Raw genomic sequence first — 86,638 nt, 5'->3', positions numbered from 1 at the left:
GGTCGGGGCCGGGTCGGGGGGTGTCCGTCCTCGGAACGGCGCGGAATCGGTCGGCCACGGAAGTGACGGTGTTGACGCGCCAACCGCTGCGGGCGGACACCCCCCGACCCGTCCCCTTCCCGCCGTACGCGGCCAACCCGCCGTAGCTCGCGCGCAGGCCGCCCCGCCGCTGCTGCGGGCAGTCCGTCCGGGCCCGCCCAGCTGCGGGCAGTCGTGCCGCTGGGGCGGCACGGGTGGGCGCAGCGGCACCCCGTAGCGCCGGGCCGCGCAACCCACCCCCGCGCCCACACCCGCGCCGGGTGCCGGCCCCACGCCCCGCCGCGCAGCGCCCCGCACCCGCGCCGGGGCCCAGATCCACGCCCCGCCGCGCAGCGACCCGCGTCGGCTACAGCCGCCCCAGTACCTGCGTCAGCAGTGCGCCCATCCGCGTGGCGGAGTCGCGGCCCGCCTGCAGGACCTCCTCGTGGTTCAGGGGCTCACCCGTCATGCCCGCCGCGAGGTTGGTCACCAGCGAGATGCCCAGCACCTCCGCGCCCGCCTCGCGGGCCGCGATCGCCTCCAGGACCGTCGACATGCCCACCAGGTCGGCCCCGATGACGCGGGCCATGCGGATCTCGGCCGGGGTCTCGTAGTGCGGGCCGGGGAACTGGGCGTAGACGCCCTCCTCCAGCGTGGGGTCGACCTCCTTGCACAGGGCGCGCAGGCGGGGGGAGTAGAGGTCGGTGAGGTCGACGAAGTTGGCGCCGACGATGGGGGAGGTGGCCGTGAGGTTGATGTGGTCGCTGATCAGGACCGGCTGGCCGGGGCGCATGCCCTCGCGCAGGCCGCCGCAGCCGTTGGTGAGGATCACCGTCTTGGCGCCGGCGGCCACGGCCGTGCGGACGCCGTGGGCGACGGAGGCCACCCCGTGGCCCTCGTAGTAGTGGGTGCGGCCCAGGAAGACCAGCGCGCGCTTGTCACCGATGGCGTACGAGCGGACCTTGCCGCCGTGGCCCTCCACCGCCGGCTTCGGGAAGCCGGGGAGCTCGGTGACCTGGAGATCGGCCTCGGGGGCGCCCAGGGCGTCCACGGCCGGTGCCCAGCCGGAGCCCATCACGAGGGCGACGTCGTGGGTCTCGGCGCCGGTGAGTTCGCGCAGGCGGGCCGCGGCGGCGTCGGCGGCGGCGTACGGGTCGCCCTGGATGTCGTCCGGAAGAAGAGATGCGTTCACGCCGAAGAGGGTAGCCGGTTTACGCCTACGCGCGTAGATGACGGAGCCCACGGGACGGCGATCGTTGCCTTGTCGTTTCCGACGAACCGCCGGCCCGGTCAGCAGGGGCGCTTGCGGAGTGCCATGACGTAGTCGTGGGGTGCGCCGGCGGACTCGGCGGCGTCCGCCACCTCGCCCAGGTAGCGGGCGGAGGGCAGGCCGCCCTCGTAGGCGTTCAGGACGTACGTCCAGGCGCCCTCCTCGCCGTCCAGGGTGTGGACCCGTACGCGCGTGCGACGGTAGATGTCCAGACCCACGCCCTCCCAGCGGTCCAGCGAGTCCTCGTCCATCGGCGCGACGTCGTACAGCGACACGAACACCTGCGAGGCGGGATCCTCGACGAGTGTCGCGAGGGCGCCCTCCCAGCCCATGTGCTCGCCCCCGAAGGTCAGCCGCCACCCGTTCAGCCAGCCGGTGGCGCGCAGCGGCGAGTGCGGGGCGCGGCGGGTCATCAACCGCGCGTCGAGGTTGCCGGCGTACGCGGCGTAGAGCGACATGGGGAGAGGGTACGGCAGCGCCCCGGCGTCGCTCCGGTATCGAGGGTGCCCCCGGGCGGCCGGGCACGGGACGGTGCGGGACAATGGAGTACGTGACTCGGATCGTGATCATTGGCGGCGGACCCGGCGGATACGAAGCGGCGCTGGTGGCCGCGCAGCTCGGCGCGGAGGTGACCGTCGTCGACTGCGACGGTCTGGGCGGGGCGTCGGTGCTGACCGACTGCGTGCCGTCCAAGACCCTGATCGCCACGGCCGAGGTGATGACCACCTTCGACTCCTCGTACGAGGAGCTGGGGATCATCGTCGCCGACGACACCCCGCCCATGGAGCAGGCCGCCCGGGTGGTGGGGGTCGACCTGGGGAAGGTCAACCGGCGTGTCAAGCGGCTCGCCCTGGCGCAGTCGCACGACATCACCGCCTCCGTGACCCGCGCCGGGGCGCGGGTCGTGCGCGGGCGCGGGCGGCTGGAGGGCATGCAGGCCCTCGACGGGTCGCGGAAGGTCGTGGTGCGCGCCGCCGACGGGAGCGAGGAGACGCTCACCGCGGACGCGGTGCTCATCGCCACCGGCGGGCACCCCCGTGAGCTGCCCGACGCGCGGCCCGACGGCGAGCGGATCCTGAACTGGACCCAGGTGTACGACCTGGACGAGCTGCCGGAAGAGCTCATCGTCGTCGGCTCCGGTGTGACCGGTGCCGAGTTCGCCGGTGCCTACCAGGCGCTAGGGTCGAGGGTCACCCTCGTGTCGTCGCGGGACCGGGTGCTGCCCGGCGAGGACCCGGACGCCGCGGCCGTACTGGAGGACGTGTTCCGGCGGCGCGGTATGAACGTCATGTCGCGTTCCCGGGCCCAGTCCGCCAAGCGGGTGGGGGACCGGGTCGAGGTCACGCTCGCCGACGGGCGTGTCATCACCGGGTCGCACTGTCTGATGGCCGTCGGCGCCATCCCCAACACCGAGGGGATGGGCCTGGAGGAGGCCGGGGTCAAGCTGAAGGACTCCGGGCACATCCAGACCGACCGCGTGTCGCGGACCTCGGCGCCCGGTGTGTACGCCGCCGGTGACGTCACCGGCGTCTTCGCGCTCGCCTCGGTGGCCGCGATGCAGGGGCGGATCGCCATGTACCACTTCCTCGGCGACGCCGTCACCCCGCTGAACCTCAAGACCGTCTCCGCCAACGTCTTCACCGACCCCGAGATCGCCACCGTCGGGTACTCGCAGGCCGACGTCGACGCCGGCAAGATCGACGCCCGGGTGGTGAAGCTGCCGCTGCTGCGCAACCCGCGCGCCAAGATGCAGGGCATCCGGGACGGCTTCGTCAAGATCTTCTGCCGGCCGGGCACCGAGATCGTCGTGGGCGGTGTCGTCGTGGCGCCGCGCGCCTCGGAACTCATCCACCCCATCTCGATCGCGGTCGACAACAACCTGACGGTCGAGCAGATCGCGAACGCCTTCACCGTGTACCCCTCGCTTTCGGGATCGATCGCGGAGGTGGCGCGGCAGCTGCACACGCGGAAGGCCGGCGGCGAGGGCTAGGCGCCGGGTCCGGGCGGCCGGAATCGACTCCCCGGCGGTTACGGGGAGTCGCGTCGCTTGCGGGTGGCATAGGCGGGCGGGGTAGGCGTGTATACCACTTCCAGGTCTGCTGTGCGAACAACTTCTGCTATTCAGCGCATACTGCTGAAAGCAGACGGTCGTTGGGGTTACTGTCAGTTTCGTGTTCGCTGCAGAACGTCGCCAATTGATCCTCGAAATGGTGCGAGCGAACGGAGCCGTGTCGCTCCGTGAGCTCGCCCGCGTCGTCCAGACCTCCGAAGTGACCGTACGGCGGGACGTGCGCGCACTGGAGGCAGAAGGACTCCTCGACCGCCGGCACGGCGGTGCGGTACTGCCGGGCGGGTTCACGCGGGAGTCCGGTTTCCCGCAGAAGTCCCATCTCGCGACCGCCGAGAAGACGGCCATCGCCGATCTCGCCGCGAGCTTCGTCGAAGAGGGCGAGGCCATCGTGGTGGGGGCCGGGACCACCACGCAGGAGCTGGCACGCCGGCTCGCGCGGGTGCCCGGGCTGACCGTCGTCACCAACTCGCTGCTGGTGGCCCAGGCCCTGGCCCATGCCAACCGGGTCGAGGTCGTGATGACCGGCGGCACCCTCCGCGGGTCCAACTACGCCCTGGTCGGGTCGGGAGCCGAGCAGTCCCTCCAGGGGCTGCGCGTGTCCAAGGCCTTCCTGTCCGGGAGCGGGCTGACGGCGGAGCGGGGGCTGTCCACGTCCAACATGCTGTCGGCGTCCGTCGACCGCGCGCTGGTGCAGGCCGCCGCCGAGGTCGTCGTCCTGGCCGACCACTCCAAGCTGGGCACGGACACCATGTTCCAGACCGTGCCCACGGACGTCATCACCCGCCTGGTCACGGACGAGCCACCCGCCCACGACGACCGTGCCGGCACCGAGCTCCAGGCCCTGGCCGACCAGGGCGTGCAGATCGCCGTGGCCGGGGCCTCGGGAAGCGGGACGGGTGACTCCGGGGCCCCGGGAGGCTCGGGAACCACGGGGGGTGATGCCGTCCCGTCGCGTCAGCAGCGCCGGGACGTGCCGGTTCCGGGGCCACGCCGACAGGTCCCGGGCGCGGCGGCGGGGCTGCGGTCGGCCGCGTCCCTGGGTGAGCAGAACGCCGGGGCGGAGCGGACGCGCGTCGCCGATCTGCGCCGACGCTGAGCCGCCCGTACGGTCCGTCGCGTCCCCGGCACCACGACGGGGCGCCCGGCGGACCGGTTGTTGTGGTCCGCCGGGCGCCCCGGTCGTCCTGCGGTCGTGCGCGTGTCAGTCCTTGATCTCGCAGATCACGGCGCCCGAGGTGATGGACGCGCCGACCTCGGCGCCCAGGCCCTTGACGGTGCCGGACTTGTGGGCGTTCAGGGGCTGCTCCATCTTCATGGCCTCCAGGACGACGATCAGGTCGCCCTCCTGGACCTCCTGGCCCTCCTCCACCGCGATCTTCACGATGGTGCCCTGCATCGGCGAGGCGAGGGTGTCGCCGGAGGCCGCCGGGCCGGACTTCTTCGCCGCGCGGCGCTTCGGCTTGGCGCCGGCCGCGAGGCCCGTGCGGGCCAGGGACATGCCCAGCGAGGACGGGAGGGAGACCTCCAGGCGCTTGCCGCCGACCTCGACGACGACCGTCTCGCGGCCTCCGTCCTCGTCCGTCTCCGCGTCGGCGGGGGCGGTGAAGGGCTTGATCTCGTTGACGAACTCGGTCTCGATCCAGCGGGTGTGGACCGTGAACGGGTCGGTGGAGCCGGTCAGCTCCGGGGCGAAGGCCGGGTCGCGCACGACCACCCGGTGGAACGGGATGGCGGTGGCCATGCCCTCGACGGTGAACTCGTCCAGGGCGCGCGCGGCCCGCTGGAGCGCCTCGGCGCGGGTGCGGCCGGTGACGATCAGCTTCGCCAGCAGGGAGTCCCACGCCGGGCCGATCACGCTGCCGGACTCGACGCCCGCGTCCAGGCGGACGCCCGGGCCGGTGGGCGGGTTGAAGGTGGTGACGGTGCCGGGGGCGGGCAGGAAGCCCCGGCCCGGGTCCTCGCCGTTGATGCGGAACTCGAAGGAGTGGCCGCGCAGCTCCGGGTCGCCGTAGCCCAGTTCCTCGCCGTCGGCGATGCGGAACATCTCGCGCACCAGGTCGATGCCGGCGACCTCCTCGGTCACCGGGTGCTCGACCTGGAGGCGGGTGTTGACCTCCAGGAAGGAGATGGTGCCGTCCAGGCCGACGAGGAACTCGACGGTGCCGGCGCCGACGTAGCCGGCCTCCTTCAGGATCGCCTTGGAGGCCGAGTACAGCTCGTCCCTCTGCGCCTCGGACAGGAACGGGGCGGGGGCCTCCTCGACCAGCTTCTGGTGGCGCCGCTGGAGCGAGCAGTCACGGGTGGAGACGACGACCACGTTGCCGTGGGTGTCGGCCAGGCACTGGGTCTCCACGTGGCGGGGCTTGTCGAGGTAGCGCTCGACGAAGCACTCGCCGCGGCCGAAGGCGGCCACCGCCTCACGGACGGCGGAGTCGTACAGCTCGGGGACCTCCTCCAGCGTGCGGGCGACCTTGAGGCCGCGTCCGCCGCCGCCGAAGGCCGCCTTGATCGCGATCGGCAGGCCGTGCTCCTTGGCGAAGGCCACGACCTCCTCGGCGCCCGAGACCGGGTCCGGGGTGCCCGCGACCAGCGGGGCGCCGGCGCGCTGGGCGATGTGGCGGGCGGCGACCTTGTCACCCAGGTCGCGGATGGCCTGCGGGGGCGGGCCGATCCAGATCAGGCCCGCGTCCAGGACCGCCTGCGCGAACTCGGCGTTCTCGGAGAGGAATCCGTAGCCGGGGTGGATGGCGTCCGCGCCCGACTCACCGGCAGCTTTGAGGACCTTGGAGATGTCCAGGTAGCTGGTGGCGGGGGTGTCACCACCCAGGGCGAACGCCTCATCCGCGGCGCGGACATGCAGAGCGTCCCGGTCCGGGTCCGCGTAGACGGCCACGCTCGCGATCCCGGCGTCCCGGCAGGCCCGGGCCACGCGGACAGCGATTTCGCCACGGTTGGCGATGAGCACCTTGCGCACGATTGAGGCTCCCTCCTTGAAACAAGCCGAGTTTAGGGACTGCCGACACGGCACTTCGACCCGTCCCCAATGGTGAGCTTGCCCACACGGAGCGTGATTCGAGGCTCGCTCGACCCGTGAAATCCCTTGTACGGCCGTGACACGCGGGACTCCTCGGGGAAACCCTAGCCCTCCCGTGTGGTCAAGGTCTCTGTGAGAGCGTGCCGCGCGCCACTCCGTTTCTTTGTGGAGTCCCTACGAATGGCCCAATGATTCTTTGCTCGTGACCGACCCCTTGTCGCGTTGTTTACCCGTTAGTAGCGTTCGCGATGTCTCGAACGTACCTGGGGTAACAGCCGCTCCGTGCGGCAGCGGTCGAAAGTGGGTGGGGACCGGTGGCGGTGCGCAGGCCGGTGGCGTGGATCCTGGCGGTCGTGCTCTTCGCCGAGGCGCTCGGCGTCGCGGCGCTGAACTGGTTCCTGGGGATCGTCGTCGACCGGCAGGACATGTCCCTGGCCGGTCTCGACCCGGACGTGATGTCCACGTCCTCGAAGGCCGGCGGGGTGGTCTTCGGGCTCTACTTCGCGCTGTGCGGGCTGGTCTCCCTGCGCGTGGCGCTGCGCGACCGCCCGCCCGCCGGCTTCGGCCGGATCCTGCTGGTCAGCGTGGCCGTGGTGCACGGGCTGCTCGGCGCCGTCACCTGGGGACTGGTGGGCCCCAAGGCCTTCCTGTTCATGATCGTCGTCCTCGGCCTCGTCGTGCTGCTGCTGATGAGCCACGACGCCCACGAGGAGCGCGCGTCCGGGCGGGCCGGGCACGGCGAGGACGACGACGGCTCCCCGGTCAGCCCTCCGCCGGCGCCCACAACTCCGTGATGCCGACACCGAGGTCCGCGAGGAGACGCCGCAGCAGCGGCAGGCTGATGCCGATCACGTTCCCGTGGTCGCCGTCGATGCCGTCGATGAACGGGGCCGAGCGGCCGTCCAGGGTGAAGGCCCCGGCGACGTACAGGGGCTCGCCGGAGGCGACGTAGGCCGCGATCTCCTCGTCGGTCGGCTCGCCGAAGCGGACGACGGTCGAGGCGGTGGCGGAGACGTGGCGGCCGGAGGCGGTGTCCCAGACGCAGTGGCCGGTCTGCAGCGTGCCCGCCCGGCCGCGCATCGCCTTCCAGCGGGCGGTCGCCTCCTCGGCGTCCGCCGGCTTGCCGAGGGCCCGGCCGTCCAGGTCGAGCACCGAGTCGCAGCCGATCACCAGAGCGCCCCGCACCTCGGGCTTCGCGGCCACGACGGAGGCCTTGGCCTCGGCGAGGGCGAGGGCGAGCTCGGCGGGGGTCGGCGCGGTGACCGCGTCCTCGTCGACGCCGCTCACGAGCACCTCGGGGGCGAGCCCGGCCTGGCGCAGCAGGCCGAGCCGGGCGGGGGACTGGGAGGCGAGGACGAGTCGGCGGCGCGGCTGCTGGTCTGTCATGGGATCAGGGTATCGGCGGCGTCAGGGCCGCCGGTGCCTCACCGCACGCCGATGACGATCATCGCGAGGATCATGGCCGACGCCAGGCAGACGCTCAGCCGCCGCAGCATGGCCTGCATGTCGCGCAGTTCCTCGGGCGGCTCGTTCTCGGGGTCGGACCACAGCATTCCACCAGCGTGGGGCCGGGCGGGGGAAGGGCGCCTGAGTACGCGTACTCAAGAAGGGGCGCGGGTTGTCGTGCTGTGCGCGGTTCCCCGCGCCCCTGAGTCCGTGGCCGTCACCTCGGCCAGTAGGTGCGGCTCCACGAGGCCGGGCCGGGCTGGGGTAGGCGGCGGGCCGCGATGCGGGACGGGTCGGACCAGGCGTCCCTGGTGCTCGGTGCGCCGGACGGCTCCGTCCCCGCCGCCGCGGCGCGTGCTCGGACCACCGCCAGGGCGGCGGCCAGCTCCTCCGGGGTGGGGTTGCCCCGTACGACCTTGATCACGTCAGGCTCCTCAGAGGGGGATGTTGCCGTGCTTCTTCGGGGGGAGGGATTCCCGCTTGGTGCGCAGCTGACGCAGGCCGCGGACGATGTGGCGACGGGTGTCGGCGGGCATGATCACCGCGTCGACGTAGCCGCGTTCGGCCGCCGTGTAGGGGTTGAGCAGGGTGTCCTCGTACTCCTGGATCAGGCGGGCGCGGGTGGCGTCCCCCTCTCCGGTGGACTCGGCCTCGGCGATGGTGCGGCGGTGCAGGATGTTGACCGCGCCCTGGGCGCCCATGACGGCGATCTGCGCGGTGGGCCAGGCCAGGTTGAGGTCGGCGCCCAGGTGCTTGGAGCCCATGACGTCGTAGGCGCCGCCGAAGGCCTTGCGGGTGATGACGGTGATGAGGGGGACGGTGGCCTCGGCGTAGGCGAAGATCAGCTTGGCGCCGCGGCGGATGATGCCGTCGTGCTCCTGGTCGACGCCGGGCAGGAAGCCGGGGACGTCCACGAAGGTGATGACCGGGACGTTGAAGGCGTCGCAGGTGCGGACGAAACGGGCCGCCTTCTCGGAGGCGGTGATGTCCAGGCAGCCGGCGAACTGCATCGGCTGGTTGGCGACGATGCCGACCGGGCGGCCCTCGACCCGGCCGAAGCCGGTGAGGATGTTCGGCGCGAACAGCGGCTGGGTCTCGAAGAACTCGGCGTCGTCGAGGACGTGCTCGATGACGGTGTGCATGTCGTAGGGCTGGTTCGCCGAGTCCGGGACGATCACGTCCAGTTCCCGGTCCTCGTCGGTGACCGTGAGGTCGGCCTCCTCGGGGAAGGCGGGGGGCTCGGAGAGGTTGTTGGACGGCAGGTACGACAGCAGCTGCTTGACGTACTCGATGGCGTCCTTCTCGTCGCCGGCCATGTGGTGGGCCACACCGGAGGCGGTGTTGTGGGTGCGGGCGCCGCCCAGCTCCTCGAAGCCGACGTCCTCGCCGGTGACGGTCTTGATGACGTCGGGGCCGGTGATGAACATGTGCGAGGTCTGGTCGACCATGACCGTGAAGTCGGTGATGGCGGGGGAGTAGACCGCCCCTCCCGCGCACGGGCCGACCACCAGGCTGATCTGGGGGATGACGCCGGAGGCGTGGGTGTTGCGGCGGAAGATCTCGCCGTAGGCACCGAGCGAGGCCACGCCCTCCTGGATGCGGGCGCCGCCGGAGTCGTTGATGCCGATGACCGGGCAGCCGGTCTTCAGCGCGAAGTCCATGACCTTGACGATCTTCTGGCCGTAGACCTCGCCGAGGGCCCCGCCGAAGACGGTGAAGTCCTGGGAGAAGACGGCGACCGGGCGGCCGTCGACGGTGCCGTAGCCGGTGACGACGCCGTCGCCGTAGGGACGGTTGGCGTCCAGGCCGAAGTTGGTGGAGCGGTGCCGGGCGAACTCGTCCAGCTCGACGAAGGAGCCCTCGTCGAGCAGGAGGCCGATGCGCTCACGGGCCGTCAGTTTGCCCTTGGCGTGCTGCTTCTCGACGGCGCGTTCCGAACCGGCGTGCGTCGCTTCCTCGATACGGCGCCTCAGATCCGCGAGCTTGCCCGCGGTCGTGTGGATGTCGGGCTGCTGCTCTTCCGGCTCGGACATCGGGATGCGGCTCCCTGCCTGCTCAAAAGGGGGGACGGTTACTCATCCGTAGAGTAGTAGGGGCCCCTGCGATCGGCAGTGCGGTGTTTCCCACACCTATCGTGGCTTGCATGACGCCCCGAGATGCCTCCGACCCCTCCCGCAGCCGCTGGTCCGACCTGGACCGGCCGCCCCTCAACACCACCGCGCTGCGCCGCGGGCTGGTACGGGAGGGAGGACTGTGGCGGCAGGTGGACGTGGTGCAGCGCACCGGATCGACCAACTCCGACCTCGTGGCCCGCGCCGCCGAGGGGAGGGCGGACGAGGGGGCCGTCCTCGTCGCCGAGGAGCAGACCGCCGCGCGCGGCCGCCTGGACCGCCGGTGGACGGCACCGGCACGCTCCGGCCTCTTCTTCTCCGTACTGCTGCGGCCCGCCGAGGTGCCCGTGGCCCGCTGGGGCTGGCTGCCGCTGCTCACCGGCGTCGCGGTGGCGACCGGGCTGTCCCGGACCGCGGGTGTCGACACGGCCCTGAAATGGCCCAACGACCTCCTCGTGACCGTCGGTGACGAGGAGCGCAAGGCCGGCGGCATCCTCGCCGAGCGGGCCGGCGACGACGGGGTGGTCATCGGCGTCGGTGTCAACGTCAGTCTGCGGGCGGACGAACTGCCCGTGCCGCGGGCCGGGTCGCTGGCGCTGGCCGGCGCCGTGAGCACGGACCGCGACCCGCTGCTGCGGGGGGTGCTGCGGTCCCTGGAGGACTGGTACGGGAAGTGGCGGGAGGCAGGGGGCGACCCGGCGGCCGGCGGGCTGCAGGAGACGTACGCGGCAGGGTGCTCGACGCTCGGGCGGATGGTGCGGGCGGAGCTCCCGGGGGAGCGGTCGCTCGTGGGCGAGGCGGTGGCCGTGGACGGGGACGGCCGGCTGGTGCTGGCCACGGAGGCGGGGGTGCAGGAGCCCGTGGGGGCGGGGGACATCGTGCACCTGAGGCCGGCGTGAGCGCGTTCCCCCTGCCGGCCGGGGCCTGAGGAGGAGGCGCTTGAGGAGGAGGCCGCGCAGGCCGGGAACGGAGGTCCGGGGCGGGCCCCCGTCCAGGGCCCGGACCGGCGCCGGGACGCCACCGGTCGGCTCCGCCTGGCGGAGTGAGCTGGGGCACACCTGACGTAAAGTTGGGGCCGGTCGATAGACCGCGGCAGATCGGAAGGGCAGCAGGCGTGACCGTCGACGACACGGGCTCCGGCGCGGACGGGGACGGCCGGGTGGACCCCGAGCCCGCCCCGGACTCCGCCGACTCCGGCGAGGACCCGCTCGCGCTGCGCCTCGAAGGGCTCATCCTGGGCGCCGAGCGCCGCTACACCCCCTTCCAGGCCGCCCGCAGCGCGGGCGTCTCCATGGAGCTGGCCTCCCGTTTCTGGCGGGCGATGGGCTTCGCCGACATAGGCCAGGCCAAGGCGCTCACCGAAGCCGACGTCCTCGCCCTGCGGCGCCTGGCCGGCCTGGTGGAGGCGGGGCTGCTCAGCGAGGCCATGGCCATCCAGGTGGCCCGGTCCACCGGGCAGACCACCGCCCGGTTGGCCGAGTGGCAGATCGATTCCTTCCTGGAGGGCCTGACCGAGCCTCCGGAGCCGGGAATGACCCGCACCGAGGTGACGTACCCCCTGGTCGAGCTGCTGCTGCCGGAGCTGGAGGAGTTCCTCGTCTACGTCTGGCGGCGCCAGCTCGCCGCCGCCACCGGACGCGTGGTGCAGGCCGGCGACGACGAGGAGATGGTGGACCGGCGCCTCGCGGTCGGCTTCGCGGACCTGGTCGGCTTCACCCGGCTGACCCGCCGCATGGAGGAGGAGGAACTCGGCGAGCTGGTCGAGGCCTTCGAGACCACCGCCGCCGACCTGGTGGCCGCGCGCGGCGGACGGCTGATCAAGACCCTCGGCGACGAAGTGCTGTACGCCGCCGACGACGCGGGCACGGCCGCCGAGATCGCGCTGCGCCTCATCGAGACGATGGCGAACGACGAGACCATGCCCGAGCTGCGCGTCGGCCTCGCCTTCGGCACGGTGACCACCCGGATGGGCGACGTCTTCGGTACGACCGTCAACCTGGCCTCCCGGCTCACCTCCATAGCCCCCCGGGACGCCGTCCTCATCGACACCGCCTTCGCGGAGGAGCTGGTCCGCACGGGCGACGCCCCGGCCTCGGAGGCGGCGGCGGCCGAGGAGGCCGCCGCCGCGGACAAGGAGGGCGTCCAGCCGCCCACGTACCGCTTCGCGCTCCAGCCGATGTGGCAGCGGCCGGTGCGTGGTCTCGGCGTCGTCGAGCCGTGGCTGCTGACGCGACGGGGCGACGGCGCGGAGTCGTAGCGGGTCAGTCCTCGCCGTCAGTCCTCGCCGGCGAACAGGTCCAGGCACAGGCCGATCACCGGCACGCACAGTCCCGGACGGTCCGGATCCGGGGCCGGCGGCGTACTGCGCACCGGTGGCGGGGTGGTGGCCGGAGGCGGCGCGGGCGCGTCGGACCGCGGTGGCCGGGGCGAGCCGGGCGACTGCGGATTCTGCGGCTTCTGCGGAGATCGCGACGACTGCGGTGGCCGCGCGGGGCGGGGGGCCGGTGGCCGGTCGCCCGATTCCGGGGCGGCCGGGCGGGGCGTCGCGGAGGGGGAGGCGGCCGGGGAACCGCTCGCGGAGGAGCCCGGTATGAGGCCCCGCCCCGGAGTGCCGCCCAGACCGCCCAGGGCGGAGGTCGCCGACGGGCTCACCCCGGGTGAGCCCGCGGTGCTCGCGGGTGCCGCCCGGTCCCTCGCGGTCGCCCGGTCCCCGCCCGTCTCCACGCGGGGTGCGGCCCCGGCGCCGAAACCGCCGGCGTCGCCGCCTCCGGGCCCGGGCACCAGGCGCACGAGGCTCAGCGCGCCGGCCGCCAGGGCGAGGCCGCCCGCGGCGAGCAGCGCCTTGCGGGGGCGGGGCCGACGGTGCCGGCCGCGGCGGCCCCACACGTCCCGCGGCCTGGTCGGGCGCTGCGGCTTCGCCGGTGTGCCGGTCGTCATGATCCCTCCCCGGTGCGCACGCGCCCCCGCTGCGCCGTGGCGGAGCGACGGTATGCGCTGCCGTCGGCCGCTGTGCGGGGGTCGGCGTGATGTCACTCGAACGGGTGGGCGGGGTGCGTGGGGAGCGGGTGCGCCCGGCCTTTCCCCGCTCCGGTCCGCCTGCGATGATCGGACGGTCGAGTTGTTAACCCGCGTTAACCGGAGGGTGTCATGAGCGAGGAGCGGTTCGGAGAGTTCGTCCTGGTGCGCCGGCACGGGGACGGGCATGTCGCGGAGCTCGCCCTCGACCGGCCGAAGGCCATGAACGCCGTCTCCACCGCGATGGCCCGGTCCATCACCGCGGCGTGCGCGGCGCTGGGCGAGGACCGCGGCGTACGGGTGGTGGTCCTGACCTCGACCCACGAGCGGGCGTTCTGCGTCGGGGCCGATCTGAAGGAGCGCAACTCCTTCTCCGACGCCGACCTGCTGCGGCAGCGGCCGGTGACCCGGGGGGCGTACACGGCGGTGCTCGAACTGCCCGTGCCGACGGTCGCGGCCGTGCACGGGTTCGCGCTGGGCGGCGGTTTCGAGCTGGCCCTGTCGTGCGACGTGATCGTGGCCGACCGTACGGCGGTGGTGGGGCTGCCCGAGGTGTCCGTCGGGGTGATCCCGGGCGGCGGCGGGACGCAACTGCTGCCGCGGCGGGTGGGTGCGGCGCGCGCCGCCGAGCTGGTGTTCACGGCGCGGCGGGTGGAGGCCGGGGAGGCACGCGAGATCGGGCTCGTGGACCAGCTGGTGGAGGAGGGCCGCGACCGGGAGGAGGCGCTGGACCTCGCCGCCCGGATGGCCGCGAACTCGCCCGTGGGGCTGCGGGCGGCCAAGCGGGCCCTGCGGCTCGGGCACGGACTGGACCTGCGGGCCGGCCTCGAGGTCGAGGACGCGGCGTGGCGGTCGGTGGCGTTCTCGGGGGACCGGGCGGAGGGCGTGGCGGCGTTCAACGAGAAGCGGCCACCGCGGTGGCCCGGGGAGTGACTCGGCCGTGGGTCACGGACAGGCGGCGCACCCGCCCGCCCGGGCCGCCCGGTGATCGCGGAGGAGAGCGTTCGGCCGGCGGGGGCCGGGCGTGGCCGGGCAGTGTGCGAGCCGTAGCCCTGGCGGCGTCGCGAGTGGTGTGCCTCGGCGGCGACCTGGGCCGTGCCGTCGGTGGTGTCCTGGGCCGTGCCGTCGGTGGTGCCCTCGGTGGTGTCCCGAGCCGTGCCGTCGGTGGTGTCCTGGGCCGTGCCCCCGGTGGTGCCCTCGGTGGTGTCCCGAGCCGTGCCCCCGGTGGCGACCTGGGCCGTGCCCCCGGTGGTGCCCTCGGTGGTGTCCCGAGCCGTGCCCTCGGTGGCGTCCTGGGCCGTGCCCCCGGTGGCGTCCCGAGCCGTGCCCCCGGTGGCGACCTGAGTGGCGGCCCTGGCGGGTGCCCCGTGCCGTAGGCCCCGGTGGCGGTCCGGGGCGCGGTGCCCGGTCCGTGTGCCGGGGCGTCGCCCCCGCCGCGCAAACGGCTCAACCGCCGGAGGCCTCGTGTCTGCCTTCTCCGTAAATCTCCCTAGCCTGGAGTGATGGGTGAGGACAGGCGGCTCGCGGCCGTCGTGGCGTTGGCGCAGGGCATGGCCGCCGCGCACAGCTCGCGTGAGGCGTGGCGGGCGGCGGCCGCCGGCGCGTGCCTCGCGCTGGGCGGCAGCTTCGCCGCGCTGTCGGTGTGGGAGCGCGAGCTGGGCCGGCTGCGGGTCCTGGTGAACGTCGGCCGGCGGGCCGAGGACGAGGAGGAGTTCCCGGAGGACGAGTCCTACCCCGTGCACCAGTTCGCGGAGATCACCGAGTTCCTGCACGAGCGCTGGGCCGGTGGCGGCGAGCCCGACGCCTGGGTCGAGACGGCCGAGGGACCCGCCGCCGGGCGCCCCGGTTACGTGCACCAGCGCGTCGCCGCCCTGCGCCGCCGGGGCCGCGGCTGCTGTGTGGTCGCGCCGATCGTGCTGCACGGCCGCGCCTGGGGCGAGCTGTATGTGGCGCGTCCGGTGGGGGAGCCGGTCTTCGAGCGGGCCGACGCCGACTTCGCCACCGTGCTGGCCTCGGTCGTCGCCGCCGGGATCGCGCAGACCGAGCGGCTGGAGGAGGTCCGGCGCCTCGCGTACACCGACGCGCTCACCGGGCTGGCCAACCGCCGCGCGGTCGACTCGGGGCTGGACGAGGCCATCGAGCGGCACCGCGACGAGGGCGTCGTCGTCAGCCTCGTCGTGTGCGACCTGAACGGCCTCAAGCGGGTGAACGACACCCACGGGCACGCGGTCGGCGACCGGCTCCTGGAGCGTTTCGGGTCGGTGCTGTCGCTGTGCGGGGCGATGCTGCCGGGGGCGCTCGCGGCGCGGCTCGGCGGGGACGAGTTCTGTCTGCTCGCGGTCGGACCCTCCGCCGACGCGGTGGTGAAGGCGGCCGAGGAACTCTGCCGTCGGGCGGCCGAGCTGGAGCTCGGCGACGGCGTGGCCTGCGGGGTCGCCTCCACGGAGGACCCGGTCGGGCCGGTGCGCTCCGCCCGCCGGCTGTTCCGGCTCGCCGACGCCGCCCAGTACCGCGCCAAGGCCGAACGGGCGGCCCGTCCGGTCGTCGCCGGCCGTGAGGGGCCGGACGACCCCGTCGTACGGCTCGCGGACGAGCCGTCCCGGGAGGAGGACGGGGAGCGCAGGCGGTTCCGCGGTCGGCACTCCCCGGAACCCTGACGGACGCGGTGCGGTGGTAAGGGGCGCAAGCGGCACCCAGCAGTGACGCATCCCCTCGTGACATCATCGAATTCACTGCGTACGCTCCTGAATATGGATATGCACACTGTGGTGGTGGGGACGTCCGGGGTCACCGCGTCCGACGTTCTCGCCGTGGCGCGCGCCGGCGCCCGGGTCGAACTCTCCGACGACGCGGTGGCCGCCCTGGCAGCGGCGCGCGGGATCGTGGACGCGCTGGCCGCCAAGCCGGACCCCGTGTACGGCGTGAGCACCGGGTTCGGCGCCCTGGCGACCCGTCACATCAGCCCGGACCTGCGGGCCCGGTTGCAGCGCAACATCGTCCGCTCGCACGCCGCCGGAATGGGCCCGCGCGTGGAGCGCGAGGTCGTACGCGCGCTGATGTTCCTGCGGCTGAAGACCGTCTGCTCCGGGCGCACCGGCGTGCGCCCCGAGGTCGCGCGGACCATGGCCGACGTGCTCAACGCCGGGATCACCCCGGTCGTGCACGAGTACGGCTCCCTCGGCTGCTCCGGCGACCTTGCCCCGCTGTCGCACTGCGCCCTCACCCTCATGGGCGAGGGGGAGGCCGAGGGCCCCGACGGGACCGTACGGCCGGCCGGTGAGCTGCTCGCCGAGCACGGGATCGCCCCCGTGGAGCTGCGCGAGAAGGAGGGCCTGGCCCTCCTCAACGGCACCGACGGCATGCTCGGCATGCTGGTCATGGCCCTCGCCGACCTCGACACCCTCTACAAGTCCGCCGACGTCACCGCCGCGCTGACCATGGAGGCCCTGCTCGGCACCGACAAGGTGCTCGCCCCCGACCTGCACGCCATCCGCCCGCACCCGGGGCAGGCCGCCAGCGCCGCCAACATGCTCGCCGTGCTCAAGGGCTCGGGCCTGACCGGGCACCACCAGGACGACGCCCCCCGCGTCCAGGACGCCTACTCGGTGCGGTGCGCGCCGCAGGTCGCCGGCGCCGGACGCGACACCATGGCCCACGCCGCCCTGGTCGCCGAACGGGAGCTGGCGTCGGCGGTGGACAACCCCGTGGTCCTGCCCGACGGACGCGTGGAGTCCAACGGCAACTTCCACGGCGCCCCGGTCGCCTACGTGCTGGACTTCCTCGCCGTGGCCGTCGCCGACCTCGGCTCCATCGCCGAGCGGCGCACCGACCGGCTGCTGGACAAGAACCGCAGCCACGGTCTGCCGCCGTTCCTCGCCGACGACGCCGGCGTGGACTCCGGCCTGATGATCGCCCAGTACACGCAGGCCGCCCTGGTCAGTGAGCTGAAGCGGCTCGCCGTACCGGCCTCCGCGGACTCGATCCCGTCCTCCGCGATGCAGGAGGACCACGTGTCGATGGGCTGGTCGGCGGCGCGCAAGCTGCGCACGGCCGTCGGCAACCTCACCCGCGTCATCGCCGTCGAGCTGTACGCCGCCACCCGTGCGATCGAGCTCCGCGAGGGCCTCACCCCGGCGCCGGCCACGCAGGCCGTCATCGACGCCGTACGGGCGGCCGGTGTCGAGGGTCCCGGGCCGGACCGCTACCTGGCGCCCGACCTCGCCGCGGCGGACGCGTTCGTGCGCGCCGGGCGCCTGGTCGCGGCGGCGGAGACGGTCACCGGGCCGCTGCGGTGACGTGGCCCGCGGGGCCCGACCGGAAGGACGGGCCCCGCGGCATGGCCGGAAAGGCCGAAAGAACGTCAGGTTCCCTCAGAGACCGAGGCGTTCCCGGCGTACCGAATACCCGACGAAACCGGCGCCGAGTCCGAGGCAGAGGGTGCCGCCGACGACGTACGGCGTGCTGTCGAAGCTTCCGGTGTCGGCCAGGCGGGTCGTGCCCCCACCGGTGGCCGCGCTGCTCGTGGAAGCGGCCCTGGCCTGCTCGGTGACCTGCGGCGACGCGCTCGCGGCGGCGGCCTCGAGCGCCGGTGTCTCGGGTGCCGCGTTCGCGGACGGGATGAACCACAGGGCACACAGCAGGCCGCCCGCGGCGGCGGCGGTCAGCAACGGACGGCGAGCGGATGACACGGAATATCGATCCCCTTGTGGCGCTGGCGAATTGGCCGTGTGGGCAGATGTTAGTGAAAGGCGCGGGTCACAGGAAAGTCACGGGAGCGGCCGGCCTTACGCTCCGGGCATGAGTACTCCAGAGACATCACGTTATGTACGGATTCGCGTCGAGCTCGTCCTCGAGATCGGCGACGAGGAGGCCGTCACCGGGGCCGCGCTCCAGTCCCTCGCGGACGACACCGGCCTGCCCGACGCGGAACGGGCGCACGCCGAGCGGGCTGTGACGGAGGACACGGCGGAGGCGCTGGCCCACCTCGTGGATCCGTTCGACCTGGTCGGTGGGGTGCCCGGGGTCGAGCTCCGGCAGGCGTCCTGGAGCAGTGAGCAGGTCGACTACGACCCCGACTCGCCGGAATGGGATCTCGACGAGGATGATGACGACGAGAACGACCCGGAAGATGATGAAATGACGGTCGGCTGACGCCGTGTGGGGGAGAAACGTGGCCCCGGGCGGCAACCGCCGTCCGGGGTTTCGTCGTCTCACGGGGCGCACCGACCGGCCGCCGCACCGATCGCGTCGCCTTCCGCCTCCGCGTGAACGTGGCGTGCCCCACATCCGAGGGCGATGCGGAACGGGACGAACCGGTCGTAGCGTTGAGAGTTCTTGACGGGGTATCTCGGTGTTTCGGGAATCGGCAACGATGGAGAAGCGTGTGATGACGGACGGTAAGCGGCGCAAGGGCCTGATGGCCGCGTCCGCACTGCTCGGCGGTGTGCTGGTGCTCTCGGCATGTTCCAGCGGCGACGCCGACGCCTCCGGGAACGGCAAGGCGTCACAGGCCGAGGTCGACGAGGCGGCGGCCAAGAAGACGTCCGAGGCCCAGATCAAGATCACGCCCAAGGACGGCTCGGACAACGCCTCCATCAACAACTCCGCCGCCGTCACCGTGAGCAAGGGAACGCTCACCGAGGTGAAGATGACCGGCTCCGACGGCACCCAGGTCAGCGGTCAGATATCCGCCGACAAGAAGAGCTGGAAGCCCAGCGGGCAGCTGGAGCGGGCCACCACCTACAAGCTGACGGCGACCGCGCAGGACTCCGAGGGCCGCGCCGCCCACGAGAACGCGTCGTTCACCACGGTCTCCCCGAAGAACAGCTTCATCGGCACCTTCACCCCGGACGACGGCACCACCGTCGGCGTGGGCATGCCGGTGTCGATCAACTTCGACAAGCAGATCACCAACAAGGCCGCCGTCCAGAAGGGCATCACGGTCAACACCACCAGTGGCCAGGAGGTCGCCTGCCACTGGTTCAGCACCCAGCGCATGGACTGCCGCCCCAAGGACTACTGGCAGGAGAACTCGACCGTCACGCTCAAGCTGGCGCTCGACGGGGTCGAGGGCGCCCAGGGCGTCTACGGCGTCCAGCAGAAGACGGTCACCTTCAAGATCGGCCGCAACCAGGTCTCCTACGTCGACGCGAAGACCAAGCAGATGAAGGTCACGCAGGACGGCAAGACCATCAAGACGATCCCGATCTCCGCCGGCTCCCCCGAGAACAAGACCTACGAAGGCCAGATGGTGATCTCCGAGAAGTTCAAGGAGACCCGGATGGACGGCTCGACGGTCGGCTTCACCGACGACGACGGCAAGGGCGAGTACGACATCAAGGACGTGCCGCACGCCATGCGTCTGAGCACCTCCGGCACCTTCATCCACGGCAACTACTGGGGCAAGGGCATCTTCGGCAACGCCAACACCAGCCACGGCTGCGTGGGCCTGGAAGACGCCAAGGGCGCGAACGACCCGAACACGCCGGGCTCCTGGTTCTACGACAACTCGATCATCGGTGACCTGGTCGTCGTCCAGAACACCGGCGACAAGACCATCGCCCCGGACAACGGCCTCAACGGCTGGAACATGGACTGGGCCCAGTGGAAGGCGGGTTCGGCGGTCTGACGCCGGACTCCCCGCGGTATCACGGCACGTGAGCCGGACGCCCGTCGCCCCCTCTCCGGGGCGGCGGGCGTCCGGCGTTCCACCGGCTGCCCGCACCCCGCTGGTGCCACGTCCAACACCGCGAGCGCGTAAGGGAGTTCGTTGCGGGCGTGTAACGCCCGACCGCGGTCTCGTAACAGTTGGCAGGCGGTTTCACGAAGGTCCGCCGCCACCGTCGTTCCCGCTCTTGAGCGGCTGATCTCCCCTCGGCATACTCCGAGTTCCGGGGGAGCACGTGCGTGCGAGACCACCCCCGGCCGGGTGAACGGGGATTCTCCCGGTACTTCCGCAAGGGGGAACGTTGCGCAGACAAGTGAAAAGAGCCGCCGCGGCCACGGTCGCCACGGCGGCGGCCGTGGCCCTCGCGGCGGGCATGACCAGCCCGGCCGCGGCGGACGCGGAGCGGACGGGGGATCCGGCGCGGACCGGCGGCGCGCAGGCGTACGCCGCGCAGGCCGGTGCCGCACAGACCGCCTCCGGTGCCGCCCGGCACCGCGTCACGCTGATCACCGGAGACCGGGTCGCCGTCGACGCCAAGGGCCGCGTCGTCGGCCTGGAGCGGGCCAAGGGACGCGAGCACATACCCGTCCAGATCCGCAGGGCCGACGGGCACACCTTCGTCGTCCCGGACGACGCCGCCCGCCTGGTCGCCGGCGGCAAGCTGGACCGGCGCCTCTTCGACATCACCGAACTGAACAAGACCGCCACCCGCAAGGCCCAGAAGAACGGCCTGAAGGTCATCGTCGGCTACCAGGGCAGCGCGAAGGCCACCAAGGCCGACGTCCGCGACGCGGGCACCCTCCGTCGCACGCTGAAGGCCCTGAACGCCGACGCCGTACAGACCCCGCACGAGGACGCGCCCGAGCTGTGGGACGCGGTGACCAACGGCGAGCAGGCCGCCTCCGGCATCGCGCACGTCTGGCTCGACGGCGTGCGCAGGGCCAGCCTGGACAAGTCCGTGCCGCAGATCGGCACCCCCAAGGCGTGGGCCGCCGGCTACGACGGCAAGGGCGTGAAGATCGCCGTCCTGGACACCGGCGTGGACACCACCCACCCCGACCTGACGAACCAGGTCGTCGCGTCCGAGAACTTCACCGCCTCACCCGACGCCACCGACAGGTACGGCCACGGCACCCACGTCGCCTCCATCGCGGCCGGCACCGGTGCCAAGGCGGGCGCGACGTACAAGGGCGTGGCCCCCGGCGCCAAGCTGCTCAACGGCAAGGTGCTCGGCGACGACGGCTCCGGCGACGACTCCGGCATCATCGCCGGCATGGAGTGGGCGGCCGCCCAGGGCGCCGACATCATCAACCTCAGCCTCGGCGGCGGCGACACCCCGGACGTCGACCCGCTGGAAGCCGAGGTCAACAAGCTCTCCGAGGAGAAGGGCATCCTCTTCGCCATCGCCGCCGGCAACGAGGGCGAACTCGGCGACCGCACCGTCGGCTCCCCGGGCAGCGCCGCCGCGGCCCTCACCGTCGGCGCGGTCGACGACAACGACAGGCTCGCCCCCTTCTCCAGCACCGGCCCCGGCCTCGACGGCGCCGTCAAGCCCGACGTGACCGCACCCGGCGTCGACATCACCGCCGCCTCCGCCAAGGGCAGCGTCATCGCCCGGGAGGAGGGCGAGAAGCCCGCGGGATACGTCACCATCTCCGGTACGTCGATGGCGACCCCGCACGTCGCGGGCGCCGCGGCCATCCTCAAGCAGCGGCACCCCGACTGGACGTACGCCGAGCTGAAGAGCGCGCTGACCGGCTCGACGAAGGGCGGCGCGTACACGCCCTTCCAGCAGGGCTCGGGCCGCATCCAGGTCGACAAGGCGGTCGGGCAGACCGTGTTCGCCGAGCCGGTGTCCGTCTCCTTCGGCGCCCAGCAGTGGCCGCACACCGACGACAAGCCGGTCACCAAGCAGCTGACCTACCGCAACGTCGGCACCAAGGACGTCACGCTGAAGCTGACGTCGACCGCGACCGACCCCAAGGGCAAGGCGGCCCCCGCCGGCTTCTTCACGCTGGGCGCCACCTCGGTCACCGTCCCGGCGGGCGGCAAGGCCTCCGTCGCCCTCACCACCGACACCAGGCTCGGCGGCACGGTCGACGGCGCCTACTCGGCGTACGTCACGGCGACCGACGGCACCCAGTCCGTCCGCACGGCCGCCACCGTGGAGCGCGAGATCGAGTCGTACGAGGTCACGGTGAAGACCATCGGCCGCGACGGCAGGCCGAGCGCGAACCACCGGACCGACCTGACCGGCGTCTCGGGCCTCGCCAAGGGCCAGTGGCTCAGCCCGTACGACGCCGACGGCACCGCCACCGTCCGCGTGCCCAAGGGCGGTTACATCCTCAACTCCGCGATCCAGGTGAGCGACGACCCGGAGGCGTGGAAGGGCGGTGACTGGATCGTCCAGCCGAAGCTGGAGGTCACCGGGAACACCACCGTCACCCTGGACGCCCGCACCACCAAGCCCGTGGACATCACGGTGCCGGACAAGGCCGCCGAGCCCGGCTTCGCCGCGGCCGACTTCACGGTGGAGAAGGGCGAGGAGCAGTACGGCTACGGCTGGTGGCTGAACTCCTTCGAGGGCCTGCGCACCAAGCAGCTCGGCCCGCGGCCCACCGACGGTGCGATGAGCCAGCAGTGGTACACCAACTGGACCAAGGGCGCCACGGAGCGCTACGAGACCGTCGCCGGCGGCCCCGTCGAGCAGTTCGCCACCGGCTACACCCGCCACTACAAGGCGAGCGAGCTGGCCACGCTCAAGGCCGGCCTCGGCGCCTCCGCGAGCGGCCGGACGGGCGCCGTCTCCGCGTCGGCCTCGCTGCCCGACAGCGGCGGCAGCTACACGGTCGGCGTTCCGCAGCCCCTGCCCGGCACCAGCACCCTGCACCTGTCCACCTCGGGCGGAGTGACCTGGGAGATCGGGTTCGAGCAGTACGGCGGCGTGGACGCCGACGGCTTCCCGGTCGTCGAGGCCGCCTACACGCTCGGCAGCCCGCAGAGCTACCAGGCGGGCAAGAGCTACTCGGCGACCTTCAACACCGCCGTCTTCGGTCCGCGCCTCACCCCCGAATCCGGCCTCTACCGCGACGGCGACACCATCAGCGGCCGTGTCCCGCTGTTCGCCGACGGCCAGGGCCACGAGGGCGCCTCGGCCTTCACCTCGGCCGCCACCACGCTCTACCGCAACGGCACCAAGGTCGGTTCCCACGAGGACCCGCTGAACGGCGAGGGCGAGTTCACCGTGCCCGAGGGTGACGCCCAGTACCGGCTGACGACGTCGGTCGAGCGCTCCGCCGAGGTCGCGGCGGCCTCCAGCCGCATCGACGCGAGCTGGACGTTCCGCTCCACGAGGCCGGCCGACCTCACCAGGCTGCCCGCGTCCACCGCCCGCTTCGCCGCCGTCACCGGCCTGGACAGCAAGGTCGCGGCCGACAGGACGGTCATCGTCCCCGTCACCGTCGAGGGCGCGGCCGCGGGCCGCAACCTCAAGTCGCTCACGGTGCAGGTCTCCTACGACCAGGGCAAGACCTGGAAGAAGGTCACCGTGACGAAGGGCAGGATCATCATCAAGAACCCGGCGAAGGGGAAGTCCATCTCCTTCCGCGCCACGATCGTCGACAAGAACAAGAACGAGTCGGTGATCTCGATCTACGACGCGTACCACGGCAAGTAGGCCGTGACCCGCGGCACGTAGGCCGCGACCCCGCCCGACGGCCCGCCCGGCACCCCGCCGGGCGGGCCGTTCACGACCGGGCGGCCGGGCGTCACGTCCGCAGGGAGGCCGCCGCGTCCGTACCCCAGCTCGCCAGCAGCCGCAGCGCGTCCGCCGACGGCGAACCCGGCTCGGCGTGGTACGTGACGAGGGACTGCTCCTCGTCGTCGACCATCCGGAACGTCTCGAAGGACAGGGTCAGATCACCGACCAGCGGGTGCCGCATCCGCTTGACGCCGTGACTCTTCTCCTTGACGTCGTGCGTGGCCCACAGCCGCCGGAACTCCTCGCTCTTCACGGACAGCTCGCCGACCAGCGCGGACAGCCGCGGGTCGTCCGGGTGCCGGCCCGCGTCCATGCGCAGGAAACTGACCATGTCGTACGCCTTCTGGTCCCAGTCCACGAACAGGTCGCGGTACTCCGGGTTCAGGAAGACCAGCCGCGCCCAGTTCCGCTCCGGCGCCGGCAGCTTGCCCCAGTCGCCGAAGAGGGCCGCCGCCATCCGGTTCCAGGCGAGGATGTCCGACCGCCGGCCGGCCACGTACGCCGGCACCGTGTCGATCGACTCCAGCAACTGGAGCAGCGCCACCCGCACCGGCTGCTGCGCACGCGCCGCCGCCCGCCTGCGCTGCTGCTTCGGCTTCGCCAGATGCGTCAGGTGCGCCTGCTCGGCGTCGGACAGCCTGAGCGCGCGGGCGATCGCGTCGAGGACCTCCGCCGACACGTTCCGCCCGTTGCCCTGTTCGAGGCGCGTGTAGTACGCCACCGAGACCCCGGCGAGCTGCGCCAGCTCCTCCCGCCGCAACCCCGGCACCCGGCGATGCCTGCCGAACGACGGCAACCCCACGTCCTCCGGCTTCAGCCGGGCCCGCCGGGTGCGCAGGAACTCGCTCAGTTCGGCTCGCCGGTCCAGCTGTCCGTCCATGCCCTCCAGTATTCCCGGTCGTACGCCCCGGAGCCTGACCCCGCCAGTGGTACGCACACGGGACGTAGGCACAACCGTGACCTGGGCGAATGCCTCCGGGCCAGGCACGGTGGACGTACACCCGAGAAACGAGCCGCAAGGCTCACGAGAATCCGGAGACCCCCCGGCATGACCACTGTCGCCGCATACGCAGCACCCGCCGCCAAGGCTCCGCTGGAGCGCACCACCATCGAGCGGCGCGCGGTGCGCGAGCACGACGTCCTGATCGACATCAAGTTCGCCGGCATCTGCCACTCCGACATCCACCAGGTCCGCGAGGGCTGGGGCGAGGCCATCTTCCCCATGGTCCCCGGTCACGAGATCGCCGGCATCGTCTCCGAGGTCGGCCCCGGCGTCACCAAGTACGCCGTCGGCGACCGGGTGGGCGTCGGCTGCATGGTCGACTCCTGCCGCGAGTGCGACAACTGCAAGGCCGGCCTGGAGCAGTACTGCACCGGCGGCAACGTGATGACCTACAACGGCATCGGCAAGGACGGGGAGCCGACGCACGGCGGCTACTCGGAGAAGATCGTCGTCGACGAGAACTTCGTCGTCGGCATCCCCGAGGGCCTCGCCCTGGACGAGGCCGCGCCCCTGCTGTGCGCCGGCGTCACCACGTACTCCCCGCTCAGGCACTGGAACGCCGGCCCCGGCAAGAAGGTCGCCGTCCTCGGCATGGGCGGCCTCGGCCACCTGGCCGTCAAGCTCGCGCACGCCATGGGCGCCGAGGTGACCGTGCTGTCGCAGTCCCTGCGCAAGAAGGACGACGGCCTGAAGCTGGGCGCCGACCACTACTACGCCACCAGCGACCCGGCCACGTTCCAGGAGCTGGCGGGCACCTTCGACCTGATCGTCTCGACGGTCTCCGCCCCGCTCGACTTCGGCGCCTACCTGGGCCTGCTGCGCACGGACGGCGCCCTGGTGAACGTCGGCGCCCCCGAGGAGCCGATCTCCCTCAACCTGTTCTCGGTGATCGACGGCCGCAAGACGCTGGCCGGCTCCAGCATCGGCGGCATCCGCGAGACCCAGGAAATGCTGGACTTCTGCGCCGAGCACGGCATCGGCGCCGAGATCGAGCTGATCGCCGCGTCCGAGATCAACGAGGCCTACGAGCGGGTCCTGGCGAGCGACGTGCGCTACCGCTTCGTGATCGACACGGCGACGATCTGACGGGACCGCCCGCGGCGAGCCGTGCGTGCGGGCGGTCCACGTGGCGGGACCGATGACCACGCCGGGCACGGGCGTGTGACCTCTGGGCCCGAGCCCCTTCCCGTCCGGGAGGGGGCTCGGCGGCGTGTGACCGCGCCCGGGGCGTCCGGGGCCGGACCACTGCTTCCAGCCGGTCACCGGGAACGGCACCCGGCCGTCCCCGCCGGCCCGACCGGCCCGGCAGAACACGCCCACCGGACCGGGGCACGGGGTCTAGCAGAAGCCGTTGAGGCCCCACCACTCGCCGTCGGCCGGCCGGCCGGCGGACAGGGAGCCGGTCTCGCGCCCCTCGTAGGTGACCAACCAGCCCAGGTGGCCCGGGACGCCGTCGATCACGTAACTGTCGTTGGTCACCGCGGCGAGGTCCGGGTGCCCGTCACCGGAGAAGTCGCCGACCGGGATGAAGTCGGCCATGGCGTTCCAGCCGCCGGATCCGATGAGCGTGCGGGAGCCGAGCGTGCCGGTGGAGGTGCCCGGGTAGAGCCAGAGCCTGCCCGTGGACGCCTCGCGCGCGTAGAGGTCGGGACGGCCGTCGCCGTTCACGTCGCCCATGCCGATGAGCGCGTTCATGCTGTTCCAGCCGCCGGACCCGATGAGCGTGCGGGAGCCGAGCGTGCCGGTGGAGGTGCCCGGGTAGAGCCACAGCCTGCCCGTGGCCTTCTCGACCGCGATCAGGTCGGAGCGGCCGTCCCCGGTCAGGTCGCCGAAGGCGGTGATCAGGCTCATGGCGTTCCAGCCGCCCGAGCCGATCAGTTCGCGGGCGCCCAGGGAGCCGGTACCGGTGCCGGGGTAGAGCCACAGCTTGCCGGTGGAGGCCTCGCGGGCGATGAGGTCCTCGTGGCCGTCGCGGCTGAAGTCACCGTGGCGGGTGAGGGCGCTCATGCCGTTCCAGCCGCCCGCCCCGATGAGCCGGCCGGTGCTGTCGCCCGGAGTGAACCAGAGCCGTCCGGCCTCGTCGCGGGTGATCACGTCGGCCCTGCGGTCGCCGTTCATGTCCCCGAAGCCCAGGGCCTCGGGGGAGGTCTCGGACACCCAGCCCGGGTAGGCGGACCGGCTGCACTCGCGCTCGGTACGGACGAACTTGACCGAGCTGGTGGTCGCGACCGGGTCCCCGTTGAGCTCGCCGGGCGAGTTGGGCTCCTGGGCCCAGTAACCGCCCCACGGCACGTAGTCCTTGTCCTCGTAGACGCAGGCGATCGACGTCGTACGGTTGACGTACGAGCGGATCTTGTTGTCCCAGCTGCCCAGGTCCGCGACGCTCTTGTTCGTCTTCCACATCGAGCCGTCGGCGCTCTCGCCCGTCCACCCGCAGAAGTAGCCCGCGGGGCAGTCGTACGAGCTCGCGACCGCCGGAGCGGCGTTCACGGTGGCCAGGCCGGTGCCGGCGAGCGCGAGGCCGACGAGTGTCGCCACGCCCCGGTGGAATCGGTTCTTCATGCCCCTGTTCCCCTCCCCTTTGTACTCCTCTTCGCGCCGGGCCCCGGTCCCGTCCGCACGCCGGTTCCCGGGGGTGCCGCCGGGCTCCGGCGGTCGGCCGACGCGAGCAAGGTGATCATAGAGCGGCGCTGAGTGACCCCAGCATCGCAGTCACCGCGGTGGACCGGAAGCGCCCGGACAGCGCGGCCGCGGGGCGGGTCGGGCGGGCACGGAATCGCTTCGGACCCTCGCGCGTTGACGAGTGTGGGCGTCAGGTGCCGGTGGTGTGCCAGCCGAGTGGCCCGAGTGACCGAGGCACAGATAGTGGAGGGCGTAATGGCTGCGCGAACGCAGAGGGCCGTGCTTGCGGGCGGATGCTTCTGGGGGATGGAGGAGCTGATCCGCCGGCTCCCGGGCGTCACGTCGACCCGGGTCGGATACACCGGGGGCGACGTGCCGAACGCCACGTACCGGAACCACGGCACGCACGCGGAGGCCATCGAGATCCTCTTCGACCCCGAGAAGACCGACTACCGCACGATCCTGGAGTTCTTCTTCCAGATCCACGACCCGAGCACCAAGAACCGCCAGGGCAACGACATCGGCCTCAGCTACCGCTCGGCGATCTACTACGTGGACGACGAGCAGAAGCGGATCGCCGAAGACACGATCGCGGACGTGGACGCCTCCGGACTGTGGCCCGGCAAGGTCGTCACCGAGGTGGAGCCGGTCGGCCCCTTCTGGGAGGCCGAGCCCGAACACCAGGACTACCTGCAGCGTTACCCGGACGGCTACACCTGCCACTTCCCGCGCCCCGGGTGGCGGCTGCCCGCCCGCACCGAGGGCTGACCGCGAGCGGTGCGGCCCGGTCGGCATCCCGCCGGGCCGCACCGCACACCGGTGCGGTCTCTCAGTGCGGCAGGGTCGCCGGGCTGCCGCCGTTCGCCTCGTAGCCGGCCACCGCCAGGGCGCGGTAGACCGCGAACTCCGCCGCCGGGTCCGTGGACAGCGACCACGGCAGGGCACCGACGTGGCCGTCGATGAGTACGAGCTGGTTCATCGCCTCGGCCCAGCGCTCGCCGCGGACCAGGAAGAGGACCAGCAGATGGCGCACGTGCGCCTGCATCGGGTCGTCGGGGCGGGCCGAGTGGACGGCGTGCAGCGCGCCGTGGACCGCCTTGGTGACGACCTCGCTCTGGTAGAAGCCGCTGACCAGGTTGACCTCCGGCAGGTGCTCGAAGACCGCGAAGAGCGGCATCGCCGCGAGCAGCGAGCCCTGCGGGGCCCGGGCCGCGGCGGCCTCCGCGAAGGAGTACGCCAGGTCGCGCGAGCCGTGCCACTTCTCGCACCAGTAGTGCAGGGCGGCCAGGTGCGCGCCCATGTGGTTCGGCGCGCGGTCGAGGATCTTCAGCCAGAGCTGCTCGAAGTCCTCGCGCGGGTAGCCGAGACCACGGGCCACCGACAGCTCGACGATGTACGGCACCGGGTCGCCGGGCGCGAGCAGCGCCGCCTCGCCGCAGGCCGCCTTCGCCTCCTCCATGATGATCCGGAACTCGTCCGTGCCCGGCGTCGCCGTCCGCCACGCCTGCTGCACGAGGAACTCGGCGTGCACCGCGGCGCCGCCCGCGTCCTTGGGGACCTCGGCACGCCACACCCGCAGCCACTGCCCGCCCGGCGTCTCGCCGACGCCGCCGGGCCGCCGCGCCAGCTCCAGCGACGCGGCGCCCGCGAAGGCCTGCACGCGCTGCCAGCGCCGCTCGCCCTCCGCCTCCGTGCCGGCCAGGAGCTGCTGGGCCCCTCGGTAGTCCTGCGTGCGCTGCACCAGGTCCAGGACGTCCAGCAGGTCCTGGTCGGGGCCGGGCATGCGGATGTCCAGCTCCTCCTCGCGGACGAAGCCGTAGTTCGCGGGGTCCGCCGCGTCCGGGTGGCCGGGGTGGACCAGGCCGACCGCGCTCCGCCGGCGCCGCAGAACGGGAAGCAGCACGAAGGCCAGCATGACCACTGCCATCAGGACCCACAGAATCTCCATGCCTCAAGCGAACCAGACACCGCCGGCAATTGGCCAACCTGCGCCGCGCCCTGTGGACAACGCGCGCGGGCTCCCGCGCGGCTACCCTCGGTGCCCATGAGCGACAGGCACATCAGTCAGCACTTCGAGACGCTCGCGATTCACGCGGGCAACACCGCCGATCCCCTGACGGGCGCGGTCGTCCCGCCGATCTATCAGGTGTCGACCTACAAGCAGGACGGCGTCGGCGGCCTGCGCGGCGGCTACGAGTACAGCCGCAGCGCCAACCCGACCCGTACGGCCCTGGAGGAGAACCTCGCCGCCCTGGAGGGCGGCCGTCGCGGCCTCGCCTTCGCGTCCGGACTGGCGGCCGAGGACTGCCTGTTGCGCACGCTGCTGCGCCCCGGCGACCACGTGGTCATTCCCAACGACGCGTACGGCGGCACCTTCCGGCTCTTCGCCAAGGTCGCCACCCGGTGGGGCGTGGAGTGGTCCGTGGCGGACACGAGCGACCCCGCAGCCGTGCGGGCGGCGCTCACCCCGAAGACCAGGGCCGTGTGGGTGGAGACGCCGTCCAACCCGCTGCTCGGCATCACCGACATCGCCGCCGTCGCCCAGGTCGCCCGCGACGCCGGTGCCCGGCTCGTCGTCGACAACACCTTCGCCACGCCGTACCTGCAGCAGCCCCTGGCACTCGGCGCGGACGTCGTCGTGCACTCGCTGACCAAGTACATGGGCGGCCACTCGGACGTCGTGGGCGGCGCGCTGGTCGTGGACGACCAGGAACTGGGGGAGGAGCTGGCGTTCCACCAGAACGCGATGGGCGCGGTCGCCGGGCCCTTCGACTCCTGGCTGGTGCTGCGCGGCACCAAGACGCTCGCGGTGCGCATGGACCGGCACAGCGAGAACGCCACCAAGGTCGCCGAGATGCTCTCCCGGCACGCGCGCGTGACGAGCGTGCTGTACCCGGGGCTGCCGGAGCACCCCGGGCACGAGGTCGCGGCCAAGCAGATGAAGGCGTTCGGCGGCATGGTGTCGTTCCGCGTCGAGGGCGGCGAGCAGGCGGCCGTCGAGGTCTGCAACCGCGCGCGGGTCTTCACGCTCGGCGAGTCCCTGGGCGGCGTCGAGTCGCTGATCGAGCACCCGGGCCGCATGACGCACGCCTCCGCGGCCGGTTCGGCCCTGGAGGTGCCCGCCGACCTGGTGCGCCTGTCGGTCGGCATCGAGAACGTCGACGACCTGCTCGCGGACCTGCAGCAGGCCCTGGGCTAGCCAGGGGGGCTCACCAGCCCTCCCAGCCCGTCACGGGTGGGGTCGTGTCCGACGGCGGCTCCACCCAGGGACGGACGGTGAGCGCCCAGACCGTGAACGCCACGGCGGCGGCGCCGAGCAGCAGCCACATCAGGCGGCGGGCGGCGGTCCTGCGCCGCAGCATGCGGCCGCCGCGGCGCAGGGCGTCCGCGCAGAGGTCGGGCGGCACCCGCGGTGGCGACTGCTCCATGATCCGCCGCGCGGCGGCCTCTCGTTGGAGGCGGTTCACCGGGGCCGCCTCCCCGTCGCGTACAGGGCCCGCCGCGCGCGCGTGCCGGTCGCCGCCTGCGCCGCGACCAACGCCTCCGCGGTCCTGTGGGCCCGCCGCGCGCGCGTGCCGGTCGCCGTGCCCGTCATGGCGTCGCCGCCTTCGCCTGCGTCACCGGCCGGACCGGCCCGGCGGACGGGTGCAGCACGGCGGCCGTCGCCCGGTCGCAGAGCGTCCGGACGCGGGCGACGGGCAGGCCCAGCAGGGCCGCCGTCTGTTCCTCGGCGACCCCCTCGTAGAGCCTCAGCACCAGGACCAGGCGTTCCTGCGGATCGAGACCGCCCAGGGGTCCGGCGGGGCGCCGTCGGGACCGGCCGAGACCGCCGCCGTACCGGTGCCGGGACTCGCGGGCGAAACGGGTGACCAGGTACCGGCGGGCGAGGTCGTACGGGTCCTCCCCGCGCAGGCGGTCCCAGCACGCGTAGGTGTGGGCGAGGGAGAGGGCCAGCAGGCGCCGCGCGCGCGGATGGTCGTCCGGCGGCTCGGCCGTGAGCAGGGTGGCGGCGTGCAGCAGCCGCCCCGCCGCACCCGCGACGAACGCCTCGAACTCGCGTGCCCGGCGGGCACCGCGGGACGCATGCCGTTCTCGCACCGCGCCTCCCGCCCGGAGGGCGACGGCCCCCGGGTCCCGTCGGACGACCCTGGAGCTCTCATATCAGGCCAGGGGCCGCCCGCCGGTCAAGAGTCCGGCGCGATCTGCCGCCGGAAACCTGGGGAGGTCGTTCAGGAGGCCGACGCCGACTGCGGGCCCGCCACGCCCTGGGGCGCCATACGGGCGGACAGGGCGCCGTTGAAGCGCGCGAGGAGCGCGCAGAACGCCTCGCGCTCCTCCGGCGCCCAGTCGTGGGTCAGTTCGGCCATGAGCTGACGCCGGGAGGAGCGGACCTCCTCCAGCCGCGACACGCCGCGCGGGGACAGCTGGAGCACCACCGCGCGCCCGTCCTCGGGGTGCGAGGTCCGCTTGACGAGCCCCGTGTCGACGAGCGGCGCCACCTGCCGGGTCACCGTCGAGGAGTCGATGCCCATGCTCGCGGCGAGCGCCTTGACGCCCATCGGGCCCTCTTTGTCGAGGCGGTTGAGCAGCAGATAGGCGGCGCGGTCCATGGAGTTGCGCACCTGCCCGACCCCGCCGAGCCGGGTCTGTTCGGCACGACGGGCGAAGAGTGCCACCTCGTGCTGGAGCGTCTCGAGAAGACCGGTGTCACCGGCGGTCGTCATGTCCATCGACATTCCAGGCGTTGTGGGCATGGCCGGGGGCTCACTTCGTGGAGGGGCTGCTGATTGGGGGACAGGGTACGCGGCCGGGCGGCGAGGCGTACGGGCGCCGGACAAAGCCGGTCTCGGAGGTTGGTCACAACGGCCCCCGGCCTTCGTGAACTGCGATGCTGGACGTATGAGCTACAGCACGGCCGCCCTTGTCCGACCCGTCACCCTCGACGACGTGCGCGGAGCCCAGAAGATGCTCGCGGGCGTCGCGCGGGTGACGGCGATGGAGGGCAGCAGGCACCTGTCCCAGCTGGTCGGCGCGCCGGTGCACCTCAAGTGCGAGAACCTCCAGCGGACGGGCTCGTTCAAGCTGCGCGGCGCCTACGTCCGGATCGCCGGGCTGCTGCCCGAGGAGCGGGCCGCCGGTGTGGTCGCGGCGAGCGCGGGCAACCACGCGCAGGGCGTGGCGCTGGCGTCGTCGCTGCTCGGAGTGCGTGCGACGGTGTTCATGCCGAAGGGCGCCCCGCTGCCGAAGATCAGCGCGACCCGGGAGTACGGCGCCGAGGTGCGGCTGCACGGGCAGGTGGTCGACGAGACGCTGGCCGCCGCCCAGGAGTACGCGGAGCGGACGGGCGCGGTGTTCATCCACCCCTTCGACCACCCCGACGTCATCGCGGGCCAGGGCACGGTCGGGCTGGAGATCCTGGAGCAGTGCCCCGACGTGCGGACCGTCGTGGTCGGCATCGGCGGGGGAGGGCTGGCGGCCGGGATCGCGGTCGCGGTGAAGGCGCTGCGGCCGCAGGTACGGATCGTGGGCGTCCAGGCGGAGGGCGCGGCGGCGTATCCGCCGTCGTTGGCCGCGGGGCGCCCGGTGGCCGTCGAGAAGCCGGCGACGATGGCCGACGGCATCAAGGTGGGGCGCCCCGGCGACGTGCCGTTCGGGATCGTCGGCGCGTTGGTGGACGAGGTCCGTACGGTCTCCGAGGACGAGCTGTCCACCGCGCTGCTGCTGTGCCTGGAGCGGGCCAAGCTGGTCGTGGAACCGGCCGGGGCGAGCCCGGTGGCGGCGCTGCTGAGCGAGCCGCACGCCTTCGGGGGGCCGGTGGTGGCGGTGCTGTCCGGGGGCAACGTGGACCCGGTGCTGATGCAGGGCGTGCTGCGGCACGGCATGGCCGCGCAGGGCCGCTACCTGGCGGTCCGGCTGCGGCTGACGGACCGGCCCGGGGCCCTGGCCACGCTTCTCGGGGTGTTGTCGGCGGTCGACGCCAACGTCCTCGACGTGAGCCACGTGCGGACGGATCCGCGGCTCGGGCTCACGGAGGCGGAGGTCGAGCTGCACCTGGAGACGAAGGGCCCGGAGCACTGCGCCGAGGTCGGCGGCGCGCTGCGGGAGGCGGGGTACCCCGTCATCGGCTGAGCGGCCTCCCCCGGACTTCCCGGCGCCCGGGGCCGGCACGCGAAACCCCCGGCGTCACCAGGACGCCGGGGGTTCGTCGACGCGGACGGCCGGGCGCGTGGGCCGGGCCGGGCCGGGCCGGTCAGCCGTTGTACGGCTCGGCCTTGAGGATCTTCACGGAGGCGGGCTTGCCGTTGGGCAGCTCGTACTGGGCGATCTCCCCGACCTTGTGGCCCATCACGCCCGAGCCCAGCGGGGACTGCGGCGAGTAGGTCTCGATGTCCGAGCTCGCGTACTCGCGCGAGGCCAGCAGGAAGGTCAGCGTGTCGTCCTCGTCACCGTCGAAGGCGATCGTGACGACCATGCCGGGTGCCACCGCGCCGTCCGCGGCCGGGGCCTCACCCACCTTGGCGCTCTCGAGCAGCTGGGTCAGCTGGCGCACGCGGAGCTCCTGCTTGCCCTGCTCCTCCTTCGCCGCGTGGTACCCGCCGTTCTCGCGCAGGTCCCCCTCCTCACGCGCCGCGGCGATCTTGGCAGAGATCTCGGTGCGCGCGGGACCAGTAAGGTATGCAAGCTCCTCCTTGAGCTTGTTGTACGCCTCCTGGGTCAGCCAGGTGACGTTCTCGCTGGTCTGGGTCACGGGTGCTCCTCGTCGGTACTGGGAATACAAATCAACGCCCTACCCAGAAGGATGTTCCTCCACGGAAGGGCGAAACCACGAGCCTAACAATTGAGTGGCCAAAGAGGGAGGACATAAGCCACCAGATTCATGTCACCGCAGGTCACACGCGGCGGATTCGCACCGACGGACCTCCGTGACGAACCTTCGTGCGCACCTCGGTGCCGTCACTCCGGGTGGCAGCCGAGCAGCTCCGCGGTCGTGCCGGGGGCCTTGGTCCGCAGGGTGACGACCTTGTCGACGCGCGTGGCGTCCCCGGCGAAGCGGAAGTCGGCCCGGCCCACCTCGCCGCCGTCCTCCGCCTGGGAGCGCACCGTGCAGTAGCCGGCGACCCCGGCGTCCTTGCGGACCTCCAGGTGCACCTGCACCGAGTCCTCGGCGAGCTCGAAACCGATCAGCTCGCCGCTGATCTTGTTCTGGCCGACGTAGTGGTAGCCGTACCAGCCGATCACCGCGAGCAGGACGGCGCCGAGCACCGCTCCGACGACCTTGAGCGTGTGGTCCGCCCGTTCGTCCGAGGAGCGGCCGTACCTGCTCTCGGGCGTGCGCGTGGTCGCCGTGCTCATGATCGTCCTCTCGGCAGGAGCGGGACGGGCGCGTCCCGGAAGGGGCCCCGGGGCCCGGTCTTCCCCGGCTCCGGAATTATTCGCCCCCCGATTCGGTCACTATAGAAGCCTCCGAACCGCCACCGGACCGCCGCCCCTCACGGACGCCCCTGCGGGGCGGCACCTATTGGATCGCGCCGATGCACACAGGGCGCCGACTGACCGAGGATTGAGTCTTGACTGACCAGCTGCGACTGATGGCCGTCCACGCCCACCCCGACGACGAGTCGAGCAAGGGCGCGGCCACCATGGCGAAGTACGTGTCCGAGGGGGTGGACGTGCTGGTCGTGACCTGCACGGGCGGGGAGCGCGGCTCCATCCTCAACCCCAAGCTCCAGGGCGACGCGTACATCGAGGAGCACATCCACGAGGTACGCAAGAAGGAGATGGACGAGGCCCGGGAGATCCTCGGCGTCAAGCAGGAATGGCTCGGCTTCGTCGACTCCGGCCTGCCCGAGGGCGACCCGCTGCCGCCGCTGCCGGAGGGCTGCTTCGCCCTGGAGGACGTCGACAAGGCGGCCGGCGAGCTGGTGCGCAAGATCCGCTCCTTCCGGCCGCAGGTGATCACCACCTACGACGAGAACGGCGGCTACCCGCACCCCGACCACATCATGACCCACAAGATCACGATGGTGGCCTTCGAGGGCGCGGCCGACACCGAGAAGTACCCGGAGGCCGAGTACGGGGCGGCGTACCAGCCGCTGAAGGTGTACTACAACCAGGGCTTCAACCGCCCCCGCACCGAGGCGCTGCACAACGCGCTGCTGGAGCGCGGTCTGGAGTCGCCCTACGGGGACTGGCTCAAGCGCTGGTCGGAGTTCGAACGCAAGGAGCGCACGCTCACCACGCACGTCCCCTGCGCCGAGTTCTTCGAGATCCGCGACAAGGCGCTGATCGCGCACGCCACGCAGATCGACCCCGACGGGGGCTGGTTCCGGGTGCCGATGGAGATCCAGAAGGAGGTCTGGCCCACCGAGGAGTACGAGCTCGCCAAGTCCCTCGTGGACACTTCCCTCCCCGAGGACGACCTCTTCGCGGGCATCCGGGACAATGCCTGACATGAGTGCAAGCGCAAGCCTGGCAATGACGCACCTCGTCACTCTCGCCGAACTCGACGAGGACAAGGTCACCCCCGGTGTCCTCGGTTTCGTCGTGTTCGCGGTGATGGCCCTGGCGGTGTGGGGTCTGATGCGGTCCATGAGCCGGCACATGGGCAAGGTCGACTTCAAGGAGGCTCCGGACACGGAGGCGGACGCCCCCGGCGGCGGCCGGGTGGAGCCGCAGCGGGGATAGGGCCTGTCGGGAGCGGGCCGGCCAGGGGCGGGGGTACCTCCCGGGGCCGTTCAGGCACCGGCGGAGGCCCGGCCGCCCGCGGCGACGTGCGCCGGCCCGCGGCCGTGGCCGCCCGCGGCGGCGGGCTCAGTGCCGGGCCGTGACCGCCACGCCCATCACCTCGCGTGCCTGGCGGTTCGGGACCATGCCGAGGCGCCAGGCCTGCCAGCCCGCCTCCAGCTGGACGCCCCGCTCCAGGAGGAGCTGGTACGCCTCCACGTAGTCGTCCAGCTTCGCGTCCCGTGCCGGATGGCGGGCCCGGGCCAGCTGGGCCAGCTCCTCCTGCGCCACCGCCGTACCGACCTCCACGCCACCGGGGGCGGCGTACGGCAGCAGTGTGCAGCGCAGGAAACGGGCCCAGTCCTCGCCCCGCAGGTCGCCGTACGCGGAGAACAGCGCCGCCGCCTCGTCGCACAGGGCCAGCGCCTGCGGCGTACGGGCGTTGCCCGCGTCCACCACCGCCAGCTCCAGGCAGGTCCACGCCTCGCCGTGACCGACGCCGATGCGCTGGAAGTCGGCGCGGGCGTCCACCAGGAGCTGCCGGGCGAAACCGGAGTTCCGCAGCGAGCCGGTCTGGACGGCGCGCTGGTCGCGGGTCACGCGCGCCGAATGGTGCCGGGCGCAGGCCAGGCCGTACGCGTCCCGCATCCGCGAGAACATCGTGCGGGAGCGTTCCAGCGCGCGCACCGACTGGTCCAGGGCGCCCGTCTCCTCCAGCGCCTGGCCCAGGTAGTAGATGCTCCACGCCTTGCCGCGCGCGTCCTCGTTCTCCCGGTGCCGGGCCGCCGCCCGCCGCAGCCCCTCCACCGCCGCGGACACGTCCCCGTCCACCAGCCGGGCCCGCGCCAGCTGGGTCAGCGCCCAGGCCTCGCCGCGGGCGTCCTGGGTGCGGCCGTACAACTCCAGGGCCTCCCGCAGATCCGCCTCGGCCCGCGGTACGTCCCCCATGCGCAGCCGCAGCTGGCCGAGCTGGAAGTGGGCCCACGCCTGGCCGTGCACCGACTCGCCCGCGCGGTGCAGCACCAGTGACTCGGTGAGCAGGTCCATGGCCTCCGCGAGCCGCGCCCGGTCCCGCTGCACCGCCGCCAGCGCGTGCAGCGTCCACGCCCGGTCCGTGGCCAGCTCGGGCACGGCCTGGAGCTCCCGCGCCTCCCGCAGCTTCGCCGCCGCCTCGGTCAGGTTGCCCTGGTGGTGCAGCGTGATGCCCAGCGAGCACAGCGCACGGGCCGCCCCCGCGTCGTGGTGGGCCTCCCGGTACAGGTCGACCACGGAGGTGAGCGTCGTCCGCGCCTTGTCCAGCTCGCCGAGCTGCCGGGCCGCGATACCGGTGCGCCACTGCACCGAACGCACCAGCAGCCCCTGGTCCACGGACTGCGCCAGCTCGCTGATCTCGCCCAGCCGGTACAGGTCACCGCGCAGCAGGCAGTAGTCGCACAGCGCCCCCAGCAGGTTCAGCACCGTGCCCTGGTCGACACCCTCCGCGTGCCTCAGCGCCGCCGTGATGAAGCTCGACTCGTCGTCCAGCCAGCGCAGCGCCTCGTCCAGGGAGGTGAAGCCGTACTGCCCGAACCGGTCCGAGCGGGTCGACATGTTGCCGTCGACCAGGCGCAGCACCGAGTCGGCCAGCTCGGCGTAGTTGGCGATCAGCCGCTCCTGCGCCGCCGACCGCTCGCCCGGCTCCTCCTCGTCGGCGAGCCGGGCCCGGGCGAAGGCCCGCACCACGTCGTGCAACCGGTAGCGGCTGCCCCGGACGGTGTCGATCAGGCCCGCCCGCGACAGCGCCGTCAGCTGCCGGACCGCCTCCGTCTCGTCCGTGGCCAGCAGCGCGGCGGCGGCGGGGGCACCCAGCGAGGTGCGCCCGGCCAGCGCCAGCCGGCGCAGCAGCCGCCGGGCCGGCTCCGGCTGGTCGGTGTAGCGCAGCCACAGCGCCCGCTCGACCGGCTCCACCGGCCCGTAGGCGCCCAGATCGCTCGCCAGGGCGCGGGGCGAACGCGGACCCAGCGACGAGCCCGCGATGCGCAGCGCCAGCGGCAGCCCCCCGCACAAATGCCGGATCCGGTCGGCGGACTCGGCGTCGTAGGGCCCCGACGCGTCCTGCGCGGCGGCCCCCAGCAACTCCTCCGCGCCCGCCGCGTCCAGCGCCTCGACCGGCAGGTGGTGCACCCGCGCGGGCAGGTCGGCCGGCAGCCGCAGAGCCTCCCGCGCGGTGACCAGCACCAGGCTGTCCGACCGCTCCGGCACCAGCGTGCGCACCTGCTCGGCGTCCGAGGCGTCGTCCAGGACCACCGTGACCGGCACGCCCGTCAGATGCTGGCGGTAGAGCTCGCTGAGCCGCTTGACCTGCTGGTCCGCCGAGGAGCGCTCACGGAACAGCAGCTGCTCGCGGGGCGCCCCGAGCCGGTTCAGCAGATGCAGCAGGGCGTCCCGGGTGCTCAGCGGCGACTCGCCCGTCGACGAGGGGCTGTCGCCGCGCAGATCGACGATGCACGCCCCGCGGAAGTAGTCCCGCAGTTCGTGGGCGGCCCGTACGGCGAGGGCCGTACGGCCGCTGCCGGGCGCCCCGTGCAGCACCACCACCGTCGGCTTGGTCTCCGTGCTCGCGCGGGCCGCCTGCACCCACTGCCGCAGCCGCGCCATCTCCCGCCGCCGGCCCGCGAACACGCCCACCGGCTCCGGCAGCTGCCCGAACGACTGCTCCAGAGCGCTGCGCCCCCGGGCCGCCGCGCTCTTGTCGGCCCCCCGCAGCTTCGGCCCGGTCTTGGCCGGCCCGGTGGACGCGGCGAGCATCCGCTGCTGGTCCAGGAACGGCCGGATGCCCCGCACCTCCAGCGCCGTCAGCCACTGCAACCGCAGCTGCTCGGGCCCACCGGGCTGGCTGACGGCCCCGGCTCGGTGGTGGGCCGCCGGTACGTGGGACCCGACCACCTTCACCACGGTCGCGGCGGCGCCGACGACCCCGACGGTCACCCCCGCTCCCACCGCGGTGCCCGTGCCGGTGCCGAGCGCCATGTCGGCCACCGCCGCGGCGACCGCCGCGACGGCGGCCACCAGCAGGGGGGTACCGGCGCCCTCGCGGGCGTACCGCTGGCGGAAGGTGAGCTGACCGGCCGCCGCCTCGTCCAGGGCACGGGTGTAGGCGTCGTACTCCTCGGCGGCCGTCCCCGCCATCGCGTCCAGCGCGCCGCGCGCCCTGGACAGCAGTACGTTCCCGTCGGTACGTCCGCCGGAGCGCCGTACCTCCTCCTCCACGGCCCGCGTCAGCAGCCGTTCGGCCTCCGCCCGATGACTGTCCCGCATGTCGCGCCCCCTCCGGCGGCATCGGTATCCCCCGGGTGTCCCCAGACCTCGCTGGGGCTCTCCCGGCCCGTCCCCGGGTCCTTCCCCGGTTGAGCGTCGGTCAAGTGTCGCCCGAGGGGGGAGACCCTGGGGAGGGGTCTGCGGGAAGCGCGACGCCGGCGGAGTGACGTGCCGACCGCCTCGGCTCCCGCTGTTCCCGACGCCGCCGTCCGGGACCGCGGCGGTGCAGGCGCTGCCGACCGGGCCTCGGCTCCGGTAGGCCGTGGGGCGGGCCGTGTCACCGCGCGCGGTGCTCCGCCGGGTACGGACCGCCGCTCCCGCCCTCCTCCGGGCCGGTGTGCGGCGCTTCCACGCGTCTCACACCGGCCTGCTCGCGGACGGCGGGTGAGCCGCACGGGCCGACACCCGGGGACGCGGTACGACGGAGCGCCCGACCGGCGCCCGGGAGCCGTCCGCCCGCCGACGGTGCGGACACCGGCCCCGTGCCCGGCCGTGGCGCACGCGCGGAGGGCTCCGTGGGTGCGCGAGGATGGGGGTATGTCCAACCGACTCGCGCACGCCACGTCTCCGTACCTCCTCCAGCACGCGGACAACCCCGTGGACTGGTGGCCGTGGGAGCCCGCCGCGTTCGAGGAGGCCCGCCGACGGGACGTCCCCGTTCTGCTGAGCGTGGGGTACAGCGCCTGCCACTGGTGTCACGTCATGGCACACGAGTCGTTCGAGGACGGCCCGACGGCCGAGTTCCTCAACTCCCACTTCGTCAGCGTCAAGGTCGACCGCGAGGAGCGCCCCGACGTCGACGCCGTCTACATGGAGGCGGTGCAGGCGGCGACCGGGCAGGGTGGCTGGCCCATGACCGTGTTCCTCACGCCGGACGCGGAGCCCTTCTACTTCGGCACGTACTACCCGCCCGAGCCCCGGCACGGCATGCCCTCCTTCCGGCAGGTGCTCCAGGGCGTCCAGCAGGCGTGGGCGGACCGGCGGGGCGAGGTCACCGAGGTCGCGGGGAAGATCGTGCGGGACCTCGCCGGGCGGGAGATCTCCTACGGCGACGCACGGCTGCCCGGGGAGGCCGAGCTCGGGCAGGCGCTGCTCGGGCTGACCCGGGAGTACGACCCGCAGCGGGGCGGGTTCGGCGGGGCACCGAAGTTCCCGCCGTCGATGGTGATCGAGTTCCTGCTGCGCCACCACGCGCGCACCGGCGCCGAGGGCGCGCTGGAGATGGCCCGCGACACCTGTGAGCGGATGGCGCGCGGCGGCATCTACGACCAGCTCGGCGGCGGCTTCGCGCGGTACTCCGTCGACCGGGAGTGGGTCGTGCCCCACTTCGAGAAGATGCTGTACGACAATGCCCTTCTGTGCCGGGTCTACGCCCACCTGTGGCGTGCCACCGGGTCCGAGTCGGCCCGCCGTGTCGCGCTGGAGACCGCCGACTTCATGGTGCGTGAACTGCGCACCGCCGAGGGCGGCTTCGCCTCCGCGCTGGACGCCGACAGCGACGACGGGACGGGCCGGCACGTCGAGGGCGCGTACTACGTGTGGACGCCGGCGCAGCTCACCGAGGTCCTCGGCGCCGACGACGCGGAACTCGCCGCGCGGTACTTCGGGGTGACCCGGGAGGGCACCTTCGAGCACGGTTCCTCCGTACTGCAACTGCCGCAGCAGGAAGGCGTCTTCGACGCCGGGCGGATCGCCTCGGTCAGGGAGCGGCTGCTGGCCGCGCGGGACGGGCGTCCCGCCCCCGGCCGGGACGACAAGGTGGTCGCCGCCTGGAACGGCCTGGTGATCGCCGCCCTCGCCGAGACGGGCGCCTACTTCGAGCGCCCCGACCTGGTGGAGGCCGCCGTCGCCGCCGCCGACCTGCTGGTGCGGCTGCACCTCGACGAGCAGGCCCGGCTCTCCCGCACCAGCAGGGACGGACGGGCCGGCGCCAACGCCGGGGTGCTGGAGGACTACGCCGACGTGGCGGAGGGCTTCCTCGCGCTCGCGTCGGTCACCGGGGAGGGCGTCTGGCTGGACTTCGCGGGGCTGCTGCTCGACCACGTCCTGACCCGCTTCACCGACGACTCCGGCTCCCTCTACGACACCGCCGACGACGCCGAGAAGCTCATCCGCCGCCCGCAGGACCCCACCGACAACGCCACCCCGTCCGGCTGGACCGCCGCCGCGAACGCCCTGCTGTCCTACGCCGCCCACACCGGCTCCGAGCCGCACCGCACCGCCGCCGAGCACGCCCTCGGCGTGGTGAAGGCGCTCGGCCCGAGGGTGCCGCGCTTCATCGGCTGGGGGCTCGCCGCCGCCGAGGCGCTGCTCGACGGCCCGCGGGAAGTCGCCGTCGTCGGGCCCACGCCGGATGACGGCGCCGCCAAGGGCCTGCACCGCACGGCGCTTCTGGGGACGGCGCCCGGCGCGGTCGTCGCCTTCGGGGTCGAGGGGAGCGACGAGTTCCCGCTGCTCGCCGACCGTCCGCTGGTGGGCGGGGCGCCGGCCGCGTACGTCTGCCGCAACTTCACCTGCGACGCGCCGACGACCGGACCTGAGCGCCTGCGGGCCGCTCTGAACAGCTGAAACGGCGGGGCCGGAAGCATCCCGAACGTGAGACCGCCGGCGGTACGGCCTGCCGTACCGCCGGCACCGGCGGCCGGCCGTACGCCGGGAGGTGTCCCGCCGACGCGCACACCGGTCCTCAGGCGCCGCTGAGGATCAGCGCGCCCAGCGTGAGCTGGGCGCCCCACTGCAGGGCGACGGCCCCGTACCGGGCGGGGGTCCACCGGGTACGGGGCCACGCCGTCGCCAGGACGCCCAGGACGGCCGCGGCCCAGAAACAGCCCCACAGGGCGTCCCCCGGTACGGTCGAGCACTGCTCGCCGTAGGTCAGGCAGCGGCCGCCGCGTTCGGTGGCGAGCACGGTCAGCCACGCGACGACGACGGTCGGCAGGAGGAGGACGAGTCCGGCCACGGACCATCCGGTCAGGGCGCGGGCGGCAGGATGCGGCGGGGTGGCCCGCGGTGCGGTGGGCCGGGACAGGGTGTTCACGGCGCCCATCACACCGCGCGGGCCGGCCCGCGGGGACCGCCCGGGTACTCAACCGTCCTGAGTACCCCGGCTCACCGCCCGCGCCACGATGGCCTCCAACTGCTCGTGGTGCGCGCCCTTCCAGTACGCGCGCCCGCAGGCGCGGCACTGCGCGAACACGTCGTACGACCGCTCGGTCCCGCCCTTGAGCTGGTCCGCGACCTCCTCCTTGGTGGCCGCCCGCAGCAGTCCGTTGCAGGCGGTGCACCGGGTCCACGGGCGCAGCTCGGGCCGGAACCGGTCCAGGACGTCGTGCAGTTGCTCGTCCGGGCGCGTGCTGTAGACGTAGGCGCCGGCCCACAGTTCGCGGCGGCGCAGCAGGCCGCGGTCGCGGCTGAGCATGACCCGTTTCTCGGCCGCCGACAGCGCGGCGAGCGCCGGGTCGCCGAGGTCCGTCGACTCGTACGCCGTGTCCACTCCGAGCAGCCGCAACCGGCGGGCGAGCGTGCCGAGATGCACGTCGAGCAGGAAGCGCAGCGGGGCGCCCGGGACCTGCTGCGGGTGTTCGACGGCCCGTACGCTCACCGACTCGCCGCCGGCCGGGACGTGTCCGGGCGGTACCTCGCGGCCGTCCACGAGGAGCGTGCCGACCTCGGTCAGCGGGACGCCGAGGGACTCGACGACGTGGCCGAGCGTGGAGACGCCGTCGGTGGCCGCGCGGGCGGCGCCGGTGCGGCGGGCCTGCGGGACGAACAGGTGGAGTTCGGGGGCGAATTCGACGTGGATCTCGGGACCGTTCACCTGGTCAGAATGCCATGGGGCACGGGCGTGGCCTCCGCCTTTTGCGGGGTGGGCAGACCGTGCTCCATGGCGTCCTCGGTCAGTAGGCGACCAGCGAGATCCCGACGTAGTGCGCGATGAAGGCCGCCAGGGTGAAGGAGTGGAAGACCTCGTGGAAGCCGAACCAGCGCGGTGAGGGGTTGGGCCGCTTGATGCCGTAGATCACGCCGCCCGCGCTGTAGAGCACGCCGCCCACGATCACCAGGACGAGGACGGCGATGCCGCCGGCCCGCATGAACTCGGGGAGGTAGAAGACGGCCGCCCAGCCCATGGCGAGGTAGCAGGGGGTGTAGAGCCAGCGCGGCGCGCCGACCCAGAAGACGCGGAAGACGATGCCCGCGGCGGCGGCGGCCCAGATGCCCCACAGCAGCCACTGGCCCTTGGCCCCCGGCAGGAGGAGCATCGTGAGCGGGGTGTAGGTGCCCGCGATGATCAGGAAGATGTTGGCGTGGTCGAGGCGGCGCAGGACGCCGTCCATGCGCGGGCTCCAGTTGCCCCGGTGGTAGAGCGCGCTGACGCCGAAGAGCAGGCAGGCCGTCAGGACGTAGACGCCGCAGGCGATGCGCCCTTCCGGTGTCTCGGCCAGGGCGGTGAGCACCAGGCCCGCGACGAGCACGGCCGGGAACATACCGAGGTGGAGCCAGCCGCGCAGCTTGGGCTTGACCGGATGCGGCAAGGAGAGCGCTACGGGACCGCGGCCGGCGGCCGGCGTGTCCCTGGGCGCGTCGGAGGCAGACGCAGTCATGCGCGCATCGTACCTACGGGACCGTAAGTTACGCATCAGTACGGGCGTTGGTGGCCGGTGAGTGGTCATCGTCTCACGGGGTACCCGGCCGTGCACCCCTCATGCGGGCACGTGGCGATGGTCACGCCGCTCAGGTGTGACGCCCTCTGGACAGATGGGCGCTCGCGTCGGATGATCAAATGAGTGCGGTCGACACCGGATGAGCGCCCAAGAGGTCATCGTCACGCGTCCGGGTCGCAGCCCCCACGGGGCCGTCCAACAAAAAACCCTCACCTAGGAGCAATCGTGGCGCGCGACATCGCGGCTCCCCCCGTCCCCACCGACCATCAGGAACTGATCTCGTGGGTGAACGAGATCGCCGAACTGACCCAGCCGGACGCCGTGGTCTGGTGTGACGGATCCGAGGCCGAGTACGAGCGCCTGTGCGAGGAGCTCGTGGCGAAGGGCACCTTCCGCAAGCTCGACCCGGTCAAGCGCCCCCACTCCTACTACGCGGCCTCCGACCCCTCCGACGTCGCGCGCGTCGAGGACCGGACCTTCATCTGCTCCGCCAAGGAGGAGGACGCCGGCCCGACCAACCACTGGAAGGACCCCGCCGAGATGCGGGAGATCTTCGCCGGTGAGAAGGGCGTCTTCCGCGGCTCCATGCGCGGCCGGACCATGTACGTCGTGCCCTTCTGCATGGGCCCGCTCGGCTCGCCGCTGTCCGCGCTCGGCGTCGAGATCACCGACTCGGCGTACGTCGCCGTCTCGATGCGCACCATGACCCGCATGGGCCAGCCGGTCCTGGACGAGCTCGGTGACGACGGCTTCTTCGTCAAGGCCGTGCACACCCTCGGCGCCCCGCTGGCCGAGGGCCAGGAGGACGTCCCCTGGCCCTGCAACAGCACCAAGTACATCTCGCACTTCCCCGAGGACCGCGAGATCTGGTCCTACGGCTCCGGCTACGGCGGCAACGCCCTGCTCGGCAAGAAGTGCTACGCCCTGCGCATCGCCTCCGTCATGGCCCGCGACGAGGGCTGGCTCGCCGAGCACATGCTCGTGCTGAAGCTGACCCCGCCCACCGGCGAGCCCAGGTACGTCGCCGCCGCCTTCCCGTCGGCCTGCGGCAAGACCAACCTCGCCATGCTGGAGCCCACCATCTCCGGCTGGTCCGTGGAGACGATCGGCGACGACATCGCCTGGATGCGCTTCGGCGAGGACGGCCGCCTGTACGCCATCAACCCCGAGGCCGGCTTCTTCGGCGTCGCGCCCGGCACCGGTGAGCACACCAACGCCAACGCGATGAAGACCCTGTGGGGCAATTCCGTCTTCACCAACGTCGCCCTCACCGACGACAACGACGTGTGGTGGGAGGGCATGACGGAGGAGACCCCCGCCCACCTCACCGACTGGAAGGGCAACGACTGGACCCCCGAGTCCGGCACGCCCGCCGCGCACCCCAACGCCCGCTTCACCACGCCCGCCGCGCAGTGCCCGATCATCGCGCCGGAGTGGGAGGACCCCAAGGGTGTGCCGATCTCGGCGATCCTCTTCGGCGGGCGCCGCGCCACCGCCGTACCGCTGGTCACCGAGTCCTTCGACTGGAACCACGGCGTCTTCCTCGGCGCCAACGTGGCCAGCGAGAAGACCGCCGCCGCCGAGGGCAAGGTCGGCGAGCTGCGCCGCGACCCGTTCGCCATGCTGCCGTTCTGCGGCTACAACATGGGCGACTACATGGGCCACTGGATCGACGTCGCCAAGGACAAGGACCCGGCCAAGCTGCCGAGGATCTACTACGTCAACTGGTTCCGCAAGGACGACGAGGGCAGGTTCGTCTGGCCCGGCTTCGGCGAGAACAGCCGCGTCCTGAAGTGGATCGTGGAGCGCCTGGAGGGCAGGGCGGACGGCGTCGAGACCCCCATCGGGGTGCTGCCGACCAAGGAGGCCCTGGACACCGACGGCCTCGACCTGTCCGACGCCGACCTGGACTTCCTGCTCAGCGTCGACAAGGAGGTCTGGCGCGAGGAGGCGGCGCTCGTCCCCGAGCACCTGAACACCTTCGGCGACCACACGCCCGCCGAACTGTGGGAGCAGTACCGGGCCCTGGTGCGGCGCCTGGGCTGACCGTCACCCCGCCCCCACCCAGCTCCGCGGCCGGTCCGGCTAGCCCTGACCCGCGAAGTCGTCACGAAGGCCGGCCGCGAGGGGGCCTCCCCGCGCTCCAGTAGCTCGCAGTACCCCCGGAGCGCGGGGGAGCCCCGACCGGGCCGGGTCCCCGCACAAAGGCGTGCGCCGGACCCGGCCCTTCGGCGTTCCCGGCCTGCGGTGTTCCGGGCCTGCGGTGTTCCGGGCCTGCGGCGTTCCCGGCCTGCTGTGCTCCGGTCCTGCGGTGTTCTTCCGTCCGGTGATGTGGCGCCCGGTCCGCGCGTCGCTGCGGGTGCGCGCGGACCGGGGCCGTAAGGGGGAGCCCGAGGGGAACGGGCTCAGCGGGACGCGAGTTCGCGCGGCTCCAGGGCCGCGGCGTGTGCGTCCATGCGCTCGGCGGTCAGGATCGCGACCGCCGTGTCGGCGCGGGAGGCGGCCACCACCAGGGCGCGGCCCGCCAGGGTGTGCGCCCGGCGGTGCAGGGCCGCCAGGTGCGGCTCGGGCCGGGCGGCGGTCACCGGCACGCGGGCCGGTGACCGGCCTCCCCGCAGCCGGGCCACCTGCGCGGCGAGCCGGTCGGCCGCGGTGTCCAGGTCGGTGGCGGGAGCCAGCGCGCGCAGCTCGTCCGTGACGGCGAGCAGTGCCGCGAGGTGGCCCGCGAGCTGGATGTCCAGCTCCTCCTCCCGGGACCGGTGGGGGAAGTCCGAGGCGGTGCCGGCCATCGTGCTGTGGACCGACTTGCGGCGGATCGGTTCGTACATGGGACGGCCTCCTGACTGCTTCAGGAAGCCATCCTACATTAGATTCAATCTAAAATTGAGAGGGGTCGGGGATACGTCTCGCAGGAGGCCGGGGTGCGTCAGGGCTGCCCGTAACCGTCCAGGAAGTTCCCGATCCGGCCCACCGCCTCGCGCAGGTCACTGGCCGTCGGCAGGGTCACCACCCGGAAGTGGTCGGGCTCGGGCCAGTTGAAGCCGGTGCCGTGGACGACCATGATCTTCTCCCGGCGCAGCAGGTCCAGGACCATCCGCCGGTCGTCCTTGATCTTGAAGACCTTGGGGTCGAGCCGCGGGAAGAGGTACAGCGCGCCTTTCGGTTTCACGCAGGTCACGCCCGGGATGCTGGTCAGCGCCTCGTGCGCGGCGTCCCGCTGCTCGCGCAGCCGCCCGCCCGGCAGCACCAGCTCGTTGATGGTCTGCCGCCCGCTCAGCGCCGCGACCACGCCGTGCTGTCCCGGCATGTTGGCGCACAGGCGCATGTTGGCCAGGATCGTCAGGCCCTCGATGTAGGACTCGGCGTGGGCGCGCGGCCCGGAGATCGACATCCAGCCGACCCGGTAGCCGGCCACCCGGTACGCCTTCGACATGCCGTTGAAGGTGAGGGTGAGCAGGTCCGGGGCGATCGCCGCGGTCGGGGTGTGGGTGGCCTCGTCGTACAGGATCTTGTCGTAGATCTCGTCGGAGCAGACCAGCAGGTTGTGCCGGCGCGCGATGTCGGTCAGCCCGCGCAGCACCGCCTCGTCGTACACCGCGCCCGTCGGGTTGTTCGGGTTGATGATGACGAGCGCCTTGGTGCGGTCGGTGATCTTCCGCTCCACGTCCGCGAGGTCCGGCATCCAGTCGGACTGCTCGTCGCAGCGGTAGTGCACCGCCGTACCGCCGGAGAGGGAGACGGCGGCCGTCCACAGGGGGTAGTCGGGCGCCGGTACGAGGACCTCGTCCCCGTCGTCCAGCAGCCCCTGCATCGCCATCACGATCAGCTCGGACACGCCGTTGCCGATGAAGACGTGCTCGACGTCCGTCTCGATGCCGAGGGTCTGGTTGTGCATGACGACCGCCCGGCGCGCCGCCAGCAGGCCCTTCGCGTCGCCGTAGCCGTGGGCCGTGGAGACGTTGCGGAGGATGTCCTCCAGGATCTCGGGCGGACACTCGAAGCCGAAGGCGGCCGGGTTGCCCGTGTTCAGCTTCAGGATGCGGTGACCGGCCGCTTCCAGCCGCATCGCCTCCTCGAGCACCGGGCCCCGGATCTCGTAACAGACGTTGGCGAGCTTGGTCGACTGGATCACCTGCATGTCCGTGAGCTTACGACCCGGTTGCGCCCCACGGGCCGTGTCGTCCGCCACGCGGGACCCGGCGGCGGGTGCCGGCAGGGCCGCTCACCGCCCTTCGTGCCCCTGTCCCGTGCGTCCCGCCGTTCACCCGGACGTGTGGCCGGGCGCGGTCGCGGGACCGTCGTCGCGCCCGTCAAGGCCGCGCATTCGGCCGTCTTTCGTCCCTCTCCTTGTCGTGCACCCCCGGCACTAAAACAATGCACATGACAAGACGCGGGCCGGAAGATCTCCGGCCGTTCGCGTCCGAAGAGGGGACCCCACATGAACAAGCCTCTCCTTGCCGCGCTCACCACCCTGGCCTTCACCGGGGTGGGCGTGGCACCGGCGGTCGCGGCGGCCCCGGCGCCCGCCGCCCGGGCCGTCACCTTCGCGGGCACCGTCTCGCTCAGCAACTGTTCCGGCTCGCTCGTGCGCCTTCCCGCCTCCCAGGACACCGACCCCGCCCTGGTGATGTCCAACGGGCACTGCCTGGAGACGGGCTTCCCCGCGGCCGGCGAGGTCGTCGTGAACCAGGCGTCCAGCCGGTCCTTCGGGCTGCTGAACGCGTCGGGCACCCGCGTCGGGACCCTGCGCGCGAGCAGGATCGCCTACGCGACGATGACCGACACGGACGTCTCGCTGTACCAGCTCACCAGCACCTACGCCCAGATCCGCGCCTCCTGGGGGATCAGTCCGCTCACCCTCAACGACACGCGCCCGGTCGCCGGCACCGCGATCACCGTCGTGTCCGGCTACTGGAAGCGGACCTACGCCTGCAACGTCGACGGCTTCGCGTACCGCCTCAAGGAAGGGCAGTGGACCTGGAAGGACTCGGTCCGCTACACCTCCGCCTGCCAGACCATCGGCGGCACCTCCGGGTCCCCCGTCGTCGACAACGCCACCGGCAAGGTCGTCGCGGTCAACAACACCGGCAACGAGGACGGCGCCCGCTGCACCGACAACAACCCCTGCGAGGTCGACGCCGACGGCACGGTCACCGTCCGCGAGGGCATCAACTACGCCCAGCAGACCTACCAGATCCCCGCCTGCTTCGGCACCGGCAACACACTGGACCTGGGCCGCAGCGGGTGCACCCTGCCCAAGCCGTGACCCGCCTCCCGCTCAGCGCGGCGTGCGGCGCACCGACCTGCCCGCCAGGACGTCGGTGCGCCGCCCGTCCTCGATGACGAACCGCCCGCTCACCAGGACGTGCGGGACGCCGGTCGGCAGCCGGCGCGGCTCCTCGTAGGTGCTGCCCGCCGCCACCGTCGCCGGGTCGAAGAGCACCAGGTCGGCCCGGTACCCCTCCCGGACCAGCCCCCGGTCGGGCAGCCGCAGCCGGGCCGCCGGACGGGAGGTGAGGTGGGCGACGCACTCCTCCAGCGACAGCACGCCCAGCTCGCGCACGTAGTGGCCCAGGTAGTGCGGGAAGGTGCCGTAGGCGCGCGGGTGCGGCTTGCTGCCCCGGAGGATGCCGTCCGAGCCGCCGGTGTGGACACGGTGCCGCATGATCGCGCGCACGTTCTCCTCGTGGCCGACGTGCTGGAGTATGGTCGGCGCCAGCCGGTCGGTCAGCAGCAGCCGGCGGGCGACCGCCCACGGACTCTCGCCGCGCAGCCGCGCCGACTCCAGGACCGTACGGCCGACGTACTCACCGAGGGCCGGGTCGCCCGTGCCGGAGATCTCGATCGTCTCCCACTCCACGGGCACGCCGTGGCAGCCGTCGGAGCCGGTCTCCTCCAGGTCGCGCCGGACGCGCTCGGCGGTGTCGTCGTCCGCCAGCCGCTTGAGGACCTGCTCCGGGCCGCCCTCGTTCGCCCAGCTCGGCAGCAGCGCCACGAGGGTGGTGCAGCCGGGGGTGTACGGGTAGGTGTCGAGGGTGATGTCCGCCCCGGCGGCCAGCGCGTCGTCGAGCAGCGCCAGCAGTTCGGGCGCGCGGCCCTTGTTCACGCCGAAGTTCATGGTGGCGTGCGCCAGGTGCAGCGGACAGCCGGCCCGGCGGGTCAGCTCCACCATCTCCTCGTACGCGGCGAGGGCTCCGGCCCCGTACGAGCGGTGGTGGGGGCAGTAGTAGCCGCCGTACTCGGCCACCACCCGGCACAGCTCGGTCAGCTCCGTGTCCTCGGCGTACATGCCGGGCGTGTACGTCAGCCCGGACGACATGCCGACGGCGCCCTGCTCCAGGCCCTCGGCGACCAGCCGGCGCATCCGCTCCAGCTCGGCCGGTGTCGCCGCCCGGTCCTCCCAGCCGACCGCGAGGGCGCGCACCGTGCCCTGGGGGATGAGATAGGCGGCGTTGACCGCGATGCCGCGGTCGAGCCGGTCCAGGTACTCGCCGACCGACCGCCAGTCGAGGTCGACGTCGTCGCCGGGGCCGTTCCACCCGGCGATCGCGCGGCGGACCTCGCCGAGGGTGCGGTCGTCGACCGGCGCGTAGGACAGCCCGTCCTGGCCGATGACCTCCAGGGTGACGCCCTGCGCGGCCTTGGCGCTGTGGTCGGGGTCGCTGAGCAGCGCCAGGTCGCTGTGGGCGTGCATGTCGATGAAACCCGGGGCCAGGACCAGGCCCTCGGCGTCCAGTTCGCGGCGGGCCCGGGGGCGCTGGCAGCCCGCTGCCGCCGCCTCCTTGACGATCGACACGATCCGCCCGCCGCCGACGACCACGTCGGCGCGGTAGGAGTCCGCGCCCGAGCCGTCCACGACGTCGGCGTCCCGGATGACCAGCTCTTCCACCGGATCCTCCTCCAGGCTCTAGAAGAACGTACGGATGTAGTCGACGACCGTCCCGTCCGCCTCGACGACGGGGATCAGCTGCCACTTGTCGAACGACGTGCACGGGTGGGACAGGCCCAGGCCCACCCAGTCGCCGACCTCCAGGTCCGCCTCCGGGGTGGTGTGCAGCCAGGCGTGCTGGTCGGACAGGCCGGTCACGGTGACGCCGGCCGCCGGCCGCTCGCGGCCGTCCCGGTGGACCACCTGGCCGAACGGCAGGTCGAGGTCGTACGCCGCGTCCCGCTTGCCCGCGTTCGCGAAGGCCTGCTCGGGCGAGGGGCGGGAGACCACCTGGGCCCACAGCCGGAAGGCAGGCTCCAGGGCGCCCTCGTCGGGGACGCGGTTGAAAGGGGTCACCTCGCGGTAGTGCCCGTCGTCGTGCGAGACGTACGCGCCCGAGCGCAGCAGCTTCAGTACGGGCAGGGAGAGGCCGGGGACCTCGGCGAACACGTCGGCCACCGCGTCGAACCAGGCACTGCCGCCCGCGCTCAGCACGATCTCGTCGAGCCCGGACCCGGCGAACCGGCCCGCCCTGTCGAAGTCCACGGCCAGGGCGACCAGCCGCCGCAGCCACGCGCGCACCCGCGTGGGGTCGGCCTTCGGCACCTCTCCCTCGTACCCGGCGACACCGGCCAGCCGCAGTGTCCGCGCGCCGGCCACCGCGTCGGCGACCGCCGCGCACTCCGCCTCGGTGCGCGCCCCGGTCCGGGCGCCCTCGCCGGCGGCCAGCTCGACCACGACGTCCACCGGGCGGGCGGCGCCCGCGTCCGTCAGCGCCGCGTCCATCAGCTCGACGCCGCGCACGGAGTCGACGTAGCAGACGAAGCGGAAGTCCGGGTCGGCGTCCAGCTGCGCGGCGGTCCACCGCAGGGCCGCGGCGTCGACCAGCTCGTTGGCGAGGAAGATCCGCCGGATGCCGAAGGCCCGTGCCACCCGCACCTGGTGCGGCACGGCCAGGGTGATGCCCCAGGCGCCGTGCGCGATCTGGCGGTGGAAGAGCTGCGGGGCCATGGAGGTCTTGCCGTGCGGCGCGAAGGCGAGGCCGTGCCGGGCCGCGTAGGTCTCCATGAGCGCCAGGTTGTGCTCCAGGCGCTCGGCGGAGAGGGCCAGCACGGGGGAGGTGAAACCGCCGGTGAAGAGGTTGCGGCGCTCGGCGGCCAGCTCGGCGACGGTCAGGCCGTCGGCGTCCGGCGGGAGGCCCTTGAAACGGTGGTCGACGTGCTCCCCGGCCAGACGGGCGAGGGCTTCGGTGCCGGGGGCGGCGGCGGGGTCGACGGCCATGGAGCCTCCATGAGATGCGGTGTCGCGCGGATGGTGCCCGACGCTGTTGCGCGGTCGTTGCAGTATGTGCAACAACCATTGCGTATGTCGCTTACTGCTGTCTAACATCTCGGCCAACGCGGGGTCAACGGATCCGCCGAGGCCCGCGAGAGGACGAGGAGCCCCACCATCGTGACCGCCGACGGCCCCCGTGACACCGGCCCCGACGTCGTGGACGTCGTAGCGCTCGGCGAGTCCATGGTCACCTTCCTGCCCTCCCGCCCCGGCCGCCTCGCCGACGTCCCCTCCTTCGACCGCGCCATCGGCGGCGCCGAGTCCAACGTCGCCTGCGTGCTCGCCGCCGCCGGACACTCCGCGCGCTGGGCCGGCCGGGTCGGCGCCGACGGCTTCGGCGACCACCTCGTCGAGGCGATCGGCGCGTACGGCGTCGACGTCTCCACCGTGCGCCGCGACCCCGACCGCCCCACCGGCGTGTACTTCCGCACCGCGGGGGACCGCGCCACCGACGCCCACGAGGTGGCGTACTACCGGGCGGGCTCGGCGGCCTCCGCGATGTCCACCACGACCATGGACCTGGACGCCGTCCGCGCCGGCCGGATCCTCCACCTGTCCGGCATCACCGCCGCGCTCTCCGCCGACTGCCTGGACCTGATGCGCGAACTGACCGCCCGCCGCCCCGGCCGGCCCCTGGTCTCCTTCGACGTCAACCACCGCCCCGGACTGTGGCGGGACGGCGACGGCTCCCGGGTGCTGCTGGAGCTGGCACGCGGCGCCGACATCGTGTTCGTCGGCGAGGACGAGGCCTGGGGCCTGGACGGCGCCGAGGCCGTGCGCGCCGCGCTGCCCGAACCCGACCTGCTCGTCGTCAAGCAGGGCGCCGCCGGCGCCACCGCCTTCCACGGAACGGACGTCACCTTCGTCCCCGCCCTCACCGTCGACGTCGTCGCCGCCGTCGGCGCGGGCGACGCCTTCGCCGCCGGGTTCCTCTCCGCCACCCTGCGCGGGCTGCCCGTCCGGGACCGCCTGCGGCACGGCCACCTGATGGCCGCCGCCGCCCTCACCGTCCCCGGCGACCTCGCCCCGCCCCCCGCCCGCGACCACGCCGACCGCCTCGCCGCCCTCGACGACGCCGCGTGGGGGAGACTGCGACTCGGCCCCGCCTGGACACAGGCCGACGAAGGGGCCGAGGAGGAGGTACGCACGCCATGAGCCAGACCGTCGACCGCGCGCTCAGCATCCTGCCGCTGCTCGCCGAGGGCCCCGCCGACCTGGGCCGGGTCGCCGACCGGCTCGGCGTGCACAAGTCCACGGCCCTGCGCCTGCTGCGCACCCTGCACGAGCACGGCTTCGTCTACCGCCAGTCCGACCAGCGCTACCGCCTCGGCGCCCGGCTCATCTCCCTCGCCCAGGAGGCGATGGAGAACCTCGACGTCCGCGAGATCGCCCACCCCCACCTCGTACGCCTCAACGAGCAGGTCGGACACACCGTCCACCTCGCCGTCCACGAGGAGGACGAGGTCATCTACATCGACAAGGTCGACAGCCGCTACCCGGTCCGCATGTACTCCCGGATCGGCAAGCCCGTCGCCCTCACCGTCGCGGCCGTGGCCAAGCTGCTGCTCGCCGACCTCCCCGAGAACGAGCGCCGAGCCGTGGTCGAGAAGCTCGACTACCCCCTCTACACGGCCCGTTCCACACCGAACGCCGACGCCTTCCTCAAGGAGCTGGCCACGGTGCGCGAACAGGGCTGGGCCACCGACCTCGGCGGCCACGAGGAGTCCATCAACTGCGTCGCCGCGCCCATCCGGGGCGCCGACGGCCGCGTGGTCGCCGCGATGTCGGTCTCCGCGCCGAACGTCGTCGTCACCGCCGACGAACTCCTCACCCTGCTCCCGCTGGTGCGCCGCACGGCGGACGCCATCAGCGGCGAGTACTCCGGCAGGACCCCAGTCAAGGAAGTCACCACATGACCGACAAGATCGCTCTCACCCCCGCGACCCACACCGTCCCCCCGGCGAAGTTCTCCCACGGCGTCAGGAAGGGCAACATCCTCCAGGTCGCCGGCCAGGTCGGCTTCCTCCCCCACGAGGAGGGCAAGGCCCCCACCCCGGCCGGTCCGACCCTGCGCGAGCAGACCCTCCAGACCCTCGCCAACGTCAAGGCGATCCTGGAGGAGGGCGGCGCGGGCTGGGACGACGTGATGATGATCCGCGTCTACCTCACGGACGTCGACCACTTCGCCGAGATGAACGAGATCTACAACGCCTACTTCGAGGAGCAGGGCCTCACCCAGCCGCCCGCCGCGCGCACGACCGTCTACGTCGGTCTGCCCGCCGGACTCCTCATCGAGATCGACGCGCTCGCCGTCCTCGGCTAACGCCTCTTCTCCACCCGCCTGTCTCCGAACGGCACGGCGCCCGCCACCCCGGGGCGCCGTGCCGCGCTCCTCCCTGCCCGAAAGCCGCGTGTGTTCACCCAGAGGACCCCCGAATGCCCCCTGTGTCCCTCCAGTTCGCCGCCGCCGAGACCCCACCGCACACCGGCGGTCTGCTCGCCCTGATCGACGGCACGGCGGGCCTGCTGACCGTCGCCGCGGTCGGCATCGCGCTCCTGCTCTTCCTGATCATCAAGGTGCGGCTCCAGCCGTTCGTCGCGCTGCTCGCCGTCTCCATAGCCGTCGGCCTGCTCGCCGGCCTGTCGGTCACCGAACTCTTCGGCACCGTCCAGAAGTCCGACGCCGTCTCCACCATCGAGTCCGGCATGGGCGGCATCCTCGGTCACGTCGCCATCATCATCGGCCTCGGCACCATGCTCGGCGCGATCCTCGAGGTCAGCGGCGGAGCGGAGGTGCTGGCCTCCCGCCTGCTGGGCCTGTTCGGCGAGAAGCGCGCCCCCCTCGCCATGGGCCTCACCGGCCTGATCTTCGGCATCCCGGTCTTCTTCGACGTCGGCATCTTCGTCCTCGCGCCCATCGTCTACGCCGCCGCCAAACGGTCCGGCAAGTCGGTCCTGCTGTACTGCCTCCCCCTGCTCGCCGGCCTGTCCATGACCCACGCCTTCCTGCCGCCGCACCCCGGCCCGGTGGCCGCCGCGGGACTGCTGAAGGTGGACCTCGGCTGGGTGATCCTCATGGGCGTCGTCTGCGGCGTCCCGGCCGTGCTCGCCGCCTGGGCCTACTCCGCCTGGATCGGCCGCCGCATCTTCGTGCCCGTACCGCAGGACATGGTCGAGGCCGCCGAGGAGGCCAGGCAGGCCGTCATCGACGAGCAGCGCAAGGCCGGTGTCGCGCCGCGCGAGACGCCGGTGCCGCTCGGCACGGTCCTCGGCATCATCGGCACCCCGCTGCTCCTCATCCTCGCCGCGACCTTCTCCTCCATCGCCCTGGACCCGTCCACCACCCGCTCGGTGATCGAGTTCTTCGGCAACCCGTTCGTGGCGCTGACCATCGCCCTGTTCCTCGCCTACTACCTGCTCGGCATCCGGCGCGGCTGGTCCCGCAAGTCCCTGGAGACCGTCTCGACGGCCTCGCTGAAGCCGGTCGGCAACATCCTGCTGGTCGTCGGTGCCGGCGGTGTCTTCGGCGCCGTCCTCAAGGGCAGCGGCGTCGCCCAGGCCCTCTCCGACACCTTCAACGACGTCGGCCTGCCGGTGATCGTCCTGTCCTACCTGATCTCCCTGGTGCTGCGGGTCGCCCAGGGCTCGGCGACGGTGGCCATCGTGACGACGGCGGGCATCGTGGCCCCGCTGCTCGCCGAGGGCGACCACTCCCAGGCCTTCGTCGCCCTGGTCATCATGGCCATCTCGGCCGGCTCGATCTTCGCCTCGCACGTCAACGACGGCGGCTTCTGGATGGTCGCCAAGTACTTCGGCATCAGCGAACGGGACACCCTCAAGACGTGGACCGTCCTGGAGAGCGTGCTGTCGGTCGCCGGGTTCGCGGTGGCGGCGGTGCTGAGCCTGTTCGTGTAGGGGCGTGTGTTGGCGTCTGATAACGAAGTCGGGGCTGGCTGTGTCCGGCACAGGATCGTCGAGCATACTGCCCGCTGTGGAGCAGCGCAGAGGATCGACCAGCCAGCCCCTGGAAGGCGCCGGATTCGACCCGGCATTCATCCCCGGGCTCACCGCGCCCGTGACCGGTGAACCCGGGAACGGGACACCGGCGAAGGCGAAGGCGGAGGCCGAGGCGGAGAACGAGGCCGAGGAGGCCCGGGACGCGGCGGACGCGGTCGTCGACGAGTCCGCCGAAGAGCCCGCCGGAGAGCCCGTCGAGGATGCCGTCGAGCCGTCCGGGGAACCGGACGAGGAGGCTCCCGACGGACCTGTGTTCGAGGCGGCCGACCGCCGTGCCAGGATCGTCGCCGACCACAAGGGCGTACGCCTGTCCCTCGACGACCAGGCCTGTGAGTTCCGCTGGGACGAGGTCGGGGCCGTCGAGACGGAGACGGGACGCTTCGGCAAGCGGTTCACGGTCACGGTGCACACGCCCGACCGCCGCTGGTACCCGATCGAGATCGAGGCGTCGTCCAGGAGCCGTTTCAAGGAGTGGGAATCCGCCCTGGACGAGGTCCTGGACGCCTACTTCGAGGACGACGAGGCGAAGGACGAGTCACACGCGGACGACGCGCAGGACGACGTGAAGTCCGAGGCGAAGTCCGACGCGAAGTCCGAGGCGAAGTCCGACGCGAAGCCCGGCTCGGGTGCCAAGGACTAAGCACATCGAGTGAAGATCCACGCACGCCCTCTTGTCCCACCGGCGACCATGGGCTTTGTTGACCCGCATGACGGACACCACGGGCAACACCACGGAAACCGGCGGACCGGTCGCTGCCGACTCGGCGCCCCGTAAGTCGAGCTGGCGCTACATCGGCCCCGGCATCGTCGTCGCGGCGACCGGAGTGGGCGCCGGTGACCTCGTGGCCACCCTCATCGCGGGCAGCAACTTCGGCTACACCCTGCTGTGGGCGGCGGTCATCGGCTGCCTGGTGAAGATCTCCCTCGCGGAGGCGTGCGGCCGGTGGCACCTGTCCACCGGCCGCACGCTCTTCGAGGGCTGGGCGAGCCTCGGCCGCTGGACGACCTGGTTCTTCGCCGTCTACGTCGTCGTCTGGGGCTTCGTCTACGGCGCCGCGGCCATGTCGTCCAGCGCACTCCCGCTCCAGGCGCTCTTCCCGGACGTGATGGACCTCAAGTGGTGGGGCGTGGCCTGCGGGGTGGTCGGCCTGGTCTTCGTCTGGTTCAACAAGTACGCGGTCTTCGAGAAGGTCATGACCGTCCTGGTCGGCGTCATGTTCGTGGTGACCGTCTACCTCGCGATCCGCGTCACCCCCAACCTGGCCGACGCGTTCGCCGGCCTCCTCCCGGTCCTCCCCGACGAGAAGGACTCCGTCCTCAACACCCTCGGCCTGATCGGCGGCGTCGGCGGCACGATCACGCTGGCCGCCTACGGCTACTGGGTCAACGCCAAGGGCTGGACGGACACCGGCTGGATGAAGGTGATGCGCCTGGACAACCGGGTCGCCTACCTCACCACCGGCGTCTTCGTCGTCGCCATGCTCTTCGTCGGCGCCGAACTGCTCCACTCGGCGAACATCGCCATCGCGAGCGGCGACAAGGGCCTGGTCCAGCTCGGCGACATCCTGGAGGCCGAGTACGGCACGGCTACGGCGAAGTTCTTCCTGATCGGCTTCTTCGCCACCTCCTTCACCTCCCTCATCGGCGTCTGGCACGGCGTCAGCCTGATGTTCGCCGACTTCGTGGCCCGGCTGCGGGCCGGCACGGAGGCGACGGGCGAGAAGGTCGCCTCCGGCGAACGCGAGCGCTCCTGGCCGTTCCGCCTCTACCTGCTCTGGCTGACCTTCCCGCCGGTCGTCCTGCTCTTCCAGGGCCAGCCCTTCCGGCTGGTCGTCATCTACGGCGTGCTGGGCGCGGCCTTCATGCCCTTCCTCGCCCTGACCCTGGTCTGGCTCCTCAACTCCCCCCGCACGCCCACCGAATGGCGCAACGGCTGGCTGAGCAACGGCATGCTGGGCATCGCGGGCCTGCTGTTCCTGGTCCTGTGCGTGAAGCAGATCTGGGACCAGCCTTGGTCGGAGTTCTTCCAGTAGCGGGACCGGAAGGGCCGCCGCATGCCCGGACTGCCGCCCGGAGGGGCAGGACTTCTGCCCCGGGACACATGGCAGGCGCGGTCCGCTTCGGGTATGCCGGAACTATGCGTGCAAAGAACGAGGAGCGGCAAGCCGACGTGGTTCGCCTTCGACCACCGTCGGACAGGAGGGAGCCCACCGGGGGAGTCCGTCCGACGGGGCCTGAGAGCATGGGGTTCGGCACGGTGCGCGCGCTCCAGCGAAGTGTCGGCAACGCAGCCGTGTCCCAGGTGGTCGGGCGGCCGCGAAACGTCGTTCAACGGGCCCTCATCGAGCCGACGGGCAATGTCAAGTACCCGACGGTGAAACTGGACGAAGCGGACAAGAAGAAGTCCCGGGAAGCGATCCTGTACATCAAAGGCTCGGATGTGTACAAAATGTACACAAAAGAAGCCACGGCGAACGCGGTCCTCTCGGAGATGGCGAAGGCGGCTGGGCACGGCGTCCCCGTGCCCCCGTGGAAGTCGTACAAAGCCAACTACACCGACGACAACAATGGGTCCAAGCAGGTGACCGTCATCCACTCGCGGCGGGTCGAAGGCACGTTCTTCCAGCTCAGCAAGCACGGTGGTGCGAAGACCTTCATCAACGCCGTCAACGGGATGTCCGACGTGACCCGGATGCGGCGGATCAGGCACCAGCTTGCGGCGGCCAAGGATGCGGGCATCTCCGACCCCCAGGGCATGATCTCCAACGATCCCCAGGAGGGCGTGATGTTCTTTCTGGACATCCACACGGGCGGTACCGCCAGCGGGATCGACGATCTGATCAGGGCGGTGGACGAGAGGATCAAGGCCTTCACTCCTTGAGTCGGTCTACCGCAGCGTGTCCCACTGTCCGCTGAGCGCGATCTCACGCAACTGCTCCATCTCACAGCGGGAGCGTCGCGGGTGGCGTCCTTGTTCTGGTCGCCGGTGTTGAAGGCGCTGATCACCACACGGAAGCCGGCGGGGCCGGGGCGCAGCGTGTTCCACGGTTCACATCACCACGTCGGGACCGGCCTTCTCGCCGGGCTCCTGCCGGGTGACGAGACGCGTGCCGTCGGGCAGGATCTCCCCGCCGGCGTACAACTGCCCGGCGCCGTCGGCCATGCCGTACTGGACGTTGATCTGGACGAGGTTGCGGGCCCGCCCGTCGTCCACGACGACGTACGCGTACTCCGACTCCTGCCCGCCGTGCGCGACGACGTCCAGCTTCTCGGGGAGCAGCGCGGCGAGCGTGTCGCCGCCCGACTTCCCGGAGACCTCGGGCCGCTCGGTGCGGGGCGCGGCCGACCGCGACGGCTTCGGGCTGTTGGGCGTGGTCGCTGGTGTGCAGTAGCCCTGGAACGTGCGCGATGTGAATGGTGCGCATGCGCGTCGCCTGCCGCCTACGACAGCCACCCTCGCCACACCAGCCCCCGCCTGGCCACCGCCTGCGACGCCCGCCGCCGCGCTGCCCTCCGCGTCCCGGCCTGCGTCTGCCGCGCCTGCGACGGGAGCTGGGGCTTCGGCGAGGCGCGGGAGCCGGGTGGCGGCACACGCATGTGGGCGACCCTGCCGAGGGTGAGTGCGGCGGCGTACGGGGCGCCTTGACGGCGTGGGTCACGGCGGCGCGTCATCCGGTGATCTCTCGTCGTACGCGGTACGGGTGAACGGGCCCACTGATCGGTTCGGGGCGGGCGGCGGGTCTTCTACGTTCTGTGAGTGGACCCCAGGGCCGGAACGAGGGCCCTGTGGACGGGACCGGCGAAAGGCTCACCTGATGTCGGGGTTGGGGAGCGCGGTGGCGCGGATGGTGTCCTTCGGGCCGTCCGTCGGTTGCTGCGCGCTGGCGGTCTCGCTGGCGCTGCGCGCGCGGTGCACGAGCGGACGGGTGCGGACGCGTCTGCTGTTGTTGGGAGGTTCGGCGGTGGCCGGCGGCGTCTACCGGGTGGTGGCGGACGTGCTCTACGTAAACCCACCGGAGGCGGGGCGGGGCGGGCGATCGCTGCTGGAGTCGGTGGTGGCGGTCGGAGCGACGCTGGCGGTCGGCCTGGGGGCGGCCGGTCTGGTGGTCGCGGCCGATGCCGGTACCGGCCGGCCCGTGCTGCTGCGGCGAGTGCTCGACGGGTTCGTCGCGGCGGGGGCCCTGTTCATGGCGGGATGGGTCCTGCTGAGCGGGACCGGTGGCGGCTGGCGGCTGGGGGAGGGGATGGTGGGAGTCCTGTGGGCCGCCGAGCTGGTGTTCCTCAGCTTTCTGCTGGCCCTGTGCCGTCTCGTGCGCAGCGACCGGAGAGCCACCTTGTGGGCGGGGATCGTCGGACTGTCCCTCATGCTGGTCGGCGACACCCTGCGGCTGTGGACGGTCGGTCCGCACGTCCCAGGAGTGATGGCTGGACAGATGGCCGACGTCTACAGGGCCGCGGGCCTCGTGGTGCTGGCCACCGGCCCGTGGCTGCCCGGCGGGGCGAGCGTCCTCGGCATGGCGAGGCCGACGTTGCGATGGGGGATGGAGGGGGCGGCGGCGTTCGTTCCCCTGACGGTCTGCACGGTCACGGCGCTGGGACACGTGCTGGCTCCCGCTGCCCGTGATCCGGTCCCGCTGCTGGTCGGTGGGACGGTGCTGCTGAGTCTCTGGGTACGCCAGAAGTTCCTGCCGAGCGGGAACATCGGACGGGGCGACTGAGCCGTGTGCGGCTGTGCTCCCTGCCGCCGCCGCAGCAGGGAGCACAGCCGCACAGCCGCACGACCGGTGACCGGCCGAAGCTACGGCAGCGCGTCCACGTGCGGTCCCACCGCGTTCGACCACGCGTTGCCCGCCGTCGCGTCCCAGTTCGTGGACCACGTCATGGCGCCCCGCAGGGACGGGTACGTCCTCGACGGCTTGAAGGAGCCGCAGTTCGTGCCCTTGGTCAGGCAGTCCAGGGCGGCGTTGACCACCGACGGGGAGACGTAGCCGCCGCCGGCCGCGCGGGTGGAGGCCGGGAGGCCGAGGCCGACCTGGGACGGGTCGAGGCCGTTCTCCAGCTGGATGCAGGCCAGGGCGGTGAGGAAGTCGACCGTGCCCTGGGAGTACACCTTGCCGTCGCAGCCCAGCATCGAACCGCTGTTGTAGTACTGCATGTTGACGACCGTGAGGATGTCCTTCACGTTCAGCGCGGTCCGGAAGTACGAACCGGACGTCGACTGCATGTCGATGGTCTGCGGCGCCATCGTGAGGATCAGGTCCGGGCCCGCCTTCGCCGACAGGGCGCGCAGGGCCTGCGTCATGTAGGTCGCGTTGAGACCGTTCTCCAGGTCGATGTCGACGCCGTCGAAGCCGTACTCCTGCATGACGGAGTACACCGAGTTCGCGAAGTTGGTGGCGGAGGCCGAGTCGTTCACCGAGACGGTGCCCTTCTCGCCGCCCACCGAGATGATGACCTTCTTCCCCGCGGCCTGCTTGGCCCGCACGTCCGCCTTGAACTGGTCGACCGTGTAGCCGCCCAGCCCGGCCGAGTCGAGGTGGAAGGCCACCGCGCCCGGCGTCGTGGTCGCGTCGGCGAAGGCCACCGCGATGATGTCGTAGGCGGACGGCACGTCGGAGATCCTCTGGACCGTCGCCCCGTTGTTGAAGTTCTGCCAGTACCCGGTCACCGCGTGCTCGGGTAGGTCGCCGCCGTCGCCCCGCTCCGTCGTCCGGGCCGTCACCGCCGCCGACTTCACCGACTCGCCGGCCGCGTTCGTCGCCGTGACCTGGAAGGAGTACGACGTCGAGGCCGCGAGGCCGGTCACCGTGGCCGACGTGCCGGTCACCGCGGTCACCTTCGTGCCGTCGCGGTAGACGTGGTAGCCGGTGGCGCCCGACACCGCGTTCCAGGCGAGCGACGCCGAGGAGGACGTCGTACCGGACACCTTCAGGCCGGCCGGGGCGGCCGGGATCGTGGGCTCCGGTTCGCCGTCGCCGCCGCCCCCGTCGGGGCCGAACACGGACAGGTCGTCGACGTAGTAGGCCGACTGCCCGTACCAGCCGTGCGTGTACACCGTCACCGAGGACGTCGAGGAGCCGGTGGTGAAACTCGTCGACAGCTGCTTCCAGGAGGCCGAGTCCGGGGTCCAGGCCGACACGTCCGTCGTGCCCGTGCCCGTCACGCCCAGGTAGGAGTAGCCGCCCTGGACCCACGCGCTCAGCGTGTAGGTCGAGTTGGGCTTCACCTTGACCGTCTGGGAGCACCGGGCGTTGTCCTGCCCGTTCGGCGTCGCCTTGAGCGCGGCGGAGCCGCCGTGCACCGGGGAGGAGACAGTCGTGCCGCTGCTCGCGGAGCAGGTCCAGTTGCTCAGGCCGGACTCGAAGCCGGCGTTCTTCGCGTTGTTGACGTCCGCGGCGGACGCCTGGCCGACGGCCGTGACGGTGAGGGCCAGGGCGGCGGTGACGGCACCCGACCAGGTGCCGAGCCGGCGCCTGCGCCGTCTGCGTACGGGGTCCACTGGGGCCTCCGGTGGGGAGTGGGGAGGGATGGGGACGGTGGCCACCGCTGAGATACAAGGTGGTCCAGACCAATTGAGGGTGTCAAGAGGAAGGTTCGGACCAAGTTCCCCGCCCGGCCGTGGAATTGGTGCGGGCCGGAGGCGGCCCCGCGGGGCGCGGGGGCGGCCCGGTGTGGCGCGGGGGTGGCCCTGCGGGGCGCGGGGGCGGCCCGGTGTGGCGCGGGGGCGGCCCCGCGGGGCGCGGGGGCGGCCGGGAAATGCTCGGCCTGCCCCGTTTTGGCGCACTTGTGCCCCACGAGTTGTCCCAGAGCTACAGAAACGCTGTTCTCCGGCCACAGACGCGTGGATACAGTGCTCAGGTAGTCACGCAGTGAAGTCATCCGGGTGGGCCGGAGTAACGCCGGCAGACCGACGGGCATGGGGAGACGGGGAGCCGCGCGTGCCAACTGCCATTGCCGTGACCAGTGCCGACCTGGCACTGCCGCCACAGGACGAACGGACGCTGCCCGCTGTCGTGCTCCAGGACGTCGACGGGCGCCCCCTGGAGCGGGTGCTGGCCGAGCTGCAGTCGCTGGTCGACCAGCACGGGCACGTCATCGTGGTGTGCTCACAGGCCGCCTCCCCGGCAGTGGAACGCCGGCTGCGCACCGTCCGTTCCCTCCTGGAGACCGACCGGATCGCGCTGTTCCGGCCGTCCCTGCCCCCGCTCGGCCTCGCCGTGCTCGCCCGCCAGTTACGGCAGCTGGCCTCCTGCGACCTCAGCCCCGGCGTCCTCGCCTCGGCGGGCCGGCTGCTCACCCACTACATCCACTCCGGAGCGCTGCTCGGTTCCGTCGCCCGGCTCGACCACGTTCCCGTGGGCCTGAAGTCGCACGCCAAGTCCTGGGTGCCGGGGAGCCAGTTCGGCGTCGTGGCCCACCCGGTGCCGCAGCTGGTGAGGATCGGGCCCGAAGCGGCCCTCGACGGCCCGGAGTTCGGCACCTGGCTGCTGGTCGCCAAGGGCCAGTTGCCGTCCGACTGGGTGACCGGCACCCTCGCCCCCTCCTGGCGCGTGCAGGGACTGCGCGAGACGCCGCTGCCCGCCGAGTCGGCGGGCTGGTGGGGGACCGGGAGACTGACCGAGTTCTGCGCCTACCTGCCCGACCTGTCGGTCCTCTACCAACTGGTCACGTCGGTGCGGCAGAGCAGATGCCACTGGTGCGGCATCGACGTCATCGGCGACCGCTGTGTGTTCTGCTCCGCGACGCCCCCGGTCGACGCCCGCCCCGACCCCGTCCCCGGCCACCGCCGGGACCCCGCTCCCAGCCACCGCCGCGACCCCGCACTCGGTCATCGCCGTGAGAGACGAGCCCTCCCAGGGTAGGTCCGTACCGCGCCGCCCGTATCGCACAGTCCGCCCGACTCCCGTCCCGGTCCGACCGATTCCCCAATGAGGTTGCACGGCACATGAACTCCCGTCAGCGCCGCGGCATCATCCTGCTGATCCTGTCGGTCCTGTGCGCCCTCGGCGCCTTCGCCGGCGTGCTGGCCGTCATCGACGACGTGCAGTCCAAGGTCGGCCCCGAGGTCACCGCGTACCGGCTCAGAACCGACGTGCAGCCCTACACGCCCCTCGGCGCCGGGCAGTTCGAGAAGGTCGAGATGCCCGAGCGCTGGCTGTCGAAGAACGCCGTCACCGACCTCGACGAGGTCCGCGGCAAGATCGCCGTGACGACGCTGAAGAAGGGCTCGTTGCTGCAGAGCGACATGGTCGTCGACCAGCCCGCCCTGCAGCCCGGGCAGCAGGAGGTCGCCATCATGATCGACGCGGCGACCGGTGTGGCCGGCAAGATCACGCCGGGTTCCACCGTCAACGTGTACGCCACCTTCGAGGGAGAGCGTGAGGGTGACCCCGCCCAGTCCAAGATCATCGTGTCCCACGCGAAAGTCATCGACGTCGGCGACCTCACCTCCCTGAAGCCCGACGAGAACAGCCGCGACCGGGAACCCACCGACGCCGTCCCCATCACCTTCGCACTGTCCACCATCGACGCCCAGCGCATCACCTACGCCGAGTCGTTCGCCCAGCGGGTCCGGCTCGCGCTGGTGGCGCCCGGCAGCGACACCACGGTCCCGGACAAGGACCGGACGTACGAACTCGCGAAGGACAAGTGAGAGCCCGTATGCCCACGAGGATCCTCCCGGCAGTCGGCGACGCGGACGCCGTACGGTCCATCACGACCCTGCTCAGCCAGCTCCCGGACGCCGAACCGGTGGCCCCGGTCGTCGACTCCACCCAGCTCGTCGACACCCTCGCCCGCCTCGCCGCCGAGTCGGTCGACGAACTGCCCGAGGTCGTCGTCGTCCACGAGCGCATCGGCCCCGTACCCGCCCTGGAGCTGATCCGCGAGGTCGCCCTCCGCTTCCCGGCCGTCGGCGTCATCCTCGTCACCTCCGACCCCGCCCCCGGCCTCTTCCAGGCCGCCATGGACTACGGCGCCCGCGGCCTGGTCGGCCTGCCGCTCGGCTACGAGGAACTGGCCAGCCGGGTCCAGGCGGTGGCCCAGTGGTCGGTGGGCGTACGCCGGCACCTCGGCAGCGCCGGCGACGTGTTCACCGGCGCCGGCGGCACCGTGGTGACGGTCAGCGGCGCGAAGGGCGGCGTGGGCACGACGCTGACCGCCATCCACCTGGCACTGGCGGCGCAGGCGTCGGGCCGCCCCACGGCACTGGTCGACATGGACCTCCAGGCCGGCGACGTGGCCTCCTTCCTGGACGTCCAGTTCCGCCGCTCCGTGGCCGACCTGGCCGCCATCACCGACATCTCCCCGCGCGTCCTCGCCGACGCCGTCTTCCGCCACGACAGCGGCCTCTCCCTGCTGCTCGCCCCCGGCGAGGGCGAACGCGGCGAGGAGGTCACCGACCGCGCCGCACGCCAGATCGTCAGCGCCCTGCGCTCCCGCTACGAGGTCGTCGTCATCGACTGCGGTGCCCAGCTCGGCGGGGCCGGCGCGGCGGCCGTGGAGATGGCCGACACGGCACTGCTGGTCACCACCCCCGACGTGGTCGCCGTACGGGGTGCCAAGCGGGCGGTGCGGATGTGGGACCGGCTGCAGATCCGCAAGGCGGAGGAGACGACGGTGGTGGTCAACCGGCACACCCGGGGCACGGAGATCCAGCCCCCGCTGATCCGGAAGATCACCGGCACGCTGCTCGCGGGCACGGCCGTCCCCGCCAACTTCAAGGAGCTCCAGGGGGCCGTGGACTCCGGCCGCCTCCACGAACTGGACGGCAGGAGCACGGTGAAACAGGCCCTGTGGGCCCTCGCCGGCGAACTGGGCCTGGCCAGGGCACCCGAGACCGACCGCAAGGGCGGCCGGCTCCGCGGCGACCGCGGGTCGGTGAGCTTCCGCCGCCGGAAGGACGGCGCGGGATGAGCGCCTTACGCGGCCGGGGACGGGGAAGGGGCCGACGGCCGGGTCGGCACCTGGGCCGGGGGTCCGGTCGGTGCCAGGGCCAGGGGCCCGGTCGGTGCCTGGGCCAGGGTTCCGGCCAGGCCCTCGGCCGCAGCCTCAGCCGCGCCCTGGGCCGGGACTCCAGCCGGGCCCCGGGCCGGGGCTCCAGCCGGGCCCTGGGCCGGGCGCCCGACCGGGATCGTGGTCAGGTCACCATCGAGTTCCTCGGCATGACCCCGACGATCATCGTCACGCTGGTGGTGCTGTGGCAACTGGTCCTCGTGGGATACACGTACACGCTCGCGGGTAATGCTGCCGACGAGGCGGTACGGGCGGCGACGGCGGCCTCCCCGGGCGCACGGCAGGGCGCCTGCCAGGACGCGGGCCGGGACAAGCTGCCGGACGCGTGGGAGGGGGGCGCCGGCGTGGACTGCGGCACCGCGGGCGGCTACGTCACCGCCGACGTGCGGATCGACGTACCCATCCTCTTCCCGGGCATGGTCAGCTTCCCGTTCACCGTGCACGGCCACGCGGGAGCCGTCGAGGAGGAGGACGACTGACATGCCGTACTCCGTGCGCGCCCGCGCGAGGGACCGGGGCCAGGTGGCCGTCGAGTACCTCGGGTTCCTGCCGGTCCTGGTCATCGTCGCCATGGCCGCCGTCCAGCTCGGCCTCATCGCGTACACCGCCCAGCAGGCCGGCACCGCCGCCCGCGCCGGTGCCCGCGGGGCCTCGCTCCAGCGGAGCGCGCAGGAGGCGTGCGTGACGGCGGTCAGCGACTGGCTGGCCGACGGGACCGCCTGCGGGGCCGCCGAAGGGGGCGACGAGGTCACCGTCACCGCCACCGTCGAGATCCCCTCCATCGTCCCCGGCTGGGAGTTCGACCCCGCCCGGAAGACCGCCACGATGCCCCTCGACCACCGGGCGGGGGAGTGACGTCGTGAACGAGGAGCAAGGAGCACCGGACGCATGAGCCTGCGCGCACGCATCCACACTCCCGAGGAGCACGGCAGCCGGGGCGAGGACGGACACCTCGTCGCCTCCTACCGGGCCAAGCTCCTGGAGGAGATCGACCTGGCGGAGATGAGCTCGCTGGCGACGGCCGAGCGCCGCGCCCGCCTGGAACGGGTCCTCGGGCACATCATCAGCCGTGAGGGCCCGGTCCTGTCGACGGTCGAGCGCTCCCAGCTGATCCGCCGGGTCGTGGACGAGGCCCTCGGCCTCGGCATCCTGGAACCTCTGCTGGAGGACGCCTCGATCACGGAGATCATGGTCAACGGCCCCGACGCCATCTTCGTCGAGCGCGGCGGCCGCGTGGAACAGCTCCCCCTCCGCTTCGCCTCCAACGACCAGCTGATGCAGACCATCGAGCGCATCGTCTCGACGGTCAACCGCCGCGTGGACGAGTCGAATCCGATGGTCGACGCCCGCCTGCCCTCCGGCGAGCGCGTCAACGTCATCATCCCGCCGCTGTCGCTGACCGGCGCCACGCTCACGATCCGACGCTTCCCGCGCTCCTTCACCCTCCAGGAGCTGATCGGCCTCGGCTCGCTCGACGAGCACATGCTGTACCTGCTGGCCGGACTGGTGCAGGCGCGCTTCAACATCATCGTCTCGGGCGCGACCGGCACCGGAAAGACCACCCTCCTCAACGCCCTCTCCGGCCTGATCCCCGAGACCGAGCGCATCATCACCATCGAGGACTCGGCGGAACTCCAGCTCCAGCAGGCGCACGTCATCCGCCTGGAGTCGCGCCCGCCGAACGTCGAGGGCCAGGGCAGGGTGACGATCCGCGACCTGGTCCGCAACTCGCTGCGCATGCGTCCCGACCGCATCGTCGTCGGTGAGGTCCGCGGCGGCGAGTCCCTGGACATGCTCCAGGCGATGTCGACCGGCCACGACGGCTCCCTGGCGACCGTGCACGCCAACAGCGCGGAGGACGCCCTGATGCGCCTCCAGACCCTTGCCTCCATGTCGGACGTGGAGATCCCCTTCGTCGCCCTGCACGACCAGATCAACAGCTCCGTCGACGTCATCGTCCAGCTCACCCGGTTCGCCGACGGCGCCCGGCGCATCACGGAGATCGCCCTGCTGGCCAGCCACGGCGGCGAGCCGTACCGCCTGGCCACGGTCGCCCGCTTCAACGCCCGGCCGATGTCCGCCGACGGCCGCGTCCACGGCGCCTTCGAGTACCACCCCCTCCCGCGCCGCGCCGCCGACCGCCTCTACATGGCGAGCCAGCCCATCCCGCAGGCCTTCGGTGTGGCCCACACCGCGGACCAGCTCGCCACCCGAGAAGCCAGGTAGGAACCGCCCGATGGAAGCCAGGTAGGAACCGCCCGATGGAACTGGAAACGCTCGTCACGCTCACCACCGGCATCACGCTGCTGACCTGCGCCCTGGCGGTCATGGGCCTGCACTCCTACGCCGCGGGCAAGGCCCAGCGCGAGGCCCTGGTCGACCGCCTGTCCGCCGCCGGTCGGCTCCCCCCCGCCGGCCGCAGGCGCCGCTTCCGCAACCTGGACCGCCGCCTGCGCCGCACCGCGTTCGGCAGGAAACTGGAACTGCGTCTGGCGGCTACGGGCCTGGACGTCACCCCCGGCGAGTTCTTCGCCTGCATGCTCGCCACGGTCGCGGGCCTGTGGCTGATCGGCCAGGCCGCCCTGGCCCCCTTCTTCGGCCCGCTCGCCGGCCTGCTGGGCATCGGCGTGGCGATCCAGTACCTCAACTGGCAACGCCAGAAACGCATCGAGAAGTTCATCAACCAGCTCCCCGAACTCGCCCGCATCCTCGCCAACGCCACTCAGGCCGGCCTCGCCCTGCGCACCGCGGTCGGCATGGCGGCGGAGGAGCTGGAGGCCCCGGCCGGCGAGGAACTCGGCAAGGTGGCCGACCAACTGGCGATCGGCGCCTCGATGGAGGACGCCCTCGGTGAGCTCGCCGACCGCCTCCCCTCCCGCGAACTGGTCGTCCTGGTCACCACCCTCGTCCTCTCCAACCGGGCGGGCGGCCAGGTGGTCAGCGCCCTGCGCAACCTCACGGAGACCCTGGAGGAACGCAAGGAGACCCGACGCGAGGTCCGCACCCAGCTCTCCCAGGTCAGCATGACGTCGTACGCCGTCCCCGTCCTGGGTGTCGGCTCGTTGTTCCTGATGAACGGGGTGAAGGACGGCGCCCTGGAACGCATGACGGGCTCCCCGGCCGGCCAGGCCGCGGTGATCATCGCCTTCGCGCTCTACGCCGTCGGTTTCGTCCTCATCCGCCGCCTGTCCCGCATCGACGTCTGAGAGGGGAGCCGACATGGGACTGGGACTGCTCCTCGCCCTGCTCATGGGCCTGAGCGTCTGGGGCGTCTTCGCCGGGATCCGCATGTACCGGGCCGACGCCAGACTCCCCGACGACCTCGCCCTCGCCCTGGAGGTCGGCTCCACCCGCACCGGGGCCGTCGACTCCCTCGTCGACCGCATGGGCATGCGGTACGCGCCCGCCGTACTCCGCCTGATGGGCCCGGCCCTGGTGGCCAGGTACCGCCGCCGGATCGACCTGGCCGGCAACCCCGGCGGCCTGACCATCGACCGCTACGCCGCCCGCCGCGCGGTCTACGGCTTCCTCGGCGTGCTCGGGTTCCTGGTCTTCCTGCTGCGCGGCCAGTTCCTGGTGTCCCTCCTCCTGCTGGCCTTCGGGGCGTTCTGGACGGAGGTCGGCATCTGGTCGGCGATCCGCATCCGCAAGGACGTCATCGAGCGCACGCTCCCCGACTTCCTCGACGTCCTGGCGGTCGTGGTCAGCGCCGGCCTCGGTTTCCGCCAGGCCCTGGACCGCGTCGCGACCCGCTACGAGGGCCCCTGGGCCGACGAACTGCGCATCACGCTCCGTCAGATGGACCTCGGCATGAGCCGCCGCGAGGCCTTCGCGGAGCTGCGCCGGCGCAACGACTCCGAACAGGTCGCGATGTTCGTGACGGCACTCCAGCAGGGCGAGGAACTGGGCGCCCCCATCGTCGACACCCTGGTCTCCCTGGCCAAGGACATGCGCCGCACGGACTCCCAGAACGCCCGCCGCAAGGCCGCGCGCGCGGTGCCCAAGGCCACGATGATGATCACGACCTTCATGGTCCCGGCCACGATGATCCTCCTCGGCGCCGGTCTGATCCTGGGCTCGGGGACCGACTTCGGCACGATCACGGGCGAGTAGGGGAGGAGAGCGACATGTCCGTCACACAGCCGGGGGAGGGCGGAGGAGTAAACGGTCAGAGTGCGAACGCACACGAAGTGATGCCGTCAACAACCAGCGGTCCACAGCGCAGTCGGACCACTTTCACGCAATACCTTTCGCACTTGCAATCTGTTGTGGGACAGTCGGTGTCTGGTACTCCGGACAGGTCGATGCCCCAACCGAGCGCAGGGAGGTGGAGATCGTGGACGACGTGACGTCACGCACGGCCAACCAGCGGATCGCCGCCCCCCACCTCCGAGGCCACCACCACGTGGCTGGTCCCTCGGACGCGAGGGCCTTCCCGCCGCACGTTCCGCAGGAGGAACGCGGCATCGTCCACCCTGGAGGGGAACACCATGACCAACTGGCTGCACACCACCGCCGCTCACCTGCAGACCCGCATCGCCACCCGCGACGACAAGGGCCAGACGGCCGTGGAGTACCTGGGGATCATCGCGGTGGTGGTGGCGATCGTGCTGGCGATCACCGGGACGGACATCGGGCAGACGATCTACAACGCGATCACGGACAAGATCACCGAGGTCACCGGCATCTGACGGATCTCCGGGCAAACGGCGACGCAGGACAGGCTTTCCCCATCTACATCACGGTGGTGGGGGGCCTGCTCTTCCTCGCGCTCGCGTACTTCGCGGTCGGCCAGGCGGCGGCGACTCGCAGTGAGGCTCAGACAGCGGCGGACGCGGCGGCGCTCGCAGCGGCCCTGGAGACCCGGGACCGCCTTGCGGACCAGTGGGTCGCGAAGGTCCTGGAGCCGGAGTCGTGGCAGGACATCTTCGAGGGAAAGGCGCCGGTGCCGAGTGCCTGCTGGCGTGCCCACGAGCTGGCGGCACGCAATGACGCGAGCGTGGATTGCGAACCCGACGGGCTCCTGAGCTACACAGTCGTCGCCGAGACCAACGACACCGTCGGGGACACCATCGTGCCGGGCACCGAGGACCAGAAGGCGACGGAGACCGCGACCGCCGTCATCGAAGCGCGCTGCTCGTTCAAGCCGCCCGCCGAGGAGGCCCCTGACGAGTCCCCTGAGGAGGCCGACGAGGAGGTGCTGCCCACGCTGTCCTGCGAGGGCGAGGACTGGGAACTGAGTCCGGACCACCTCTCGGACCTACCGAAACCCGAAGACCTGTTTGACGTCCACCTGGCGGACTGACAAGCGAACGATGAGGACGAGGAAGCGAAGTCATGAGCATTCGGCGCACAACAAAGCCCCGCGGGGGATTGGTTGCATGGCCCGTTGCGATCGTGCTGGCCTTCGGCCTGGTGGGGTGTGGTGGAGGAGGAGAAAGCGACGACAAGCCGGAGACCTCGACGACCTCGACCAAGAGCAGCCAGTCCAAGCCGGATACTCAGGAAGGGAAGCCGGAGGGCACTCTGGCGGAGCTCAGGGGCCCCAGCGGCCTGTTCCTCGCAGTCACCGAAGCGCAGCGTGACGCGGGAGGCTTCGTAACGGTGAGTGGAGACCTGAAGAACGACGGGGACAAGCCGGTCAACGTTCCCGCCCAACTCAGCGGGAACGAGACCGAGATCATCCGTAACGGCAAGTCGCTCGGCGGCGCCACCTTGGTGGATTCCAAGGGCAAGAAGCGTTACTACGTGTTGCGCGACACAGAGGGCCGTCCGCTCACGACAACGAAGTTCCCTCCGCTGAAGGCAGGCGAGACCCTGCCCGTCTTCATGCAGTTCCCCGCGCCCCCCGCCGACGCGGCCGAGGTGACGCTCCAGCTGCCCATGTTCACGACCGGCACCATCGAGATCTCGGGGTGAGGCCCACGATGACCTCAGCCCCGCGCCTGGCAGCCACGGTCACCCTCCTGCTCGCCACGTCCGTCTATGGCACCACCACGGCCCACGCCGACGACGATCCCAACGACCCCCCGGGCACCGAGCCCGCCGCCTCCGCCCCCGTGGAGGTGGACCCCAACGACCCGGACCTCAAGCTTCCGGACGGTGCCACGCTCGCCCGGGCCAAGGTGCTGGACATCAAGTCGGTCGTGGAGGAGCAGAGCGGTGACGAACGCCGCGAGGACACCAACACGAGCGTGACCCTCGCCTTGCAGGCCGAGGTGCTGTTCGACAAGAACAGCTCGCGGCTCGGCGCCGAGGCGAAGTCCCGTATCTCGGGAATCGCCGAGGAGATCAAGGCCCAGAACGCCACCCGGATCCGCGTCTTCGGCTTCACCGACAACCTCGGTTCCTCCGCCCACGGCGAAGCGCTGTCCAAGCAGCGCGCCAACGCCGTGCACAACGTCCTGGCCCAGAACCTGAACGACGCCGGCATCACCTACGAGGTCCGCGGTTACGGCGAGGATTACCCCATCGCCGACAACTCGTCGGAGGCCGGCCGCAGGAAGAACCGCAGGGTCGAGATCTCCTTCCCCCGCACGGGTGGCTGACCGGAGAACGCGAGACCGACGTCTCCGGGCGCGGGGCGACCCCGTGCCCCCGGGCCAGGGACGGGCGCGGTCGGGGTCGTGTGAACGAAGACCCTGAACTCCTGTTCCCCGGGGTGACGCCTGCGGGTCGGGCTTCGCCGGCGGAGTCGGTCGGGAAGGCTGGCCGACGAGAACCGGGGCGAGGCGGCACGGTCGGGAGAGGAAGAGCGTCATGGCAACGAAGGCACCGGCGCCGAGGGCGCGACGAGCACGCGCGAGCCTCGTGCTCGCGGTACTGCTGACGACGCCGGCGGCAGCCGGGTGCGCCGGCGGCCCGGACGAACCCCGCTCCTCCGTCGACTCCACCGCGCTCACACGCCCGCAGGCGGCGGCTGCGGACGGGACGGACATCGGCGCCTGCGCGGACGGGGACTGCGAGGTCCTGGTGTCCGAGCCGGTCACGGTCCGGTTCCGTGGCCCCTCCGGCGCGGTGGCGACGCTGCACCTGACCGAGGTGGGGCCGGACGAGGTCGCCTACACGGTGAAGTCGGGCAGTGACCAGTACAAGGGCAGCGCCCGTGGTTCGGGGGCGGGGTGCGTCACCGTTCTCCGCGGCACCGGCAGCGGCAACTCCTGCGGCGTTCTCGGCGGCGGCGTCAGGCCCAGCCCCCGGCCCGATGCCGTGGTGATCCGGGCAGCACCCGGCGAGGACGGTACGGCCCTCCTCCACATCGTCTCCGGCTGACGCACCGGGGGCCATGAGCGGAGTCAGCCCCCCACGACCTCCACCTCCACCCGTATCCCCACCCGCACTCCCCACCCGGCCATCGCCCCGGCCTCGGCCTCCAGCACATGGCGGGCACGGATCCGGGGCAGCCCCAGCCTCCCCGGCCGCATGGTGCGCACCGCGACGACGGAGAGCCGCCGGTCGAGGTAGGCCACGTCGATGGGCATCCGCATCCGAAAGGTGTGCACGCTGTTGGCGGGCGACAGGAGCATCGCCCCGTCGACGGAGTCCCGACCCAGCAAGCCCTTGGCCCGTGCGCGGTACGAGCCGGCGATCTCCAGCGGAACACGGACGCCCGCGCCACCGGTCTCCCCTCCCACAACCAGCGTCCCCGCCCCGTCCCGCCAACGCCGCCGCCCCATGTTGACGCCCCTCCCCACAGTCCGGTGTCCCGCCGAACGTATCCGTCCTGGAGCAGATCCGACACGGCCGCCGAGGCCCAGCGGGACGCCCCTCCTCCAGACCGGGCCGTCCATCGCTGACCGCCGGCACCAGCCCAAATGCGGTTGTCCGGCGACCGCGTCAAAGGTAGGAAGGCCCCATGACCGGACTCGGTGTCGTGTGCACGGGCCACCGGACAGCCGGTGACGAGCCGGTCGTCGAGGGCTTCGGCGGTTCGCCGCCGTGGAGGTCCGGCCCCTGGTGGCCCAGGCCGCCCGCCCCCGTCCGAGATGAACATTGACCCTCCCTTGATCGGATCCGTCCCCATGGCACAGCCCCGTCCCCACCCCCGTTCCTTCGACGACCTCGTGGCCGAAGGCGCCTCCGTTCCCACCGAGGGGTGGGACTTCTCCTGGTTCGAGGGGCGGGCCAGTGAGGCGCGGCCGTCCTGGGGGTACGCGCGGTCCATGGCGGGGCGGCTGGCCGACGCGACCGCCGTGCTGGACGTGCAGACCGGGGGAGGGGAGGTGCTGGACTTCGCCCTGCGAGTCGAGGGCGAGGGCGGCACCCGACGGCCCCGGCTCGTCGTCGCCACCGAGGGCTGGGCGCCCAACGTGGCCAAGGCCACCGAACTGCTCCGCCCGCGCGGCGTCCCCGTGGTCGCCTCACCCGACGACGCGCCCCTTCCCTTCGCGGACGGCGCCTTCGACCTGGTCGTGAGCCGGCACCCGGTGGAACCGCACTGGGCCGAGATCACCCGCGTGCTCGCGCCCGGCGGCACGTACTTCGCGCAGCACGTCGGCCCCGGAAGCGTCTTCGAGCTCGTCGAGTACTTCCTCGGGCCCCAGCCGGAGGAGATCCGCAACCACCGTCACCCCGACCGCGAGCGCGCGGAAGCCGAGGCGGCCGGCCTGGAGGTCGTGGACCTGCGGGCGGAGCGGTTGCGGATGGAGTTCCACGACATCGGGGCCGTCGTCCACTTCCTGCGCAAGGTCGTGTGGATGGTCCCGGGGTTCACCGTCGAGGAGTACCGGCCCCGCCTGCGCGAGCTGCACGACCGCATCGAGGCCGACGGCCCCTTCGTCGCCCACAGCACGCGTCACCTCTTCGACGCCCGCAAACCACGCCGGTAGGCCCGCGGCACACGCCCGCCACCACGCCGTCCACCAGCGGTGAACGCCGGCACGACCGGGTCGGCGGCCCAGCTGCCGGTGCGGGCGACGGGTGCGCCCCGACCGGCCACAGGGCGTTCCGTACGTCCCTGCGGGTGGCGCCGTCGGCCCGCAAGTCCCACCGACAGCTCGGTCGAGGACAGCACCTGGGCGTGGGCTCCGGGCGTCGCGGCGGCCACGTCGGCGGCCGGCGTGCCCGTTCGGGTGGAGATGGCCAGGAACCGTCGTCGGAGTCTTCGCGCACGGGCCGCGCCCCAGGTGATCCGCACCGTCTTCCTCAGGGGGCCATGTCGGGGGAGTAGGAGGAGAGGTCTTGGCCCGGTGGGTGTCGCGGCGGCGGATCTTCGGTGCGTAAGGGGCATACCTTCGCAAAGGTTCGCCTGCCCGGAGAGACGGTCCGGAATCACCCCGTGATCCTCACGGCATGTCCACATCGTTATCCATCGTTGTCCGGCCCGGGACGAATCCGTGGCACGTGAGCGCGTAAGTTCGGGGCCAGGTAATTCGCGTGAGCAAAGTTGCGCGTGTGGCACCGTGCAGTGGAGGGGGCTGCGCGGTGCCCGGTCAAGCGGGCGTTCGCCGGTGGTGTCACCCGGTGGTGGGAATCTGGGGGTCGGCCGGGTTCAGGCCATGATCCAGGGCGGAATGAGGGCTTCCAGGGGCGTCCGGGCGTCGCCGGACGGTTTCGGAGAGTAGTTGTTGCGCGCCGATGCACGCACCATCCCTTACGAAGGGTTATGGTGGAAACCCCCCCTCGGGCCGGTCCGTCTCCCCCCCACGGACCGGCCCGTTTTTCTGCCCGCCCCCGGCAGCCCGCCTCCGACCGCCCTCGGGCCGTCCCACGGCCGCCCCTCGCGCGGGCGCGCACCGCCGCCCCCAAGGGGCGCCCGTAACGAGGTGTTCACCGGTGTGTCGTCCCGGGGCATGGCATGGCGGAGGTCGTGGGAGGGCATAAAGCAAGCAGGTCGACGCCCGAACCACGGGTGTCGTATCTCAGCGGACGGCGCGGAGCCGTCCGCCCGGGAGGCCCTTTGCACCAGCCCGACCGTGCGGTCACGGCACGGAAGACGCGGCGGAGGGCCGGTTCGCGGCCCTCGCCGGTGCAGGGCGGCCGCCGACCGGTCGGCTCGCTCCCGCGCTCCCGGCCCAGCGTCCACTCCGTCGCTCCCCGACCTCTTCCGAGGGGGTACGTCCTTCCGTGGTGACCAGCACAAAGCGCCACAAGCCAGATCGGCGCACCTACGTACTCGACACCAGCGTCCTGCTGGCCGACCCGAACGCCCTGAACCGCTTCGACGAGCACGAGGTCGTGCTCCCGATCGTCGTGGTGACGGAGCTGGAGGCCAAGCGGCACCATCCCGAACTCGGCTACTTCGCCCGGCAGGCCCTGCGCCTGCTCGACGAGTTCCGGGTGCGGCACGGTCGCCTGGACGCCCCCATTCCGATCGGGGGACTCGGCGGCACCGTGCGTGTCGAGCTCAACCACTCGGACCCCAGCGTGCTGCCCACCGGCTACCGCCTGGGGGACAACGACTCCCGCATCCTCGCGGTCGCCCGCAACCTGCAGGCGGAGGGGTTCGACGTCACCGTCGTCTCGAAGGACCTGCCGCTCAGGATCAAGGCGTCCTCCGTCGGCCTGCTCGCCGAGGAGTACCGCGCCGAGCTGGCCATCACGGACGCCTCCGGCTGGACCGGGATGTCCGAACTGACCCTGCCCGGGGAGCAGGTGGACATCCTCTTCGAGGAGGGGCACGTCCACGTCCCGGAGGCCGCCGACCTGCCCGTGCACACCGGGCTGACCATCCAGTCGGAGCGCGGCAGGGCCCTCGGCCGGGTCATGGCCGACGGCAGCGTCCGCCTGGTCCGCGGCGACCGGGAGGCGTTCGGCATCAAGGGCCGCAGCGCCGAGCAGCGGATCGCGCTCGACCTGCTGCTCGACCCGGACGTCGGCATCGTGTCGATGGGCGGCCGGGCCGGCACGGGCAAGTCGGCGCTGGCGCTGTGCGCGGGGCTGGAGGCGGTGCTGGAGCGCCGGCAGCACCAGAAGGTGATGGTCTTCCGTCCGCTGTACGCGGTGGGCGGGCAGGAGCTCGGCTATCTGCCCGGCTCCGAGGCGGAGAAGATGAGCCCCTGGGCCCAGGCGGTCTTCGACACGCTGTCGGCGGTCACCAGCCGGGAGGTCATAGAGGAGGTCACCGCCCGCGGGATGCTGGAGGTCCTCCCGCTCACCCACATCCGCGGCCGCTCCCTCCACGACGCGTTCGTGATCGTGGACGAGGCCCAGTCGCTCGAACGCAACGTACTGCTGACCGTGCTGTCCCGGATCGGGGCCAATTCGCGGGTCGTCCTGACCCATGACGTGGCGCAGCGGGACAACCTGCGGGTGGGGCGGTACGACGGTGTCGTCGCCGTCGTCGAGAAGCTGAAGGGCCATCCGCTCTTCGCGCACGTCACTCTGACGCGCTCCGAGAGGTCCCAGATCGCGGCACTCGTGACCGAAATGCTGGAGGACGGCCACATCTGACCCGTCCGAGAACTCCGACCCGACAAGGGCCGGTTACCCGTTGGTCGGCGCCGCCCGAAAAGGCCAAGAGCCTAGCCGGGCGGCGCCTTCGCGCGTGGGGATTTCCGGGAACCGCCTGGGCCAAACGGGATGTGAGCTTTCACACGCGACACGGAATTGCCTCACCCCGCCGAATTGCGGCAGAGTCTCACTCCTGTCAGGCCCCGCATACGACACACCTGTGCCCCCAGCGGTACGGCACCACAGAAACACCAGTTCCAACTCCATAGCAGAGTCGTATGCCGCCCGAGCACCACGCGGCGCTCCCCCTCAGGGGAGTTGTCCACCGGGCCCGTGCCTCCCGTGACCCGTAGTTGGGGAGGCCAGTGCCAGGGGCACGATTGCGTCCGCGAGGGTCACCGAAGCGGGCGATGCTGGAAGGAAACCGTGTGAGCCGGATCTCGGTCCGGGGATTCGCAGTGGCCTCGGCCACGGCGGTCACCGCAGTCGGAAGCGTCGTCGGCGTTGCCTCGGGCAGCACCGCGCAGAACAACGACGCGGAGGCGACGGCAGCAGGCACGACGCTGCTCGCGGACATCCCCATGGGCGAGCAGGCGCAGGTGCAGACCGCGTCCCTGACGCAGCAGGCCGACGCCCAGGCCATCGCCGCGGACGCGAGCGCCAAGAAGGACGCCGAGGAGGCGGCCCGCAAGGCAGCCGCCCAAACCGCCGTGGCCAAGCAGGAGAAGGCCAAGAAGGCGGCCGCGAAGGCAGCCGACGAGGCCAAGGAGCGCGAGCTGGAGAAGAAGGCCAGCCGCGACACCACGCGCGATGCCACCAGCTTCTCCGTCCAGAGCTCCTACAGCATCGGCCAGATCCAGGCGATGGCCCGCCAGATGGTGCCCAGCGGCCAGTGGCAGTGCTTCAGCAACATCGTGGACCACGAGTCCAGCTGGAACTACAAGGCGGTCAACCCCTCCTCCGGCGCCTACGGTCTCTTCCAGGCGCTCCCGGCGGGCAAGTACGCCTCCGCGGGCGCCGACTGGCAGACCAACCCGGCCACCCAGATCAAGTGGGGCCTCAACTACATGGACAGCCGCTACGGCAGCCCGTGCGAGGCCTGGACCTTCTGGCAGGCCAACCACTGGTACTGAGCCCACCCGGCGCGGTCCACAGCTCAACCTCGCGCAGCCCCTCGCCGTCCTTGGGTGAGGGGCTTTCGCGTGCTCGCCATGTACGGTCTGACCGAGCGACTCCAGGGGGAGTGGTGGGGAGAGACGGGGGAAGAGGACGGATCATGTCGCGAGTGCCAGGGTGGCTCGGCCGGCTCGGCGCCGGACTGACCCAGATGAGCAGGCGGTTGGAGCAGCGCCGCGCCGAGGCCCAGCGGGAGGGTGACGACGAGGGACCGCCGTCGCCCCCCGACCACGTACCGCCGCTGGCGGAGCCCGCGTCGCCGGAGCACGCCGGCGCCGCGGACCAGACGTACGTGGTCCCGACGCGCCCCGACCCGGCGCAGGCCGTGCCCTGGGGGATGCGGGTCGCCGCGGAGGCCGGGTGGCGGCTGCTGGTCCTCGCGGGCACCGTGTGGGTGCTGACGCGGATCATCAGCGCCGTACAACTGGTGGTGCTGGCGTTCGTGGCCGCGCTGCTGATCACGGCGCTGCTCCAGCCGAGCGTGGCGTGGCTGCGCCGGCACGGTGTGCCGCGGGGGCCGGCCACGGCCCTGACCGCGATCTTCGGCTTCGTCGTGATGGGCCTGATCGGCTGGTTCGTGACCTGGCAGGTCATGGAGAACATCGACAACCTCTCCGACCAGGTCCAGGACGGCATCGACGAGCTGCGCAACTGGCTGCTGAACAGCCCCTTCCATGTCACCGACAAGCAGATCAACGAGATCGCCAAGAACCTGCGCGAGGCGGTCGGCGCCAACACCGACCAGATAACGTCGGCCGGCCTGGAGGGCGTCACGGTCGTCGTCGAGGCGCTCACCGGCATCCTGCTGGCCGCCTTCTCGACGCTCTTCCTGCTCTACGACGGCAAGCGCATCTGGCAGTGGACGCTGAAGCTCGTGCCCGCGGCGGCGCGGCCCGGGGTGGCCGGTGCCGGCCCGCGCGCGTGGCGGACGCTGACGGCGTACGTGCGCGGCACGGTGATAGTGGCGCTGATCGACGCCATCTTCATCGGCCTCGGCATCTACTTCCTGGACGTGCCGATGGCCGTCCCGCTGGCCGTGTTCATCTTCCTGTTCGCCTTCATCCCGCTGGTCGGCGCGGTGGTGTCCGGCGCGCTCGCGGTCGTGGTGGCGCTGGTCACGCAGGGCATGTTCGCGGCGGTCATGACGCTCGCCGTGGTGCTGGTGGTGCAGCAGATCGAGGGCCACATCCTGCAGCCCTTCATCCTGGGGCGCGCGGTGCGCGTCCATCCCCTGGCGGTGGTGCTGTCGGTGGCCGCCGGTGGACTGGTGGCCGGCATCGGCGGCGCGGTGGTCGCCGTACCGCTGGTGGCGGTGACCAACACCGTCGTGGGCTATCTGCGGGCACACTCCCGCGAGACGGCCGTACGACAGGCCCCGAAGCCGCCGGGCGCGACGGCGACGACGGACGCGTCCCCGGCGGCGGAACCGCCCCCGGGACCTGCCGCGACCGAGCCGCCGTCGGGCACCGGCCCGGCGTAGCGGCGACACGAGGACGGGCCCCGCTCACCACCAGGGTGAGCGGGGCCCGTCGTCGTGTTCCGCGTCGCGGGGGCGGCCGAGTGGTTACTCGGCGGCGAGCACCGCCTCGGCGTCCAGCGTCGCACCGACGGCCTGGACGACGGCGGCGATCTTGAACGCCTCCTGGATCGTCTCGCGGTCCATACCGGCCTTGCGGAGCACCTGCTCGTGCGAGTCCAGGCACATGCCGCAGCCGTTGATGGCGGACACCGCGAAGGACCACAGCTCGAAGTCGACCTTGTCGACGCCCGGGTTGCCGATGACGTTCATCCGCAGGCCGGCGCGCAGGGTGCCGTACTCGTGGTCCGACAGCAGGTGCCGGGTGCGGTAGAACACGTTGTTCATCGCCATGATCGCGGCGGCCGACTTGGCGGCCGAGTACGCCTCGGGCGTGAGGTTCGCCTTCGCCTCCGGCTCCAGCTCGCGCAGCACGATGGGGGAGCGCGAGGCGATGGCGGTCGCCAGCACGGTGCCCCACAGCTGCTGCGCCGGGAGGTCGGAGTTGCCGATGACCGAGCCCAGGTTGAGCTTCAGGTCCTTGGCGTAGTCCGGTACGGCGGCCTTCAGGGAGTCGAGGGACATGTCAGGTCACTCCCCGGCCAGCAGCGCGACCGGGTCGAGGGTCTCGTCGCCCTTGCTCCAGTTGCACGGGCAGAGCTCGTCGGTCTGCAGCGCGTCGAGGACCCGCAGGACCTCCTTGGGGTTACGGCCGACCGAGCCGGCGGTCACCATGGTGAACTGGATCTCGTTGTTCTGGTCCACGATGAACACGGCGCGCTTGGCGAAGCCGTCCTCGCCCTCGATGCCGAGGTCGCGCATCAGCTGGTGCTTGGAGTCCGCCATCATGGGGAACGGCAGGTCCGTCAGGTCCGGGTGGTCCTTGCGCCAGGCGTGGTGGACGAACTCGGAGTCGCCGGAGAAGCCGAGGACCTGGGCGTCACGGTCGGCGAACTCGTCGTTCAGCTTGCCGAAGGCGGCGATCTCGGTCGGGCACACGAAGGTGAAGTCCTTGGGCCAGGCGAAGATGACCTTCCACTTGCCCTCGTAGGTCTTGTGGTTGATCGTCTCGAACTCCTTGCCCTTCTCCAGCGAGACGCAGGCGGTCAGTTCGAACTCGGGGAACTTGTCACCGACAGTGAGCACGCGCTCTCCTTGCAGCGAAGAAACACCCGCTTTGCGAGTGTTTCCCATGGGTTGGACTTGATCGATGTTGGCACAGAGTGCATTGATTACGGAAATAGCTACACTCGGTCGAGTTGATCGGAGGTGGTTATCAGTGACGGGCAAGAAGAGGCAGCCCAGCCTCGCCCAGCTGCGGGCTTTCGCCGCGGTCGCCGAGCATCTGCACTTCCGCGACGCGGCCGCCGCGATCGGCATGAGCCAGCCCGCGCTCTCGGGCGCCGTTTCCGCCCTGGAGGAGACACTCGGTGTCACCCTGCTCGAGCGTACGACGCGCAAGGTGCTGCTCTCGCCCGCCGGCGAACGACTCGCGGTGCGGACCAAGGCGGTACTGGCCGAGGTCGGCGCGCTGCTGGAGGAGGCGGAGGCGGTACGGGCACCGTTCACCGGGGTGCTGCGGCTCGGTGTCATCCCGACGGTGGCGCCGTACCTGCTGCCCGCCGTGCTGCGACTGGTGCACGACCGGTACCCGGACCTCGACCTCCAGGTCCACGAGGAGCAGACCGCGAGCCTGCTGGACGGCCTCACGACCGGCCGCCTCGACCTGCTGCTGCTCGCGGTCCCGCTCGGCGTCCCGGGGGTCACCGAGCTTCCCCTCTTCGACGAGGACTTCGTGCTCGTCACCCCGCTCGACCACCGGCTCGGCGGCCGGGAGGGCATTCCGCGCACGGTACTGCGCGAGCTGAGGCTGCTGCTGCTCGACGAGGGGCACTGCCTGCGCGACCAGGCCCTCGACATCTGCCGTGAGGCGGGCCGCGCCGACGTGCCGGCCACCACCACGGCGGCGGGCCTGTCGACGCTGGTGCAGCTGGTCGCGGGCGGCCTCGGGGTGACGCTGCTGCCGCGTACGGCGGTCCGCGTGGAGACGTCCCGCTCCAGCCAGCTCCTTACCGGCTCCTTCGCCGACCCCGCGCCCACCCGCCGCGTCGCCCTCGCCATGCGCACGGGCGCGGCGCGCTCCGCGGAGTACGAGGAGCTGGCATCGGCCCTGCGCGAGGCGATGCGGGACCTGCCGGTACGGATGGTCGACGCCTGAGAATCCGGGGGGCGGGGCCCTCGCGCCTCACCCCGCCCGGGTCACAGGGTCCCCCGCCACCGCGTCCCGCCCGTCGGCGCCGCGTCCCGGCCCCCACGCCCGGGCGCTTCGCGTTGGCTGCTGGGCCCCGTCCCGCCATACCCGGCCGCCGTGCTCCGGCCGCTCCGCCTGGTCCGCCGGGCCCCGCTGCCCCGTTCCGGCCGCCGTCAGGCCCCGGCCGTCGCGCCTTGGCTGCTCGTTTCGGCCGCCGATCCCCCGCCGGGCCGACTTGGCCGGGGCCGCCGTGTTCCGCTGGGGTTCGCCATTGCGCTGCCGGGCGGATCGGCGGACCCGCTGCCCCGTTCCGGCCGCCCACGCCGGGCACGGGCCGTCGCGCTTCGACGCCGGCCCGCGCCGGCCCTGCCGGGTCGACCGGCCCGGGCCGCCGTGTTCCGGCCGGTCCGCTTGGGCCGCTGGGGCCCGCCGTGCCGCTGCCGGGCGGTTCGCCGCGTTCCGGCTGCTGACCCCGAGCCGCTGAGTCCCCGTCGGTCCGGGCGGGCCAGGCCGCCGCGCTTCGGCTGCCACGGCTGGGGCGCCGGGCGGGCCGACATCGCTTCGGCCGTTCCGGCCGCCCGTGGAGCCCCGCCGGCCGGGCAGCAGCCCTGCCCCGCCCGCCGCCCCGCCCCGCCTCGGCGGGGCGGGGCCACGTCGGGGTCACTCCGTGCGCAGTCCCTCCGGTCGCATCAGCCGGAGCAGTGGCGGAAGGCTGCAGAGGGTCACCGTCAGGACGACCGCGGCGCCGATGCCGGTCATGGTGAGGACGCCGGTCCAGTCGACGTGCACCGGGGTGCCCGTCATCTTCAGCAGGACCGCGCCCAGCGTCAGGCCCACCACCGAGGCCAGCAGCAGGCCCAGCGTGATCGGGATCGCGGTCTGCCACAGCACCGACAGGCTGAGCGTGCGGCGCCGGGTGCCGAAGGCGACCAGGGCCGACAGCAGCTTCTTCCGCTCGCGCAACTGCTCCAGCTGCGAGACCAGCAGACTGGCGCCGATGAGCGCCAGCACGCACGCCGCCCCGACGAGCAGACCCGTGCGGATGGCGTCGAACCGGTCGGTGCGCTCCGTCCTCGACCACGTCATGGTGTCCGCCAGCGGATCGACGGCCGCCGCGGTGTTCCGTACCCGCTCCCGCACGTCCGCCACCGACTCGTCCAGCCTGAGGTAGGCGTGCCCGGTCAGGGCAGGCGCCAGCGTGTCCGGCATCGCCTTCGGCGTGAACAGGAAACCACCCCGGTCGATCCCGGCCAGCAGACCCTTGCGCGGCTTCGCCGCCTTCACGCCCTGCGGCACCGTCCAGGGGATCTCCCGCCCCTTCGACCCGCCCTCGTACGACGGGTCCACGTACAGCTTCCGACCCGGCTCGGCCAGCTTCGCCACGTCGACCCCGGTGTCCCACTCGGCGCCGTGGACGGCGAACACGTCCCCGTCCTCGCACGAGGGCAGGTTGGCGATCTCACGCAGTGAGGCGCAGTCGCCCACCGTCACCGACGTGCCGTTCTCCGGCTCCAGGACGCGGTCGCCGAGGAACCCCTCGGAGTAGGCGTAGACCGCCTTCACCCCCTCGGTGTTCCGGAACTTGTCGGCCGCCGGGTCCAGCAGGACCTGGCTCGGCAGGGTCGCCTCCATCTGCGCCCACGACACGTCCTTCCCGGTGGCCTTGGTGTAGTCACCCTCCACGCCGACGAACAGCATCTGCAGCGCGATCGCCCCGGCGACGGCCACCGCGATGCCGTTGACCATGCGCGCCGCCGTGCCGCTGCTCATCTGCAGCCTGCGCACGGCCAGTTGCCAGGCCACGCCCCTGCCACCGAGCCGGGCGACGACCGTCTCCACGATCCACGGCAGCAGCGCCGTCACGCCGACCAGGAGCAGCACGACACCGCCGGTCACCAGGTACTGGTTGAAGTCGCCGTTCTCGCGCCCGTTGCCGATCATCGGGTAGAGCATGGCCAGTCCGGCCACGGGCAGCAGCAGCCGCCACCACAGCCGCCGCCGCTGCGGGCGGCTCGCGCGCACCACGCCGAGCGGTTCGATGACCACCCCGCGCAGCGCGAACAGCGTCACCAGCACCGCCGCCGCCGGCACCGCGAGCCCCACCAGCAGGGCCAGCAGGGGGGAGGGGTTCAGGTAACTCGGGAAGACACTGATGTCGTACACCTCGGCCCGGCCCGCCAGCTGACGCCCGACCATGAAGAACCCGGCCCCGAAGACCAGCCCCAGCACCGCGCCCGCCAGCGCCTCGCCCGCGGCGACCCGCCGGGTCATACGGCTGTCGGAGCCCACCAGCCTCAGCGCCGCGAGCCGCCGGTCCCGGCGCTCACCGCCGAACCGCACGGCTGCCGCGATGAAGACCGCGACCGGCATCAGCAGCACCACGAAGACGACGAGGACCAGCAGGAGCAGCACCGGGTCGGACCGCTCGGTCACCGGCGCGGGGTCCCCGAACCGGTCGATACGGGCGACCCGGCCGCCGTCGATGTGCGGTGCGAGCCCCTCGGCGCCCCGGTAGTAGGCGAGTTCGGCCGAGCCGATCAGCCCGCTCTCCCCGATCGTGCCCACGATCCGGTCCGGCAGCCGCTCGCGCAGCAGTGCGCCGGAGTCCGACTCCAGCAGTTCCTTCAGCGCGGGGGAGACCACCATCTCGCCCACCGCCGGGAACTTCTCCACCCCCGGCGGCAGCGGGGCGCGCGGGCCCTCGGGCTCCAGGGCGCGACCGCGGACGGACGTGTCGCGGAAGTCCTCACCGAACCGGGCGACCACGAGGGTGTCGTCCGCCTTCGGTATCTCCTTGGTGACGAAGGTGATGTCGGTGCGCGCGGCCTCCCTCTCGTGCCGGACGGCGAGCGCGTTCGGGATCGCCGTCGTCAGCAGGAGCAGCGCCACGCCGAGCCCGACACCGACCGCCGTCAGCACGGCCCGGGTCCACCCCTCGCGCCCGCCGGTGAAGGCGAACCGGACGCCCAGCATCAGGTCCGCTGCCCACCTGCGCAGGTTCATACGACTCGCTCCATGTCCCGGGACCGGCCGTCGCGTACGACGATCTCGCGGTCGGAGTAGGCGGCCACCCGTGCCTCGTGCGTGACCAGGACGACGGCGGCGTTGGTGGAGCGGGCGGCGTCGGTGAAGAGCTCCATCACGCGCTCGCCGTTGAGGGAGTCCAGTGCGCCGGTCGGTTCGTCGGCGAAGAGCACGCGGGGGTTCGTGACCAGTGACCGGGCCACCGCGACGCGCTGTCCCTGGCCGCCGGAGACCTCGCCGGGCCGCTTCTTCCTCAGGTCGTCGACCTCCAGCTTCTCCATCCAGGTGAGCGCGGCCCGCTCGGCCTCCTTGCGGGAGGTGCCGTTCAGGCGCAGCGGGAGGGCGACGTTCTCGACGCAGGTCAGTTCCGGCACAAGCTGCCCGAACTGGAAGACGAAGCCGAACTCCGAACGGCGCAGCGCGCTGCGCTGGGAGTCGTTCATGGCGGACAGTTCACGCCCGTTGTAGGTGATCGTCCCGGAGTCGGGCGGCACGATGCCGGCGAGGCAGTGCAGCAGCGTCGACTTGCCGGACCCGGAGGGGCCCATCACGGCGACGATCTCTCCGGGGTGGATGGAGAACTCGGCCCCGTCGAGGGCGAGGGTCGGGCCGTAGGCCTTGGTCAGCTTCTCGGCCGAGAGCAGGGAACCTGCGGGGGGATTCATCGGGCCACCGCCTCACGGAGCTTGTCGAGGCGCGCGGCGGTGAGCTCCAGCCAGCGCAGGTCGGCCTCGAGGTGGAACAGGGCGTGGTCGCAGATGAGCTGGTCGGCGAGGTCGCCCTTGCGCTTGCGGTCGGTGAGGATGCGCATGCTGCGCAGGTGCTCCGAACGCTGGGTGTCGAGGAGGTCGGCCGCGTCGCGGTGGGTGAGCAGCGCGAGGACGACCTTGGTGTAGAGCGTCGACTGGAGGTACGGCTCGGGCTTCTCCGGCGTGGCGAGCCACTGCTGTACGTCGGTGATCCCCGCGTCGGTGATCGCGTACCGCTTCCGCTCCGGGCCACCGCCCGCCTCGATGCCGTCGACCACGACGAGGCCGTTCTTCAGCAGGCGGGACATCGTCGAGTAGACCTGGCCGTAGTGCAGCGGCCGGTCGTGACCGAACTTCTCGTCGAAGGCGCGCTTCAGGTCGTAACCGTGGCGCGGCCCGGACTCCAGGAGACCCAGGAGGGTGTGACCGATGGACATGCGGAGCACTCTACACACGGTGTATACGCACCATGTATACGCGGGGTGCAGAGCTGCTGGCGGGGCGTACGGGTCCGCAGGTCGGAGCCGTTTGTCACGGT

The 86,638-nt window shown here is 72.2% G+C and carries 80 protein-coding genes and 1 pseudogene; 48 read left to right on the top strand and 33 right to left on the bottom strand.

The window, feature by feature from the left end:
- Positions 1–385 precede the first annotated feature (385 nt).
- Positions 386–1,210, bottom strand: a complete 825-nt coding sequence (locus KUM32_RS09340; RefSeq protein ID WP_217141338.1) for a purine-nucleoside phosphorylase — start codon at positions 1,208–1,210, stop codon at positions 386–388.
- Between the two features lie 98 nt (positions 1,211–1,308).
- On the bottom strand, positions 1,309–1,746 hold the full coding sequence (locus KUM32_RS09335; protein WP_217141337.1) for a gamma-glutamylcyclotransferase: 438 nt from the start codon (positions 1,744–1,746) through the stop codon (positions 1,309–1,311).
- 83 nt (positions 1,747–1,829) lie between these two features.
- Here KUM32_RS09335 and KUM32_RS09330 point away from each other — a divergent pair, with 83 nt between their 5' ends.
- A complete protein-coding gene (locus KUM32_RS09330) occupies positions 1,830–3,278 on the top strand; it encodes an NAD(P)H-quinone dehydrogenase (RefSeq protein WP_217141336.1) in 1,449 nt (482 codons plus the stop codon).
- A gap of 181 nt (positions 3,279–3,459) precedes the next feature.
- A complete protein-coding gene (locus tag KUM32_RS09325; protein ID WP_217141335.1) occupies positions 3,460–4,455 on the top strand; it encodes a DeoR/GlpR family DNA-binding transcription regulator in 996 nt (331 codons plus the stop codon).
- 105 nt (positions 4,456–4,560) lie between these two features.
- On the opposite strand, the gene KUM32_RS09320 is transcribed toward KUM32_RS09325, so the two are convergent.
- Complete coding sequence (locus KUM32_RS09320) at positions 4,561–6,333, bottom strand: biotin carboxylase N-terminal domain-containing protein (RefSeq protein ID WP_217141334.1); 1,773 nt, start codon at positions 6,331–6,333, stop codon at positions 4,561–4,563.
- Between the two features lie 374 nt (positions 6,334–6,707).
- Between KUM32_RS09320 and KUM32_RS09315 the strand changes: the two genes are divergently transcribed.
- Complete coding sequence (locus tag KUM32_RS09315) at positions 6,708–7,187, top strand: hypothetical protein (RefSeq protein WP_217141333.1); 480 nt, start codon at positions 6,708–6,710, stop codon at positions 7,185–7,187.
- On the opposite strand, the gene KUM32_RS09310 is transcribed toward KUM32_RS09315, so the two are convergent.
- The 4 genes from KUM32_RS09310 to KUM32_RS09300 form a co-directional block, all read right to left on the bottom strand.
- Positions 7,156–7,779, bottom strand: a complete 624-nt coding sequence (locus KUM32_RS09310) for a nucleoside triphosphate pyrophosphatase (protein ID WP_217141332.1) — start codon at positions 7,777–7,779, stop codon at positions 7,156–7,158. The genes KUM32_RS09315 and KUM32_RS09310 overlap by 32 nt on opposite strands.
- Before the next feature lie 38 nt (positions 7,780–7,817).
- Positions 7,818–7,946 (bottom strand): morphogenic membrane protein MmpB, encoded by a 129-nt coding sequence (mmpB, locus tag KUM32_RS44685; RefSeq protein ID WP_302185127.1) that lies wholly within the window; start codon positions 7,944–7,946, stop codon positions 7,818–7,820.
- A gap of 110 nt (positions 7,947–8,056) precedes the next feature.
- Positions 8,057–8,263, bottom strand: coding sequence for an acyl-CoA carboxylase epsilon subunit (locus KUM32_RS09305; RefSeq protein WP_217141331.1), 207 nt, complete (start codon positions 8,261–8,263; stop codon positions 8,057–8,059).
- A gap of 10 nt (positions 8,264–8,273) precedes the next feature.
- The gene (locus KUM32_RS09300) at positions 8,274–9,872 is read right to left on the bottom strand and encodes an acyl-CoA carboxylase subunit beta (protein WP_217141330.1); all 1,599 of its coding nucleotides are present in this window, start codon (positions 9,870–9,872) and stop codon (positions 8,274–8,276) included.
- Between the two features lie 110 nt (positions 9,873–9,982).
- On the opposite strand from KUM32_RS09300, the gene KUM32_RS09295 reads away from it, so the two are divergent.
- Entirely contained in the window at positions 9,983–10,849 is an 867-nt protein-coding gene (locus tag KUM32_RS09295; protein WP_217141329.1) for a biotin--[acetyl-CoA-carboxylase] ligase, read from the top strand.
- A gap of 215 nt (positions 10,850–11,064) precedes the next feature.
- Positions 11,065–12,207, top strand: a complete 1,143-nt coding sequence (locus KUM32_RS09290) for an adenylate/guanylate cyclase domain-containing protein (RefSeq protein ID WP_217141328.1) — start codon at positions 11,065–11,067, stop codon at positions 12,205–12,207.
- A 17-nt stretch (positions 12,208–12,224) separates the two neighbouring features.
- Here the strand turns inward: KUM32_RS09290 and KUM32_RS09285 are convergent, their stop codons facing one another.
- On the bottom strand, positions 12,225–12,887 hold the full coding sequence (locus KUM32_RS09285) for a hypothetical protein (protein WP_254405233.1): 663 nt from the start codon (positions 12,885–12,887) through the stop codon (positions 12,225–12,227).
- Positions 12,888–13,097: 210 nt separating this feature from the next.
- On the opposite strand from KUM32_RS09285, the gene KUM32_RS09280 reads away from it, so the two are divergent.
- From KUM32_RS09280 to hutH, 4 genes are all read left to right on the top strand, one after another.
- Entirely contained in the window at positions 13,098–13,898 is an 801-nt protein-coding gene (locus KUM32_RS09280) for an enoyl-CoA hydratase/isomerase family protein (RefSeq protein ID WP_217141327.1), read from the top strand.
- Between the two features lie 171 nt (positions 13,899–14,069).
- Positions 14,070–14,309: a hypothetical protein gene (locus tag KUM32_RS09275; RefSeq protein ID WP_217141326.1), complete on the top strand. Its 240-nt coding sequence runs from the start codon at positions 14,070–14,072 to the stop codon at positions 14,307–14,309.
- Between the two features lie 158 nt (positions 14,310–14,467).
- Positions 14,468–15,622, top strand: coding sequence for a diguanylate cyclase domain-containing protein (locus KUM32_RS09270; protein WP_217141325.1), 1,155 nt, complete (start codon positions 14,468–14,470; stop codon positions 15,620–15,622).
- A gap of 99 nt (positions 15,623–15,721) precedes the next feature.
- On the top strand, positions 15,722–17,260 hold the full coding sequence (gene hutH / locus KUM32_RS09265) for a histidine ammonia-lyase (protein ID WP_217141351.1): 1,539 nt from the start codon (positions 15,722–15,724) through the stop codon (positions 17,258–17,260).
- A gap of 75 nt (positions 17,261–17,335) precedes the next feature.
- Here hutH and KUM32_RS09260 read toward each other — a convergent pair whose 3' ends face one another.
- A complete protein-coding gene (locus KUM32_RS09260; protein ID WP_217141324.1) occupies positions 17,336–17,653 on the bottom strand; it encodes a hypothetical protein in 318 nt (105 codons plus the stop codon).
- Positions 17,654–17,762: 109 nt separating this feature from the next.
- Between KUM32_RS09260 and KUM32_RS09255 the strand changes: the two genes are divergently transcribed.
- The 3 genes from KUM32_RS09255 to KUM32_RS09245 all read left to right on the top strand — a co-directional run bounded on the left by KUM32_RS09255 (position 17,763) and on the right by KUM32_RS09245 (position 23,308).
- Positions 17,763–18,116, top strand: coding sequence for a hypothetical protein (locus tag KUM32_RS09255; protein ID WP_217141323.1), 354 nt, complete (start codon positions 17,763–17,765; stop codon positions 18,114–18,116).
- Between the two features lie 235 nt (positions 18,117–18,351).
- The gene (locus KUM32_RS09250) at positions 18,352–19,593 is read left to right on the top strand and encodes an Ig-like domain-containing protein (protein WP_217141322.1); all 1,242 of its coding nucleotides are present in this window, start codon (positions 18,352–18,354) and stop codon (positions 19,591–19,593) included.
- A gap of 352 nt (positions 19,594–19,945) precedes the next feature.
- On the top strand, positions 19,946–23,308 hold the full coding sequence (locus tag KUM32_RS09245; RefSeq protein ID WP_308408623.1) for a S8 family serine peptidase: 3,363 nt from the start codon (positions 19,946–19,948) through the stop codon (positions 23,306–23,308).
- 91 nt (positions 23,309–23,399) lie between these two features.
- On the opposite strand, the gene KUM32_RS09240 is transcribed toward KUM32_RS09245, so the two are convergent.
- Positions 23,400–24,272 (bottom strand): helix-turn-helix domain-containing protein, encoded by an 873-nt coding sequence (locus KUM32_RS09240; protein WP_217141321.1) that lies wholly within the window; start codon positions 24,270–24,272, stop codon positions 23,400–23,402.
- A gap of 168 nt (positions 24,273–24,440) precedes the next feature.
- Here KUM32_RS09240 and KUM32_RS09235 point away from each other — a divergent pair, with 168 nt between their 5' ends.
- On the top strand, positions 24,441–25,481 hold the full coding sequence (locus KUM32_RS09235; protein WP_217141320.1) for an NAD(P)-dependent alcohol dehydrogenase: 1,041 nt from the start codon (positions 24,441–24,443) through the stop codon (positions 25,479–25,481).
- A gap of 252 nt (positions 25,482–25,733) precedes the next feature.
- Here KUM32_RS09235 and KUM32_RS09230 read toward each other — a convergent pair whose 3' ends face one another.
- The gene (locus KUM32_RS09230) at positions 25,734–26,957 is read right to left on the bottom strand and encodes an FG-GAP-like repeat-containing protein (RefSeq protein ID WP_217141319.1); all 1,224 of its coding nucleotides are present in this window, start codon (positions 26,955–26,957) and stop codon (positions 25,734–25,736) included.
- 315 nt (positions 26,958–27,272) lie between these two features.
- Here KUM32_RS09230 and msrA point away from each other — a divergent pair, with 315 nt between their 5' ends.
- Complete coding sequence (gene msrA / locus KUM32_RS09225) at positions 27,273–27,785, top strand: peptide-methionine (S)-S-oxide reductase MsrA (protein ID WP_217141318.1); 513 nt, start codon at positions 27,273–27,275, stop codon at positions 27,783–27,785.
- 61 nt (positions 27,786–27,846) lie between these two features.
- Here msrA and KUM32_RS09220 read toward each other — a convergent pair whose 3' ends face one another.
- Entirely contained in the window at positions 27,847–28,965 is a 1,119-nt protein-coding gene (locus KUM32_RS09220) for a hypothetical protein (RefSeq protein ID WP_217141317.1), read from the bottom strand.
- A 96-nt stretch (positions 28,966–29,061) separates the two neighbouring features.
- On the opposite strand from KUM32_RS09220, the gene KUM32_RS09215 reads away from it, so the two are divergent.
- Entirely contained in the window at positions 29,062–30,216 is a 1,155-nt protein-coding gene (locus KUM32_RS09215) for a cystathionine gamma-synthase (RefSeq protein WP_217141316.1), read from the top strand.
- A 10-nt stretch (positions 30,217–30,226) separates the two neighbouring features.
- On the opposite strand, the gene KUM32_RS09210 is transcribed toward KUM32_RS09215, so the two are convergent.
- The 3 genes from KUM32_RS09210 to KUM32_RS09200 form a co-directional block, all read right to left on the bottom strand.
- Complete coding sequence (locus KUM32_RS09210) at positions 30,227–30,484, bottom strand: hypothetical protein (RefSeq protein WP_217141315.1); 258 nt, start codon at positions 30,482–30,484, stop codon at positions 30,227–30,229.
- Positions 30,485–30,608: 124 nt separating this feature from the next.
- A complete protein-coding gene (locus tag KUM32_RS09205; RefSeq protein WP_217141314.1) occupies positions 30,609–31,115 on the bottom strand; it encodes a sigma factor-like helix-turn-helix DNA-binding protein in 507 nt (168 codons plus the stop codon).
- A 131-nt stretch (positions 31,116–31,246) separates the two neighbouring features.
- Positions 31,247–31,753: a MarR family winged helix-turn-helix transcriptional regulator gene (locus KUM32_RS09200; protein ID WP_217141313.1), complete on the bottom strand. Its 507-nt coding sequence runs from the start codon at positions 31,751–31,753 to the stop codon at positions 31,247–31,249.
- Between the two features lie 163 nt (positions 31,754–31,916).
- On the opposite strand from KUM32_RS09200, the gene ilvA reads away from it, so the two are divergent.
- A complete protein-coding gene (gene ilvA / locus KUM32_RS09195) occupies positions 31,917–33,146 on the top strand; it encodes a threonine ammonia-lyase (RefSeq protein WP_217141312.1) in 1,230 nt (409 codons plus the stop codon).
- A gap of 121 nt (positions 33,147–33,267) precedes the next feature.
- On the opposite strand, the gene greA is transcribed toward ilvA, so the two are convergent.
- The gene (gene greA / locus KUM32_RS09190) at positions 33,268–33,765 is read right to left on the bottom strand and encodes a transcription elongation factor GreA (RefSeq protein ID WP_217141311.1); all 498 of its coding nucleotides are present in this window, start codon (positions 33,763–33,765) and stop codon (positions 33,268–33,270) included.
- 206 nt (positions 33,766–33,971) lie between these two features.
- Positions 33,972–34,370, bottom strand: coding sequence for a DUF4307 domain-containing protein (locus KUM32_RS09185; protein ID WP_217141310.1), 399 nt, complete (start codon positions 34,368–34,370; stop codon positions 33,972–33,974).
- Positions 34,371–34,585: 215 nt separating this feature from the next.
- Here KUM32_RS09185 and mca point away from each other — a divergent pair, with 215 nt between their 5' ends.
- Together mca and KUM32_RS09175 are read left to right on the top strand one after the other, a co-directional pair.
- Positions 34,586–35,467, top strand: coding sequence for a mycothiol conjugate amidase Mca (gene mca, locus KUM32_RS09180; RefSeq protein ID WP_217141309.1), 882 nt, complete (start codon positions 34,586–34,588; stop codon positions 35,465–35,467).
- Positions 35,460–35,702, top strand: coding sequence for a hypothetical protein (locus tag KUM32_RS09175; RefSeq protein WP_217141308.1), 243 nt, complete (start codon positions 35,460–35,462; stop codon positions 35,700–35,702). Before mca ends, KUM32_RS09175 begins: the two co-directional genes overlap by 8 nt.
- Before the next feature lie 126 nt (positions 35,703–35,828).
- Here the strand turns inward: KUM32_RS09175 and KUM32_RS09170 are convergent, their stop codons facing one another.
- Positions 35,829–39,038: a tetratricopeptide repeat protein gene (locus tag KUM32_RS09170; protein ID WP_217141307.1), complete on the bottom strand. Its 3,210-nt coding sequence runs from the start codon at positions 39,036–39,038 to the stop codon at positions 35,829–35,831.
- Between the two features lie 537 nt (positions 39,039–39,575).
- Here KUM32_RS09170 and KUM32_RS09165 point away from each other — a divergent pair.
- The gene (locus tag KUM32_RS09165) at positions 39,576–41,606 is read left to right on the top strand and encodes a thioredoxin domain-containing protein (protein WP_217141306.1); all 2,031 of its coding nucleotides are present in this window, start codon (positions 39,576–39,578) and stop codon (positions 41,604–41,606) included.
- Between the two features lie 118 nt (positions 41,607–41,724).
- Here KUM32_RS09165 and KUM32_RS09160 read toward each other — a convergent pair whose 3' ends face one another.
- From KUM32_RS09160 to KUM32_RS09150, 3 genes are all read right to left on the bottom strand, one after another.
- A complete protein-coding gene (locus KUM32_RS09160) occupies positions 41,725–42,075 on the bottom strand; it encodes a hypothetical protein (protein WP_217141305.1) in 351 nt (116 codons plus the stop codon).
- 48 nt (positions 42,076–42,123) lie between these two features.
- Positions 42,124–42,855 carry a Mut7-C ubiquitin/RNAse domain-containing protein gene (locus KUM32_RS09155; protein ID WP_217141304.1) on the bottom strand — a complete coding sequence of 244 codons (732 nt, stop codon included), beginning with the start codon at positions 42,853–42,855 and terminating at the stop codon, positions 42,124–42,126.
- 79 nt (positions 42,856–42,934) lie between these two features.
- Positions 42,935–43,639: a hemolysin III family protein gene (locus tag KUM32_RS09150; RefSeq protein ID WP_217141303.1), complete on the bottom strand. Its 705-nt coding sequence runs from the start codon at positions 43,637–43,639 to the stop codon at positions 42,935–42,937.
- Positions 43,640–43,924: 285 nt separating this feature from the next.
- Here KUM32_RS09150 and KUM32_RS09145 point away from each other — a divergent pair, with 285 nt between their 5' ends.
- Positions 43,925–45,745, top strand: a complete 1,821-nt coding sequence (locus KUM32_RS09145; RefSeq protein ID WP_217141302.1) for a phosphoenolpyruvate carboxykinase (GTP) — start codon at positions 43,925–43,927, stop codon at positions 45,743–45,745.
- A 359-nt stretch (positions 45,746–46,104) separates the two neighbouring features.
- Here the strand turns inward: KUM32_RS09145 and KUM32_RS09140 are convergent, their stop codons facing one another.
- Positions 46,105–46,527 carry a hypothetical protein gene (locus KUM32_RS09140; protein WP_217141301.1) on the bottom strand — a complete coding sequence of 141 codons (423 nt, stop codon included), beginning with the start codon at positions 46,525–46,527 and terminating at the stop codon, positions 46,105–46,107.
- A gap of 98 nt (positions 46,528–46,625) precedes the next feature.
- Positions 46,626–47,837: a pyridoxal phosphate-dependent aminotransferase gene (locus KUM32_RS09135; RefSeq protein WP_217141300.1), complete on the bottom strand. Its 1,212-nt coding sequence runs from the start codon at positions 47,835–47,837 to the stop codon at positions 46,626–46,628.
- A gap of 300 nt (positions 47,838–48,137) precedes the next feature.
- Here KUM32_RS09135 and KUM32_RS09130 point away from each other — a divergent pair, with 300 nt between their 5' ends.
- Positions 48,138–48,965 carry a serine protease gene (locus KUM32_RS09130; protein WP_217141299.1) on the top strand — a complete coding sequence of 276 codons (828 nt, stop codon included), beginning with the start codon at positions 48,138–48,140 and terminating at the stop codon, positions 48,963–48,965.
- Between the two features lie 12 nt (positions 48,966–48,977).
- Here KUM32_RS09130 and KUM32_RS09125 read toward each other — a convergent pair whose 3' ends face one another.
- Both KUM32_RS09125 and KUM32_RS09120 read right to left on the bottom strand, forming a co-directional pair.
- Positions 48,978–50,588 carry an amidohydrolase family protein gene (locus tag KUM32_RS09125; protein WP_217141298.1) on the bottom strand — a complete coding sequence of 537 codons (1,611 nt, stop codon included), beginning with the start codon at positions 50,586–50,588 and terminating at the stop codon, positions 48,978–48,980.
- 18 nt (positions 50,589–50,606) lie between these two features.
- A complete protein-coding gene (locus KUM32_RS09120) occupies positions 50,607–51,908 on the bottom strand; it encodes an amino acid deaminase (protein ID WP_217141297.1) in 1,302 nt (433 codons plus the stop codon).
- Between the two features lie 171 nt (positions 51,909–52,079).
- Between KUM32_RS09120 and KUM32_RS09115 the strand changes: the two genes are divergently transcribed.
- The 7 genes from KUM32_RS09115 (at position 52,080) to KUM32_RS09085 (ending at position 58,860) form a co-directional block, all read left to right on the top strand.
- On the top strand, positions 52,080–53,117 hold the full coding sequence (locus KUM32_RS09115) for a sugar kinase (RefSeq protein ID WP_217141296.1): 1,038 nt from the start codon (positions 52,080–52,082) through the stop codon (positions 53,115–53,117).
- Complete coding sequence (locus tag KUM32_RS09110) at positions 53,114–53,878, top strand: IclR family transcriptional regulator (protein WP_217141295.1); 765 nt, start codon at positions 53,114–53,116, stop codon at positions 53,876–53,878. The genes KUM32_RS09115 and KUM32_RS09110 overlap by 4 nt, the downstream gene beginning before the upstream one ends.
- A complete protein-coding gene (locus KUM32_RS09105) occupies positions 53,875–54,285 on the top strand; it encodes a RidA family protein (RefSeq protein WP_217141294.1) in 411 nt (136 codons plus the stop codon). Before KUM32_RS09110 ends, KUM32_RS09105 begins: the two co-directional genes overlap by 4 nt.
- Positions 54,286–54,398: 113 nt before the next feature.
- The gene (locus KUM32_RS09100) at positions 54,399–55,877 is read left to right on the top strand and encodes a GntP family permease (RefSeq protein WP_217141293.1); all 1,479 of its coding nucleotides are present in this window, start codon (positions 54,399–54,401) and stop codon (positions 55,875–55,877) included.
- A gap of 76 nt (positions 55,878–55,953) precedes the next feature.
- Positions 55,954–56,619 carry a hypothetical protein gene (locus tag KUM32_RS09095; protein WP_217141292.1) on the top strand — a complete coding sequence of 222 codons (666 nt, stop codon included), beginning with the start codon at positions 55,954–55,956 and terminating at the stop codon, positions 56,617–56,619.
- Positions 56,620–56,686: 67 nt separating this feature from the next.
- On the top strand, positions 56,687–58,012 hold the full coding sequence (locus KUM32_RS09090) for an Nramp family divalent metal transporter (protein WP_217141291.1): 1,326 nt from the start codon (positions 56,687–56,689) through the stop codon (positions 58,010–58,012).
- A gap of 209 nt (positions 58,013–58,221) precedes the next feature.
- Positions 58,222–58,860, top strand: a complete 639-nt coding sequence (locus KUM32_RS09085) for a hypothetical protein (protein ID WP_217141290.1) — start codon at positions 58,222–58,224, stop codon at positions 58,858–58,860.
- A gap of 168 nt (positions 58,861–59,028) precedes the next feature.
- Here KUM32_RS09085 and KUM32_RS09080 read toward each other — a convergent pair whose 3' ends face one another.
- Positions 59,029–59,433, bottom strand: coding sequence for a hypothetical protein (locus KUM32_RS09080; RefSeq protein ID WP_254405274.1), 405 nt, complete (start codon positions 59,431–59,433; stop codon positions 59,029–59,031).
- Here KUM32_RS09080 and KUM32_RS43335 point away from each other — a divergent pair.
- Positions 59,419–59,625, top strand: a pseudogene (locus KUM32_RS43335) (ATP-binding protein); the annotation flags it as partial. The gene KUM32_RS09080 and the pseudogene KUM32_RS43335 sit on opposite strands and share 15 nt — an antisense overlap.
- 169 nt (positions 59,626–59,794) lie before the next feature.
- Entirely contained in the window at positions 59,795–60,697 is a 903-nt protein-coding gene (locus KUM32_RS09075; RefSeq protein ID WP_254405273.1) for a hypothetical protein, read from the top strand.
- Between the two features lie 80 nt (positions 60,698–60,777).
- Here the strand turns inward: KUM32_RS09075 and KUM32_RS09070 are convergent, their stop codons facing one another.
- Positions 60,778–62,478: a chitinase gene (locus KUM32_RS09070; protein WP_217141289.1), complete on the bottom strand. Its 1,701-nt coding sequence runs from the start codon at positions 62,476–62,478 to the stop codon at positions 60,778–60,780.
- 439 nt (positions 62,479–62,917) lie between these two features.
- On the opposite strand from KUM32_RS09070, the gene KUM32_RS09065 reads away from it, so the two are divergent.
- From KUM32_RS09065 to KUM32_RS09005, 13 genes are all read left to right on the top strand, one after another.
- Complete coding sequence (locus KUM32_RS09065) at positions 62,918–63,841, top strand: hypothetical protein (RefSeq protein ID WP_217141288.1); 924 nt, start codon at positions 62,918–62,920, stop codon at positions 63,839–63,841.
- Between the two features lie 83 nt (positions 63,842–63,924).
- Positions 63,925–64,632 (top strand): Flp pilus assembly protein CpaB, encoded by a 708-nt coding sequence (cpaB, locus tag KUM32_RS09060; RefSeq protein WP_217141287.1) that lies wholly within the window; start codon positions 63,925–63,927, stop codon positions 64,630–64,632.
- A gap of 8 nt (positions 64,633–64,640) precedes the next feature.
- Positions 64,641–65,894, top strand: coding sequence for an AAA family ATPase (locus tag KUM32_RS09055; RefSeq protein WP_217141286.1), 1,254 nt, complete (start codon positions 64,641–64,643; stop codon positions 65,892–65,894).
- A 248-nt stretch (positions 65,895–66,142) separates the two neighbouring features.
- A complete protein-coding gene (locus KUM32_RS09050; RefSeq protein WP_254405231.1) occupies positions 66,143–66,472 on the top strand; it encodes a pilus assembly protein in 330 nt (109 codons plus the stop codon).
- Between the two features lies 1 nt (position 66,473).
- On the top strand, positions 66,474–66,848 hold the full coding sequence (locus KUM32_RS09045; RefSeq protein WP_217141285.1) for a TadE/TadG family type IV pilus assembly protein: 375 nt from the start codon (positions 66,474–66,476) through the stop codon (positions 66,846–66,848).
- A 33-nt stretch (positions 66,849–66,881) separates the two neighbouring features.
- Positions 66,882–68,219, top strand: coding sequence for a CpaF family protein (locus KUM32_RS09040; RefSeq protein WP_217141284.1), 1,338 nt, complete (start codon positions 66,882–66,884; stop codon positions 68,217–68,219).
- Between the two features lie 35 nt (positions 68,220–68,254).
- Positions 68,255–69,199 (top strand): type II secretion system F family protein, encoded by a 945-nt coding sequence (locus KUM32_RS09035; protein ID WP_217141283.1) that lies wholly within the window; start codon positions 68,255–68,257, stop codon positions 69,197–69,199.
- Positions 69,200–69,212: 13 nt separating this feature from the next.
- A complete protein-coding gene (locus tag KUM32_RS09030; RefSeq protein ID WP_217141282.1) occupies positions 69,213–70,106 on the top strand; it encodes a DUF5936 domain-containing protein in 894 nt (297 codons plus the stop codon).
- A 377-nt stretch (positions 70,107–70,483) separates the two neighbouring features.
- Complete coding sequence (locus KUM32_RS09025; protein ID WP_217141281.1) at positions 70,484–70,684, top strand: Flp family type IVb pilin; 201 nt, start codon at positions 70,484–70,486, stop codon at positions 70,682–70,684.
- The gene (locus KUM32_RS09020; protein WP_217141347.1) at positions 70,681–71,298 is read left to right on the top strand and encodes a pilus assembly protein TadG-related protein; all 618 of its coding nucleotides are present in this window, start codon (positions 70,681–70,683) and stop codon (positions 71,296–71,298) included. Before KUM32_RS09025 ends, KUM32_RS09020 begins: the two co-directional genes overlap by 4 nt.
- A gap of 32 nt (positions 71,299–71,330) precedes the next feature.
- Positions 71,331–71,912: a hypothetical protein gene (locus KUM32_RS09015; protein WP_217141280.1), complete on the top strand. Its 582-nt coding sequence runs from the start codon at positions 71,331–71,333 to the stop codon at positions 71,910–71,912.
- An 8-nt stretch (positions 71,913–71,920) separates the two neighbouring features.
- Positions 71,921–72,541 (top strand): OmpA family protein, encoded by a 621-nt coding sequence (locus KUM32_RS09010; RefSeq protein ID WP_217141279.1) that lies wholly within the window; start codon positions 71,921–71,923, stop codon positions 72,539–72,541.
- Between the two features lie 211 nt (positions 72,542–72,752).
- Positions 72,753–73,265, top strand: coding sequence for a hypothetical protein (locus tag KUM32_RS09005; RefSeq protein WP_217141278.1), 513 nt, complete (start codon positions 72,753–72,755; stop codon positions 73,263–73,265).
- Positions 73,266–73,288: 23 nt separating this feature from the next.
- Here KUM32_RS09005 and KUM32_RS09000 read toward each other — a convergent pair whose 3' ends face one another.
- Complete coding sequence (locus KUM32_RS09000; protein ID WP_217141277.1) at positions 73,289–73,669, bottom strand: DUF192 domain-containing protein; 381 nt, start codon at positions 73,667–73,669, stop codon at positions 73,289–73,291.
- Positions 73,670–74,014: 345 nt separating this feature from the next.
- On the opposite strand from KUM32_RS09000, the gene KUM32_RS08995 reads away from it, so the two are divergent.
- From KUM32_RS08995 to KUM32_RS08980, 4 genes are all read left to right on the top strand, one after another.
- A complete protein-coding gene (locus KUM32_RS08995) occupies positions 74,015–74,821 on the top strand; it encodes a class I SAM-dependent methyltransferase (protein WP_217141276.1) in 807 nt (268 codons plus the stop codon).
- Positions 74,822–76,058: 1,237 nt separating this feature from the next.
- Positions 76,059–77,384 (top strand): PhoH family protein, encoded by a 1,326-nt coding sequence (locus KUM32_RS08990; RefSeq protein ID WP_217141275.1) that lies wholly within the window; start codon positions 76,059–76,061, stop codon positions 77,382–77,384.
- A 428-nt stretch (positions 77,385–77,812) separates the two neighbouring features.
- Entirely contained in the window at positions 77,813–78,517 is a 705-nt protein-coding gene (locus KUM32_RS08985; RefSeq protein WP_217141274.1) for a transglycosylase SLT domain-containing protein, read from the top strand.
- Positions 78,518–78,660: 143 nt separating this feature from the next.
- Positions 78,661–80,040: an AI-2E family transporter gene (locus KUM32_RS08980; RefSeq protein ID WP_217141273.1), complete on the top strand. Its 1,380-nt coding sequence runs from the start codon at positions 78,661–78,663 to the stop codon at positions 80,038–80,040.
- An 84-nt stretch (positions 80,041–80,124) separates the two neighbouring features.
- Here the strand turns inward: KUM32_RS08980 and KUM32_RS08975 are convergent, their stop codons facing one another.
- Both KUM32_RS08975 and KUM32_RS08970 read right to left on the bottom strand, forming a co-directional pair.
- Positions 80,125–80,661 (bottom strand): alkyl hydroperoxide reductase, encoded by a 537-nt coding sequence (locus tag KUM32_RS08975; RefSeq protein ID WP_217141272.1) that lies wholly within the window; start codon positions 80,659–80,661, stop codon positions 80,125–80,127.
- A 6-nt stretch (positions 80,662–80,667) separates the two neighbouring features.
- Positions 80,668–81,222: a peroxiredoxin gene (locus tag KUM32_RS08970; protein WP_217141271.1), complete on the bottom strand. Its 555-nt coding sequence runs from the start codon at positions 81,220–81,222 to the stop codon at positions 80,668–80,670.
- Positions 81,223–81,355: 133 nt separating this feature from the next.
- Here KUM32_RS08970 and KUM32_RS08965 point away from each other — a divergent pair, with 133 nt between their 5' ends.
- Positions 81,356–82,294, top strand: coding sequence for a LysR substrate-binding domain-containing protein (locus KUM32_RS08965; protein ID WP_217141270.1), 939 nt, complete (start codon positions 81,356–81,358; stop codon positions 82,292–82,294).
- A 693-nt stretch (positions 82,295–82,987) separates the two neighbouring features.
- Here KUM32_RS08965 and KUM32_RS08960 read toward each other — a convergent pair.
- Genes KUM32_RS08960 through KUM32_RS08950 form a run of 3 tightly spaced genes read right to left on the bottom strand, consistent with a single transcriptional unit; the run spans position 82,988 to position 86,537 of the window.
- Positions 82,988–85,330: an ABC transporter permease gene (locus KUM32_RS08960; protein ID WP_217141269.1), complete on the bottom strand. Its 2,343-nt coding sequence runs from the start codon at positions 85,328–85,330 to the stop codon at positions 82,988–82,990.
- Positions 85,327–86,016 (bottom strand): ABC transporter ATP-binding protein, encoded by a 690-nt coding sequence (locus tag KUM32_RS08955; RefSeq protein ID WP_217141268.1) that lies wholly within the window; start codon positions 86,014–86,016, stop codon positions 85,327–85,329. Before KUM32_RS08955 ends, KUM32_RS08960 begins: the two co-directional genes overlap by 4 nt.
- Complete coding sequence (locus KUM32_RS08950; protein ID WP_217141267.1) at positions 86,013–86,537, bottom strand: PadR family transcriptional regulator; 525 nt, start codon at positions 86,535–86,537, stop codon at positions 86,013–86,015. Before KUM32_RS08950 ends, KUM32_RS08955 begins: the two co-directional genes overlap by 4 nt.
- Between the last annotated feature and the right edge of the window lie 101 nt (positions 86,538–86,638).

It is taken from the genome of Streptomyces sp. AC627_RSS907, assembly GCF_019049165.1.
This window is presented reverse-complemented; position numbering and strand designations above follow the sequence as displayed.

Bases quoted from the DNA above. Each gene is read 5' to 3' on its own strand.
- KUM32_RS09055 (WP_217141286.1), top strand. From the start codon at position 64,641: ATGCCCACGAGGATCCTCCCGGCAGTCGGCGACGCGGACGCCGTACGG.
- KUM32_RS09130 (WP_217141299.1), top strand. From the start codon at position 48,138: ATGAACAAGCCTCTCCTTGCCGCGCTCACCACCCTGGCCTTCACCGGG.
- KUM32_RS09005 (WP_217141278.1), top strand. From the start codon at position 72,753: ATGGCAACGAAGGCACCGGCGCCGAGGGCGCGACGAGCACGCGCGAGC.
- KUM32_RS09295 (WP_217141329.1), top strand. From the start codon at position 9,983: ATGACGCCCCGAGATGCCTCCGACCCCTCCCGCAGCCGCTGGTCCGAC.
- KUM32_RS08980 (WP_217141273.1), top strand. From the start codon at position 78,661: ATGTCGCGAGTGCCAGGGTGGCTCGGCCGGCTCGGCGCCGGACTGACC.
- KUM32_RS09015 (WP_217141280.1), top strand. From the start codon at position 71,331: ATGAGCATTCGGCGCACAACAAAGCCCCGCGGGGGATTGGTTGCATGG.
- hutH (WP_217141351.1), top strand. From the start codon at position 15,722: ATGCACACTGTGGTGGTGGGGACGTCCGGGGTCACCGCGTCCGACGTT.
- KUM32_RS09120 (WP_217141297.1), bottom strand. From the start codon at position 51,908: ATGGCCGTCGACCCCGCCGCCGCCCCCGGCACCGAAGCCCTCGCCCGT.
- KUM32_RS09270 (WP_217141325.1), top strand. From the start codon at position 14,468: ATGGGTGAGGACAGGCGGCTCGCGGCCGTCGTGGCGTTGGCGCAGGGC.
- KUM32_RS08950 (WP_217141267.1), bottom strand. From the start codon at position 86,537: ATGTCCATCGGTCACACCCTCCTGGGTCTCCTGGAGTCCGGGCCGCGC.
- KUM32_RS09135 (WP_217141300.1), bottom strand. From the start codon at position 47,837: ATGCAGGTGATCCAGTCGACCAAGCTCGCCAACGTCTGTTACGAGATC.
- KUM32_RS08955 (WP_217141268.1), bottom strand. From the start codon at position 86,016: ATGAATCCCCCCGCAGGTTCCCTGCTCTCGGCCGAGAAGCTGACCAAG.
- KUM32_RS09025 (WP_217141281.1), top strand. From the start codon at position 70,484: ATGACCAACTGGCTGCACACCACCGCCGCTCACCTGCAGACCCGCATC.
- KUM32_RS09330 (WP_217141336.1), top strand. From the start codon at position 1,830: ATGGAGTACGTGACTCGGATCGTGATCATTGGCGGCGGACCCGGCGGA.
- KUM32_RS09235 (WP_217141320.1), top strand. From the start codon at position 24,441: ATGACCACTGTCGCCGCATACGCAGCACCCGCCGCCAAGGCTCCGCTG.
- KUM32_RS09185 (WP_217141310.1), bottom strand. From the start codon at position 34,370: ATGAGCACGGCGACCACGCGCACGCCCGAGAGCAGGTACGGCCGCTCC.
- KUM32_RS09240 (WP_217141321.1), bottom strand. From the start codon at position 24,272: ATGGACGGACAGCTGGACCGGCGAGCCGAACTGAGCGAGTTCCTGCGC.
- KUM32_RS09085 (WP_217141290.1), top strand. From the start codon at position 58,222: ATGGGGTTCGGCACGGTGCGCGCGCTCCAGCGAAGTGTCGGCAACGCA.
- KUM32_RS09000 (WP_217141277.1), bottom strand. From the start codon at position 73,669: ATGGGGCGGCGGCGTTGGCGGGACGGGGCGGGGACGCTGGTTGTGGGA.
- KUM32_RS09170 (WP_217141307.1), bottom strand. From the start codon at position 39,038: ATGCGGGACAGTCATCGGGCGGAGGCCGAACGGCTGCTGACGCGGGCC.
- KUM32_RS09075 (WP_254405273.1), top strand. From the start codon at position 59,795: ATGTCGGGGTTGGGGAGCGCGGTGGCGCGGATGGTGTCCTTCGGGCCG.
- KUM32_RS09010 (WP_217141279.1), top strand. From the start codon at position 71,921: ATGACCTCAGCCCCGCGCCTGGCAGCCACGGTCACCCTCCTGCTCGCC.
- KUM32_RS09100 (WP_217141293.1), top strand. From the start codon at position 54,399: ATGCCCCCTGTGTCCCTCCAGTTCGCCGCCGCCGAGACCCCACCGCAC.
- KUM32_RS09215 (WP_217141316.1), top strand. From the start codon at position 29,062: ATGAGCGACAGGCACATCAGTCAGCACTTCGAGACGCTCGCGATTCAC.
- KUM32_RS09250 (WP_217141322.1), top strand. From the start codon at position 18,352: ATGACGGACGGTAAGCGGCGCAAGGGCCTGATGGCCGCGTCCGCACTG.
- KUM32_RS09110 (WP_217141295.1), top strand. From the start codon at position 53,114: ATGAGCCAGACCGTCGACCGCGCGCTCAGCATCCTGCCGCTGCTCGCC.
- KUM32_RS08995 (WP_217141276.1), top strand. From the start codon at position 74,015: ATGGCACAGCCCCGTCCCCACCCCCGTTCCTTCGACGACCTCGTGGCC.
- mmpB (WP_302185127.1), bottom strand. From the start codon at position 7,946: ATGCTGTGGTCCGACCCCGAGAACGAGCCGCCCGAGGAACTGCGCGAC.
- KUM32_RS09165 (WP_217141306.1), top strand. From the start codon at position 39,576: ATGTCCAACCGACTCGCGCACGCCACGTCTCCGTACCTCCTCCAGCAC.
- KUM32_RS08960 (WP_217141269.1), bottom strand. From the start codon at position 85,330: ATGAACCTGCGCAGGTGGGCAGCGGACCTGATGCTGGGCGTCCGGTTC.
- msrA (WP_217141318.1), top strand. From the start codon at position 27,273: ATGGCTGCGCGAACGCAGAGGGCCGTGCTTGCGGGCGGATGCTTCTGG.
- KUM32_RS09090 (WP_217141291.1), top strand. From the start codon at position 56,687: ATGACGGACACCACGGGCAACACCACGGAAACCGGCGGACCGGTCGCT.
- KUM32_RS09030 (WP_217141282.1), top strand. From the start codon at position 69,213: ATGGGACTGGGACTGCTCCTCGCCCTGCTCATGGGCCTGAGCGTCTGG.
- KUM32_RS09200 (WP_217141313.1), bottom strand. From the start codon at position 31,753: ATGTCGATGGACATGACGACCGCCGGTGACACCGGTCTTCTCGAGACG.
- ilvA (WP_217141312.1), top strand. From the start codon at position 31,917: ATGAGCTACAGCACGGCCGCCCTTGTCCGACCCGTCACCCTCGACGAC.
- KUM32_RS09220 (WP_217141317.1), bottom strand. From the start codon at position 28,965: ATGGAGATTCTGTGGGTCCTGATGGCAGTGGTCATGCTGGCCTTCGTG.
- KUM32_RS09175 (WP_217141308.1), top strand. From the start codon at position 35,460: ATGCCTGACATGAGTGCAAGCGCAAGCCTGGCAATGACGCACCTCGTC.
- KUM32_RS09335 (WP_217141337.1), bottom strand. From the start codon at position 1,746: ATGTCGCTCTACGCCGCGTACGCCGGCAACCTCGACGCGCGGTTGATG.
- KUM32_RS09310 (WP_217141332.1), bottom strand. From the start codon at position 7,779: ATGACAGACCAGCAGCCGCGCCGCCGACTCGTCCTCGCCTCCCAGTCC.
- KUM32_RS09035 (WP_217141283.1), top strand. From the start codon at position 68,255: ATGGAACTGGAAACGCTCGTCACGCTCACCACCGGCATCACGCTGCTG.
- KUM32_RS08975 (WP_217141272.1), bottom strand. From the start codon at position 80,661: ATGTCCCTCGACTCCCTGAAGGCCGCCGTACCGGACTACGCCAAGGAC.
- KUM32_RS09140 (WP_217141301.1), bottom strand. From the start codon at position 46,527: ATGTACGAACCGATCCGCCGCAAGTCGGTCCACAGCACGATGGCCGGC.
- KUM32_RS09045 (WP_217141285.1), top strand. From the start codon at position 66,474: ATGCCGTACTCCGTGCGCGCCCGCGCGAGGGACCGGGGCCAGGTGGCC.
- KUM32_RS09150 (WP_217141303.1), bottom strand. From the start codon at position 43,639: ATGACTGCGTCTGCCTCCGACGCGCCCAGGGACACGCCGGCCGCCGGC.
- KUM32_RS09050 (WP_254405231.1), top strand. From the start codon at position 66,143: ATGACCCCGACGATCATCGTCACGCTGGTGGTGCTGTGGCAACTGGTC.
- KUM32_RS09040 (WP_217141284.1), top strand. From the start codon at position 66,882: ATGAGCCTGCGCGCACGCATCCACACTCCCGAGGAGCACGGCAGCCGG.
- KUM32_RS09105 (WP_217141294.1), top strand. From the start codon at position 53,875: ATGACCGACAAGATCGCTCTCACCCCCGCGACCCACACCGTCCCCCCG.
- KUM32_RS09285 (WP_254405233.1), bottom strand. From the start codon at position 12,887: ATGACGACCGGCACACCGGCGAAGCCGCAGCGCCCGACCAGGCCGCGG.
- KUM32_RS09300 (WP_217141330.1), bottom strand. From the start codon at position 9,872: ATGTCCGAGCCGGAAGAGCAGCAGCCCGACATCCACACGACCGCGGGC.
- KUM32_RS09255 (WP_217141323.1), top strand. From the start codon at position 17,763: ATGAGTACTCCAGAGACATCACGTTATGTACGGATTCGCGTCGAGCTC.
- cpaB (WP_217141287.1), top strand. From the start codon at position 63,925: ATGAACTCCCGTCAGCGCCGCGGCATCATCCTGCTGATCCTGTCGGTC.
- KUM32_RS09280 (WP_217141327.1), top strand. From the start codon at position 13,098: ATGAGCGAGGAGCGGTTCGGAGAGTTCGTCCTGGTGCGCCGGCACGGG.
- KUM32_RS09230 (WP_217141319.1), bottom strand. From the start codon at position 26,957: ATGAAGAACCGATTCCACCGGGGCGTGGCGACACTCGTCGGCCTCGCG.